Annotated in this window: 96 protein-coding genes, 1 tRNA gene, 3 rRNA genes and 1 other annotated feature (2 of these 101 running past the window's edge); of the genes, 93 read left to right on the forward strand and 7 right to left on the reverse strand. The window is 53.6% G+C overall.

Annotated features, from left to right (window positions below; all coding sequences use genetic code 11):
* The 4 genes from KJW29_RS29915 to rrf form a co-directional block, all read left to right on the forward strand.
* A 16S ribosomal RNA gene (locus KJW29_RS29915) occupies positions 1 to 335 on the forward strand; it begins 1,220 nt to the left of the window's first position.
* Positions 336 to 455: 120 nt separating this feature from the next.
* Positions 456 to 531, forward strand: a tRNA-Ala gene (locus KJW29_RS29920).
* Between the two features lie 127 nt (positions 532 to 658).
* A 23S ribosomal RNA gene (locus tag KJW29_RS29925) occupies positions 659 to 3,591 on the forward strand.
* Between the two features lie 136 nt (positions 3,592 to 3,727).
* Positions 3,728 to 3,844, forward strand: a 5S ribosomal RNA gene (gene rrf / locus KJW29_RS29930).
* The 16S, 23S and 5S rRNA genes sit together here with 1 tRNA gene alongside, the layout of an rRNA operon.
* Before the next feature lie 385 nt (positions 3,845 to 4,229).
* Here the strand turns inward: rrf and KJW29_RS29935 are convergent.
* Positions 4,230 to 6,365 (reverse strand): helix-turn-helix transcriptional regulator, encoded by a 2,136-nt coding sequence (locus KJW29_RS29935; protein WP_214627369.1) that lies wholly within the window; start codon positions 6,363 to 6,365, stop codon positions 4,230 to 4,232.
* Positions 6,366 to 6,538: 173 nt separating this feature from the next.
* Between KJW29_RS29935 and KJW29_RS29940 the strand changes: the two genes are divergently transcribed.
* A complete protein-coding gene (locus KJW29_RS29940) occupies positions 6,539 to 6,949 on the forward strand; it encodes a VOC family protein (protein ID WP_214627370.1) in 411 nt (136 codons plus the stop codon).
* Between the two features lie 47 nt (positions 6,950 to 6,996).
* A complete protein-coding gene (locus KJW29_RS29945; RefSeq protein WP_214627371.1) occupies positions 6,997 to 15,372 on the forward strand; it encodes an S-layer homology domain-containing protein in 8,376 nt (2,791 codons plus the stop codon).
* Between the two features lie 88 nt (positions 15,373 to 15,460).
* Here the strand turns inward: KJW29_RS29945 and KJW29_RS29950 are convergent, their stop codons facing one another.
* Positions 15,461 to 18,919, reverse strand: coding sequence for an NEAT domain-containing protein (locus KJW29_RS29950; protein ID WP_214627372.1), 3,459 nt, complete (start codon positions 18,917 to 18,919; stop codon positions 15,461 to 15,463).
* A 251-nt stretch (positions 18,920 to 19,170) separates the two neighbouring features.
* Positions 19,171 to 19,590: an NEAT domain-containing protein gene (locus tag KJW29_RS29955; protein ID WP_214627373.1), complete on the reverse strand. Its 420-nt coding sequence runs from the start codon at positions 19,588 to 19,590 to the stop codon at positions 19,171 to 19,173.
* 640 nt (positions 19,591 to 20,230) lie between these two features.
* On the opposite strand from KJW29_RS29955, the gene KJW29_RS29960 reads away from it, so the two are divergent.
* The 13 genes from KJW29_RS29960 to clpC all read left to right on the forward strand — a co-directional run bounded on the left by KJW29_RS29960 (position 20,231) and on the right by clpC (position 35,211).
* The gene (locus KJW29_RS29960; RefSeq protein WP_246608441.1) at positions 20,231 to 21,244 is read left to right on the forward strand and encodes an ABC transporter substrate-binding protein; all 1,014 of its coding nucleotides are present in this window, start codon (positions 20,231 to 20,233) and stop codon (positions 21,242 to 21,244) included.
* Positions 21,241 to 22,239, forward strand: coding sequence for a FecCD family ABC transporter permease (locus tag KJW29_RS29965; RefSeq protein WP_214627374.1), 999 nt, complete (start codon positions 21,241 to 21,243; stop codon positions 22,237 to 22,239). The genes KJW29_RS29960 and KJW29_RS29965 overlap by 4 nt, the downstream gene beginning before the upstream one ends.
* A 102-nt stretch (positions 22,240 to 22,341) precedes the next feature.
* The gene (gene isdG / locus KJW29_RS29970) at positions 22,342 to 22,674 is read left to right on the forward strand and encodes a heme oxygenase (protein ID WP_108995684.1); all 333 of its coding nucleotides are present in this window, start codon (positions 22,342 to 22,344) and stop codon (positions 22,672 to 22,674) included.
* 186 nt (positions 22,675 to 22,860) lie between these two features.
* On the forward strand, positions 22,861 to 24,000 hold the full coding sequence (isdC, locus tag KJW29_RS29975) for a heme uptake protein IsdC (protein WP_214627375.1): 1,140 nt from the start codon (positions 22,861 to 22,863) through the stop codon (positions 23,998 to 24,000).
* A gap of 42 nt (positions 24,001 to 24,042) precedes the next feature.
* On the forward strand, positions 24,043 to 24,999 hold the full coding sequence (gene isdE, locus KJW29_RS29980) for a heme ABC transporter substrate-binding protein IsdE (RefSeq protein ID WP_214627376.1): 957 nt from the start codon (positions 24,043 to 24,045) through the stop codon (positions 24,997 to 24,999).
* Between the two features lie 12 nt (positions 25,000 to 25,011).
* A complete protein-coding gene (locus KJW29_RS29985; RefSeq protein ID WP_246608442.1) occupies positions 25,012 to 26,106 on the forward strand; it encodes a FecCD family ABC transporter permease in 1,095 nt (364 codons plus the stop codon).
* A 39-nt stretch (positions 26,107 to 26,145) separates the two neighbouring features.
* Positions 26,146 to 26,826, forward strand: coding sequence for a response regulator transcription factor (locus tag KJW29_RS29990; protein WP_214631386.1), 681 nt, complete (start codon positions 26,146 to 26,148; stop codon positions 26,824 to 26,826).
* A complete protein-coding gene (locus KJW29_RS29995; RefSeq protein ID WP_214627377.1) occupies positions 26,826 to 28,253 on the forward strand; it encodes a sensor histidine kinase in 1,428 nt (475 codons plus the stop codon). Before KJW29_RS29990 ends, KJW29_RS29995 begins: the two co-directional genes overlap by 1 nt.
* A 71-nt stretch (positions 28,254 to 28,324) precedes the next feature.
* The gene (locus KJW29_RS30000; protein WP_214627378.1) at positions 28,325 to 29,752 is read left to right on the forward strand and encodes an aldehyde dehydrogenase family protein; all 1,428 of its coding nucleotides are present in this window, start codon (positions 28,325 to 28,327) and stop codon (positions 29,750 to 29,752) included.
* A gap of 814 nt (positions 29,753 to 30,566) precedes the next feature.
* Positions 30,567 to 31,028: a CtsR family transcriptional regulator gene (locus KJW29_RS30005; protein ID WP_087570254.1), complete on the forward strand. Its 462-nt coding sequence runs from the start codon at positions 30,567 to 30,569 to the stop codon at positions 31,026 to 31,028.
* A gap of 28 nt (positions 31,029 to 31,056) precedes the next feature.
* Entirely contained in the window at positions 31,057 to 31,584 is a 528-nt protein-coding gene (gene mcsA, locus KJW29_RS30010; RefSeq protein ID WP_087570255.1) for a protein-arginine kinase activator protein McsA, read from the forward strand.
* Between the two features lie 66 nt (positions 31,585 to 31,650).
* Entirely contained in the window at positions 31,651 to 32,724 is a 1,074-nt protein-coding gene (gene mcsB / locus KJW29_RS30015; protein ID WP_087570256.1) for a protein-arginine kinase McsB, read from the forward strand.
* 18 nt (positions 32,725 to 32,742) lie between these two features.
* Positions 32,743 to 35,211 (forward strand): ATP-dependent protease ATP-binding subunit ClpC, encoded by a 2,469-nt coding sequence (clpC, locus tag KJW29_RS30020; RefSeq protein ID WP_214627379.1) that lies wholly within the window; start codon positions 32,743 to 32,745, stop codon positions 35,209 to 35,211.
* A 72-nt stretch (positions 35,212 to 35,283) separates the two neighbouring features.
* Here the strand turns inward: clpC and KJW29_RS30025 are convergent, their stop codons facing one another.
* Complete coding sequence (locus KJW29_RS30025) at positions 35,284 to 36,207, reverse strand: LysR family transcriptional regulator (RefSeq protein ID WP_214627380.1); 924 nt, start codon at positions 36,205 to 36,207, stop codon at positions 35,284 to 35,286.
* Positions 36,208 to 36,372: 165 nt separating this feature from the next.
* On the opposite strand from KJW29_RS30025, the gene KJW29_RS30030 reads away from it, so the two are divergent.
* The 5 genes from KJW29_RS30030 (at position 36,373) to KJW29_RS30050 (ending at position 41,193) form a co-directional block, all read left to right on the forward strand.
* Positions 36,373 to 36,591, forward strand: coding sequence for a hypothetical protein (locus KJW29_RS30030; protein ID WP_214627381.1), 219 nt, complete (start codon positions 36,373 to 36,375; stop codon positions 36,589 to 36,591).
* Complete coding sequence (locus KJW29_RS30035) at positions 36,582 to 37,499, forward strand: extracellular solute-binding protein (RefSeq protein ID WP_214627382.1); 918 nt, start codon at positions 36,582 to 36,584, stop codon at positions 37,497 to 37,499. The genes KJW29_RS30030 and KJW29_RS30035 overlap by 10 nt, the downstream gene beginning before the upstream one ends.
* 5 nt (positions 37,500 to 37,504) lie before the next feature.
* Entirely contained in the window at positions 37,505 to 39,187 is a 1,683-nt protein-coding gene (locus KJW29_RS30040) for an ABC transporter permease (protein WP_214627383.1), read from the forward strand.
* Positions 39,184 to 40,419, forward strand: coding sequence for an ABC transporter ATP-binding protein (locus KJW29_RS30045; protein WP_246608443.1), 1,236 nt, complete (start codon positions 39,184 to 39,186; stop codon positions 40,417 to 40,419). Before KJW29_RS30040 ends, KJW29_RS30045 begins: the two co-directional genes overlap by 4 nt.
* Positions 40,420 to 40,506: 87 nt before the next feature.
* Positions 40,507 to 41,193 carry a metallophosphoesterase gene (locus KJW29_RS30050; RefSeq protein ID WP_214627384.1) on the forward strand — a complete coding sequence of 229 codons (687 nt, stop codon included), beginning with the start codon at positions 40,507 to 40,509 and terminating at the stop codon, positions 41,191 to 41,193.
* Between the two features lie 61 nt (positions 41,194 to 41,254).
* Here KJW29_RS30050 and KJW29_RS30055 read toward each other — a convergent pair whose 3' ends face one another.
* Together KJW29_RS30055 and KJW29_RS30060 are read right to left on the reverse strand one after the other, a co-directional pair.
* The gene (locus KJW29_RS30055) at positions 41,255 to 42,586 is read right to left on the reverse strand and encodes a glycoside hydrolase family 28 protein (protein ID WP_214627385.1); all 1,332 of its coding nucleotides are present in this window, start codon (positions 42,584 to 42,586) and stop codon (positions 41,255 to 41,257) included.
* Between the two features lie 2 nt (positions 42,587 to 42,588).
* Positions 42,589 to 43,455: an AraC family transcriptional regulator gene (locus tag KJW29_RS30060; protein WP_214627386.1), complete on the reverse strand. Its 867-nt coding sequence runs from the start codon at positions 43,453 to 43,455 to the stop codon at positions 42,589 to 42,591.
* A 185-nt stretch (positions 43,456 to 43,640) separates the two neighbouring features.
* Here KJW29_RS30060 and KJW29_RS30065 point away from each other — a divergent pair, with 185 nt between their 5' ends.
* From KJW29_RS30065 to KJW29_RS30165, 21 genes are all read left to right on the forward strand, one after another.
* Positions 43,641 to 44,888, forward strand: a complete 1,248-nt coding sequence (locus tag KJW29_RS30065) for a response regulator transcription factor (protein WP_214627387.1) — start codon at positions 43,641 to 43,643, stop codon at positions 44,886 to 44,888.
* A 20-nt stretch (positions 44,889 to 44,908) separates the two neighbouring features.
* A complete protein-coding gene (locus tag KJW29_RS30070; protein ID WP_214627388.1) occupies positions 44,909 to 46,705 on the forward strand; it encodes a sensor histidine kinase in 1,797 nt (598 codons plus the stop codon).
* 170 nt (positions 46,706 to 46,875) lie between these two features.
* The gene (locus tag KJW29_RS30075; RefSeq protein WP_246608444.1) at positions 46,876 to 47,829 is read left to right on the forward strand and encodes an ABC transporter permease; all 954 of its coding nucleotides are present in this window, start codon (positions 46,876 to 46,878) and stop codon (positions 47,827 to 47,829) included.
* A 16-nt stretch (positions 47,830 to 47,845) separates the two neighbouring features.
* Positions 47,846 to 48,727 (forward strand): carbohydrate ABC transporter permease, encoded by an 882-nt coding sequence (locus KJW29_RS30080; RefSeq protein ID WP_214627389.1) that lies wholly within the window; start codon positions 47,846 to 47,848, stop codon positions 48,725 to 48,727.
* Between the two features lie 70 nt (positions 48,728 to 48,797).
* Positions 48,798 to 50,384, forward strand: a complete 1,587-nt coding sequence (locus tag KJW29_RS30085) for an extracellular solute-binding protein (protein WP_214627390.1) — start codon at positions 48,798 to 48,800, stop codon at positions 50,382 to 50,384.
* A gap of 68 nt (positions 50,385 to 50,452) precedes the next feature.
* Complete coding sequence (locus KJW29_RS30090; protein ID WP_214627391.1) at positions 50,453 to 55,141, forward strand: hypothetical protein; 4,689 nt, start codon at positions 50,453 to 50,455, stop codon at positions 55,139 to 55,141.
* Between the two features lie 19 nt (positions 55,142 to 55,160).
* Positions 55,161 to 56,183 (forward strand): Gfo/Idh/MocA family protein, encoded by a 1,023-nt coding sequence (locus tag KJW29_RS30095; protein WP_214627392.1) that lies wholly within the window; start codon positions 55,161 to 55,163, stop codon positions 56,181 to 56,183.
* A gap of 21 nt (positions 56,184 to 56,204) precedes the next feature.
* Positions 56,205 to 57,194 (forward strand): Gfo/Idh/MocA family protein, encoded by a 990-nt coding sequence (locus KJW29_RS30100; RefSeq protein WP_214627393.1) that lies wholly within the window; start codon positions 56,205 to 56,207, stop codon positions 57,192 to 57,194.
* Complete coding sequence (locus KJW29_RS30105; RefSeq protein ID WP_214627394.1) at positions 57,191 to 58,072, forward strand: sugar phosphate isomerase/epimerase family protein; 882 nt, start codon at positions 57,191 to 57,193, stop codon at positions 58,070 to 58,072. The genes KJW29_RS30100 and KJW29_RS30105 overlap by 4 nt, the downstream gene beginning before the upstream one ends.
* 36 nt (positions 58,073 to 58,108) lie before the next feature.
* Positions 58,109 to 59,653 (forward strand): FAD-dependent oxidoreductase, encoded by a 1,545-nt coding sequence (locus KJW29_RS30110; RefSeq protein WP_214627395.1) that lies wholly within the window; start codon positions 58,109 to 58,111, stop codon positions 59,651 to 59,653.
* 622 nt (positions 59,654 to 60,275) lie between these two features.
* A complete protein-coding gene (gene radA / locus KJW29_RS30115) occupies positions 60,276 to 61,643 on the forward strand; it encodes a DNA repair protein RadA (RefSeq protein WP_087570273.1) in 1,368 nt (455 codons plus the stop codon).
* Positions 61,644 to 61,658: 15 nt separating this feature from the next.
* Positions 61,659 to 62,735, forward strand: a complete 1,077-nt coding sequence (gene disA / locus KJW29_RS30120) for a DNA integrity scanning diadenylate cyclase DisA (RefSeq protein WP_087570274.1) — start codon at positions 61,659 to 61,661, stop codon at positions 62,733 to 62,735.
* A gap of 87 nt (positions 62,736 to 62,822) precedes the next feature.
* Entirely contained in the window at positions 62,823 to 63,563 is a 741-nt protein-coding gene (gene pssA / locus KJW29_RS30125; RefSeq protein WP_108992827.1) for a CDP-diacylglycerol--serine O-phosphatidyltransferase, read from the forward strand.
* Positions 63,564 to 64,578: 1,015 nt separating this feature from the next.
* A complete protein-coding gene (locus KJW29_RS30130; protein ID WP_214627396.1) occupies positions 64,579 to 65,916 on the forward strand; it encodes an ABC transporter substrate-binding protein in 1,338 nt (445 codons plus the stop codon).
* A 29-nt stretch (positions 65,917 to 65,945) separates the two neighbouring features.
* Positions 65,946 to 66,857 (forward strand): carbohydrate ABC transporter permease, encoded by a 912-nt coding sequence (locus KJW29_RS30135; RefSeq protein ID WP_214627397.1) that lies wholly within the window; start codon positions 65,946 to 65,948, stop codon positions 66,855 to 66,857.
* A gap of 3 nt (positions 66,858 to 66,860) precedes the next feature.
* The gene (locus tag KJW29_RS30140) at positions 66,861 to 67,715 is read left to right on the forward strand and encodes a carbohydrate ABC transporter permease (protein WP_214627398.1); all 855 of its coding nucleotides are present in this window, start codon (positions 66,861 to 66,863) and stop codon (positions 67,713 to 67,715) included.
* A 20-nt stretch (positions 67,716 to 67,735) separates the two neighbouring features.
* Positions 67,736 to 68,734: an L-glyceraldehyde 3-phosphate reductase gene (gene mgrA / locus KJW29_RS30145; RefSeq protein ID WP_214627399.1), complete on the forward strand. Its 999-nt coding sequence runs from the start codon at positions 67,736 to 67,738 to the stop codon at positions 68,732 to 68,734.
* 23 nt (positions 68,735 to 68,757) lie between these two features.
* The gene (locus KJW29_RS30150; RefSeq protein WP_214627400.1) at positions 68,758 to 69,708 is read left to right on the forward strand and encodes a uroporphyrinogen decarboxylase family protein; all 951 of its coding nucleotides are present in this window, start codon (positions 68,758 to 68,760) and stop codon (positions 69,706 to 69,708) included.
* Entirely contained in the window at positions 69,678 to 70,898 is a 1,221-nt protein-coding gene (locus KJW29_RS30155) for a trans-sulfuration enzyme family protein (RefSeq protein WP_214627401.1), read from the forward strand. The genes KJW29_RS30150 and KJW29_RS30155 overlap by 31 nt, the downstream gene beginning before the upstream one ends.
* A gap of 93 nt (positions 70,899 to 70,991) precedes the next feature.
* On the forward strand, positions 70,992 to 72,776 hold the full coding sequence (locus tag KJW29_RS30160; RefSeq protein WP_214627402.1) for a sensor histidine kinase: 1,785 nt from the start codon (positions 70,992 to 70,994) through the stop codon (positions 72,774 to 72,776).
* Positions 72,769 to 74,367: a response regulator gene (locus KJW29_RS30165; protein ID WP_214627403.1), complete on the forward strand. Its 1,599-nt coding sequence runs from the start codon at positions 72,769 to 72,771 to the stop codon at positions 74,365 to 74,367. The genes KJW29_RS30160 and KJW29_RS30165 overlap by 8 nt, the downstream gene beginning before the upstream one ends.
* Positions 74,368 to 74,500: 133 nt before the next feature.
* Here the strand turns inward: KJW29_RS30165 and KJW29_RS30170 are convergent, their stop codons facing one another.
* The gene (locus KJW29_RS30170; RefSeq protein WP_214627404.1) at positions 74,501 to 74,896 is read right to left on the reverse strand and encodes a nucleoside triphosphate pyrophosphohydrolase family protein; all 396 of its coding nucleotides are present in this window, start codon (positions 74,894 to 74,896) and stop codon (positions 74,501 to 74,503) included.
* A gap of 209 nt (positions 74,897 to 75,105) precedes the next feature.
* Here KJW29_RS30170 and KJW29_RS30175 point away from each other — a divergent pair, with 209 nt between their 5' ends.
* From KJW29_RS30175 to rpsE, 48 genes are all read left to right on the forward strand, one after another.
* On the forward strand, positions 75,106 to 76,203 hold the full coding sequence (locus KJW29_RS30175) for a PIN/TRAM domain-containing protein (protein WP_087570284.1): 1,098 nt from the start codon (positions 75,106 to 75,108) through the stop codon (positions 76,201 to 76,203).
* A 352-nt stretch (positions 76,204 to 76,555) separates the two neighbouring features.
* Complete coding sequence (gene ispD / locus KJW29_RS30180) at positions 76,556 to 77,320, forward strand: 2-C-methyl-D-erythritol 4-phosphate cytidylyltransferase (RefSeq protein WP_214627405.1); 765 nt, start codon at positions 76,556 to 76,558, stop codon at positions 77,318 to 77,320.
* On the forward strand, positions 77,317 to 77,793 hold the full coding sequence (gene ispF / locus KJW29_RS30185; RefSeq protein ID WP_087570286.1) for a 2-C-methyl-D-erythritol 2,4-cyclodiphosphate synthase: 477 nt from the start codon (positions 77,317 to 77,319) through the stop codon (positions 77,791 to 77,793). The genes ispD and ispF overlap by 4 nt, the downstream gene beginning before the upstream one ends.
* A gap of 40 nt (positions 77,794 to 77,833) precedes the next feature.
* A complete protein-coding gene (gene gltX / locus KJW29_RS30190; protein ID WP_214627406.1) occupies positions 77,834 to 79,294 on the forward strand; it encodes a glutamate--tRNA ligase in 1,461 nt (486 codons plus the stop codon).
* 539 nt (positions 79,295 to 79,833) lie between these two features.
* Entirely contained in the window at positions 79,834 to 79,989 is a 156-nt protein-coding gene (locus KJW29_RS30195; protein ID WP_214627407.1) for a hypothetical protein, read from the forward strand.
* Between the two features lie 67 nt (positions 79,990 to 80,056).
* Complete coding sequence (cysE, locus tag KJW29_RS30200) at positions 80,057 to 80,827, forward strand: serine O-acetyltransferase (RefSeq protein WP_214627408.1); 771 nt, start codon at positions 80,057 to 80,059, stop codon at positions 80,825 to 80,827.
* Positions 80,824 to 82,227: a cysteine--tRNA ligase gene (gene cysS / locus KJW29_RS30205; protein ID WP_087570289.1), complete on the forward strand. Its 1,404-nt coding sequence runs from the start codon at positions 80,824 to 80,826 to the stop codon at positions 82,225 to 82,227. Before cysE ends, cysS begins: the two co-directional genes overlap by 4 nt.
* Complete coding sequence (locus KJW29_RS30210) at positions 82,224 to 82,718, forward strand: Mini-ribonuclease 3 (RefSeq protein ID WP_425517474.1); 495 nt, start codon at positions 82,224 to 82,226, stop codon at positions 82,716 to 82,718. Before cysS ends, KJW29_RS30210 begins: the two co-directional genes overlap by 4 nt.
* A gap of 53 nt (positions 82,719 to 82,771) precedes the next feature.
* Complete coding sequence (gene rlmB / locus KJW29_RS30215) at positions 82,772 to 83,530, forward strand: 23S rRNA (guanosine(2251)-2'-O)-methyltransferase RlmB (protein WP_087570290.1); 759 nt, start codon at positions 82,772 to 82,774, stop codon at positions 83,528 to 83,530.
* A 2-nt stretch (positions 83,531 to 83,532) separates the two neighbouring features.
* Positions 83,533 to 84,063, forward strand: coding sequence for an NYN domain-containing protein (locus KJW29_RS30220; protein ID WP_108991600.1), 531 nt, complete (start codon positions 83,533 to 83,535; stop codon positions 84,061 to 84,063).
* A 183-nt stretch (positions 84,064 to 84,246) separates the two neighbouring features.
* On the forward strand, positions 84,247 to 84,900 hold the full coding sequence (gene sigH / locus KJW29_RS30225; protein ID WP_087570292.1) for an RNA polymerase sporulation sigma factor SigH: 654 nt from the start codon (positions 84,247 to 84,249) through the stop codon (positions 84,898 to 84,900).
* A 551-nt stretch (positions 84,901 to 85,451) separates the two neighbouring features.
* Entirely contained in the window at positions 85,452 to 85,601 is a 150-nt protein-coding gene (rpmG, locus tag KJW29_RS30230; protein ID WP_082967189.1) for a 50S ribosomal protein L33, read from the forward strand.
* Between the two features lie 18 nt (positions 85,602 to 85,619).
* A complete protein-coding gene (gene secE, locus KJW29_RS30235; protein WP_087570293.1) occupies positions 85,620 to 85,829 on the forward strand; it encodes a preprotein translocase subunit SecE in 210 nt (69 codons plus the stop codon).
* Positions 85,830 to 85,853: 24 nt separating this feature from the next.
* A complete protein-coding gene (gene nusG / locus KJW29_RS30240) occupies positions 85,854 to 86,387 on the forward strand; it encodes a transcription termination/antitermination protein NusG (RefSeq protein WP_087570294.1) in 534 nt (177 codons plus the stop codon).
* Between the two features lie 66 nt (positions 86,388 to 86,453).
* Positions 86,454 to 86,879, forward strand: a complete 426-nt coding sequence (rplK, locus tag KJW29_RS30245; protein WP_087570295.1) for a 50S ribosomal protein L11 — start codon at positions 86,454 to 86,456, stop codon at positions 86,877 to 86,879.
* A gap of 138 nt (positions 86,880 to 87,017) precedes the next feature.
* On the forward strand, positions 87,018 to 87,710 hold the full coding sequence (rplA, locus tag KJW29_RS30250; protein WP_214627409.1) for a 50S ribosomal protein L1: 693 nt from the start codon (positions 87,018 to 87,020) through the stop codon (positions 87,708 to 87,710).
* 18 nt (positions 87,711 to 87,728) lie between these two features.
* Positions 87,729 to 87,890 (forward strand) — a sequence feature (ribosomal protein L10 leader region).
* A 57-nt stretch (positions 87,891 to 87,947) separates the two neighbouring features.
* Positions 87,948 to 88,451, forward strand: coding sequence for a 50S ribosomal protein L10 (rplJ, locus tag KJW29_RS30255; RefSeq protein WP_214627410.1), 504 nt, complete (start codon positions 87,948 to 87,950; stop codon positions 88,449 to 88,451).
* Between the two features lie 99 nt (positions 88,452 to 88,550).
* A complete protein-coding gene (gene rplL, locus KJW29_RS30260; protein WP_087570298.1) occupies positions 88,551 to 88,913 on the forward strand; it encodes a 50S ribosomal protein L7/L12 in 363 nt (120 codons plus the stop codon).
* A gap of 130 nt (positions 88,914 to 89,043) precedes the next feature.
* Positions 89,044 to 89,640, forward strand: a complete 597-nt coding sequence (locus KJW29_RS30265; RefSeq protein ID WP_214631390.1) for a class I SAM-dependent methyltransferase — start codon at positions 89,044 to 89,046, stop codon at positions 89,638 to 89,640.
* Between the two features lie 390 nt (positions 89,641 to 90,030).
* Entirely contained in the window at positions 90,031 to 93,576 is a 3,546-nt protein-coding gene (gene rpoB / locus KJW29_RS30270) for a DNA-directed RNA polymerase subunit beta (protein WP_214627411.1), read from the forward strand.
* 74 nt (positions 93,577 to 93,650) lie between these two features.
* Positions 93,651 to 97,277, forward strand: coding sequence for a DNA-directed RNA polymerase subunit beta' (gene rpoC / locus KJW29_RS30275; RefSeq protein WP_214627412.1), 3,627 nt, complete (start codon positions 93,651 to 93,653; stop codon positions 97,275 to 97,277).
* A gap of 196 nt (positions 97,278 to 97,473) precedes the next feature.
* On the forward strand, positions 97,474 to 97,638 hold the full coding sequence (locus tag KJW29_RS30280) for a hypothetical protein (RefSeq protein ID WP_179215758.1): 165 nt from the start codon (positions 97,474 to 97,476) through the stop codon (positions 97,636 to 97,638).
* Between the two features lie 471 nt (positions 97,639 to 98,109).
* Positions 98,110 to 98,529, forward strand: coding sequence for a 30S ribosomal protein S12 (gene rpsL, locus KJW29_RS30285; RefSeq protein ID WP_087570302.1), 420 nt, complete (start codon positions 98,110 to 98,112; stop codon positions 98,527 to 98,529).
* A 188-nt stretch (positions 98,530 to 98,717) separates the two neighbouring features.
* Positions 98,718 to 99,188, forward strand: coding sequence for a 30S ribosomal protein S7 (rpsG, locus tag KJW29_RS30290; protein WP_087570303.1), 471 nt, complete (start codon positions 98,718 to 98,720; stop codon positions 99,186 to 99,188).
* 29 nt (positions 99,189 to 99,217) lie between these two features.
* On the forward strand, positions 99,218 to 101,299 hold the full coding sequence (gene fusA, locus KJW29_RS30295) for an elongation factor G (protein ID WP_214627413.1): 2,082 nt from the start codon (positions 99,218 to 99,220) through the stop codon (positions 101,297 to 101,299).
* A 120-nt stretch (positions 101,300 to 101,419) separates the two neighbouring features.
* Positions 101,420 to 102,610 carry an elongation factor Tu gene (gene tuf, locus KJW29_RS30300; RefSeq protein WP_087570305.1) on the forward strand — a complete coding sequence of 397 codons (1,191 nt, stop codon included), beginning with the start codon at positions 101,420 to 101,422 and terminating at the stop codon, positions 102,608 to 102,610.
* Positions 102,611 to 103,432: 822 nt separating this feature from the next.
* Positions 103,433 to 104,470 (forward strand): ABC transporter substrate-binding protein, encoded by a 1,038-nt coding sequence (locus tag KJW29_RS30305; RefSeq protein ID WP_214627414.1) that lies wholly within the window; start codon positions 103,433 to 103,435, stop codon positions 104,468 to 104,470.
* Positions 104,471 to 104,570: 100 nt separating this feature from the next.
* The gene (locus KJW29_RS30310) at positions 104,571 to 105,482 is read left to right on the forward strand and encodes an ABC transporter permease (RefSeq protein WP_214627415.1); all 912 of its coding nucleotides are present in this window, start codon (positions 104,571 to 104,573) and stop codon (positions 105,480 to 105,482) included.
* Complete coding sequence (locus tag KJW29_RS30315) at positions 105,483 to 106,277, forward strand: ABC transporter ATP-binding protein (protein WP_214627416.1); 795 nt, start codon at positions 105,483 to 105,485, stop codon at positions 106,275 to 106,277.
* 391 nt (positions 106,278 to 106,668) lie between these two features.
* The gene (gene rpsJ / locus KJW29_RS30320; RefSeq protein ID WP_005544556.1) at positions 106,669 to 106,977 is read left to right on the forward strand and encodes a 30S ribosomal protein S10; all 309 of its coding nucleotides are present in this window, start codon (positions 106,669 to 106,671) and stop codon (positions 106,975 to 106,977) included.
* Positions 106,978 to 107,028: 51 nt separating this feature from the next.
* Positions 107,029 to 107,652: a 50S ribosomal protein L3 gene (rplC, locus tag KJW29_RS30325; RefSeq protein WP_087570309.1), complete on the forward strand. Its 624-nt coding sequence runs from the start codon at positions 107,029 to 107,031 to the stop codon at positions 107,650 to 107,652.
* 30 nt (positions 107,653 to 107,682) lie between these two features.
* Complete coding sequence (gene rplD / locus KJW29_RS30330; protein WP_087570310.1) at positions 107,683 to 108,306, forward strand: 50S ribosomal protein L4; 624 nt, start codon at positions 107,683 to 107,685, stop codon at positions 108,304 to 108,306.
* Positions 108,306 to 108,599 carry a 50S ribosomal protein L23 gene (rplW, locus tag KJW29_RS30335; protein WP_087570311.1) on the forward strand — a complete coding sequence of 98 codons (294 nt, stop codon included), beginning with the start codon at positions 108,306 to 108,308 and terminating at the stop codon, positions 108,597 to 108,599. Before rplD ends, rplW begins: the two co-directional genes overlap by 1 nt.
* Before the next feature lie 17 nt (positions 108,600 to 108,616).
* Complete coding sequence (rplB, locus tag KJW29_RS30340) at positions 108,617 to 109,447, forward strand: 50S ribosomal protein L2 (protein ID WP_087570312.1); 831 nt, start codon at positions 108,617 to 108,619, stop codon at positions 109,445 to 109,447.
* Between the two features lie 67 nt (positions 109,448 to 109,514).
* Positions 109,515 to 109,796, forward strand: coding sequence for a 30S ribosomal protein S19 (rpsS, locus tag KJW29_RS30345; protein ID WP_087570313.1), 282 nt, complete (start codon positions 109,515 to 109,517; stop codon positions 109,794 to 109,796).
* 44 nt (positions 109,797 to 109,840) lie between these two features.
* The gene (rplV, locus tag KJW29_RS30350) at positions 109,841 to 110,176 is read left to right on the forward strand and encodes a 50S ribosomal protein L22 (RefSeq protein WP_087570314.1); all 336 of its coding nucleotides are present in this window, start codon (positions 109,841 to 109,843) and stop codon (positions 110,174 to 110,176) included.
* Between the two features lie 13 nt (positions 110,177 to 110,189).
* Positions 110,190 to 110,852, forward strand: coding sequence for a 30S ribosomal protein S3 (gene rpsC / locus KJW29_RS30355; protein WP_087570315.1), 663 nt, complete (start codon positions 110,190 to 110,192; stop codon positions 110,850 to 110,852).
* Positions 110,853 to 110,854: 2 nt separating this feature from the next.
* A complete protein-coding gene (gene rplP, locus KJW29_RS30360; RefSeq protein WP_087570316.1) occupies positions 110,855 to 111,289 on the forward strand; it encodes a 50S ribosomal protein L16 in 435 nt (144 codons plus the stop codon).
* Positions 111,279 to 111,479: a 50S ribosomal protein L29 gene (rpmC, locus tag KJW29_RS30365; protein WP_087570317.1), complete on the forward strand. Its 201-nt coding sequence runs from the start codon at positions 111,279 to 111,281 to the stop codon at positions 111,477 to 111,479. Before rplP ends, rpmC begins: the two co-directional genes overlap by 11 nt.
* 51 nt (positions 111,480 to 111,530) lie before the next feature.
* Positions 111,531 to 111,794 carry a 30S ribosomal protein S17 gene (gene rpsQ / locus KJW29_RS30370; RefSeq protein WP_068679351.1) on the forward strand — a complete coding sequence of 88 codons (264 nt, stop codon included), beginning with the start codon at positions 111,531 to 111,533 and terminating at the stop codon, positions 111,792 to 111,794.
* 46 nt (positions 111,795 to 111,840) lie between these two features.
* Positions 111,841 to 112,209, forward strand: a complete 369-nt coding sequence (gene rplN, locus KJW29_RS30375; protein ID WP_087570318.1) for a 50S ribosomal protein L14 — start codon at positions 111,841 to 111,843, stop codon at positions 112,207 to 112,209.
* A gap of 49 nt (positions 112,210 to 112,258) precedes the next feature.
* Positions 112,259 to 112,612 carry a 50S ribosomal protein L24 gene (rplX, locus tag KJW29_RS30380; RefSeq protein ID WP_087570319.1) on the forward strand — a complete coding sequence of 118 codons (354 nt, stop codon included), beginning with the start codon at positions 112,259 to 112,261 and terminating at the stop codon, positions 112,610 to 112,612.
* A 31-nt stretch (positions 112,613 to 112,643) separates the two neighbouring features.
* The gene (gene rplE, locus KJW29_RS30385; protein ID WP_087570320.1) at positions 112,644 to 113,186 is read left to right on the forward strand and encodes a 50S ribosomal protein L5; all 543 of its coding nucleotides are present in this window, start codon (positions 112,644 to 112,646) and stop codon (positions 113,184 to 113,186) included.
* 25 nt (positions 113,187 to 113,211) lie between these two features.
* Positions 113,212 to 113,397, forward strand: coding sequence for a type Z 30S ribosomal protein S14 (locus tag KJW29_RS30390; protein WP_013312154.1), 186 nt, complete (start codon positions 113,212 to 113,214; stop codon positions 113,395 to 113,397).
* A 32-nt stretch (positions 113,398 to 113,429) separates the two neighbouring features.
* Positions 113,430 to 113,828 carry a 30S ribosomal protein S8 gene (rpsH, locus tag KJW29_RS30395; protein WP_087570321.1) on the forward strand — a complete coding sequence of 133 codons (399 nt, stop codon included), beginning with the start codon at positions 113,430 to 113,432 and terminating at the stop codon, positions 113,826 to 113,828.
* A gap of 31 nt (positions 113,829 to 113,859) precedes the next feature.
* Positions 113,860 to 114,402, forward strand: coding sequence for a 50S ribosomal protein L6 (gene rplF / locus KJW29_RS30400; RefSeq protein WP_087570322.1), 543 nt, complete (start codon positions 113,860 to 113,862; stop codon positions 114,400 to 114,402).
* A 72-nt stretch (positions 114,403 to 114,474) separates the two neighbouring features.
* Complete coding sequence (gene rplR, locus KJW29_RS30405; RefSeq protein WP_087570323.1) at positions 114,475 to 114,843, forward strand: 50S ribosomal protein L18; 369 nt, start codon at positions 114,475 to 114,477, stop codon at positions 114,841 to 114,843.
* 25 nt (positions 114,844 to 114,868) lie between these two features.
* Positions 114,869 to 115,343 carry the 5' portion of a 30S ribosomal protein S5 gene (rpsE, locus tag KJW29_RS30410; protein WP_068679339.1) on the forward strand. The gene runs 23 nt beyond the window's last position, so the window shows 475 of its 498 coding nt (coding positions 1–475); it begins with the start codon at positions 114,869 to 114,871; the stop codon falls past the right edge of the window.

The following is a 115,343-nucleotide window of genomic DNA, read 5'->3' on the forward strand; positions in this document are numbered from 1 at the left end:
TTATGACCTGGGCTACACACGTACTACAATGGCCAGTACAACGGGAAGCGAACTCGCGAGGGGGAGCCAATCCTATCAAAGCTGGTCTCAGTTCGGATTGCAGGCTGCAACTCGCCTGCATGAAGTCGGAATTGCTAGTAATCGCGGATCAGCATGCCGCGGTGAATACGTTCCCGGGTCTTGTACACACCGCCCGTCACACCACGAGAGTTTACAACACCCGAAGTCGGTGGGGTAACCCGCAAGGGAGCCAGCCGCCGAAGGTGGGGTAGATGATTGGGGTGAAGTCGTAACAAGGTAGCCGTATCGGAAGGTGCGGCTGGATCACCTCCTTTCTAAGGATATACCCGGTCTCGATGAAGATCGGATAGGAAGCATCGCTTCCAACTGTGCGGATAATCGTGCGAAAGCACCAGACGTGAACCCCATTTGTTCAGCTTTGATGGAATTTGTAAGGGGCCATAGCTCAGCTGGGAGAGCGCCTGCCTTGCAAGCAGGAGGTCAGCGGTTCGATCCCGCTTGGCTCCACCAACCAAACCATCAATTGCACCTTGAAAACTGGATAACGAAAGTAAAAAGAAGATGAAAATCTTCTGCTGAAACATCCTTTAGCTGGATTAACAGATGGCTGCAGCAATGCAGTTCATCGAAAATACTAGGTTAAGCTAGTAAGAGCGCACGGAGGATGCCTAGGCACCAGGAGCCGAAGAAGGACGTGGCGAACAACGATACCGCCTCGGGGAGCCGTAAGCAGGCTTTGATCCGGGGATTTCCGAATGGGGAAACCCAGCTGGAGTAATGTCCAGCTACTCTTGAGTGAATACATAGCTCAAGAAGAGGCATACCGGGGGAACTGAAACATCTAAGTACCCCGAGGAAGAGAAAACAAAAGTGATTCCGTCAGTAGCGGCGAGCGAACGCGGATTAGCCCAAACCAAGGAGCTTGCTCCTTGGGGTTGTAGGACATCTCACATGGAGTTACAAAGGTGTTTGGTAGGCGAAGAGGTCTGGAAAGGCCCGCCATAGCAGGTAAAAGCCCTGTAACCGAAAGCAAGCACTCTCCGAGGTGTATCCTGAGTACGGCGGGACACGTGAAACCCCGTCGGAATCCGGCAGGACCATCTGCCAAGGCTAAATACTCCCTGGTGACCGATAGTGAAGCAGTACCGTGAGGGAAAGGTGAAAAGCACCGCGGGAGCGGAGTGAAAAAGAACCTGAAACCGTGCGCTTACAAGAAGTCAGAGCCCGATCAATGGGTGATGGCGTGCCTTTTGTAGAATGAACCGGCGAGTTACGATTACGTGCAAGGTTAAGGTGGAAAGCCGGAGCCGCAGCGAAAGCGAGTCTGAATAGGGCGATTTGAGTACGTGGTCGTAGACCCGAAACCGTGTGATCTACCCCTGTCCAGGGTGAAGGTGCGGTAACACGCACTGGAGGCCCGAACCCACGCACGTTGAAAAGTGCGGGGATGAGGTGGGGGTAGCGGAGAAATTCCAATCGAACTCGGAGATAGCTGGTTCTCCCCGAAATAGCTTTAGGGCTAGCCTCGGTTATGAGTGTCGTGGAGGTAGAGCACTGATTGGGTGCGGGGCCCGCCAAGGGTTACCAAGTCTAGTCAAACTCCGAATGCCATTGACATGCTTACCGGGAGTCAGACAGTGAGTGCTAAGATCCATTGTCAAGAGGGAAACAGCCCAGATCATCAGCTAAGGTCCCCAAGTGTGTGTTAAGTGGGAAAGGATGTGGAGTTGCACAGACAACCAGGATGTTGGCTTAGAAGCAGCCACCATTTAAAGAGTGCGTAATAGCTCACTGGTCGAGTGACTCTGCGCCGAAAATGTAACGGGGCTAAACACACCACCGAAGCTATGACATTGCAGCTTGCTGCATTGGGTAGGGGAGCGTTGAATACGGATTGAAGTTGGACCGTGAGGACTGGTGGACTGTATTCAAGTGAGAATGCCGGTATGAGTAACGAAAAGACAAGTGAGAATCTTGTCCGCCGAAAGCCTAAGGGTTCCTGAGGAAGGCTCGTCCACTCAGGGTAAGTCGGGACCTAACGCGAGGCCGAAAGGCGTAGTGGAAGGACAACAGGTTGAAATTCCTGTACCACCGTAAGCCGTTATGAGCAATGGGGTGACACAGAAGGGCAGTGACGCGGGCTGATGGAATAGCCCGTCCAAGCAGTGAGGCTGACTTGTAGGCAAATCCGCAAGTCGTTAGGCTGGGCTGTGATGGGGAGCGAAAATTGCAGTAGCGAAGGTCATGTACTCCGGCTGTCAAGAAAAGCCTCTAGCCAGGTGATGGTGCCCGTACCGCAAACCGACACAGGTAGGCGAGCAGAGCATGCTAAGGCGCGCGGAAGAACTCTCGTTAAGGAACTCGGCAAAATGACCCCGTAACTTCGGGAGAAGGGGTGCCTCGGTAGGGTGAATAGCCCGAGGGGGCCGCAGTGAAAAGGCCCAATCGACTGTTTAGCAAAAACACAGGTCTGTGCGAAGCCGTAAGGCGAAGTATACGGGCTGACGCCTGCCCGGTGCTGGAAGGTTAAGGGGAGCGGTTAGGGGCAACCCGAAGCTGTGAACCGAAGCCCCAGTAAACGGCGGCCGTAACTATAACGGTCCTAAGGTAGCGAAATTCCTTGTCAGGTAAATTCTGACCCGCACGAATGGCGTAACGAATTGGGCGCTGTCTCAACGAGAGATCCGGTGAAATTTTAATACCTGTGAAGATGCAGGTTACCCGCGACAAGACGGAAAGACCCCATGGAGCTTTACTGCAGCTTGATATTGGACTTTGGTACGATCTGTACAGGATAGGTGGGAGCCTTTGAAGCCGGAGCGCCAGCTTCGGTGGAGGCGCCGTTGGGATACCACCCTGATCGTATCGGAGTTCTAACCTGGTACCGTGAATCCGGTACGGGGACCGTGTCAGGCGGGCAGTTTGACTGGGGCGGTCGCCTCCTAAAATGTAACGGAGGCGCCCAAAGGTTCCCTCAGAATGGTTGGAAATCATTCGAAGAGTGCAAAGGCATAAGGGAGCTTGACTGCGAGACCTACAAGTCGAGCAGGGACGAAAGTCGGGCTTAGTGATCCGGTGGTACCGAATGGAAGGGCCATCGCTCAACGGATAAAAGCTACCCTGGGGATAACAGGCTTATCTCCCCCAAGAGTCCACATCGACGGGGAGGTTTGGCACCTCGATGTCGGCTCATCGCATCCTGGGGCTGAAGTAGGTCCCAAGGGTTGGGCTGTTCGCCCATTAAAGCGGTACGCGAGCTGGGTTCAGAACGTCGTGAGACAGTTCGGTCCCTATCTGTCGCGGGCGTAGGAAATTTGAGAGGAGCTGTCCTTAGTACGAGAGGACCGGGATGGACGTACCGCTGGTGTACCAGTTGTTCCGCCAGGAGCACCGCTGGGTAGCCAAGTACGGACGGGATAAGCGCTGAAAGCATCTAAGCGTGAAGCCCCCCTCAAGATGAGATTTCCCAGTATGTAAGACCCCTTGAAGACGACGAGGTTGATAGGTTCGGGGTGGAAGCACAGCAATGTGTGGAGCTGACGAATACTAATCGGTCGAGGGCTTATCCTAATCGCTTACTTGGTCATACAGCCGGTAAGCAAGCTAAAGATTCAGCAACTTTCGTATCCAGTTTTCAATGTGCAAACATTGAAGCGCATGGCGTATTTCGAATTCGTTCGGGAGACGCGATCAGCGAGAAACATCGTTTGGTGGCGATGGCGGAGGGGAACCACGCGTTCCCATACCGAACACGACCGTTAAGCCCTCCAGCGCCGATGGTACTTGGACCGCAGGGTCCTGGGAGAGTAGGACGTCGCCAAGCACGAATAACCCACCGTATTTATGACGGTGGGTTTTTTGTGCGTTCAGGGACGGTTGGATGGAGGCTGTGCCTATCCAACCGTCCCTGGGCGACGTTTCTCTCCCTAGTGGGGAGAGTGTCCGAACCCTCTGATCGAAGCAATTCGATGATGTTGGCCCGGCTTTAGAGGTAGGTTCAGACGCCGACCGGGATGAACAAGCTTCGAAGCTAACTCACTCCCGGTGCGGAATGGACATCGCCAAGCAGAAGTTGTCGCTCACGCCGACAACCTGCCAACTAAACATACAAATTTCTGCGACTTCGTCGGCGCCACCGACATACAAGCTCCGAAGCCAACTCGTAGTTACTTTATAACCTGTCCTGCGCATTCTGCAACAGCCCGCTCCTACTCCAACAGCCGCTTGAGCAGTTGGGTTCGATTGGAGGTGCTGAACTTTTCCATCATGGATTTCAAGTGTTTTTTGACGGTGACCTCACTTAGATACAGGGACTTGGCAATCTCAACGTTGGTGCAGCCCTCCTCCAGCAAGAGCGCAACCTCCTTCTCGCGAGGCGTCAACTCCGGGCGGTTCATGATCCGCTCCGCATAGGTTAACGGCTTTGAGGCAGCTTCTGCCGTCGCCGAAGGCATAGTTGTCACTGAAGCTTCGATCGTTGCTGCTGCGGGCGAAGCTTGGGCAGCCGATTCCGGGTCCCCATCCGGCTCGATCAGATGAGCCTGCCCGGTCATGCGGAGCATATGATGAATGTAGCTGATCGCGTTGCCGCCCTGACGGTCCATGACAAAGGTAACGGCTTCCCGTTCCTCGTCGTAGCCGTAATGGTTGGCGTTATCCGCAATGGAGAAGCCCAGACTCTTATGCGTCTCCACGAAGTAGACGGTTGGCGCGGGCGATTCGATCAGCAGCTCCCCCGTGAAAATAAGATCGTGCAGCAAGTGGCCCATTGCCGTCTGCTGCGAAACGTCGCTCAGATCGGAAGTGTCGATCGTCTCGATGAACCAGCCCGCCCGCGTATGCGGCGCGGCCTCCAGCCGGTTGCGCATCTCGGGGGACAAGCTTCCGAAGTAGGGCTTGGACCGTGGCGCTTGCTCCAGATAGGGGAGCGTATCCCGATTAATGGGAATAATGACGGCGAACCCGATAATGCCCCCGGTGCTGCCTCTCATCAGCCTGACTACGTCGTAGCCAAGACCGAATAAGGCGTCAAAATCGATATGTTTTACCGTATAGCGGCTTTCCTTGGCCGTCAGCGGGAAGGAGAAGCGCTGGTTGGAATAAGGATCGTACATATCGATGAGACTATCCTTGGCTTCCGCGAACCGTGTCTCGACATACCTTTTCAATTCATCCTTGTGTTCGGCCTGCGCCGTCTCGAAGTGGGGAGGAGAAAGCTCGAACCAGTTCATGAAAGCGCGAATCAGCGCATCCCCGATGTAGTTCATGAGTTCGATGGCTTCCCGGTGTTCGCCGGCATCCCCCTTGTTCCGGGCATCCAGCCATCTGCGGTAATGATGCCGAAGCGCGCCCGCGCGAAGCTGCTCGTAGTGCATGGGCGTTCGGGACAACATCTCGCGGCTCACGAGTTCCCTCATCAAGCTATGTACGGCCCAGCCTTGATCCACTTTGCGGATGAAAGAGAATCGAATAAGCTGATAAAATTCCGCAGCGCTCATCTCCCGATTCAGCACGATGGACAAGCTCTCCTGATTGAAGCGGCGAAGCACGCACGCTGCTTCGATTAATGGCCGGAGATGTCCGCCCGGCACCTCGCGAAGCCACTCGTTCACGATATAGGCAAGCGTCTCGTAGCCTCCCGGCTCCGCTTCGTCGAAGCTGCCGCTGTTCTCTTGCGAGAGCAGGAGCGCCATCAGGGACATCGTCAGCGGGTGGCCGCGCGAATAGCGCCAGATCTGTTGGATGGCCTGCGGGTCGCGTACGTGCATCGATTCGGCGAAGCTGGTAACGGCGGATAAATCAAGATCCGACAGCGGCATTCGCGTCACATACCTTCTCCAATAAGAGGAGAGAAGCCAGGCTTCCGATAACGCATATCGTCCCGCCAGCACGACGAGTATGCGTCCCCCCAACCTCTTCAGGAAGTAGTCCCTCAACCACTGGTCCATGCTCTCCATGCGTTCGTAAGCATCGATAAACAAACAAATCCGTTTTTCCTTCGAAAGCTCTCCAAGCGCCGCGATACAGGGTTCCAGCAAGCTGGCCTCCGTCCGGTCGTCATGCCGCCGCGGGTCAATGGCGCCAAGAATGCGAAGACAGAACGCCTCCGGCGTTTTCACGAAACCTTCGCTGTCCATCATCAGACAGAGATCGCCATGCGAGGAGGCCATTCGCTGGAATTCGTCCAGCAAGCTGCTCTTGCCGATGCCGGCGGTACCATAGACGCTTATCAATTGTAAGGATGCCTCGGAGGACTCCCGGCATTTGACGAACTGGGCAAGCTCGCGTTCCCTTCCTACCAGCGTATCGCTGTTCCATTCCCCGCCTTGCTCAAAGGTACTCATCCGATCCCACGCTTCCCTATCTCCGTATCATTTCAGCTTCTATTCTACTCCACGCAAGGTAACCCATCAATGAGTGAAAGCGATAGAATTTTATTTTGCGGAAGAGTTTATCCTTTCGGATACCTCTTTGCTACCGTTTCAGATACTTATGCCTACGAGACCCCGATGTTAGCATGGAAACATGGAAAAAACGGCTGAAGCAGCGGAAGGGGATGGCGGATATGGAGCGGAGCGTGAAGCTGGGGCATGCGGCGATCTATGCCAGAGACATTGGACGATTGGAATCCTTCTACCGGGATGTGATCGGAATGAAGGTTTTGGGAGGGGAGCGTCGCGGGGAGGCTGGGAAGCTGGGCTTCGGCAACGCGAACAGGAAGGGCGACATCAGCATCGTCGGTCATCCGAAGGACGTGCGCATGACCTTTTACGCGGATGCGAGGGCCTGCGTGGAGCATTTTCGCCAGAAGCTGGTGGATCGCGGAGTCCCGACGTCCGAGCTGAGCGAGAGCGAGCAAGGCGTCTCGTTCCTGTTCAGCGACCCGGAAGGCAATCGGGTCGAAATGGCTTGGTTAAGCGATCAGTAAGGGAAGATCGGATCATTAACGAAAGATGAGAGCGGAGGAGATTAAGGGTGAATGAGCGGCGGAGTGGAAGATGGTGGCGGAGAACGGGCAAAAAGGCGATTTTGAGCCTGTTGCTTGTCGTACTATTGATCACGGGGACGATGCAAGGGGTTGGCGCGGTCAGCACGGAGCCCGAGGCGCCAGTCGGCGAGGAATGGGTGATGGAAGAGGCGCTGCAAGAGAGCGGGGATGAGAAGGCGGCGGCACTGGCCGGAGGAGGGCCGGTATTGGATCCGCTGCCCGAGCTGAGCATGGAAAATTACGTCGAGCTAAGCGGATTCGCCGAAGCAGGGGCGGATATCATGGTGTATTACGTCCGCGATGGCGAGGAAGAGGTCAGCATCGGAGAGCCGGTCCGGGCGGAAGAGGATGAGAGCGGCGTAGGCCGGTTCAACCTCAGTCTGGAATTGCCGGACGAAGGCAGCTACATCTTCACGGCAGCTTCAGGGAAGGATGGCGCATGGGGCGAGCGTTCGGCGCCCGTCGTGATCAAGCTGGACTGGACGTCTCCGTTGGACCCGCCAAGCATGAGATGGGAGCTTCTAGCCTACAACGAAGTGCTGATTTCCTGGGATGCGGCGCAAAGGGAAGACGGCTCGTCGGATCCCGAGATCGCCGCTTACGCGATTTACGACGCGGTCACGAACGAGAGGATAGCGGAGCGTACGGAGACGTATTACCGGCCTGAAGGATTGGAAGAAGGAAGGCTGTACCGTTACCGCGTCGCTTCCGTGGACCTTGCCGGCAACGAATCCGGCGGCTACCCGCTGACGATCGGCACTTCCCCTTCGACGGAGAACAAGTTGATCGGGCTGTACGACCGTGGCGGGAGCGGAATCAGCAATAGGACGACTCTAAGCGGGGATGGCTCCACCGCGATCGTGTTGGATCGCACGTACGAAGAGAGCATGTATTTGGGCCTCTTCTCGGTAGATGCCGAGACAAGGGCAAGGAAGCTCCTGACCGCTACGAAGGGCGGAGAGCCCATCGACGGAAGCATTGGCGAGTTCGCGGTCAGCCATGGCGGCGATATCGTTGTTTTCGCTTCGGATGCGACCAACTTGCCGGCTTCGCCGGTTGAACGCGGGGAGCACGTATACGCCTACGACGGCGAGACGGGCGGGATGGAGCTTCTGTCGAGGGCCGGCGGCGAAGCCGGCGCGCCGTCGATTAGCAACGATGGACGTTGGGTCGCGTACGCGGATGGTGGGCGAATCTACCTGCATGACCGCCAAAGCGGCGAAACCCGGCTCGTGAGCCGTGCAGCGGGCGGAACGAACGAGGACGGAAGCAGCTCCTATCCCGCCATCAGCGGCAACGGGGGCATCGTGGCGTTCGTATCGGATTCGACCAATCTGGAAGGTTTTGAAGGCGTCCACGACGTCCAGGCGATCTACGCTTACGACGCGGTCGAAGACGCCATCGTGAATCGGCATGCGCTAGCGGAAACGCACGCTTCGCTGGCGCTTAACGGGGACGGCCGTTACATCGCCTACCTGCACGGTGACGAGTGGGGGAGCTGGATGAGCCCTTTCCTGTTGGATCGAACGACGGGAGACCGAATGGCTCTGAACAGCCAGCGGGACGAGGGGGAGGTTACCGGCAAAAATTACGATCGTTTGACGATTAGCGACGACGGACGGACGGTTCTGGCGAACTTGTTCGATTACGACTCCGAATTACAGGGACTCTACCGTTTCGCGGAGCAGTTCAGCCTGGACGATCTGGCCCATCCCGTCACGGTGGGCAATCCCGCCCTGGAGAGCGTCGGCGCGGCAATGAACGCGGAAGGAGACCGGATCGTCTATGCGCGCGAAGGGGACCTGTACATGTCTTGCTCGGGTGACTGCGGCACGGAGGAGCCGGATCGTCCGATCGCGTCCGGTTATTGGTCCGTGTCGGACGGCTCCTGGCTGCAAGGCGAGCTGAAGCAGGGCAGCAGACTGTCCATTCAGGCCGCGGGCGAACTGGGACAGCGGCTCCAGGCCGTCGTCGCCTACCGGAGCGAGCCGGCCGCCGAAGCCGGCGCGACGGAGACGCTGACCGTCGACCTGACGGAGCTGGAAGGCGCCGCGGGCCTTTATCGGGGCGGCTTCGACGTTGCGGCCGGCATGGCGGAGCTTTTGTCCATTGAAGTGAGAACGGAGGACGGGGGCTCCAAGCTGGCGCTGGACCGTCTGCCGATCCGCATTGCGGCTGCCCTGACGGTGAAGATCGATACGGATGCGCCGGAGCGATTGAACGGAACCATGCTGGCTCTTGCCGGGCCGGATGGAAGCGTCTATGAGTTGCCCGTAAAGGCGGGACAATTAAACGAGGCGTTCCCCGTTGCATCGGGATCCGGGTATAAGCTGGAGCTGATTCACGTCGGGAGCCGGACGGTACTGGCGCTGGCCGAACATCTATCGTTCCGTTCGGGAGAATCGGCGGTTCAAGTACTGGAGCCCCGCTACCGCGCGACTGTAGCCGCGAAGCTCGAGTACAGCCGAATGCCCTCGGTGCAAGCCGTCGTCCGCTTCCATGACGAATCGGACGATCGCCTGCTGGGCGAGGCAACCGCCGACGGGAACGGCGTGGCTAAGCTGTCGGCGGAGCTTGAAGCAGGTACAAAGGTGCGGATCAGCGTATTGCCGCCGCCCGGCTTTCTGGCGACGGCCAGCCGCAGCCTCACGCTGGCCATCGGTTCCAACGAGCAGTCGTTCGCGTTGCAATCGAGCGATACCGTCGTTTCTTCGGTTCGGATGACGTACGCGAAGCCGCAGAATCATAGTTATTTTCCCGTAGCGATTATGGATAGCGACGCTACTCTGACGGTTACGGGGAGAGACGGCTATGCTCTGCAAGCCGAGATTCTCTACGAGCAATGGGATGACGAAGGGGAACTGAGGGAGCAGACGCGGACGATCCCCCTTGCCGAGAAGCAAAGGGGCGTATACGAAGGGATGTTCCGCATCGAAGACGGCGTCGCCCGCATTCATTCCGCGCGGATTGCCGTAGAAGGAGAGTGGACGGGCGACCGTTACGCCATCCCTCAGAACGTCGCGGGAAGGGTTAAGGCGAAGCTGGATATACCGGACGGGGAAGTCTGGCAGGATGCGATGCGGGACGGAGCGCTCAGAGTGTATTGGACGAACGATGCCAGCCATTACTACTCCTTCCGGACCAGTCTGACGCCAGGCAACAAGGAGTATCTCTTCGATCTCCCCAAGGAAGGCATCCCTTACCGGCTTGCCTTGGATCCCGGGTATTCCAAGTTGAAGCCGGCCGAAATCGGGTTGACGGAATCCGTCTTTGGAAAAACGTCGGGAGCGACGATAAAGCCGAAGTTTCGTATCCAATTGAGCGGAAAGGCGGCAGGCGCGGGCAACGAGTCCGTTGCGGGAAGCTACGAGCTGAAGGATATGGCGGGCACCGTGCTGCTGCGAGGCACGACGACAAGCCTCTTCGATATTCGCTTGGACAGCGAGGCAGGAGCTCGATATAAGCTGGCCTTCACGCCGAATGATCCTCTGTACCACGCGGAAGAGATCGAAGTGGAGATCGAACGCCCGGTCATGCAATTGAAGATCGAGCTGCGGGCGAAAAATCTGGAGACGATCGAAGGCAAGGTGTACGGGGCGAACGGCCAGCCTGCCGGAAGCTCCTCGGTCACCGCCGTTTACGAAGGCATGAGCCGGACCTTCGGCACGTATACGAAGGCGGATGGCTCCTATACTCTTCAATTGCCGCCGGGGACGGCGAAAATTCGGGCGGCGGGTAACGGCCGGAGCGGTTATTTGTCCCGGTTGGAGACCGTTCAAATCGATGGGGAAGGCAAGCAGACGCTGGACTTGCGCCTGCACGAATTGGCGCGCGTCCGCTTCAATCTGTATACGAAACAATACGGCAGCGATTGGCAAGGTCCGCTGGAGCCGGATTGGAGGCTGGCCAGCGTCTTCTCCTTCAAGCCATCGCACGCCATCTCGGAATATGGCGCGCCGATGAAAGTATTCGCGGCGCCGGGAGACACCTACCGCCTATGCGTGAACGGCGGCAGCGCGGGGCTCCCCGCGGGCTGCGCGGAAGCCGTTATCGGCGAGAACAACGAGGCCGTGCTGGAGCTGCGCTTGGAAGGCAGCGGCGCGCAGGCCACGGCGACATTCGTCAAGCCGGACGGCACGGACGCCGGCGGCGTCCGGTTGGAGCTGGTCAGACTGGAAGACGGCAAGACCATTCACGAGCCGTATACGATCAGGCAGCAGGGCAGGCAATATATCGCGGAGCTATCCAAGAGGGGGCAGTACAGACTACAGGCAACGGGCGGAGGCGGCTTAGCAGCCGTCGTGGAATTCTCGGCGGATTCGGCGGGCATCGTCGATCTCGGGGAAGTCGTCCTGAGGAAACCGATTAGATTCGGCGGTTTCAGCGGCAACGGACTCGGCGTATCCGCGGATACGTTGACGCAGGGGGGCAAGCTGACGGTGCGCGCGTTGTACCGGAATGCCGGAGCCCCGGCAGCGGGAGTCACGGATGCCTCTGTGCTGATTCATGTTCCGGAAGGCATGACGCTTCTGCCGGGATCGGTCGTGGTGAACGGAAAAGCGGCGGAAGCGGCAATCGCGGACGGACGGCTGCGCGTATCCATCGGCGACGCTGCGGCCGGCGCGCAAGGCATCGTGCAGCTCGGATTGCAGGCCGACGGCCGCGAGCTTCCGCCAAGCCTTTTCCTGTCGGGGAGCATTGGCTACCACGATGGCGGGGAGAGCAAGGAAGAGACGCTGGGATCGGCTTACGTCAACATCGCGGCGGTTACGCTGCGCATGCCGGATATTCTGTTCAAGCCGGAATTCCGCGCGAGCGGCACGGCGCCGGCGGGCACGACGGTATACGTATACGAAGGGCGCAAGCTGCTGGGAACGGCGGCGGTATCGTCCCAGGGAACATGGCAGCTGGACACGGCGCTTAGCCGTACGGATATACGCCAAGTCCTTATTCGCACGGAAGCGATAGCGGACGGCAAGGTGTACGGCGGTCAAGAAGCCGTCGCGACGTACGATCCAAACGATCCGGGGCTTTACGAAATTGAGGTAGGCCAAACGGGAGGCCGCGTTCATACGATTCATCCGGAGAACGGCGTTGCGGTATTCCCGTTCGTCTACGTGCCCGGTCAGCCTTTCGTCTATAAGTTGAAGTTCCGCGACCCATCCCGGGTTTCGAACGTTAAGGTGTGGACGGGGGACACGGCGGCGGATGCCGTCCTGCGAAACGGAGAATACTTGGCGACGATGAAGCTGGAGGGAGACCCCGGGCCCATTCACGTGACTTATGACGCGAAAGCCTCTGTCGCGGCCGGAGCCGGAGAACCGCCAAGCGAAGAAGAAGCAAGAACGACCTTGCCGAGCCCGTTGCGCGACTATGAGGTCGAGCACGCGGCCGGTCCGGGCGAGCTGGGCGCAGACGGCCGGCCGGTTCCGGCGGACACCGTATCCGCCTTGGTGCGGATGACGAAGGAGCTGGGGGCCCGCGTTACGATTCAATCGAAGGACAGCGCGGATTACGCGCCAACCGACAGAGACTTGCAGCAAGCGGCGAGAACCGGCATTCCGATGTACGGCTCGGCCGTCAGCATCAGTCGCGGTTCTCAGAGCGCCACGTTGACGATCTCCGGCCATATTGCGGGGGGAGGAGCGGCAAGCCGAGGCTTCGGCAGCCTTGCGTTCGGCGCGAAGGAATTCAAGATGGTCGTGGATGCCCTCAATATGGGCACGAAAATCGTCGATCTCGACAGCGCGTTGCAGACGGCCGCGTCGCCGCAGCAAGCGGACCGATTAAGGGAGCTGCGCCAGAGAGCGCAGGAGCTGTGCGATCCAAAGGCGGCGGAATATTATACCGACATGGCCGAAGGCATTATGTTCGATGCTTTGTTCGTGGAATATGTGAAAAACGCGCTTAACGCGGTTGGAAACATCAAGCTATCCGGACTGGGGGGCTTCCTGTTCTGGGTCGAGGGTTACTGGGCGGGCAAGCAGTTGGACAGCGTCATGGACGACCAGATCGCGGAGCTGGAGAAATATTTGAAGATGAACGAATGCATGAAGAAGCCCCAAAAACCGAAGACGCCGCCGAAGGCCTCGCCCAAGTATATTTACGATCCTAGCGGCTATGTGTACGAAGGCCTGGAATCGAACCGGCTGGAAGGCGTGACGGCTACCGTCATGGAGCTGGACGGCGCCAGCGGCGCCTGGAACGTATGGGATGCGGAATGGTACGAACAGCAGAATCCGCAGACGACCGATAAGGCAGGGCGTTATGGTTGGGACGTTCCCCCTGGCTGGTGGAAGGTCAAGTACGAGAAGGAGGGATACGAAACGGCGCATAGCGCCAACTTGGAGGTGCCTCCGCCGCATTTCGACGTCAACGTGGGACTCGTCTCCCACGCGGCCCCCGTTGTTGCGGAGCTGCGCGCGCAGCCTGGCGGGAGAGCCATCGTGGCGGCTTTCTCCAAGCCGGTCAAAGTCTCTTCGATTACGGAAGGGGCGATCCGGGTCATTCGCTCGGACGGCGAACCCGTACCCGGCACCGTTGTCGCGGTGGAGCCGGCTGCCGGCAGCGGCGGGGAAATGTTGGCCATGTCGGCAGCTTTCCGTCCCGAAGCCGCTCTCGCGGCCGGAGAAACTTATACGGTAGAAGTGGGAGGTCTATTGACCAGCTATGCCGGAAGCGCGATTGAGCCGTACGGGCCGGAATCCGTATCCATCGTTGCGGCAGACACGATACCGCCTGGCCCGGTGGAAGGGCTGTTCGGAAGCCTGTCGGAGGACTCTGCGACGCTGGCGTGGAGCGATCCCGCCGATTATGATCTCGGCAAGCTGCTGCTGCGCTGGAGGGAGGCGGGCGAGGCCGCCTACGGCGAACCCGTGGAAATCGCGAAAGGCCTTGAATGGGCCTACGTGGAAGGATTGAGCGAAGAACGGAATTACGACTTCTCCGTTATCGCGGTTGATGAGCATGGCAATGAATCCGCCGCAGCGACATGGACTTTGGAAGCGGCGGTTGGAGGCCCTGACTGGTCCGCGCCTTCCGCGGTCACCGGCTTCAAAGCAGCCGAGATCGGGAAGGACGCGATAAGTCTCGTCTGGAAGGATCCGGCGGCTCCGGATCTGGCCAAAGTGAAGGTACGCTGGGGCCCGGCATCGGACGATGCCGCTGGCAGGACCGTCGAGGTCGGAACGGGAATCGGCAAGCTCGCTATGAAGGGGCTGCAACCGAATACCGCTTACCGGTTCGAAGCGATTGCCGTGGACCATGGCGGCAATGAATCCTTTGCCGCAGTGCTGGAGGCAACGACGTCCGCCGAAACGGGCGGCCCGGGCCATGGCGGTGACGGTCAACCGCCGGCAAAGCCCGATTCGGGGACACGAGAGTGGACGGTAGACGCTGACGGAGGCAGCTTCGAGGCATTCGAGGGCGCATTGCGACTGGACATTCCTCAAGGAGCGGCATCGGAACGGTCATGGCGCATTCGCCTCGATCGGACGGCCGACATCGATGAGGCGGTCCCTGGGGGATATGTGCGCATGTCGCCCACCTATCTGCTGGACGGAGGCGTTGTCCTTCAACGGCCGGTTAAGCTGACCATCGCCTACGTAGGGGAAGGATTCGGCTATGATCCGCGCCGGTTCGGCTTATATCGGAAGACCGCGGACGAAGCAGGTTGGACCTATGTCGGAGGCGCCGTGGACGTTGCGGAGAGTTATATGGAGGCTGACATCGACAGGCTTGGGGAATATGCCGTGTTGATGCGGGATCGTTCGTTCGGCGATTTGACCGGCCATTGGGCAAGAACGGATGTCGAGGTGCTGGCAAGCAGGGGAGTCGTCGACGGCGCAGGAGACGGGCAATTCCGGCCGGAACGCGCCATTACTCGCGCCGAGCTGGCAAAGCTGCTGGTAGAGCTGCATCGTCAACGGTCGGGGGGCAACGAGGATGCGGACGAGAAAGCCTCTTCTCCGAGGTTCTCCGACGTGCCCGCGGACGCTTGGTATGCGCCTTATCTAGCCGAAGCGGCCCGGTACGGCTTGCTTCAAGGCTCGAACGGCATGGCAAGGCCGAACGAAACGATTACGCGCGAGGAGCTGGCCGTCATGCTGAGCCGATTCGCCTTGTTTTCTGGCATGCGGCCCGAGGGCTCGAATGGCGGGCAAGACGTTCTGGCCGGTTACTCGGATACGGGTGCCGTCTCCAGCTGGGCGCAAGAGGGGATGCGACAGGCCGTGCGCCGCGGGTGGCTGAAGGGCGTCACGGCTGCCGAGCTGAAGCCGCGAAGCGGGGCTAGTCGCGCCCAGGCGGCCGTCATGCTGCATCGCTTGCTGCAGGACTTGGGCTGGATTTCGAAGCAGGAGTAGAAGAAGAGAATGAAATCAGCCCCGGGGTTCTTAGGACCCCGGGGCTGTTTGTTCCTTCATTTGCGCTTATTTGACTGAATAATCGATACTACAAGCGTTCCAATAAACGGATAATCAATGTCAGCGCTTCGGCGCGAGTGGCTGTCGCGTTCGGGGCGAAGCGATTGCCGTCTTTACCTTGGATCAAGCCGGCCGCGACAGCCGCCGCGACTTCCCTCTGCGCCCATGCAGGTACGGAATCGGCATCGTTGAAGGACAGAGAGGAACGGTCATCCGGTTTAAGTCCTGCGGCGCGGGAGATAATAACCGCCAGTTGAGCGCGGGTTAACCGACCGCCGGAGCGGAACGTAGCATCCTCGAAGCCGCCAATAAGACCGGCGGTAACGACGCGCGCCACATGGGGTTGTGCCCATGCAGGAATGCTTCCGAAATCTTGCAGGGCATCGGCATCTCCTTCGCCATCCAGACCAAGCGCACGGCTGATCATGACGGCGAATTCGCCGCGCGTCACGATGTTGTTCGGACGGAAGCTGCCGTCGGAGAAGCCGTTCACGATGCCGAGCTTAACGGCTTGCTCGATGGTGGATTTGGCCCAATGGTTCGTTGTGTCCGAGAATGGAACAGTCGGAGTCCCGTTTCCTTCTTCCTCGGAAGTAGTTTCTTCCTCGCCGGGCTCTCCTTCCGACCCAGGGTCCTCCTTGCCATCGTCAGGCGTTGGCCCGCCGCTGCCAGAACCCGGTGGCTCCAGCCCTGGAGGCATTCCCCCGTTGCCGTTACCTCCTGGAGGGATGGTCTGATCACCGGCATTTTTGGCGGAGGACTCGTTAAATTTGAAGTCAACGTCGTATTGCTCGTCATAGATAAATCCTGGGATCGTGCCGCTTAGATCCCAATAGATGGACACCCAACCCGGAATTTTGCCGGACAGATCCGATAGCGAGAAGGTGACAACGCGCGTATTCGTGCTCGAATCGGTCCCCGAGCCGCCGCCGCTGCCGCCGTTCAGCGTAAAGCCCGTAACTTCCTTGCTTTGTTTTAAAGTGAAGGAAACGGTTTTGTTGCCTCCGGCCACCTTGACCAGAGCCGTAGTGAACACGTACTGGTTCATGACGGACACGCTTTCGGTGCCTTTCTTGAGAACCGTGAAGTCCATCAAGTAATTGCCGTCGGCAGGGTATTGAGGTCCTTGGTTGCCAGGGTTGCTCGGGTTGCCAGGATTGTTGGGATTGCTTGGCGTTCCCGTATTCGTCGTGTTGACCGCGGCCTCGAAGGCGGAGACGGCAAGGCGCAGTACAAGCAGAGCCGCATCCGTCTTGATTTGGGATCCATTCAGAGCAATGGCTTCTTGCCCTGCCGTGTCGATGGCCGTTTTATACGAGGCCATCGCTTCGGCCGGATATTCGCCAATCTCGCTGCCTGCCCTGGCTCCCCGCCATTGAGTCAGAGCGCTCTTGTATTCGGCAGACAACTGCGAATTGTTGACGCCGTTGAAGTTCAGCCGAACGTTGTGGGTCTGGTCGTAATTGGCATGCGGGATGACGACGTGCATTCTGGCTTCCAGTAGAGCAGACAAGGATATGTTCTGGAGCAGAACGACGCGATAATCCTCGCTCTCGCTTGTGTATAATACTTCCGCCTCGGTATAGCCCGCGTCGGCTTGCTTGTACTGGAATGATACCAGCTGCGAGCTGTTCGGGATGTTCAGAATGACATGATGAAGCGAGTCGCTTTCCTGGGTCGCGCGAGCCGGCTTGGACAGGAAGTCGTCTGCCATGGAGAAACCGGCATCAGTCGCATGAGCAACCGTAAACTGCAAGGTATCGCGCTGCGAAGTCAGGAAAGCCTGAACCGCATTGCCCAGAGCTGTGGATGCGCTTGTAATATTCGGACGAGTGGCGCTTAACCGGGAGCCTGTAGCGATAGCTTCGTCGATAGCGGCTTGAAGGTCAGCCAATGAAGCCTCATCATACTGTCCGCTCCGTTCCCCGGTGGACGCGCTTGTAAATAGAGCTTGCGCTTCCGCGATATCTGCGTTCAAATTGTCAAGCAGCGTGCCGTTCAGGCTAAGATAGACCGTCTCGATTACGCCGGGATCGGCAGTTGTGGAGTATTCCAGCTTGATGAGGCCGCTGATGGCGTGGCTGGGCATCGTACTAGTTCTGTGCTGCGCCTGAATGGTGTAGAAGCCAGCGGTCTCCACGTTTGCATGGACAGGAACAAGGGGATCAACCGCAAACGTGGCGGAACCATCCGTGTTCGGGCGGAAATAGTTAACGTTGTCTATAGCGATGCTATCGCTAATGGCAATGTTGGCATGTTCGCGAAGCGTATTCCGCTTCAGAATCATGGCCGTTGGTCCGAATAGGGAGCTCTTCGGGGATTCGGTCGCGTTCGCATCAAGGGAGTCCAACACGATCAGGCGCGATGGAATGGCGAATAGACGTGAATTGTTGACGGTGGCCGTCGTCGTAGCAAGAGCCGTAATTCGTTCTTCGACTTGAGCTTGCGTAGCCAACGGATCGTTATAGACGGTTCTGGCGGACGTAATCGAAGAATCCATAGTCGCAGGCGTCAGCGCGCCTATCGCGCCTTCAATATACAAGCCGGCGTTAGGAACGTAAGCAAGACCCGCCGCAAACGCCTCGGCCTCTACCAACCTGGCAAGAAGTACGGATTTGTCGACCTTGACTCGCTGTTGTTTAAAAAGATTTAATGCTCCCGTAAGCGCGGTGTACGCGGCTCCGATTTCTTCATCGGTCGCGTTTGCATTGTCGGCGACAGCTTGAGCTTGGCCGATGGCGTAGGCAAGCGACGCTCTGGCGCCTGAGGCGTATGCGCCATGCCAGGCGCCTTCTTGACCTTCCGTACTGGTATACAGAGCTTGGGTTACTGTAATTTGCCAAAGCAACTCCTCGCGATCAATCGCCGGACCGCCGGGATCCGGATTATTGTCTATCGGCACAAAAGGCAGATTCGACACATCGACGACGACTTGCGCCCTGTACCAGTGATCGTAGTCGAGCGGCTCCCCTCCTGCTTGGAGGTACAGGTCCTTCACGATAATATGCATGAGCACTTCCTGCTTGCCCCTGATATCGTGAATCGGAAATTCGACCGTGCCGTTGTAACCCTGTACCAGCTTATTCTCTTGCTGAGGCCCGCGGATGGCATGGCCGTCGGACACGGCAACTTCCACGGACGGCTCATAATGGGCTTCGGCGGCCACCTCGTCCGAGCCTGGCGCGCCGCCTGGTTTCAGGCTGCCCCAGTACTCATACCAGTCATAATTAATAAAGCTGACTTGCAGCTTGTAGTTGCCGTTTAGGACAACCAGCTTGCCTATCGTAGAAGCAAGATGATCCTCGGCATACGAGCCTTCGGTACTGCCGTTCTTCAGGATGCGGAAGCCGACCTCGTATTCCCCGTCCGGGACTTTGGTGGCTGGAGCGGGATCCGCGTCGGCCGCCGCTACGGGTACGGCGGACAATAACAAGAAGCAGGCAAGCAGAATGGACATGTAACGCTGAAGCGATTTTTTAATTAACATGCTAACGGTTTCTCTCCTTTGCGAATGGAATGTGACGCCAGGCGTTGTTGGGCAGCCTTCGTTGCACAAGCGACGAGCAGAGCGGGGGCCTGCCTGCCCGTCGCTTGCGCGACGAAAGCATAACGCTTACGGAATGCGTGCATGAATGGCGCTCTGATGCTGCTTTATATAGGGGCCACGGAAAAAGTCGTGGCGAACGGGCTGCACCGCAATCTCGCGGCGGCAGCCCGTTATGTTTTACCGTTTACGCCTTAGAGCCATTCGATTTGGATATCATGGGTCTGGTTGTACAGACCGAATACCGATACGGAGATTTTCGCCTTGGCGTTCACGCCGAAATCGTCAATAGGGAACGTGTAGTAGATATTGCCGCCCGAAGTCGTGCCCGTGTAGGAAGTATACGTCGTGCCGCCATCGTGGGAGATGCTCAGGCCGTAAATGTTGTACAAGACGGATGTGGAGAATCCGAGCGTGACCGTTTCGCCGTCGCTGGCAAGCGATGCGGGTTTAACGGCATAACCGTCAGCCGCGGACGTTTCCGACGGGTTAGCTGCTTTCACGATTTTGAAATTCAGGTCGCTGGCGGCGGATGCGGAGCTTACGATCATGACAACGGATAGGACAAGGGCCATCAACATGGCAGGCAGCATTTTTTTTAACGAAAATTTCATTAGTTTCTCTCTCCTTTAGCATAAGTTCGTAGTCGTCTCATCGGAGACGCTGGGCCAGGACGACAGGACAACGATTGGGTCAAGCCTGGGATGGCGCCACGCGTCGGCGGGCCATGGAGGCCTCCTTCCCGTCAGCAGATAAGTGCAGGTGGCAGAGCCACAGAAACAGACAAGGGTGCAAGATAATGATAATCATTATCGATCATGTTGTAAAAAAAATCTGTGGTTGAAGCATGGACGCACCGGTATACGCCGCTTTGCTTCTCTCTCAGAAAGTTGCCCGGCATGTACATCGCCGGTGACACACTGAATTCTACAGACGGATTATGAACGCAGTATGAATTTTAGATTACATTTTCCCAAGGTTATCCATCGATGAGCCGGTGCGTACATTACTCCGCCTTCTGGGATAAGGTCCTTTTCCTACGTTGTCGCGGGCTGAGGGATGATTTCAACAGTTCGATCGGGAATTAGGAATTGCGCCAGACTTTGAGAGTCCGAGGCGGCCAAAGGCTCCTCCGACAAAACTGTAATCTGAAGTTCACGCTCCGTTCACATTGCGGAAGTAAAATCCTCGTGAAGCGTTAATGATAATCTCTCTCAAAAAGAGGGCGGCGCGGAGGTTGGAGGGTAACTGGCATTGGAAGCAGTCAGAAGAGCTATCGATACAATGAGAAATGCCGGTGCAAAGCGGCAGGAGCGGGATCAGGCTCATACGGCGAGCAGGCCGCTCCTGATCATCGCAGCCGCAATGACGGCAGCCGGATTGCTGGCGGGCTGCAGCGCGGGAGCGGCAAGCGGGGGAGAGCAGACGGGGAGAATAGCCGTCACCGACTTTGCGGATCGGAAGGTAACGTTTCAAGCGGCCCCGAGCCGGATCGTCGCGTTGGGCAACGGCGAGGTGGATATCGTCTACGCGCTGGGCGCATCCGTGGTCGGCAGACCGGAAGATAACGGCGGACTGCTAAAGGAGCAAGTAGCGGACGTGCCCGTCGTCGGCTCCGTCCACACGGTCGATCTGGAGAAGATCGCGTCGCTGAAGCCGGATGTCGTGCTCGGCAATTATCCCATTAACAGCAACGACGTCCCCCTGCTGGAGAGCATAGGGTCGAAGATCGTGTTGACGCAAGGCAATTCGATTGCGGATATTAAGCAACAAATACAGCTGTTCGGCAAGCTGCTTGAGCGGGAAGAGAAGGCGGCCGAGCTGCTCGCGAAGCTGGACGGAGAGCTGGCGGAACTGAAAGCCGCGGCCTCCGAGAACGCTCCGCGCGTACTAATGGTATACGGCGCGCCGGGTACATACCTGGCCGCGTTGCCGAACTCGCTGGCCGGCAACCTGCTGGAGGCGGCAGGGGGACGAAATATGGCGGCGGAGTTCCCGCGGCTGCAGAATTATCCGCAGTACGCCCAGCTCAACACGGAGCGAGTGGTGGAAGCAAGTCCTGATGTCATCATGATCATGACGCACGGCAATTCGGAAGAGGTGCAGAAGGGCTTCGTTCGCGAGATGGAGGGGAATCCGGCATGGAATTCGCTCGCGGCTGTTCGCGAAGGACGCATCCACGTGCTTCCGGCGGAGCTGTTCGGGACCAACCCCGGTACGAGAGTGCCCGAAGCCGTAAAGCTGCTGACGGAGCTGCTCGCACCATGAACGTGAAGGTGAGGAATAATCGAAGGCGCTGGATGGCCATTGGCGCGGGCCCTCTGCTGATTCTATCGATGCTGTACGGCATCGGAAGCGGATCGGTATCGATCTCGCCGGCGGAGATTTGGCACACCTTGTTCGGGGCGGGGGATACCGCCCACGAATCGATTATTTGGAATCTGCGCCTTCCGCGCGTGTTGATCGGTTTGCTCGTCGGCGCGTGCCTCGCCGCTTCGGGGGCGCTGCTGCAAGGCGTCATGCGGAATCCGCTCGCGGATCCCGGCATTGTCGGCGTGTCGGCGGGCGGCGGGGTAGCGGCGGTTATCGCGTTAGTACTCTTCCCGCAGTTCGCTTATCTGCTGCCGGGCTTCGCCTTCGCGGGAGCGCTGGTCTCGTCCCTGATCATCTACTTGCTGGCCTGGGACGGAAGCAGCTCGCCCGTTAAGATCGTGCTGGCCGGCATCGCGGTGAACGCGCTGCTGGGCGGCGTGATGAACGGCATCATGGTGCTGAACAGCGATCGCATTCAGAGCGTCATCCCTTGGCTCTCGGGAAGCTTGAGCGGCAGAAGCTGGCCGCATCTGCAATTCATGCTGCCTTACGCGGCAGCGGGTCTGCTGCTGGTGCCGTTCGCGGCGAAGACGACGAACTTGCTCATGCTTGGCGACCAATCGGCATCGTCATTAGGCCAGCATGTCGAGCGGCAGCGCTTCCTGATCGTCGCATTGGCGTCCTTGCTGGCGGGCGCAGCGGTTAGCGTCGCCGGACTGGTGGGCTTCGTGGGGTTGATCGTGCCGCATGCCGTGCGGCTGCTCATCGGCGAGGACTACCGATTTTTGTTGCCGTATTCCGTCGTCGGCGGAGCCGCGATCATGGTCATTGCCGACACGGCGGCAAGAAGCTGGTTCGATCCGCTGGAGCTGCCGGCTGGTATTTTGCTCGCATGTATTGGAGCGCCGTTTTTCCTGATGCTGCTCAAGAAGAGGAGACTGATCCGATAGACGACCGTCACTTGGGCGCTGACTACGGTCGGCATCAGCCATAACTTGCAAGGCGCTAATCTTGAAATAATGCCAATACCACAATCCAGGGAGGAATCGACAATGGTTATTGTTACGAACGTATCGCAAATTACGAAGGGCAACGGAGCGAAGCTGATCGAACGCTTCAACAAGGTGGGCAAGGTTGAAGGGATGAAAGGTTTCCTGGGTCTCGAAGTCATGCTGACGGAGAACACGAAGGAGTATGACGAGGTGACGGTGAGCACGCGCTGGGAGAGCAAGGAAGACTTCCAGGGATGGACGCGCAGCGAGGCGTTCCGCGAATCCCATTCCCACCGGGAGACGCCGGAATACATCATCTCCAACAAGATTGCCTTCTATGACGTGAAGATCGTGCGGAACCCGCTCCCCGAGGCCGAAGCCCAGGGCGCGTAAGACGATGGCGAATGGGCTTTCGGGAGTCGACTGTCGGCTCCTGAAGCCCTTTTGCATGGAATCGGGGCAAGAAAATAATTAGAGGCTAGGGTTGACAGCGAATTCAAATAATTGGTAGGATATTTAGTGATAATAATTATCATTATCATACATAGTGATTTTATATATGGAAGGGACGGGAATGCGTTGACAACGAAGGCGAAGATTAGCGGCTTGCTGGCCGCATTATGTATAGCGCTGCTGGCGTGGCCGGCAAGCATGATGGCCGCGGCAGATCTTGCGGACGGTACATATACGGCGAATTACCTCATCTTGAAGGCGGAGAACGATTCCGTCTCCATGGCGAACGACTATTGGGAGAAACCTGCCACGGTCACGATCAAGGACGGCAAGGCGACGGTAAGAGTGACGATCAACCATAGCTTCTGGGTGACGGAGTTCAAGGTACCGGGAAGCGGAGGGTCGTTCGTGAATACGAAGGTCGTCAGCTCCAACAAAAAAGCGGATACGCGGCTGGTGGAATTTCCGGCGGACATTACGGAGCCGATTCTCTCGAAAATCCACGTGACCGTCGAAGAGATCGATTATGACCACGATTATACGATCCGATTCGTGTTCGAACACGACAGCTTCAAGCTGGTAAAAGGCGCAGCTCCGGCGCAGACGGCGGCGACAAAGCCTTCGACTGCGGCGACAACGAAGCCGACTGCAACGGCAGAGCCGGCAACCGTGCCGGCAGCGAAGCCGACTACTACGGAGCCGATTGCAACGGCGGAACCGGCGCAAAGCGGCGGGCTTACTGGCAGCGGGGCCGGTTCGACCGAACAATCGGCAACGGGCGTCAAGCCTGCGAGCGGGTCTTCCGCCGCGGCACAGCCAGCGGCAGCGCCGACGGATAGCGGCTCGGCTGCCGAGCTTCTCCCTTCGGCAACGGCAACAACGGCTGCTGGCGAAGACGGCACAGGGGAATCGTCTGCTTCGCCTGCGTCAGGGCAAGATGGCACGGAGAACAGTGAGACCGGTGAAGGAGAAGCCGATCAGGTAGCCGGAGATGCGGAAGGAGAAGAATCCGCCGAAGGTGGCGACGTACAGTCGAAAGGCGGCGATGCGACGGAAAACGGCGACACGGCAGGAGGCGGCGACGTGCAGCTGGCCGACGGCGATGTGCCGGGGGGCGAAGCCGTGACGACGCTTGCGGCCGGAGAGTCGACGGAAGCGCCGGCCGAAGAGAAGGGCGGAAGCGGGCTGGCCTGGTGGACGCCGATCGCGGCGGTGCTCGTACTGGGAGCCGGGGCGTTCTATATTTGGAAACGGAAAGTTCGGTAATAAAAAGGGGACGGGAATAAGGGAAATAGGGGGATTGAATACATGTTGAGAAGAAGCGGCAAGCTGGCAGCGGCGGCATGGATCGCGCTGTGCCTGCTTGTAGCGGCAGGCTGCGACAACGCGCAGGGCCTTGAGGGCGGAGCGGCAACTCAGGCTCCGGCCGTAACGGAGTCGGCGGCCCCGAGCGTTTCCACGCAGGAAGCTGCGGAAGCGCCGGAGGAGCATCGGATCGTATCGACAACCGTGGCGATTACGCAAATTATGGATCTGCTGGAGATCGATCTGATTGGTATCCCGAAAAGCGTGAAGACGCTGCCGGAGAGGTACGACGAGGTGACGAAGGTCGGCAATCCGATGAGTCCGGACATGGAGCTGGTGAAGTCGCTTAAGCCAACCGAAGTGTTGTCGGTCACGACGCTGCAATACGATCTGGAGCCCGTGTTCGACAATGCGGGCATTGACGCGACCTTCCTGGACTTGACCAGCCTGGAGCGGATGCAGGCGGAGATTGTGAAGCTGGGCGAGAAATACGGCAAGCAAGACAAGGCCGCCGCAATCGTCAGCGAATACAATGCGACGCTGGAGAAGATCCGCGAGGCGACGGAGGGCAAGGAGAAGCCGAAGGTGCTTATCCTTCTCGGCGTCCCGGGAAGTTATCTCGTGGCGACGGAGCATTCCTATATCGGCGACCTGGTCAGACTGCTCGGCGGCGTCAATATCGTGCAAGGCGAGAAGGTGGAGTTTCTGGCCTCCAACACGGAATACCTTCACCAATCCAATCCCGATGTCATTCTGCGCGCCGCGCATGGCATGCCGGAAGAGGTTGTAAAGATGTTCGACGAGGAGTTTAAGAAAAACGATATTTGGCATCACTTCAAGGCGGTGCAAAATGACCGGGTCTATGATCTGCCGGAGCCGCTCTTCGGCACCACGGGGAATTTGGCGGTCGGTGAGGCGCTGGAGGCGCTGCTGCCGATGCTGTATCCCGACGAACCGTAGAGGAACGTGAACATGAATACACCGATAACAAAGACAGATTCGAAGGAACATGCAGACGAAGCTTTGCCAATGGGTACGCGCCCGTATGCAGGAGCTGGCGCGAAGGCAACCAGCAGGTCGTGGAGAAAGCTTAAACCTTACGGCCTGATCATCTTTACGGCCCTGCTGCTGGCGGGGCTCGCCTTGTTCTCCGCGATGACGGGCAGTATCAAGGTGTCGTTCGGCGAGCTGCTGGGCGGACTCATGAGCGGCACGAACGAGCAGGTGGGGATTATTAAGGATTTGCGCTTTCCGCGCATTATCGTATCCATGCTGTCGGGAGCCGCGCTGGCCGTATCGGGAGCGCTGTTGCAGGCCGTTATGAAAAATGCTCTCGCGGAGCCGGGCATTATCGGCATTTCGTCAGGTGCGGGGCTTGTGTCGATCACGGTCGTCACGCTGTTCCCGATGCTCTACTTCTGGTCGCCGTTATTCTCCGTGTTGGGCGGCGCCTTGGCCTGTTATCTGGTCTATTCGCTCTCCTGGCGCACGGGATTGAACCCGCTTCGGCTTATTCTGGTCGGCATCGCGATCAACGCGACGTTTACGGGGCTCGGGCAATCCTTTAATTACCGGGGCAGCTACGCCGTAACCAGCGTCAATCAAGCCATCTCTTCCATCTTCACGATGAAGACTTGGGAGGATGTCCATATTCTCGCTATCTTCGGCGGGATCGGATTGATCGTATCGCTGCTGCTGGGAGGCTGGTGCAATATGCTGGCCTTTAATGACGAGACGGCCCGCAATCTGGGGCTTCGCGTCGTGCGCGTCAGGCTGCTCATCTCGGCTGCGGCGGTACTGCTGGCTTCGGTGGCAACGGCCATCGGCGGACTCATCATGTTCGTCGGCCTGCTCGTCCCGCACATCGGCCGGGCATTGGTAGGCTCGAGCTATAAGCTGCTTATTCCGTTCTCGGCGATCGGGGGAGCACTGCTGGTGCTGGCGGCGGACACGATCGGAAGAACGGTACTGGCCCCCGCGGAAATACCGGCTTCTATAATAATGGCGGTCATCGGCGGCCCGTTTCTTATCATCATGCTAAAGAGAAGCGATCGACTGAATAAATAAAGGAGCGGCGGAGACGGCCGCGAGCACGGGAGGGTTGGAATACGCATGAAGCAGCTGCTTATTACGGACGATGACTATAATAGCCGCGTCCTGCTGGGCCACTATATGACCAAAGAAGGTTTCCGGGTACTGGAAGCGCAAAATGGTCGCGAGGCGATAAACGTTCTGGAAAATCAGGCCGTGGATCTTGTCATTATGGATATCATGATGCCGGAAGTGGACGGACTGACGCTCTGCGAATATACCCGCAAAAACTACGATATTCCCATCATCATCCTGTCCGCGCGCGACCAGCTCAGCGATAAGGAGCAAGGCTACTTAAGCGGCACGGACGATTACGTGACGAAGCCGTTTGAGCTGCCGGAGCTGCTGTTCCGGGTCAAAGCCCTGTTCCGCCGGTACTCCTTCGCGTCAAGCGACAAGATCCGGCTGAGCCGTCTCGTCATCGATCGTAAAAATTACGAGGTAGTCGACGGGGACGAAGTCCTCCTACTGCCGCTCAAGGAGTTCGAGCTGCTGGCTCAGCTGGCGGAATATCCCGGGCGGGTATTCTCGCGCGACGAGCTGATCCATCTCATCTGGGGCTCCGATTACGGCGGCGACGAACGGACGGTGGATGTTCATATCAAACGGCTGCGCAAGCGGTTCTCGGAGGTTGGCGGAGGCTTCCACATCCATACGATTCGCGGTGTTGGCTACAAGCTCGAGGTGCTGGCTTAATGCGTTCGCTTTATTTTCGCGTGTTCCTGATTACGCTTTATACGATACTCATCAGCAGCTTCCTGGGCTTCTATGTCGCCAACGTCTATTATCATTGGTCGCTGAAGCCCTATCAGGACGAGAAGCTGTTCGGCACGCTTCTGCACGTAAAGGGGCATATCGAGGCGCATCCGGAGGCGATGGGCGATACGCTCAGGGCTTCGGCGGAGCTGGGCTACCAGCTGTACGCGTACGACGAAGCGGGCAACGATTTGTATTACGGAAGAGACTTTGCAAAGAAGGATCTGGGTAACGGGGTTAAGACGCAAGTGCTGGAAGGAGGACAGTACCACGGCATTGCCGCATTCCCGAACAAGGCGTTTTCCTCCGGTTACTTCGACAATACTCTCAGCAATACCGTAGGCGTACAGGTGACGGCGGGAGCCGACAGGTACGCTCTTTTCCTGCGTCACGACAGCAATGTCCACTTCGATGAGCTGCGCACGTTTTTTTTCTTCATGTTCATGCTGACGGTCCTGTTCAGCGTGCCTTACTTCATGCTCAGCACGCGATATCTGGTTCAACCCATCGTCCAGTTGAAGGAAGCGACAAAGCGGATCGCCCAAGGGCAATACAAGCTTAGACTGCCGACCAGGCGGAAGGACGAGATCGGCGAGCTGGCGAGCCATTTTCAGACGATGAGTATGGAGCTGGAACGCGCAGACCAGCGCACCAAGGAATTCGTCGCAAACGTGTCGCATGAGATTCATTCGCCGCTCGCTTCGATTCAGGGCTATGCGGATTCGCTGCTCGGCAAGGAGAGCGATCCCGCGCGGGTTCGGGAATACGCCGCCATTATCGGACAAGAAACGCGGCATCTTGCGACGCTAAGCCGTCAGCTGCTGCTGCTCTCGACGTTGGATCATGCCAACCAAACGACGGAGAAGAAAAGCTTCCCGCTTCAGCCGCAGCTGCGCCAGACGCTTCAGTTGCTGGAATGGCAGTTGGCCGAGAAGGAGATCGCCGTGCGGCTGCTGGTGCCCTCCGGCATGGAGGTACACGGCGACGAAGTGCTTCTGATGCAGGTATGGTCGAACCTGCTCTCCAACGCGGTCAAGTATATCCCCGCAGGCCGCTCGATCCAGATTCAAGGCCATATCGAGGACGGTTGCTCCGCGATCCGGATATCCGATACGGGCGACGGCATCCCCGAGGAGCATCTGCCGTTCATTTACGATCGTTTCTACCGCGCGGACAAGGCGAGAGAAAGGAAGTCCGGCAGCACGGGACTTGGTCTATCCATCGTGCAGCGTATTGTCCATCAGCATGGCGGAACGATCGGCGTGGAAAGCCGTTCAGGCGCGGGAACAACGTTTACCGTGAGTCTGCCGCTTGAATCGAGCAAACAAGTCAACGTTCTCCCTTTTAATCCATTTTTTAAAATGTAGGAACGTATCGGGAGCGCCTTCGTTATTCTATGCTTGTGATATAATGCAACAAGAGTAAGGAGGCGGATGAGATGGAAAGAAGTTCGTTATGGATCGACGGTCGGCGGCGAGAAGCTGCAGCTTATAGTGAGTTGAGGGCGCCGCATTCGGCAGAGATCATCGCGGAGGTCGCAATGGCGAGCCGCGCGGAAACTGGCGAAGCGATCGCTGCCGCATACGCGGCACGGCATTCGATGCGAGCGATGCCCGCCTATGCGCGGGCTTCGATTCTGGAGCGGGTAGCCTCGCTGCTGGGAGAGCGCAGGGAGGAAGCCGCCCGGATCATCGCGCTGGAGGCGGCTAAGCCGCTCAAGTACGCGCTTGCCGAGGTGGACAGGACGGTACAAACGTACAAGTTCGCCGCCGAGGAGGCCAAACGGCTGTACGGAGAGACGATCCCGCTGGACGCGGCGCCGGGCGGGGAAGGAAGGCTGGCCTATACCGTTCGCGAGCCGCTGGGCGTTATCGGCGCCATCACGCCATTTAACTTCCCGTTGAATCTAGTCGCGCACAAGGTCGGACCGGCCGTGGCCGCCGGCAATACGGTCGTGCTGAAGCCAGCGAGCCAGACACCTCTCTCGGCGTATCTGATCGCCGATTTGTTTCATGAGGCTGGCCTGCCGTCTGGAGCGCTTAATGTCGTTACGGGAGCGGGCAGCGTCGTCGGCAATGCCATCGTGGAGGATGACCGCGTGGCGATGGTGACGTTTACGGGCAGTCCGGAGGTGGGCAAAGCGCTACGCGCGAAGGCCGGACTTAAGCGCGTCACGTTGGAGCTAGGTTCCAACTCGGCGCTTATCATCGACCGCGACACCGATGTGGAGAAAATAATTCCGAGATGTGTCATGGGCGCGTTCTCCAATCAAGGGCAGGTATGTATTTCGCTGCAACGGATTTATGTGCATGACGATGTGTACGAGAGGTTCGTGGAGGGTATGCGCCTGGCAGTGATGGGACTAAAGATCGGCAACCCGCTGGAAAAGGATACGGATGTCTCCGCCATGATTGCCTCGGTTGAGACCGAACGGGCTTTGCTTTGGATCGGGGAAGCCTTGGAGAACGGAGCCAGACTAATTGCCGGTGGCAAACTTCGCGAAGGCGTTCTGGAGCCGACGGTGCTGGTCGACACGGCTGAGGACATGAAGGTCAGCTGCATGGAGTTGTTCGCTCCTGTAGTCAACATCGGCAAGGTTAGCAGCATGGACGAAGCGATCGCCGCGGTCAATGATTCCCGATTTGGTCTTCAAGCGGGCATCTTCACAAAGGATATCGGCCTTGCACTGCGAGCGGCGGACGAACTGCATGTCGGAGGCGTCATCATTAACGACATTCCGACGTACCGAGTCGATCATATGCCTTACGGAGGCGTCAAGGAAAGCGGCACGGGCCGCGAAGGCGTGAAGTATGCCGTGCAGGAAATGACGGAGATGAAGCTGATCGTCGTGAATCGCCAAATTTGATGAATTCCATGTCCTCGAAAAACAGGCCGGACAAGGGTCTCATAGTATAAATAAGGCCAGAGCGCACCAAGCTACATATATAGAGGTGTGCTCTGGCTTTGTTTTTTGTTCAAATATAGGAAAGCTAACGGACATGAGCGACACTAAAGCTCGATTTTTCGTTAGAGTAACATTTTAACGGACAAGGGAGGCTCTATTACGATGAAAAGTCGCGAGATACGGCATGTATGGTGCATATAGAGGGCCGCGTGAGGCTGTCGATTCATTGTGAGTTAATGAGCTGAAACGTTCTGCTTTCGCTAACGGACCTCAGAGCCTCTATTTGCAGCATTTTCGCGATATTGAAAATCTAACGGACTCAGATGACGCTATTTGGTGCATTTCCGCCCATTCTATGCGGTTTTGACGGAAGTAAGGTCGTCTGTGTCCGTTACCATTTGAACAGGCCCCATTTTCGCGAAATAGCGACTGTGGTGTCCGTTACGATCAGCCTTTACTTCACTGCGCTGCCGTCCACAATGAATCGCCAGCCTCCCGTGTCCGTTAGCGGCAGGGCTGATCATTTGTGATCGCAAAGACCCGTAAGGGAGAACGTGTTAGTTTGGGCCGCTTATCGAGATGATCAGGATGATATAGGCAAGTAGTCAGAAAATTTAAACATTCCATCTTGACCCTCGGGATTTTTTGAGTATAATAAAACTAAAGTCAAAGAAAGTCAAAGTCAACGAGTTGACATTTAACTGTCCTGATGCTCTGGAAATGTAAGTATCAGGGGTATGGCTTTCTGAAGACGATACTCAGGGAGGTTGGTGATTTGCGTAATATTTCCGATCTCATTGAACATCACCTCAAACAAATGCTTGACGGCAGCGACGAAGGCGCGGTGGAGATTCAGCGCAACGATCTTGCCGACCGCTTCTCTTGCGTGCCTTCCCAGATCAATTACGTAATCAGCACGCGTTTTACGCTGGAGAAGGGGTACATGGTGGAGAGCAAGCGGGGCGGGGGCGGTTACATCCGCATTCAGCGAGTCGATCTGCCCGCGCTCAAGAACCTTCAGTACCATATTGAACGAACGATTGGCGACAGCGTCGACCAAAGCGCCGCGGAGGGCCTGATTTATCAGCTGCATGAAGCGGGTATGATTACAGTAAGGGAGTCGAATCTGCTGCGGGCGGCGATCCATCGGGACACAATTGCCCTGGTGCTGCCTATGCGGGATGAGATTCGCGCAAGGCTGCTGAGAGCGATGCTCATCTCATTGCTAGCCAAATAGGGAATAGCGGAAGGGAGGGACCGAAGCTTTGTATTGCCAAGAATGCGGCAAGAAGCCGGCTACGCTTCATTTTACGAAAATCGTAAACGGCGAGAAGACGGAATTCCACATCTGCGAAGGCTGCGCCCGCGAACGGGGCGAAGGCATTCCGGGTTCACCAAACAGCTTCTCCATCCACAGCCTGTTATCGGGACTGCTGGACTTTAATGCAATAGGCAACTCGGCATCGGCTTTGTCCGGTGCTCCTCAGCAGCCGATACGCTGCGAGGAATGCGGTCTAACGTACACGCAATTCAGCAAGATCGGCCGATTCGGCTGCAGCTCCTGTTACCAAGCATTCTCGGAACGTCTGGATCCGCTACTGAAGCGGGTGCACAGCAGCACGACGCACAACGGTAAAATTCCGAAACGTTCGGGAGGCCTTATCCAGTGCAGGCGCGAGATCGAACGATTGCGCAAGGATCTGCATACCCATATCGAGCAGGAGGAATTCGAAAGCGCGGCAACTCTGCGCGACGAAATCCGCGAGCTGGAACGCAAGATCGCGGAGATGTAGGTTGTAGCAACAACGTAATGGCAGTCGGAGCTTTTGAACCACCTTTAAAGGAAGGGTGTGAAGGGGTTGACAGTACATCGCTTCTCCCAAGACGCTCTGAGCGACTGGATGCGGACATTGGGTCCGGACTCCGACGTCGTGATCAGCAGCCGGGTGCGAGTGGCCCGCAATTTGCGGAAGCAGCCGTTCCCGATGCTCGCTACGAGCGCCCAGGCGAATGAAGTGCTGGAGCAGCTGGCGGATGTCAGCAAGTCGGGCAAGCTGGACGAAGTAGGCTCCTTCGAGACGCTGCTGTTATCCGAGCTTAGCGAGTTGGACAAACGAGTGCTCGTGGAGAAACATCTTATCAGCCCGAATCTGGCGAACGAGTCTCGCGGCGGGGCCGTCGTGCTCAGCGAGAACGAATCCGTCAGCATTATGATTAACGAAGAAGACCATCTGCGCATCCAATGTTTATATCCCGGCTTCCAAATCGGCGAAGCATGGGCGTTGGCAAGCGGAATTGACGATATTTATGAAGAAGTGGCGGATTATGCCTTCGACGAGAAGCGCGGTTATCTGACGACCTGTCCGACCAACGTCGGAACGGGGATTCGGGCATCGGTCATGATGCATCTGCCGGCATTGGTATTGACGCAGCAGATTAACCGGATTCTGACTGCCGTAACGCAAGTCGGTCTTGCCGTTCGCGGCCTCTATGGAGAAGGCAGCGAAGCGTTAGGCAATCTGTTCCAGATCTCGAATCAAATTACGCTCGGACAGTCCGAAGCGGAAATCATCGATAATCTACATGATGTAGCCAAGCAGATTATCGAGCATGAACGGGCGGCGCGCAAACGTCTTCTGGCGGAGTCCAGACTGCGAACGGAGGATCGCGTCAAACGTTCCTTCGGCATTCTGTCCCACGCGGTTATCATGGACTCCAAGGAAGCCGCGCAGAGGCTGTCGGACGTTCGTCTCGGCGTCGATCTGGAGCTGTTGCCGGACGTAACGCCGCAGGTGCTCAACGAGCTGCTCGTCATGACTCAGCCAGGTTATCTGCAGCAGACTTTTAATGAAAAGATGAGTACCGAGCAACGCGACGTAAGACGCGCCGAGCTCATTCGGGAGAAACTGAAGGTTGCTCAAATCCAAGATTGATCATGGGGGTGCAGGAATATGATGTTTGGAAGATTCACGGAACGTGCGCAGAAGGTGCTGGCACTGGCTCAAGAAGAAGCGGTGCGGCTAGGCCATAACAATATCGGAACGGAGCATATTTTGCTCGGTCTCATTCGCGAAGGCGAAGGCATTGCGGCGAAGGCTCTGATCGGGCTTGGTCTCGGTCTCGAAAAAATTCAGGATGAAGTCGAAGCGCTCATCGGACGCGGACAGGAACAACCGAACAACATCGCTTACACGCCGCGCGCCAAAAAGGTCATCGAGCTGTCGATGGATGAAGCCCGCAAGCTGGGCCATACTTACGTTGGAACGGAGCATATTCTGCTCGGCCTCATCCGCGAAGGCGAAGGCGTAGCGGCACGCGTGCTGAACAACCTCGGCATCAGCCTGAACAAAGCGCGTCAGCAAGTGCTGCAGCTGCTTGGCAGCAGCGAAGCGGTATCCAGCAACCACGGCACGCCTGCCAATGTCAGCACGCCGACGCTGGATGGACTCGCGAGAGACTTGACCGCTTATGCGAAGGAAGGCAATCTCGATCCGGTCATCGGTCGGGGCAAAGAGATTGAGCGCGTTATCCAAGTGCTTAGCCGCCGGACCAAAAACAATCCGGTCCTCATCGGCGAGCCGGGCGTCGGCAAAACGGCGATCGCGGAAGGACTCGCGCAAAAAATCATCGCCAACGAAATTCCCGAGACGCTGCGCGACAAACGAGTGATGACGCTCGATATGGGCTCCGTCGTCGCCGGTACCAAATATCGCGGCGAATTCGAGGATCGTCTCAAGAAGATCATGGATGAGATCCGTCAGGCGGGCAACATCATCCTGTTCATCGACGAGCTTCATACGCTCATCGGCGCAGGCGGCGCGGAGGGCGCGATCGACGCTTCCAATATTCTGAAGCCGGCGCTTGCCCGCGGCGAGCTGCAGTGCATCGGCGCGACGACGCTGGACGAATACCGCAAGTACATCGAGAAGGATGCCGCGTTAGAACGCCGCTTCCAGCCGATCACGGTCGACCAGCCTTCCGTCGAGGAAGCGATCCAAATTCTTCACGGCTTGCGCGATCGGTACGAGGCGCATCATCGCGTGAAAATTACGGATGAATCCATCGAGCAAGCGGTTAAGCTGTCGGATCGTTACATTACGGACCGTTTCCTGCCGGATAAAGCGATCGACCTGATCGACGAGGCGAGCTCCAAGGTAAGGCTGAATTCCTATACCGTACCGCCGAATCTCAAGCAGCTGGAGAACCGTCTGGAGGATATCCGCAAGGAGAAGGACGCTGCCGTCCAAAGCCAGGAGTTCGAGAAAGCGGCCGCGCTCCGCGATACGGAACAGAAGATTCGCGAAGAGCTGGACGTTACAAAAAATCAGTGGAAAGAGAAGCAAGGCCGCACCGATTCCGAGGTTACGCCCGAGGATATCGCTCAAGTCGTGGCGAGCTGGACCGGCATCCCGGTTAGCAAGCTGGCGGAAGAAGAGACGGAGCGCCTGCTGAAGATGGAAGAAATTCTACATGACCGCGTAATCGGTCAAGAGGAAGCCGTGAAGTCGGTATCCCGCGCGATTCGCCGCGCAAGAGCCGGACTCAAGGATCCGAAACGCCCGATCGGCTCGTTCATCTTCCTTGGTCCTACGGGCGTCGGCAAGACAGAGCTGGCCCGCGCGTTAGCGGAAGCCATGTTCGGTGACGAAAACGCGGTTATCCGCATCGATATGTCGGAGTACATGGAGAAACATTCGACTTCCAGACTGGTCGGAGCTCCTCCGGGTTACGTCGGCTACGAAGAGGGCGGCCAGTTGACCGAGAAGGTTCGCCGCAAGCCGTATTCCGTCGTGTTGCTCGACGAGATCGAGAAAGCCCATCCGGAAGTATTCAATATTCTGCTTCAAGTGCTCGAGGATGGACGTTTGACGGATTCCAAAGGCCGCGTCGTCGACTTCCGCAACACGCTGATCATCCTGACATCCAATGTTGGCGCGGATCAAATCAAGAAAAACTCGTCGCTCGGTTTCACCGCCGTACAAGATGCGGGTCGCGACTTCATCGTGATGAAGGACAAAGTGATGGCGGAGCTTAAGAAGAGCTTCCGTCCGGAGTTCCTGAACCGGATCGACGAATCCATCGTCTTCCATTCTCTCGGCGAAGAGCATATTGCCCGGATCGTGACGCTGATGTCCGACGAGCTGCGCAAACGCTTGAAGGAGCAACAAGTCGACTTCACGCTGACGGAAACGGCGAAGAACTTCCTTGCCAAGGAAGGCTACGACCCGCAATACGGCGCGCGTCCGCTGCGCCGCGCGATCCAGAAGCATATCGAGGACCGTTTGTCCGAGGATCTGCTGATGGGTCTCATCCAGAAGGGCGATACCTTCGTTATCGACGAGAAGGATGGGGCGTTGGTCGTTACGAAACATCTGCATCAGCCGGCTGAAACGCAAGAAGAAGAGCCGACTACGAAATAAAAAAATGGCAAGTCGAATCATCGTTGTTGATCGATGACGATGACGGCAATGCGAAAGAAAAGCATCCTCTGCTTACGAGGATGCTTTTTCATTTCTGCGGGGCTTTTGATCCCCAAAATGGTTGGTTATAAATTCGGAGAACAGGCGGGCATTATGCGGAAGCTGTTCGTCGGCTCGGCAGACGAGCGAAATATAGCGGCGATTGCGGTAATTCGGCAATCGGAACTGGATCAGCTCGCCTGCCGCAACCTCTTTAATGACGCTGCGCTCCGGCAGCACCGCGATACCCAGGCTGCACTTGACCGCTTCCTTCATCGTTTCGATGGCGCCGAGCTCCATGGACTGGTTGAATATGATTTCCGTCTGATTCATCCATTCCTCCGTCAGCGTGCGGGAGGTAGAACCGGGTTCATGCAGCAGCAGCCGCTCCCCTTGCAAATCCTCCGCTTCTATCTCCCGCCGGCCCGACAGTCGATGGCCGGGAGCGACAACAAGCCGCAGCTCATCCTCCAACAATGGCTGTATGGACAAGCCTGGTTCCGGCGAATTCGGAAGCGACACAACCGCGGCATCCAGCTCGTAATTGCGCAGCATGGCCATAATGGTGCCCGCCTTTTTGACGGTCAGCTGCAGCTGAATACTCGGGTACTCCTCCTGAAAGGCGGAGAAGCAGGCGGGCAGCAGATAGGTGGCCGGCGTATAGCTGGCGCCAATCTTTAATCGTTCGCCGCCCCTTTTATGCAACTGCGCGGCATGCTCCTCCAACTCGCCGCCAAGGAACACGATGCGACGAATATAGGGGAGCAGCTCCAGCGCGGCTTCCGTGGGCCGCAGCTTCCGCGACGTCTTACGCACCAGCTCGAGTCCCAGTATCTCCTCCAGCTTGCGCAAATGGAAGCTGACCGTAGGTTGGGTGAGTCCCATCTTCTCCGCCGTTTCCAGCAATGTTTTGCCTTTGCATATTTCCAATAACACTTTTAATTGTTGAATGGTCATATCATCACCTCATCCTCTCCGAATATACATTTTATCTATATATATTTCAATATTTCTAAAGTTTATTTAACAATGGTTTAATCTTTCTCTAATCTGTCGTTGATTTTTCGTTGATAAAGTAACCGTGTAAGCAAAAACGGCTGACGAAAAGGTGGAGAAAAACGAATGAACGTTTATCCGATTCAATGGAAAAGAGTAACGACAGGCATCGTGCTGACATCTATGTTGACTGTACTTGCGGCATGCGGAGGCAATAATGGCGCGGAAAACGGCAATAAGTCGGAATCCGGGGCAGCTCCGTCGCCGACTGCAGCGCAAACACGGAGGCAGTTGCAACGGAAGAGCCGGCTGTTGAAGATGCAGGCAAGCTTGTCGTGTACCTAAACGATTTTGACGCCATCATCGCCGATATGTTCAAGGAAGCAACCGGGTACGATGTAGAGCTCGTAACGGGCAACGGCGCGGAGATCATGTCCAGAATCGAAGCGGAAAAAGGCAATCCTCATTGGGACATCGTCTGGGCGGACATGATGCCGTCCATTCACGGCTTGGGTCTGCAAGGCCAACTGCTGGAAGGCTGGGAGCCGGAAAATCTGTCGCAGGTTGCCGAAGACTTCAAAGCGTACATTCCCGAGAACAAAACATATTTCCCTACCGGCGCTCATGCTTCGGGCATTATCATATACAACAAAAACTTCTATACCGAAGAGACGGCTCCCAAAACTTGGGCCGACTTCGCCAAAGCGGAATACAAGGACCAAATCGCAACGGCCGACCCTGCCATAGCGGCTCCGGCCTATCCGTTTGTTGCGGCGCTCTTCGACAAAGCCGGCGGAGTAGAAGAAGGCAAGGCGTTTTTCGACAGCTGGTTCAACAACGGCTTGCGCGTGTATCCGAAAAATCCGCAGATCGTGCAAGCATTGTCCGGCGGTGAAGTGAAGCTGGCAGCTTTGCAAGAATCGAATGCGTACAGCATGGTTAACAATAACGAGCCGATCGGCATCATTTGGCCCGAAGAAGGCGCTCCGGCATCCGTGCGCGTAGCCGCTATTCAGAAAAATACGAAAAACCCGAATGCAGCCAAAGCGTTTATCGAATTCCTGCTGGATGCCAAAACGCAACAACAGCTTGTTGATGAAGGCGAAGAAGCTTACTTCGATCCCGCTGCCCAAGGCGTGACGGCGAGACCGGATCGCGCCGCGAACGCCAAGCTGATTGCCGCGGATGCCGCGTGGGCGTCGCAGCATGAAGCGGAAATCAAACAATGGTTTGCCGACAAAGCGGTTAAGTAACGGCCATGCTCAGACTTACGAATGAACGGCTTGGTTGGCTGGTCAGCATCGCGCTGCTGATTCTGGTCCTGTACCCGCTCCTGGCGGTGGTCATTCAAGTACTGTTGCCCGGCGTCTTTTTCGGGAATTGGGTTATAGGCGATCTTAGTCTGCTTCTTGAAATATTCAAACGTCCGTTATGGCAAAAGTCGCTCGAAAACTCGTTGCTGCTGGGTATCGGCACCACTCTGATCGGCACGCTGCTTGGCGGCGTGCTGGCCACGGTTCGATCGACCTGGCGCTTCCCCACTGCCGGCTTGCTTGATGCCGCGGTCTGGTTGCTGCTAATCATGCCTTCATTCATTCTGGCGCAAGGCTGGGTTATGTTTTCGGCGCAGCAAGGGCTGGCCGTAAACCTGTTCGGCTGGGACTGGGTGCCGGGTGCGGTATTCCAGCCCGCCGGGCTGATTGTCATCATGACCTTGAGCAAATTCCCGCTCGCCTACCTCAGCATGAAAGCGGCGATGGAATGGAAGGTGCAGCAGTTGTCGGATGCGGCCAGGCTGGGCGGCGCTTCGCCGATCAAGGTGTGGGCGACGATTCAGGCGCCGCTGCTGCTGCCGGCACTGCTGGCCGGAGCGGCGCTGGTATTTATGGACACGATTGGCGACTTCGGCCTGCCGTCTTCCATTGCGGCTATCTACCGCTTCCCGACGTTGCCGTATTCCATCTATTCGGCTCTGTATACATCGCCCATTCGATTCGATATGGCGGGCGTATTGTCCTTCTATCTGGTGCTGCTGATCAGCATCGCGATGCTGCTGCAGTTTGCGGCCATGCGACGTTCCCGCTTCGACTTTATGTCGGGCGGCGCGGTGCCTTCCGTGCCAAAGGAGGCGGGCAAATACCGCTGGCTGCTTGCTGCGGGCAACATCGTTTTCCTGCTTGTCATCATTGGCATTCCGATCGGCTCAAGTCTGATGATGTCGTTTATGCAAGCGCAGGGAGGCGGCGTGAAGGCGGACAACCTGACGCTGGCCAACTATACGGCGTTGTTCGACGGAGGTTTCCAGCTGCTGCATGGTCTCGGGCGTTCCCTTATGATTGCGGCATCCGCCGCTGTTATCGGACTTGTTGTTGGTTTGCTGGTTGCTTTTGTATTGACGTATTCGCAGTTCCGGTTTCGGCGCGGCATTGAGGTGCTGTCGCTTGTCACCCTGGCTGTACCGGGCGTCGTGCTTGGCATCGGATATATTTTTGTATGGAATCAGCGCTGGCTGGAACCGTTGGGCTTGCTGCTGTACGGCAAACCGGCCATTCTGGTGCTTGCGGCGATTGCCGGGGCGATCCCCGTCATTACGCGGATTATGGTAGGGGCGATGGCCAAAGTGCCGCAGTCCTTTCTTCATGCGGCAGGTTTGCAAGGCGATTCGCTGCTGCGCCGGATCAGGCGCATATTGCTGCCGCTGATGCGGGGAGCGCTGCTGTCGGCGGGTTTGGCGGCATTCGGCGCCAGCGTGTTTGATCTTGCGGTCAATTCGGTATTGTTCCCGCCCAATTACATCACATTCCCTGTAGCGATCAACAAGTCGTTCGAGGATATGCGCTTCGGTTATGCGTCGGCGGCAACGATATTGGGAGGCGGAGTTGTGGTGGCGATTATATTGGTTATTGAACTGTTGTTCAGAAGAAAGGAGGCACGTTCATGAATATCAAGTCGCGACTGTCTTCGGTGTTCACGGGCGTTGCTGCCGTTCAGGCGGGGGCTGCGTCGATACCGGCGGCATCTCTGGCTCCGGTATCGGCAAAAGATGCTGCCCGGGTTTCCGCCGGAAAGGAGAAGGACCAGGCTTCGGTATTGCTGGACATGCAAGACGTATCCAAGCAATATGGCGCATTCCGGGCGTTGGACGGGATTTCGTTCCAGATGAAGGAAGGGGAAATCATAAGCGTGCTGGGGCCCTCAGGCTGCGGCAAGTCGACGCTGCTGCAATTGGTGGCTGGCCTAGCCAAGCCGGACGGAGGCGCAATTCGGCTGGGCGGCAAGGTAATCGCTTCTCCCCAGACGATGATGCCGCCCGAGAAACGCGGCATTAACATGGTGTTTCAGGATTATGCGCTGTGGCCGCATATGAATGTGGAGGACAATATCGCCTACGGCCTGCACCGCTTAAGCAAAGAAGAGAAGCGGGAACGGGTAAGCGAATTGCTGAAGCTGATGCGGCTGGAAGGTCTGGCGCATCGGCTGCCGCCGCAATTGTCGGGCGGGCAGCAGCAACGCGTCGCCATTGCGCGCGCGCTTGCGACCCGTCCCAAGCTGATTCTGCTTGACGAGCCGTTGTCCAATCTGGACATGAGGCTGCGAATCGAGATGCGCGCGGAGATGGCGTATTTGTTCCGCCGCTTGGGTACAAGCGTGTTCCATGTCACCCATGATCCCGAAGAGGCGTTCTCGATGGCGGATCGGCTGCTCATCATGCGCAAGGGCAATATCGATCAGATCGGCACGCCGCAGGAGTGCTTCAGTCGTCCCGCCAGCCGCCATGCCGCTTCATTGCTGGGCGCGATCAACCGGCTGCAGGGCACGAAGGAAGGCGCGCCGGGAGGCACGGCTATCCGTTTACATTCGGACGGCGCGATATACGGCATATCCGGCGCGGAAGCTGCGTCTGCGCAGGCCGGCTCCGCCATGGAGCTGCTATTCCGTCCGGAGGATCTGGTTCTGACGGAGGAAGAAAATGTTGAAGCCGAAGGCAATAATAAGCTGCGTCTGCGCATCCGTTATTGCACCTTCGAGGGCAATCGCTGGAGATCGGCCGCGGATACGACCGATGGTCAACCGCTGTATCTGTTGACGGACTATCCGCTCGATGCCGGTCAGCGGGTCGTGGCGGCGCTGCCCGCTTCCAAGTCGTTTCTATATGCCAAAAACGATGATTAGAACGGGTTTACGGGACTGAGAAACGGGTTGCACGCCGTCATGGAACGGCGTCAACCGTTGTTAACCAACTATCGAAGAGGAATGTTCATGATGCAGTTCATGCAGTTAAAGCCTACCCTATCACGACTATTGGTTATATCGGATATTCACGGCCACGAAGAAGGATTGGCGCAGCTGCTGCACCGTGCGGATTACTCGCCGCAGACAGACAAGCTGATTCTGTTGGGGGATTACGTGGATACGGACCCGTCCACCTGGCGGACATTGGATACGGTTGTCGATCTCGTATCGCAAGGAGCCGTCGCGCTGCAAGGCAATGCGGAACGTAGTTTGCTGGCTTCAGGTCCTGACTTGGCGGGCCGGCTGTCGCCTCATATGCTCGACTGGATGGAACGGCTGCCGCTATATTGGAGCGTAGAGACCTATTTGTTTGTACATGCGGGCATTCGGCATGGGGTGCCGCTTGAGCGGCAGACCGCAGAGGATTTGACCGAAATTCGGGATGAATTCTGGAAGCGTCAGCCGGAGGGATGGCAAACGGTTGTATTCGGCCATACGCCAACCTTCAAGTTAGGCGCCGTTCCGGGAGAGCTGTGGATTGCGCCGGGCAGAATCGGAATCGATTGCGGAGCCAAACATGGGAAACGGTTGGCGCTGCTTGATCTTCGGGATGGAGTCAGCTACAGCTGTTCGACAAATCCGGAACGAATGTATGCGGATTGGCGTGTCGAATGCTTGAAGATGCATCGCAGCGCAAGCCTCCCGGACAGATGACATTAAGGCTATCAGGCATGATTGTTACGACATTGCGATGTGATCGGCGTCGCCCGTTCGGCTACTCCAGCCGCCAGTTGCGGCAATGGTCCTGCTGCACCGGAGCGATGCCGGATTGCAGCGGGCTATGGTTGATGTTCCGCGCGTAACCGTCTTCGATATGGCTGAGATACAATAAGCCGCGATCAAGAATGGCGACGTCAGGGTTGTCCTTCCGGAATGTCATTCCATTCATATATAATCCTCGCACATGGGCGGCAACGAATTGATAGGGCTGAGCTGCATAGTTGAACGCATCGGGTTCGGCATCGCAGCGGCTGGTGCCCGTCGCCTTGGTCATTTGGCTGAAATCTTCCTCTTCGCCGGTCATGGTGTTGGTGAAGTTGTTGAAAGTAATATTCTCGACGGGATGTTCGGCCGTCCCTTCGATGAAGATGCGCCCCGGTCCCGTCAACATGATGTTGTCAAAAACGATATTGCGGATGGAGACGGGCTTGGAAGATTGATAATAACGCGGCGTTATATCGATTAGGAAAGGGAACTTGAACGCGGCATGAATAATCAGGTTGGAGAACACCAGATTTTCGTACGGGCCGCCATCCTTCAAGTAAAGAGATAATCCGATCGTCGAATCGTGCACGACGCAATTGGCGATCGTGACATTGCGGATCGGCCCTTCGCTTTCGGTGCCGAATTTGATCGCCTGGCAGCGCGAACGCAGGACACAGCCCGACACCGTCACATTCTCGCATGCGAAACCGTCAATGCTCTTGAATACAATGCTGTCGTCGCCGGACTCGATATTGCAGTCGCTGATCTGAACGTTGCGGGAACCGTCAATGCCGATGCCGTCCGTGTTAATGCGGTTGCGATTATTGCGAATCGCGACCCGGCTGATCATCACGTCTTCGCTCTGCTGCACATGCAAGGTCCAGCTGTCGGAGTGCCGGATCGTAATGCCGTCGACCCGTACCCCGCTGCAGCCGGTGAACAGCAAGGTGCCGATGCGCATCGGTACCAGACGGTTCTCGGGAAACCATAAATCCTCTGTTCCGCCCCCGTTTATTTCCCCTTCTCCGGTAATTCTGCAATTGCTTACTTCGCGAGCCAGCAACAAAATATAAGTAGCGCGAGGCGGATTGGTATATGCTTCATAGCCGACAGGAGGATACAAGCTCATGTCGGACGAAGCGCGAATAACGGCTTGCATGCCCAGATACAGATGAACGTTGGATTTAAGCATCAGCGTCCCCGTTACGTAAGTCCCCCGGGGCACATACACGGTTCCGCCTCCCGCCTCGGAGCAGGTGTCGATGGCCTGCTGCAACGCGTATTGATCAAGCGTCTCCCCGTCTCCCGCAGCGCCAAATTGTTTGACATTATAATCGTACATGTTCAGTCGTCCTCCTTGCGACGGAAGTCCCCTTTCGATTCCGACAACAGCTTGCGGAATAATGTGGGGCTTGTGCCCGTCGATCTTTTGAACATTCTTTCGAAATGAGCCAGGCTGCCGAACCCCAACATGCCGGCAATCGAAGATACGGAATGAGAGGTTGAGCGCAGCAGCTGCCGAGCTTCAAGCAGCCTGACATGATGGATGTAATCAATAACGGTAAAGCCGGTTGCGCTCTTGAACAAACGAGACAGATGGTAACGGCTGAGCGCGAATCGCTCGGACAACTCCATAATCGTAATGGATCGTCGGTAGTGGGCATTCAAATATTTCATCATTTCGGCAGCCCGATCATGAAGGGCAAGCGTACGATGGTCTGCGGCCGGCTGATGGCGGAACAACGTAATCATCAGCTCCGTGACCAAAGCCTGCATCATATTGCGGGAGCCAGGCTGTCCGCTCTTCCGCTCTTGGAGCAGCCGGAACAACAGATGTTCGACCGCCGCCTGCTCTTCCCGGGACAATCGCAGGACGGAGCTCCCTCTATGGAATAGCTTAGCCGCGTCTATCTCGGTAAGCGGCAGCAACTGCAAAATTTGTTCGTTCAACATGACGAGGAAACGTTGATGTTCGTTCACCGAAGCGGCTATGGTGCGATGGCGGTCATAGGCATTAATGAGCACAAGATCGCCTTTCTTCAGATGATAAGTCGTCTGATTCAAATAAAGAAAACGTTCTCCCGCGTACAGATAATAAATTTCATACGTATTGTGCGCATGAATGCTGGCCATACTGCCGGACACGGCAAATTCGTCCAGACTGATCCGCAAGTCGTCCTGAATATAAGTAATTTGATTATGGGTACCCATGGATGCATCACCGGCTTGATTATAACCATTGCCTGCCTGAAAAGAAAGCATTTAGCTTCAATTCATGCGCACAATCGGTTGCATGGGCGCCAATTTCGCACAATCGGTTGTAAATGAGGAGCGGGGCATTGTCTTGCTATACGCCAGCATGTACAATAAATTATTCGTTAGGAGGCGAAGCCGCTATGAAATATCGATTGCTGATCGTGGATGATGAGCGGGAAGTCCGGGAAGTACTTTCGGAGATTGTCGATTGGAGCGAACTGGGGTTCGAGGTCGTTCAGACGTTAAAGGACGGCAGAGATACGATTGCGTATCTGGAACAGCAGCTCGTCGATGTTGTATTGTCGGACATTAAGATGACATTCGAGTCGGGAATCGACGTGGCCAGATTTATTAAAGAGCGGCAATTGCCGGTGAAGGTCGTATTGTTAAGCGGCTATCAGGAGTTCCAATTGGCCCAAGAGGCGATTCGATATGATGTAAGCGATTACTTGCTTAAACCTACCGATCTGGATGAACTATATCGCGTGTTTCGGAACCTCAAGCGAGAGCTGGATGCCGGAGCGGCGGTCAAACAATCCGAGCGCCAGGATCGGGAACGCTTTGCTTCGTATCTGCTATTTCAATCGGACGCGGCAGCCGAAGAGATTGCCCGGCACCTCGAGCAGCTTAACGCCGCCGTTGACCCGATGCGTAATCCTTGCGCCTTATTGGAAGTGACGGTCACCAAGGATAGCGGAGGGTTGTCCAGGGCGGATGTGGCGAGCAGCAAGAAACTTCTGGCCAATATGGCGGCGGGCCAGTTCCCGTCCTGGCTGATGCTGTTGGATGAGCGCGAGCAGCCACCTTATTACGCCGTTATATGTATGCCAACGGAGCAGCAGCAGTTGTATGAGCAAATACAGAATTCCTTGCAGCGGCTAAATAATATTACTGCGCTTAAAGCACAATTGGTTGGGTTCCAGCGATTTGACAACCTCGCGACGCTGCTGGTCGAATATCGGAGCCGCGATCCGCTGAGGGCGTCGCCAGACGTGAAGCCGGAAGCGGCGGCCGGACCGCAGCGGCGGGACGGCGATGTGTCCCCAAGCAGCGGTAGTCGGTCTGGCGGCGGCAAATGGGCGATTCGCCAGGCCGTCGCTTACATTGAAGAGCATTACCATAAAAACTTGTCTTTGGAGCTGGTGGCGGGCCAGGTCCATCTGAATCCGGTTTATTTCGGGCAATTGTTCAAACAAGAGACGAAAAAAAACTTTTTGGATTATTTGGTCGAAATCCGGATGGAGCATGCCAAGCAACTATTAAAGATATCTTCGCTGAAAATATACGAAATTTGCGAACGTGTAGGCTACAAGGATATTAAGTACTTTTACAAGCTGTTCAAGAGGGAAGTCGGAATTACACCAACCGAGTACCGAGACCGGTGCTGATCCGAACAGGGGGAGAAGGCATGGGAGGCTGGAAGAATGTATGGAACGACATAAAAGCTTATAAATTCAACAGCATCTTATTTCGAAACTTTGTGACAACCGTTATGTTATTAATGGTGCCGATCGGCATTGTCCATCTTTTGGTCTACGCCTACAACGACGAAATGTTACGGGAAGAAATCGGCAGAACGAACATGTCAGAGCTTGAGAGGGTTCGTGATGCGATTGATAATTCGCTGCTCGGTCTGGAAAATGTCTCTCTTCAATTGGCTGGACATTCGGACTATTCCTCTATTATGAAAGAGGAGTTTACATATCCAATGTCGCCATCACTTATCCAGAAAATCTATCGGATACAGGAATCGATGCGTACGGTCCAAATGGCGAATACTTATTTTGGATCGATTTTATTATATTTGGAACGCGGCGATTTTGTCATTACAAGCTCGAACGGCGGGCAGATCAATAAATACGATACCAGATGGTGGATGGATGCCTACCAACGGCAAAAAAAGACTGAAAACGGATGGATCGAGTTTTTGCATGGCGGTACACAAGTGGATACAGAGGTATCCATCGCGCAATTTCGACAGCTCCCGATCTTTGATGTCAACCGACAGGGAATACTGCTTATTTCCATTAATATGAACCGTCTCAAACGATTGTTAGGTCTTCAGGATACGAATCAAAAGTTATATATACTGGATTCCGCAGGCAATATTGTGTACGCTTCGCAGCACGAGAATCTACACCGCCTCTTTGCCGATATAGATCCGCAAGCAGCTGCCCTTGTCGGTCATGCTCCTTACTCGGATATCGTTAGAATCGAAGAGTCGGATCAGGTTATTTCGACGGTTTCCTCCGCCTACCGCGACTGGAGGTACGTGTCGATCGTGCCGCTGCATCATTATTATCCAAAGCAAGTGAAGTTCAACCAGTTTATGACTCTGCTAGTTACACTGGCAGTTGTGTCCAGCCTCCTGTTCGCCATTGTATTGTCTTTGCAAAGCTATCGTCCGATCAGCGGAATTCTATCTCTGCTCCATTCGGGAGACAAGGCGAGCACGGGAGTACGACAAGGCAAGTTAAATGAACTCAAATTGATATCGGCCACGATCGCAAATTCCAATGAGAAGCGCAGAGAGCTGGAGCAGGAACTGAAGCATCGTTACGAATTATTGCAGAGGTCCCAGGCGATAGCCCTACAAGCGCAAATCAAACCTCACTTTTTGTATAACACGCTTGAATCGATCAATCTGAGGGCGATGCGTCTAACAAAAGGAAAAAACGACGTTTCAGAGATGATTCAGACCCTGTCGCGGTTGCTGCGCTTAAGTTTGATGACGGAAGACGATATGATTTCGCTCCGAACGGAATTAGAGCATGCCCGATTGTACATACAAATTCGACAGATGCGCATGGATGAACAACTTGAAGTGACTTGGCTGGTGAATGAGGATATTTTGGATTGTGCCATGATTAAATTGACGTTGCAGCCAATATTGGAAAATGCGATTAATCACGGAATTGGACCGTCACCTAGAAGCGGGGGAATCAGCATCATCGGGTATGCGAAACGGGAAATGATTGTACTCAGGATCAAAGACAACGGAGTAGGGATGTCGCGTACTGTCGCGGATCGTGTCAATCAGAGCTTCTTGGAATCTCCGATCAATGGAAATGAAAGCATTGGTCTTCGGAATGTCAATCAAAGAATCAAGCTCGTGTTCGGCAGTGAATACGGTTTGCGACTGGTCAGCAAAGCAGGGAAGGGGACAATTGTTGAGCTTCGCTTGCCAAAGAGAAAGCGGACGTGAGTCGTGAGAGGTCGTTTAATCGCAAGACAATGCGTCCAATCTATAAATTGCCCTACCTCCATAATAATGAAAACCTTTACATTCACCCGTTAAACATATGGTTTGCCGGATTTTTTGCTTGCCCGGACTTCCTTATAATGTAGGAAAACAGACGGAAAAGGTGTGGTTCGGTGAATCCCTCAACACTCAACAAACAACAAATAGTATTGGTGCCCAAGTCGGAGCGAATCATTCGTTACTTACGGCGCAATATGTGGCTGTACATTTTCCTGATTCCTGGATTTCTATACTTGCTCATCTTCAAGTATGTCCCAATGGCTGGAATTGTGATCGCTTTCAAGGATCTCAGCTTGACGAAAGGAATTATGGACAGCGCTTGGGTTGGATGGGCGCATTTTCAAGCCCTGTTTGAATCCAATAATTTTTATCGCATATTACGAAATTCGTTGCTGCTCAGTTTATACCAGATCATGTGGGGATTTCCCGCTCCGATCATCCTGGCGCTCATGTTGAATGAAGTGCGCCACATGTTGTTTAAACGAGTATCGCAGACGATTCTTTATTTGCCTCATTTTATTTCATGGGTGGTATTGGCCGGCATCGTTATGAATTTCCTATCTCCTTCGACAGGCATTGTCAATCATGCGCTCAATGCTTTCGGATTTGATTCGGTGGCGTTCCTGCTCAAACCGGAATTTTTCCGTACCATTATCGTCAGCGCGGAAATCTGGAAGGAGGTGGGCTGGGGGATGATCATCTATTTTGCAGCGATGTCGGGCATCGATCCAACTCTTTACGAATCGGCGACGATAGACGGAGCGAATCGGTTTCAGAAAATGCGCCATATTACGATTCCCGGCATAGCCGCCACGATCGTGATCTTGCTGCTGCTGAAGCTGGGGAATATTCTCGATAACGGATTCGAACAAATTTATTTGCTCTACAACCCGACCACGTATGCTACCGGCGATGTATTCGAGACGTATACCTTCCGGATTGGCCTGCAGCAGGGACGGATATCCTATGGTACGGCGGTTGGTTTATTCAAGGCGGTCATCGGCTTTGTCTTGATCTTGCTGGCGAATTCCATGGCTCGAAGAATAAGTGGGAAGTCAATTTGGTAGGAAAGAGGAGCGAGAGATGAACAATAATTCCCGAGTGGACTGGTTCGATGTCGTCAATTATAGCTTGATCGTAATATGCTGCATGGCCATGATTTACCCGATGATTAATGTATTGGCGGTATCCTTGAGTTCTTACACCGCTTATATCGAGAACCCGATGCGAATCTGGCCCAAACAATTTAATATTGCCGCCTATCAGGAAATTTTGTCGAAGCCGCTGCTCTGGACCAGTTATTTGAACACGGTTATCGTCACGGCGTCGGGCGTGGTTGCGGGTATCCTTTTATACATCATCACCGCCTACCCGCTGTCGAAAGGGCACTTAAAAGGGCGCAAAGCTTTTATGATATTCGTAGTGTTCACAATGCTCTTTAGCGGCGGCATCATTCCCAACTTTTATTTGATGCGATCGTTGGGCCTCGTAGATACGCTGGCAGCGCTCGTCTTGCCGATGTTATTCTCCGGATTTAGCTTGATCTTGATGAAGACGTTTATGGAGAACATTCCGGAGGAATTGGAGGAAGCAGCCAAAATCGACGGCGCATCCGACCCGTACCTGCTGTTTCGTATCGTTGTACCGCTATCCAAGCCGATTATTGCTACGCTTTGTTTGTTCTCGGCGGTTGCCTATTGGAACAATTATTTCAATGCGGTCTTGTATATTCGATCCGCTGACAATTGGCCGCTTATGTTGTTTCTGAAGGAGATGATTTCTAACGTCACATCCAACAAGCTGAACAACAACGGAAATTTGGCCGAGCTCGGGCAGTTGCAGGTTACGCCTGAGACACTGCAATATGCAACGATCATGATCGTCATGATCCCGATCTTAAGTGTCTATCCGTTTGTTCAGAAGTATTTCGTCAAAGGCATTATGCTCGGCTCTGTGAAGGGTTAACCTTGTTGTGAAAATAAAGGAACAACCTTTATTTTACAAATATAATTTTGTTCATGAGAGGGGAAGTCGAATGAATATTTCAAAGCACAGAACAAAAAAAATGGCCACTATTTTAGCGTCGCTTTTGTTGCTTGCCGCATGTTCGTCTAACAACGGGAACAGCACACAGCCTAGCGTCACCGCAACAGCGAATAATACTGGCTCGAATTCAAGCGGAGCGGCAGAAGAAAGCGGGGATCCGGTCAAGATCCAGATTATGGCCAATGTATTGGCCGCCGATTCGCCGGATAACCAGAAAGCGTTTGTCGAGGTGCTTAATAAGAAGCTGAACGTTGAGCTTGATTTTCTGGCTCCGCCTGCATCCGGATACGAGGAACAACTCCAGTTGACTCTGGTTTCGGGAGAATTGCCGGACGTTATCTTCTTCCCTAGTGAGCAAGATGAAATTTTCTTGAATGCGGTCAACGATGGCGCCGTCATTCCGCTTAATGATTATCTTGATCAATCAAGCAACTTGATGAAATACAGCTATGAGCGTTCTTGGGAAGCGCTGAAGACGCTGCGCGACGGCAATGTTTACGGAATACCGCGCACTTCGATCACGAGATACGACGGATTTTTTGTTCGCCAGGACTGGATGGACAATCTAGGAATCGAGATGCCAGAAAATAACGAATTTACGGTGGAGGAATTTACAGAATTATTGCGCAAATTCACCTTTGACGACCCGGATGGCAATAAACAGAATGACACCTACGGATATGGTACCTATCTGAATGCGAGCAAGGTTCTGGAGCCTGTCCTGTTATCGGAGCTTGGACACTTGGGCTGGCAGAACTACGGAGACGGGGAGTATGCCTATACGCTTCCGGAATACGACCGCAACAGCGATATTTACAAGAATGTGCTTCAGTATACGCGGGATGCGTACAAGGAGGGCATTATCGACCCGGACTCTCCGATTAATAATGTCGACGCGGCATCGGATCGGTTCTCGCGCGGCATTACCGGCGTGATTCGCGGCTTCGTAGGTCAAGTGAAATCGAGGCAAGCGAAAATGCAGGAAACGAATCCGAAAGCCGAATTGGCTTATGTAACCGTTAAGGGACCAGACGGAGAAGTGAAAGGCGGTGTATACGGTACCGGCATTTGGGGCGTATGGGCGATCACTTCCGAGGCCGAGAGCCCGGAGAAAGCGGTCGAGGTGTTTGATTACCTGTTGTCCGATGAGGGATGGGACTTGGTATCCAACGGTATCGAGAATATACACTACAAATTTGAGGGCGGCAAGAAGGTGTACTTTGATGACGCATCTCGCGGTTTGTACACGTTGCGTTCCATAGTAAGGCGCCACGACGATCCAAGCTTCTTCATGAGCCCGGCCAGTTATTCGGAGGAAGACATCCAAGAGGCATTGCCGGCGATTCAGAAATCGGTGGATGCTGCGGTTTCTTCCTTGGATCAGGGTTATACGCCGCCTGCTGCAAGGCAACCTAATTACATGGATTACAAGCTGACATGGGATGAACTGACGACACGCATGATGTTAGGCGACTTGCCGCTGGAGCAACTGGAGCAAGTCCGCGACGACTGGTACAAGAACGGCGGAGAGCAATATATGAAAGAAATGAATGAATTCATTCAATCCAGTCAATAAAATGTTCTGTCCGCTGCAAGTGAATTGCGGCGGTCCGTTCTTTCATCCAAAAAGAATTTAGGAGGGGCATGATGAATAAAATGCGGTTGTTGATGATGCTTCTGTTTGCATGCGTTTGTTTGATTGGTATGCAAGGCACTGCAACGCAGGTACATGCGAGCGGTGAAGAAGACCAGCACTTCTATATTCCCCCGAATCAATTTAAAACGTTTGGATCATGGACGCTTAGCGGCGACTTTTTGCTTGGACGCATTACCGCACCTTCCTTCGAGGATGCGGATGGTTCCGGAGGCGAACCTGCCATCGCGGATGTAAACATTACGGAAGCGGGAAATTATCGGCTGTGGGTAAGAGATCGCGACTTTGCGAATAATTCGCCCGGTGTCCGCACGTTTCATGTATCTGTTGACGGCACGATGGTAGGGGAGACGTTTGGCGATCATGGTCAAGAGGGGTTTCGCTGGTCCGAGGTGGGCGTCTTCAATCTGAATGCAGGAAACCACGAATTGGCTCTGCATGACACCTCCGGTTTTTATGCACGGAGCGAAGGTTTTTTCCTGAGCAACGATGTATCGCTAGTTCCGCCAGAGGACAAGGAAGAGCTGCTGGAGATTGTCCAACCGCAAAACCCGTTTGATTCCTTGCCGTCTGCGGCATACCCTGCGTGGGCCAAGGAAGACGTTGCCCCGATCAAGACGGACTCTATCGAAAACGATTCCGTCAAGGTGGTGTTTCATCGGGGAGCGGGCGCTGAAGGCATGTTGGTGCAGAACGAGATTTTCATCAAGCAAGGAAATGTTTGGGTGCTGGTCAAGGGCAAAACCGAAGAGTTTGGCGTGTTGATGATGAAGGCGGTCCACAGCGAATTAGGTGTCGTCGACCAGACCTATTCAAAAGTGCTGCAGCGGGTGAAGGTTAACGGAGTGGAAGCGAGTCGGCTTGTTGACGACTATTTCCGCACCGGGTACCCTATTTGGTTTATTCCTTCCGATTATACCGTGCTGGCTGCCAACAAGGTCGAACTGGTTTTTCCCAATACCGAGGCCGATTTGAAGGTCGTTTTTGAGCTGGATTCGCTTACGGACGACCCCAAAGTGACGCTTAATGCTGATTTTGTAGAGGGAGGGGCCTACTCGTTCCTGCTGTTTAGCGGGGACGGAGTAGCTTATGAAGACTATGATACGGTTACGGCTCCGCTGTTATATGTGAAGAAAGCGGTTCCAGACAAACCGATTATGATTCCCGAAAGCTTTATGTTCACGCCGATGGCAACCTTGCATTTTGCGGATCATCAATCCAAGGTGCCAGGCCATGAGCTGACTTCGGGCGTCGTCATGGATCCCGGCAGTGTGCCGCAAGGGTATACGATCCCGGAAACATCGAATTTTGGTCTTGTGTTGCGGGACCAGGAGGGGAATGTGAGACCGCAGTTGATTGCCCCGATGTTCGGAACAGATAATAGCCTGTTCGAGGAGGGGGACAGCTATGAAGTGTCATTTCGAATTATTAACCGGCTGTCCTCGTGGTACGATACGTTAAAGCATGTTTCGGAAAAGCTGTACAATTTTACGGATTTGCGCACGAATTATTTCCACTCCATTAATGAAGCGATCTACAATGCAACAGATTTGATGATGGATGATGTATACGGCGGCTGGGACACGGCTAATATGGCCCATTACAACATGGAACAACAAGGCATGACAACGCTGGCGAATTCGATGGCAGCGCTGCAGCGTTACTTGTTGACCGAAGATGAAGAGCTGCTTGATAAACGAGCCGTCCCGACATTGGCTTACATGCTCAGCAGACAACATTATCATTTCAAAAGCACCAACAGCCCTGGCGGCGCCAATTATGCCAACTATCCTGCGCCGATTGGCGGGCCGGTAAGCAATTATACGGCCAGTGTATATGGCGGTTTGTATGAGATGACGCAAGGACGCATGCCGGTTTTGCTGAACCAGGCAGTGCATAATGTTTCGGGCGCCATCAATTTGAGGGGCATCACCGACCAGGCTGCCATGTATAAATATACCGAAGATGATGCTTATCTGACGCAGGTTGTCGCATTGGCCGACCAATATTTGCGAGTCGTTCCGAATTACGGAGCCAACCGTGAAATTCCGTACATCAACAGCTTTGTGTACGGCGAATATTATCCGATGGTGACCGCCTTTCTAGCTGCTTACGAAGCAACGGGAGATCCGAAATACCTGGAGGCAGCCGAAGAAGGGGGGAGGCTGCTGGCTACGGAAATATGGACGACCGGCTATCACAATGATTATGCCACTACGGACTACGTCCTGGACCCTGTGGAGACTGCCGAAAGGCCAATCTTCGCCGAACGTTTTGATTTCTGGTGGCATGGCGAGCAGAAGTGGAGACTGGGGAATATAGACGGCGAAGCAAAATCGCCACAGGAAGCGGGCTTATCCCTGCAGCAGGAAACGGCTCCCGGGTGGCTGCCGGCCAAGGCGGGGCAAGGAACGGAGCATTGGCGTACGCCGGGACATGGAAATATTATTTCCATGAACAACTGGGCGGGGATGATGGTTAAACTGTCCGTTTATACGGGCGATCCTTATTTTGAAACGATGGCGCGTAACGCAATGGTTGGCCGATACGGTAATTATCCGGGCTATTACCAGGACCGCTATCTCTTCCATACGATGAAAGAGGACTATCCTTTTACAGGACCGGATTATACAACCATCTACTGGCATCATATTCCGGTTTTTATCTCGATGCTGGAAGATTTCCTTATCAACAGCGCATGGGCCAAATCGGAGCGAAATATTGAATTCCCTTCGATCTACCAATCAGGTTATGCCTTTTTTGCATCCAATCAATACGGTCATGCGGCGGGGCGTTTCTATGGCGAAGACGATATGTGGCTGTGGCTGGACCGGGGAATTATCGATCCTGGTACGGCGGAGATCGACTACATCGCCGCACGCAAGGATGGAGTAGTGGGTCTTGCCTTGATGAATGAAAGCAATAATCCGATTGCAAGCACGATCACGCTGGGTGAAAAAGTGCCCGGAGGCGCCGATTATTCGGGCACTGCTGTTGTGTATGCAGCCGATGGGATTACTTATGAGACGACAGTCGTAAATGGCCAGTTCTCGATTGAAATTCCGGCCAAAGGCATCCGTTCGGTTGTGTTGGAAATTGCCGGTGTCGAGACACCAGGTTTTGCCAAAACGGATTACGAGTTCTCGAACAATCCGCGTGGCACCGTGACGGAGCATACGAGAGGCAAAGGGCATGTGATTCAAGTTGCACCGGACAGCTATTATGCGTACGTGTACGTAACGGACATGAACGATAAGACGAGCAAAGTGACAATCAATTATCAGATCGGGTCAGAAGCTTATACGGCGGAAAAGATCGGATATCCGTATGAATTTCTGATTAAGGTGGACGATCCGGCTAAAGGTTTTATATACACGCTTAAGGCGTTGACAACAACCGGACAAACAGAAAGCTTGGGCGGAGGAGCTTTGCGTCCAACGGACTTTGCAAATCCGGCAATTTCCATACAGGAACAAGGCAAATTTGATCCGGTTCATCTGGAGGTTACAGGAACCGGAATTCACAACAACATGCTCCGTTTTGTCGTTCGAACGGATGATATTCCGTTTGCCGTCACCGAAAATCTGTTTGAAGGACTGCGTGTTACGGGCGTATTGACCCATCGGACAAACGGGTCTGTGAAGGAGCTCGACAGCATCGTGTCAGGCAATGAAGTGCGGAGCAACGGAACCGTGGTTCTCCTGATCAGTCCAACAACCGAGGTTCCTTATGCAACATATTCGAATTACGACATCGCCATTACGTTGCATCCCAAGGAAGACTTGAGCTCCTATGAGCCGTTTGCGCTACCTGTCAGCAGTACAGGCACAAGCAGCGGAATGAATCGAATGGTCGTTTCGGTGGAAGATTTCCCGTTCCGCGTTACACGAAATATAGTGCAGGGATTGCGAGTCACCGGCGTATTGACGCACAAAACGAACGGATCGGTGCTGCTTCTGGACAGTACGATTCAGGAGAACGAGATGAGGGGCAGCAGTCAGACGGTTTTGGTTATCAGTCCAACAACCGAGGTGCCATTCTCCAACTATAAGGATTACGATATTGTGCTGGCTATTCATCCCAATGGGCAGTCCGGGGACAAGATTCCCGCCTCGGCCCAGCTTTCGAATAATCAAGGACATAGCGACGGGCTGCTGGACGGTACTTATGACGTACGGATGAATATGTGGTGGGGCAACAACGGCAACGTGTACAGACTCTACGAAAACGATACGCTGATCGATACGCGGATTCTGGAGGCATCGTCTCCGGATGCGCAATCGGCCACTACGGCGGTGGCAAACAATCCAAATGGCTCGTATCGTTATTACGCGATCCTGGCCAATGCGTTCGGGGTGACTCGCAGCGATGACATGATCGTTGAAGTGACACAGGCGGCGCCTGCGCTGCCGGTGTTGTCGCATAACAATTGGTCAGCAGGCGGGGATTATCATGTTGTGATGAATGTATGGTGGGGAACCAACGGGAATGAGTATCGTCTGTATGAAAACGATGTGCTGATCGATACGCAATCTCTAACCGAGCAATCGCCGCGGCCCCAGACGGCGTTGACCGAAATTCGTTCCCGAGGTCCCGGTATGTATGTATACCGGGCGGAACTGATCAATGATGCCGGTACGTCGAAAAGTCAGGATATAGCGGTGGAGGTCAAGAATTAGAACGGAGGTCATGGGAGCAATGGGGCAATTGAAGGTTGCGATTGTTGGAAGCGGTTGGGTGGCAGGGGAATATGTAAAGGCGGTTCACGCTTCGGAGGATGCCGAGGTTTACGCGGTAGTCAGCCGCAACAAAACGTTTGCCGAGGCTAGGCTGAAGGAGCTTGGTGTAGAATCCAAGGTTGTGGAACGGTATGAGGATGTTGTCCGCGATTCGCAGGTTGATGCGATCGTATTGTGCTCCACGCCGGATTTGAGGCCGGAATATGCGGTTCAGGCGGCTCGGCATGGCAAACACATCGTCATCGAGAAGCCGCTGGCGATGAACCGCGCGGAGCTGCTGCGGATGGCGGAAGCTTTGGAGCGATATCCAGTTCGCACGGCGGCCAGCTTCGTATTGCGCTGGAATCCTTCATTCAACACGACGAAAGCGTTGATTGAGGACGATGCCATCGGGCGAATCTATATGGCTCAGGTGGACTACTGGCATCATGTGGGACCCCAGTACCCGCAGTATCGTTGGAGCAAAACAAAGGCGCTCGGAGGAAGCAGCATGTTGTCCGCAGGCTGTCACGCAGTGGATGCGCTGCGTTACTTCGCGGGCGATATTGCCGAGGTGACGGCGTACAGCTGCAAGACATGGGCCGATTCCGAATACGAGTTCGATCCGAATGCTATAGCCATCTTCAAGCTGAGCAACGGCGGGATCGGCAAGGTTTCGTCTTCGCTGGAATGCAAGACGCCTTACAAATTTAATGTGAATTTGTTAGGTGAGAAGGGCGCGATTATGAACAATCAGCTATTCAGCCATAAGCTGCCGGGACAGACCGACTACAGCGTCATCCCAACCATCTTGCCGGACAGCGGGGATGTTTCTCATCATCCGTTCGTGGAAGAAATCAATGAGTTTATCAAGGCGGTTCAGAACAATCTGGCCATACGCTGCGAATTCAAGGACGCATACAAAACGATGGAGGCATGCTTCGCCATTGACGAATCAATCGCAAGCGGCAAGCCGGTCGCGTTGCCATCGTCCCATTACTAGAGGAAAGGTCTGACTGCATCCATGAGCATAAGAATCGGAATACTCGGCGCGGGTTCCATCGCACGCAGCCATATCAGGGCACTGTCCAAAATCGAGGAAGCGGAAGTTGTCAGCGTCTACGATATAAATGGGGAAGCGGCGGTGTTGGCCGCTGAGGAAGCTGGGGCGACGGTGGCCGAAAGCCCGGACCAACTGCTGAACAATCAACAGATCGACGCCGTCTTTATATGCGTTCCGCAGTTTGCCCGTGGAGATCTGGAGGAAATGGCTGTGCAAAGAGGCATTCATCTATTCGTAGAAAAGCCGCTTGGGCTGGATCTGGACATCGCGCTTGAAAAAGCGCGGCTCATCGAACAATCCGGACTGATTAACGCAGCAGGTTATTGCCTGCGTTATTACGATACCGTCCAGACGGCGCGTCGTTACTTGCAAGGTAAACGAATCCATTTGATACAGGCGCATCGATTCGGTACGTCGCATCCGGGGAAATGGTGGTGGCAGCTGAAGCAGTCAGGCGGTCATCTTGTAGACGCCGTCACCCATCAGGTGGATATGATTCGTTATTTGGCAGGAGAACTAGCGGAGGTGCACGCCCATTTCGGGCGTGCTTCCTTGACGGAGACTGCGCCAGAATCGACGATCTACGACGCAGGCGCCATTTCCTTTGCGACGGCATCCGGAGCAGTGGGCAGCGTGACCGAATCCTGCGTCTCGCCGTATCATCGGGGATCGGAAATCAAGCTGTTCGGAGCGGACTTCTTCGTGCATATCGTAAACAACAAAACGATCACGATTATCGATGCCGAACGCAACGAGACGCTTACTTCGGATCAAAACGCGATGTATATGCAGGACCGGGCGTTTGTGGAGGCTGTGAAAAACGGACGGCAGGAGCTGGTGTGCAGCAGCTATGCGGACGGCGTCAGGACGTTGGCGTTTACTTTGGCGGCCAATCAATCTGCAGTGGAGAAACGCACTATTTCGCTTCAAGCAGGGGAGGTGCAGATGTGAAGCTTGGACTAAGCACATATAGTTTGCTGAAAGCGTTACGTGCCGGGCAAATGACGATCGAGGAGGTCATTCGCTGGGCTGCGGAGCAGGGGGCTGAGCATATCGAGCTTGTGCCGGTCGGCTTCGATTGGGGGAACGACCTTAAATCCGCAGATACGCTGCGGACATATGCCGAACAAGCCGGCATCGAGTTGTCGAATTATACCGTTTCGGCCAATTTCATTACGGAGGCGGAGGAGCAGTATAAGGCGGAAATCGAGCGAGTCTGCCGGCAGGTCGATATCGCCCATCGGCTGGGCGTTAAACGGATGCGGCACGATGTGGCCAAACGCCCGGTTGCTGAGTCCTCGATTATGCGATTTCAACAAGACTTGGATAAGCTCGCCGCGGCTTGCCGCATTGTGGCCGACTACGCGCAGCAATACGGCATTGTGACCAGTGTGGAGAACCACGGTTATCACATGCAAGCCAGCGAACGGGTGCAAATGCTGCTGCATGCGGTGGATCGGCCCAATTTCCGGATGACGCTGGATATCGGGAACTTCCTAGTGGTAGATGAAAACCCGGTGGCTGCGGTCCAAAAAATGATAGGTTATGCTTCGGTGATCCATTTAAAAGACTTTTATGTGCGACCGGCTCATCGAAATCCGGGACAAGGCTGGATGCGGAGCGCATCCGGCAATTATTTGCGCGGGTCGATCTTTGGGCAAGGGGATGTCCACACGCGGGAAATCATTCGCCTGATAAAGGCATCCGGCTACGACGGCTACCTGTCCCTCGAATTTGAGGGGATGGAGGAGTGCAGGCTCGGAGCGCAAATCGGGCTTGCCAATGCCCAACGATTGTGGGATGAGGCGGAGGCTGCAAGGGATAAGTGAAACGATTGTATTTGCTGACGAAAGGAGCACAGAACCATGTCAAATATCGAGTATACCGAATCAAACAAAGCGAGGGAGACAAAGTTGATTCGCGCGGATCTCTGCATTTACGGAGCTAGTTCGGCTGGAATTGCCGCCGCTATTCAAGCTCGAAGAATGGGCTTAAACGTTGTAATTGTTGAATCCAGTTTCCATTTGGGCGGATTGACGACGGGTGGTTTGGGAATGACCGATACCGGCAACAAAGCTGCAATTGGCGGTGTTGCCCACGAATTCTACGAAGCGCTGGGAAGATATTACGGAGGCGGGGAAGCGGATGGTATGCAGTGGACCTTTGAGCCAAGCGTCGCCAAAAACATTTATGAGGACTGGCTGCAATCGGCAGAGGTGCCTGTTTATTTCGAGAAACAGCTTGACGTTGTCGAAAAAAACGGGGAGCGGATTTCGTGCCTGGTCATGAAGGACGGAAGTCGGTATGGCGCCCGGATTTTTATCGATGCTACGTATGAAGGCGATCTGCTGGCAAGCGCCGGCGTTTCCTATCATGTCGGAAGAGAAGCAAACGAAGTATACCAAGAGACATTAAACGGCGTACATTACGGGCACCCGAACCATAATTTCAAAACTTGGGTTGATCCCTACATCGTTCCGGGCAAGCCGGACAGCGGATTGATTGCGGGCGTACAGGATGTGCCAGTTCTTCACCAAGGGGCGGGCGATGCCAGTGTTCAGGCTTATAATTTTCGAATCTGTCTAACGAACGTCCCGGACAATCGGCTGCCGATACCGCAGCCGCCGGGATATGATCCAGATGCCTACACGTTGCTTGCAAGATACATTAAGGCCGGCGTATGGGATGCCCTGCGTCTGCACAAGCCAATGCCAAACGGGAAAACCGACCTGAACAATTTCGGGGCGGTGTCAACCGATTACATCGGCGGCTGTGACCAATGGCCCGAGGGAGATGTTCGGACTCGTGAACGGTTGTTTCAAGATATTCGCCGACATAATATGGGACTCTTATACTTCCTCGGCCACGACGACCAGATTCCCGAAGCGATTCGTAACGAGGTAGGCCAGTGGGGATTGCCTGCGGATGAATATCCGAATACGGGGCATTGGACGCCGCAGCTTTATGTTCGGGAGGGACGCCGTATGATATCGTCTCTTGTCATGACTGAGCGGCATTGCCGCGGCTATGACCAGGCTCATGATTCTGTAGGACTCGCATCCTACAAGATGGATTCGCATAATTGCCGGCGCCTTGTCATTGACGGCAGATGTATCAATGAAGGGAATGTTGAAGTGCCTTCCAGCGCACCTTACCCAATTTCTTACCGTTCGATCGTGCCGAAAGAAGGGGAGTGCGACAATCTCCTCGTACCGATCTGTCTGTCCACATCACATATTGCCTATGGCTCCATCCGGATGGAGCCGGTGTTTATGATCCTTGGCCAGTCGGCTGCTACTGCGGCAGCGCTAGCGATTGAAGCGGATTGCACAGTGCAGGATGTGGAATATGCGAGGCTGCGGCAGAAGCTCTTGGATGATAAGCAGGTTCTGGATTGGCAAAGTTGTTAGGAGTGATATGGCATATGATGCAAGAAACTTCTGTTTAGCACTATGCGTCACCAGGAGGAAGGAATACCACGATCATACTTGACTATGCTGGATTAATTTTTTTTGAATCGCGCAGATGATAGCTTATGATGGACGGAGTCCGCTTGTCCATCGTGAGCTTCCATCTGCATTTTTTTTCAAAAGATAGCTGCAGCGATGCTGATAAACATCAAATCGTTAGGGGCGCATACCCCGCAGACTTTTAGCGACATGTCTGCGATTAGCCGTTCTCTCCGCTCGAATACTTCGTTCCCCTTAGACGCCGTATCCTCGACACGTTCATTGAAAGAAACCGATCCAAAATATTTTTTGCACATATTAAACTAAAGATAATGACTGATTGGTTTTAAATACAAGGTGTTATTGATTGTTATTTAATTAATTTCACACATCGACAAAAATTCATCCTCCTAAAAACCAGGCGTTTTAACCGATAATAACTTATGAATATGGACTGCGTCCTGAAAACCGACAGGCTAAGTTCACAATGATTTTCGTACATGGTGTGCCTTCCTTGGCGGAGCATATAATGGTAAACTTTGAAGATGAGCAAAAACGGAATTCGTAAGGGAGCTATCCTCGCATGGCCAAAATAAAAACGAAATTCGTATGCACCGAATGCGGCAACGAGTCGGCAAAGTGGCTGGGCAAATGCCCGGGCTGCCAAGCTTGGAACACGATGGTGGAAGAAAAGGAAACCGTCGTGAAGACGAAGGGCATCGGTTTATCGGGAATCCATACGAAAGAAAAACCACAATCGATCATACACATAGAAAGTGGGCAAGAGCCGCGCATCGAAACCCGGATGGTGGAGTTAAACCGTGTGCTGGGAGGCGGCGTCGTGCCGGGCTCGCTCATATTGGTTGGCGGAGATCCGGGTATCGGCAAGTCTACGCTCTTGCTGCAGACGTCGCATGCTTTGGCCGTCAAGGGACTGAAGGTGCTGTACATATCCGGGGAGGAATCCGTAAGGCAGACGAAGCTGAGGGCGGATCGGCTCGGAGCGCTGACGGAAACATTATATGTGCTGTGCGAGACGAATATGGAGCATATTAATGATGCGATCGAATCCATAGATCCGGATTTCCTGGTGATCGACTCCATTCAGACCGTCTACGAACCGCGGGTCGAGTCGGCCCCCGGAAGCGTGTCGCAGGTGAGGGAGTGCACGGCGCACTTCATGCGTACGGCGAAGATTAAAGGCATCGCTACCGTACTGGTCGGCCACGTCACAAAGGAAGGCGCCATCGCCGGTCCACGTCTGCTGGAGCATATGGTGGACTGCGTGCTGTACTTCGAGGGCGAACGGCATCATACATACCGGCTGCTGCGCGCGGTAAAGAACAGATTCGGCTCCACGAACGAGATCGGAATCTTCGAGATGAACGAGGACGGCCTGCGCGAAGTATCCAATCCGTCGGAGCTGTTCTTGTCGGAGCGGCCGCTCGGCGTATCGGGTTCGACGGTCGTGGCCAGCATGGAAGGCACGAGGCCTGTCCTGGTCGAGCTGCAGGCGCTTGTCGCGACGACGAATTTTCCGTCGCCGAGGCGGATGTCGACAGGCATCGACCATCATCGGATGGCCCTTATTATCGCGGTGCTGGAAAAACGCAACGGGATGTTTCTTCAGACGCAGGATGCCTATCTAAACGTTGCCGGCGGCGTAAAGCTCGACGAGCCTGCCGTCGATCTGGCCGCGGCAGTCAGCCTGGCGTCCAGCTTCCGGGATGCGCCTACGAAGCCGTATGATGTTATTTTTGGAGAAGTGGGGCTGACGGGCGAGGTCCGGGCGGTCTCCAGAGCGGAACAACGGGTAAAGGAAGCCGAGAAGCTCGGCTTCAAGCGGGTCATTATGCCGGAGAAAAGTCTCAAGGGCTGGAAAGCGCCGGACGGAATCGAGATCATCGGCGTAAATACAGTAGCAGAAGCGTTAAAGGCAGCGCTGGGATAGGGGGCAAGAGATAAAATGAAAGAACCGACGCATCAGGAAGTTATGAACCAATTGCTGCAGTTAGTGTCGCCAGGGACCCCGTTCCGCGAAGGGCTGGAAAACGTGCTGCGCGCGAAGACGGGAGCTCTTATCGTCGTGGGCTACAGCCCCGAGGTGATGGAGGTCGTGGACGGAGGTTTCTCCATTAATTGCGATTTCTCTCCGAACTATCTATACGAGCTCGCGAAGATGGACGGAGCCATTATTATGAGCGAGGATATGCGCCGCATTCTGTACGCGAATACGCAGTTGATCCCGAACAGCTCCATCCCGTCGATTGAGACGGGCATACGTCACCGGACGGCGGAGCGCGTAGCCAAGCAGACGGGCAGGCTGGTCGTGTCGATCTCGCAGAGGCGCAATATCATCACCTTGTACCAGGGCAATCTAAGGTACTCGCTTAAGGACATCGGCGTCATTCTGACGAAGGCGAATCAGGCGATCCAGACGCTGGAGAAATACAAGGCGGTCCTGTCGCAATCGCTTACGAATTTGTCGGCTCTGGAGTTCGAAGAGCTTGTGACGCTGCAAGAAGTGGCGCATGTCATTCAGCGCGTGGAGATGGTGCTGCGCGTCAAGCTGGAGATTAACCGTTACATAACGGAGCTTGGCACGGAAGGGCGTCTCGTCAGCATGCAGATGGATGAGCTCGTCGGAGGCGTCGAACAAGATGCATGGAACCTCCTCAAGGATTATGCGAAGGAAAACTCGGATGACAAAATTCGCGAAATTCGCCTCGCTCTGAGGAAGCTCAGCTCAGACGAGCTTCTGGACGAGTCTCCGATCGTACGCCTGATCGGCTATCCTCACACCAACAACATGGCGGACGAATCCGTGCTGCCGAGAGGCTTTAGACTGCTAAACAAAATTCCGCGACTGCCGCAGATCATCATGAACAATTTGGTAGAACGGTTCGGCCGTCTGCCGCATATTCTCATGGCGACGATCGAGGAGCTCGACGAAGTCGACGGCATTGGCGAGGTGCGAGCACGTGCGATCAAGGACGGACTCAAGCGGATTCAAGAGCAGATGTTCATTGACAGGCAAATTTAATCTCGAGTACAATGGATAGAATGTGTTCCGATCATTGACGTGCGAACAGGCTGAGTCGTGGGGCATAGTAGAGAAGAGGTGGAATAGATGATCTTAAAGTCGATACCGAGCCTTCTCACGGTTGGTAATTTGTTTCTTGGCGTAATAGCCATCCTTATGGTTTTCAACGAAAAGCCGCAAATGGCGGCCATGATGGTGCTGATCGCCATGCTGCTTGACGGCGTGGACGGCCGGGTAGCACGTGCTCTCAACGCGCAGAGCGAGTTCGGCAAGGAGCTCGACTCCTTATCCGATGTCATCTCCTTCGGAGTGGCGCCTGCCTTTATTATGTATGTCGTTGCCTTTCAAGATCTCAGTCCGGCGCTTGCTTGGACCGTGACTGCCATCTTCCCCATATGCGGGGCGCTCCGCCTCGCAAGATTCAATGTCATTACAAGCTCGGCGGGTTACTTTATCGGCCTCCCGATACCGGCTGCCGGCGGCGTGCTCGCCACATTGGCGCTGTTTAAGGACGATATTCCGGTAGGCGTCCTGCTGGGAAGTACCATCTTGTTATCCTGCCTGATGGTCAGCACCATTCGGTACCCGAACTTCAAGAAGGTCGGCATTCCGCGGAGCGCGGTCTGGCTCGTGCCGATCGTCGTTGTCGTGTCCGTGGCGCTCGGCTTGTTATTCGAGAGCCAGCTTTCCAAGATTTTGTTCGTTCCTCTCTTGCTGTACGCGCTCTACGGCCTAAAAAAAAACGTTGATCGCAGACTTCCGAAGCTGCGCAAGCGCCGCAAGCTAAAAGAAGAGGAAGAAGCGGCGAAATCCGAGAAGCCGGCGTAGCCTGCTGCAAAACAAACCGTGCATATTCGTATGCACGGTTTTTTGATGTACAGAAAATGATGCAACAATTTAGAATGTGGATAACGAACGGAGCGGGACTGTCGTTGAACTGTGCATAGGTGAAACTTCGGGCATCTGTCCGATAAGAAATGAACCGGCTGCTTCTACGCTAACGGAAGTGAAAGGCGTTATTTCAGCAAAAAGCACCGCTTCGCGATTCTAATGGAACTGACAGCCCTTATGATGGGCCAAAGTCCTCGGTTTGCCTAGATTTCCCGCGAATAAAGTCGCAGGGTTCCGTTAGATTTTAATATCATGCCAATTAATCAAAATAAGAGCTCTCATTTCCGTTGCAGGTTGGCGATGATCAATTGTAGCTCTGATTATCGTCCATGGGCGTTAGTAACGCTTATGGCTCCAAAAAGTAGGCGAACGAGCAACTGTAGGCGTTAAAACCGCCGATGGACCGGAAAGTAGCTCTGATTAGCGTGCATAGGCGTTAGTAACGCTTATGGCTCCAAAAAGTAGGCGAACGAGCAGCTGTAGGCGTTAAAAACGCCGATGGGCCGGAAAGTAACTCTGATTGGCATGCATAGGCGTTAGTAACGCTTATGGCTCCAAAAAGTAGGCGAACGAGCAGCTGTAGGCGTTAAAAACGCCGATGAATCGGAAAGTAACTCTGATTAGCGTCCATGGGCGTTAGAAACGCCTATGGAGCCAAAAAGTAGGCGAACGAGCAGCTGTAGGCGTTAAAAACGCCGATGAATCCGAAAGTAACCCTGATTAGCGTCCATAGGCAGAATAGCGACGTTCCTGTCCGTTAGAAGGACAACCCTTGTTTAACGGAGCTTTGTGAGATCTTAATATCGTACGTCCAACGCAACACTGAAATTTCTACCTAAAGTCTCTGCTTTTTCGGTTATTCGAAAAACAGCAAGCGGTTACAATTAGGAAGCAGACAAGTCGAGAACAGGGTAAAGCGCCATCTGCAAACATTATTTGGGAGGGGATAGTCTTGAGGAAAGCAATGAAGGTTATCGGTCTGCTCGCCATTTCGCTGACAATGACGCTGGCAGGCTGCTCGCAAGGCAATAATGGAAATCCGGGGTCGTCGCCTTCGACGAACAACGGTTCGAACCAAACGGACAAGGCGCCTAAGGACGTAACGCTTAGAATGTCTTATTGGGCGGGCTCGCAGCTAACCGTAGACAAAAACAATGCTGTAATCGAACTGTTCGAGAAAGCGTATCCTCACATCAAGATCGAAGCCGAATATTACGCCGGAGACGCCTACAACGACAAAATCAATGTACAGGCTGCATCCAACAGCTTGCCGGACATTATCCGGGTGGACTACGCGCAAATTAAAAACTATGTCAATAAAGGGCTGCTGACGCCGCTTGACGATTACATCTCCGATCAAACCATCAATATGGAGGGCGTTGCCGAAGTTAATATGAAGGGCGGCATGATCGACGGCGTCACGTACGGCATTAACATCGGCAACAACGCGCTTGTTATGTTCTATGATCCCGACAAACTCGCGGAAGCCGGCGTAAATCCACCCGGACCGGACTATACATGGGAGCAATACGAAGCCGATCTGCGTGCCGTAAAGGATAAGCTTGGTTTGTACGGAGATACCCATCTGGCCCGCGAACACTTTGAAGTCTGGTTGAGGCAGCATGGGCAGAAGCTGTACGCAGCCGACCAGAAGACGTTAGGTTATGAGGACGATCAATTGTTTGTTGAGTTTATGGAGCAGCAGCTTAGATGGCAGAAGGAAGAAATGATCAGCCCAATCAGCGTTGAGCTGGAAATTCGAGGTTTGGAAGACGGGCCGTTTCCGAAAGGCGAATCCGCCTTTGGCGGCTATTCCTACTGGAGCAATCACGCCGACATTATGGAGACTCAACTCGGCAAAGAGCTAGGGATGGCGATGTATCCGGGCTCCGGCGACGGCAAAGGCATGTATATGAAACCGTCCTTCTTCCACGGGGTGTGGTCGGGTTCCAAACATCCGAAGGAAGCGGCCATGTTCATCGAATTTTTTACAAACAACATCGACGCCGCCAAATCGCTAAACGCTTACTTCGGCATGCCGTATCATCCGAATCTGGTGCAGGAGATGCAAGCCACGTTCTCGGAGACTCAGAAGCGGGTGTCCGCATATCTCCAAGTGGTCGAGCAGCATTCCTCCGAGATAGATCCGCCTGCGCCGGTTGCCGGCTCGGAGGTCGGGAAAATCTTTACCAACGTAGCTTCGGAAATTTTTTACGAGCGAATTACGCCAGCAGAAGGCGCCGCCAAATTTAGAACGGAAGCGAATGCGGCTTTGGCGAAAGCCAAGTAACGATTCCACGGCCAGGAGGTGACAAGAGCATGCGCGGAGTTGGCAACAAATCCATATGGTCTTCCGACAATACGGCAGGATATCTCTTCATATTCCCCTGGCTGTTCGGATTTCTTGTCTTTTCAATCATTCCCATCGGAGCGTCCTTGTTTCTCGCCTTTACGCGCTACGATATTTTATCCCCGCCCGAATGGGTAGGAATGGACAACTTCAAAGCGATGTTTACGGAGGACAGCCGGTACTGGCTGTCGGTGAAGGCGACGCTTCTCTTCGTATTCGTTGCCATCCCCTTGCGTCTCGCCTTTGCGCTGATCGTGGCGATGGTTCTGAACCAGAAGCTCCGATTTCTCGGGTTTTTCCGTTCCGCTTATTATTTGCCTACGCTTATTGGAGGCAGCGTGGCGGTTGCGGTGATGTGGCGCCATCTGTTCGGACTTAACGGAGCGCTGAACTCATTTCTCGAGAGCGCCTTCGGCATCACTGACAAAATATCGTGGATCACTCATCCGTCCACGGCGCTTCCTTCGTTGATCCTGTTGTCGGTATGGCAATTCGGATCCGCCATGCTGATTTTCCTCGCAGGCTTGAAGCAAGTGCCCAAGGAGCTCTACGAGGCTTCCGAAGTAGACGGGGCCGGTTCCTTCCAACGTTTTAAGTCGATAACGTTGCCGCTGCTGACGCCTGTGCTGCTGTTCAACTTGATCATGGGCATCATCAACGGATTTAAAGTGTTTACCGAAGGAATGATCGTAACCGGAGGGGGACCGTTCGACAAAACGTTGTTCTACGTGCTGTATTTGTACGAAAAGTCGTTCCGGTATTACGAGATGGGTTATGGCTCGGCGATGGCCTGGATTTTGCTGATGGTTATCGCGGCTTTCACGGCGATCGTGTTTACGACGTCCAGGCATTGGGTGCATTACGAGTCGAAGGGGGACTAAGACATGGGAACGTCTGTGAGGACAATACGCCTGCTCCGAAGAGGGATTTTTCATCTGGCGGTTACGGCCTTTGCGCTCGTCATGCTGTATCCCATGTTATGGATGCTGTCGAGTTCGCTCAAGGATACGACCGAGATTTTCGTCAATTCGCATCAGTTAATTCCAAGCGAGTGGAGCTTCGATAACTATGTGACGGGGTTTAAAGGATTTGCCGGCATTTCGTTTTCCGTATTTTTCAAAAATTCGTTTATCATAACGATTTTATCGGTTCTGGGGACGGTGATATCCTCCGCGCTGGTGGCCTACGGTTTTGCCAGAATCCGCTTCAAGTTCGCGCCGTTTTGGTTCGCATGCATGATGTTGACGATGATGCTTCCGGCAGAAGTGCTTATGATTCCCCAATATATCCTGTTTCACAAAATAGGCTGGATCAATACCTTTCTTCCACTCATCGTGCCGTCGTTTTTCGGAGGAGCTTTCTTCATATTTCTGATTATTCAGTTTATGAGAGGGATTCCGAGGGAGCTGGACGAGGCGGCGGTCATTGACGGATGCGGCAAATATCGTACATTCGCCATGGTCATCCTGCCGCTGCTGACGCCGCCGCTTATCACGACCGCGATATTCAAGTTTTATTGGACCTGGGACGACTTCTTTAGTCCGTTGCTCTACTTGAATTCGCCTAAGCTGGCAACCGTATCGCTGGCGATCAAAAACTTCTCCGATCCGACGATGAAGACGGATTGGGGAGCGATGTTCGCGATGTCCGTGTTATCGATTATACCGATCGTCGTCGTCTTTTTTCTCTTCCAACGCTACATCGTTGACGGAATCAGCACGACGGGACTCAAAGGGTAAAAAGAATGGAGGGACAGAACATGAGCCATTATCAGGCGCAAGCGCAACGTTATGAACGGATGACCTACAATCGATGCGGGATTTCGGGCTTGAAGCTTCCCGCCGTCTCGCTCGGGATGTGGCATAATTTCGGGGATGTGGACGTCTATGCGAACGCGAAGGCAATGATGCTTCGAGCCTTCGATCTCGGCATTACCCACTTTGATCTGGCCAATAATTACGGGCCGTCGCCCGGCTCTGCCGAAGAGACGTTCGGAACCGTCATTACACGGGAACTGAAGGCTTACCGGGACGAGATGATCGTCTCGACGAAAGCCGGTTATTATATGTGGCCCGGACCCTACGGAGAGTGGGGCTCCCGCAAAAACCTGATCGCCAGTCTCGATCAAAGCCTGAAGCGAATGCGGCTGGATTATGTCGATATTTTCTACTCGCATCGGCCTGATCCGAATACGCCGCTGGAAGAGACAATGGGCGCGCTGGCGCAGATCGTGCGGGAAGGCAAGGCGTTGTACGTGGGCATCTCCAATTACAGCGCGGAACAGACGCGGGAAGCGATAGGCATTCTGAAACGGCTGGGCATCCCCCTATTGATCCATCAAGCGACGTATTCCATGTTCAACCGCTGGGTCGAAGACGAGCTGCTGGATGCGCTTGACGAAGGAGGGGCTGGCTGCATCGCGTTTAGTCCGCTCGCGCAAGGTTTGTTGACGAATCGTTATCTGGGCGGCATCCCCGACGATTCGCGCGCGGCGAGCGCCAACAGTCCGTTCCTGAAGTCGGGAGACGTTACGGAGGAGAAGCTGGAGAAGCTTCGCGAGTTAAACGAGATCGCCAGGCAGCGCGGACAATCGCTTGCTCAGCTTGCGCTGGCGTGGGTGCTCAGGCGGAAGCAGGTAGCCTCCGTTCTGATCGGAGCTAGTAAAGTAGAGCAAATCGAAGACAATGTAGGCGCATTGGATCGACTGAGCATTGAGGCCGACGAGTTGGCGGCAATCGAACGAATCTTGCAGAAGTGAGCAGAGGGAGAGGAGCAGAAGAAATGGACAAAATAACAAGAATGCTGCGTACGCTTAATCAGGAGGCGGTTGATTATCCGCCGGTAGGCTTCTGGTTTCATTTCAACGGAGAGGAAGGGATGGGGCAAGCTTGTGTCGACGCCCATCTGAACTACTACAGGGAGACCGACATCGATTTCATTAAAATCATGTGCGACGGATATTTCCAATTTCCGCTAGCCGTCGAAATCAAGGAAGTGGCCGATTGGAGAAAGATTAAGCCGCTGAGCGCGGATCATCCTTATATCACGGAGCAAGTGGAGCGGGCGCGGCTTATTACGGAAGGCGTGAACGGGGAATGCTGCACCTTCTACAGCCTGTTCGCCCCCTTCTCCTGCATCCGGTTCGCGACGTCCGACGAGTTGGTCATGAAACATCTCAAGGAAGATCCGGAAGCCGTCCTGTACGCGCTTACCGTAATAGCCGAGGATCAAGCGGCGCTGGCGGAACGGCTCATTGCGGAGGCAGGCTGCACAGGCATCTATTATTGCTTGCAAGGCGGCGAGATGGATCGGTTCACGGAAGGGGAGTATCGCAACCTGATTATGCCGAGCGACAGATACGTGCTCGATCGCGCGAACGGCTTCAGTCCGAACAACCTCCTTCATATGTGCGGCTGGGCGGGCGTGCGCAACAGATTGGATAATTGGAGGGAATACCCTGCCAAAGCGGTCAACTGGGCGATCTACGTCGAAGGGCTCGGCATTCGCGAGGGAAGGGAGTACTTGGGCGATCATGCCGTTTTAGGCGGCTTCGACAATACGAAGTCAGGCGTTCTGCACAGCGGCACTCGCTCGGAGGTTGAGCAATTTGCCAAACAATTAGTGGCCGAGGCGGGAACGCAAGGGCTTATTGTCGGCGCGGACTGTTCGTTATCGCATGACATAGACAGGGAGCGAATCAAATGGGTAGTCGAAACCGTCCGCTCGGCCTAGATTCTGATCCGATGCCCTATACGCTGGTCGCGCATGACGAGCATGATGAACGGCATCAGGGAGCCGTCGTGTACCCGATCTACCAGAATACGCTGTTCACTTATGCGAGCAGCGATCATCCGGGGCATGTCTACAAGTACAGCCGCATGGGCAATCCGACCGTTATGGAGCTGGAAAAGCGGCTTGCGGCGCTGGAGCACGGGGAGCGCGCGCAATGTTTCGCCTCGGGGATGGCGGCTATTTCGGCAGCGATTCTGTCGCGCGTAAGCGCAGGCGATCATGTGATTTGCGTCAGTCAAGTGTATTTCGGCACCCGGGAGTTTATGGACAGCTTTCTGTCTCGCTATCAAGTAGAAGTGACTTATGCGGACGGCGCCTCGATAGAAGCCATTCGGCAGGCGGTGCAGAGCAATACGAGGGTTCTGTATTTGGAAAGTCCGACCAGCTATTACTTTCAATTGCAGGATTTGAAAGCTTGCGTCGGGCTTGCTCGCGAATGCGGACTGGAAACCATTATCGACAATACATGGGCGTCGCCTTGTCATCAGCATCCACTCGATATCGGCATCGATCTGGTTGTGCATTCGCTGACCAAATACGTGAGCGGCCACAGCGATGTGCTGGGTGGAGCGGTAATCGGCAGCTCTTCGTGGATTGAGCGGCTCTCTCAAGTGGATCATCAGCTTCTTGGGGGCATCATGACTCCGCATACGGCTTCCTTGATGATGAGAGGATTGCGGACATTGCCGCTAAGGATGGCGCGGCTGGGCGATACGGCGATGAGGATTGCCGAATATTTCGGCACGCTACCCTGCATACGCAAAGTCAATTTCCCGGGGCTGCCCAAGCATCCCCAGCACGAATTGGCAAAGCGGCAGATGACCGGCTGGGGCAGCCTGTTGTCGATCGAATTGGAGCAACCGCTGGAGAAAGCGAAACAATGGATTGATCAACTCGTCTATTTCCGGATCGGTCTCAGCTTTGGCGGTTATGAAAGCCTGGTGCTTGTAGTCGGGGCGGCCGAGCAGAGTACGAAGGAACAGCCGGTTACGCTCATTCGGTTTAATGTGGGGCTGGAGGATCCGGCGGATTTGATTCGGGATCTCGACAGCTGGCATACGTTTTTCGGGAACGGAAGCGCGGACGGAAACATGAATGAAAACAGCTGCTTGCGGGAGCAGGCGCAATAACAGGGCAGGACGGACGATAAGATCGGCGCTTGAAGCGTCGATCTTATCGTCGTTGCAGTCGGCTGATATAATAAGTGGCGAGGGGGAGTATGGATGAAACAAATGAAGCTCGAGCGAAAGCTGGTTCTATTTATCGTGATGGCGGCATTGACCACAAGCGTCCTTGGTTATTTGTTCGTCCAGTTCTCCCGCTCGCAGTACAATGATCTGATCTATCGCGAATCTTCGGAGAAATTCCATCTTTTTTCGCTGCGAATCGAGGAAAAGCTTGAAAATATCGATCGGCTTTCCTTATCCATCATGTCAGATCCCCATATTCAATCCTATCTGCTTACGATCAAAACCGAACCGGGCACCTATGAAGCTTACAGCGCCTCGAACAGTCTCAAGCGCAGGCTGCTTTCTTACCAAATATTCGATTATGCGGTAGCTTCGATCGTCATTATCGATAGCAATGGCACGCATCATACCTCTGGACTGCATACGAATCCGATGAATGGGGAGGAGATAGCGCAAGTGGTCGGGAAGGCGGCCGAATTTAAGGGAGCGAGCGTATGGGTCGGCGGCAAGGAGGGGTATTTCCAATCGCTGAGGGAGATCCGCGAGGTTAGCGATTACAGCATGGACCCGCTAGGCACGCTCGTCTTGCGAGCGCATGCGGATAACATCGTATATTCAAGTCCGGAAGAGGCGAATTATTACGATACGAAGCTGATGATCTCCTCCGATAATCAATTGCTGTTCGCCAGTCCCCATGCCATAGTACCGGAGCAGTTGGCTTATCGGCTGGGCGACAAAGACGCGGAAATCGACACCGACACCGGCTCCTATAAGGTCATCACGATCGAGGGCAGCAAATATTTGGAGGCGCAGTTTACGCTGGATTACACGGGATGGACGTTTACCCAATTAGTTCCCTATGGAACGTTATTTATGGAGATCGAAAAAATGCAGCTGTTGCTGCTTGGATTATATGCGTTGCTGCTGCTTGCCATACTTGCGGCAGGTTTGCGGGTATCGAGGTATATTACGAAGCCGATCGGGAAACTCATTGATAAAATGGCCGTCGTCGAAAAAGGGAATCTGGAGCTCGATCGGCTGGAGGTTTCCAACCAACGCAATGAAATTACATTGCTCAGCTTATCGTTCGACCGCATGGTCGATCGGCTAAATGAGCTGATCAAAGAAAACTATATTAAGCAGCTTATGCTGCGCAACGCGGAGTATGAGAGGCTGAAATCGCAAATCAATCCGCATTTTCTGTACAATACGCTGGAGTCGATCAACTGGCTGGCGCGAATGAACGGTCAGCTTCAAATTTCGGGCATGGTAAAGGCGCTCGGCAAGCTCCTCAGACACTCCATAACCGAAAAACCTTATATTACGATAGGCGAGGAAGCCGATCACCTCGAGCAGTATATTTATATTCAGAGGTTCAGGTTCGAAGAGAGGCTCGACTTTCGCATCGAGATCGACGAGCGTCTGCGACTGCTCTATATGCCATGCGGCATTCTTCAGCCGATCGTGGAGAATAGCGTCAAATATGCGGTAGAGACTTCTACGGAGCCCTGCCGGATCGTTGTCTTCGCAGAGGAGCGACCGGATCGGCTGGACATTGTCGTTCGCGATACGGGTGGCGGAATGGATCCTCGTTACTTGGAGAAGCTCGAGCGGGGAGAAATTAAAGCGGAAGGTACCGGAGTTGGGCTTAAGAGTATTCATGACCGGCTGCGGCTGTTGTACGGCTCCGGGTTCGGCTTGTCGATCGCAAGCGAGCCGGGCCAGGGAACATCGATTACAATCGCGGTGCCGTACACGCATGAACCGGATTCGTCTGCTTCGATGATTAATCGCTACGAGGTGATTGCACATGACTAACGAGCCATATCGAGTAATGGTGGTCGACGACGAGAGGATTATACGCGAAGGCATCTCTTCCCTGGTGGATTGGCGGGGCATGGGGCTGGAGCTGGCGGGCTGCCTGAAGGATGGAGCGGCCGCGCTGGAAGAGATGGAGCAGCTTAGGCCCGATATCGTCATTACGGATATCAAGATGCCCCGCATGGACGGGCTGGAGCTGATCAAGCAAGCCAAGGAGCGGTTTCCCGATATGAAGTTCGTGGTATTGTCGGGGTACGGGGAATTCCGGTTCGCCAGCCAAGCCATGAAGCACGGCGTCAAACATTATATTCTCAAGCCATGCGATGAGCATGATATTAAGAAGGTATTGACGGACATTGTCAATGAACTGGATGTAGAATCGCGCGAGCGCAAGGCATTAGGGCAAATGGAGCGGATGCTCTCCGAAGTAGTGCCGAGAGCCCGCGAGAAGTTGTTGTCCGATTATTTGCTCGGCCGGATGACGGACGACGAAACGGCGGACTATCTCGAACAGGTTCGTCTTCATGACGGAGAAGGCATGCTGCGCCTGCTGGCATGCAGGACGGAGACGGAATTGCGGTACGAGGAAGCGAAGAAGCTCATACCGCTGATCGTCGAACATCTCGGCGAAAAACATGTAAAGCATTACGCCGTTATTCATCAGGTCATGGTACTGCTCGTAGCGAATTATTCCAGGACGGATCTTCTTGAACGTATGGAATACACGACAACGCGCCTCGAATCGGAAGCGGGAAGCAAGTTCATTTGGTCGATAGGACACGAGGGCGCCATGACGGACATGCCTCGCGCTTTCGAGGATGCCATGCGGCATATGGAGCAAGCTTATTATTTGGGCGAACGCTCCATTACGGCATTGCGGACGGAGGGATCTGTCGACAAGGCCGAGTCGCCCGCGGTGTTCGCTGCGGCCGAGCTGGATCATTATTCCGGCATATTGGACCACATTCGGATCGGGTCCAGAGAGGGATTGAACAAGGAACTCGCGGCGTTATTCTCCAAATTGAGACAGCTGCGGCTGCCCATCGGAACGACAACCGGCATTAGCATCGACTTGATTGCGATCTTGCACAAACAATGCGTTCCCAATCCAACCAACGAATACTTGAATCATACGGTGCCGATTCTCCAGATGAAAACGCTGGGGGAAGTGGAGAGGTATATTTCCGAGGAGGCCCACTCCATTTTGGATACGTATTACGGCACGCCGGCGGCGAGGGGCAAAATGGCGGCCCATCGGATGGCCCGGTACGTTCATGACAATCTGGAGCGGGAGGAGCTGTCCTTGCAATGGCTTGCCAAGCATAAGCTGTTTATGAATCCCGATTATTTGGGCAAGCTGTTTCGCAAGGAAATGAAGATGAGCTTTCCGCAGTACGTAGCCAAGGCGCGCATCGAAAAAGCAAAAGAAGCGATCGCGCGCTCCGGCGACTACAAAATTTATGAACTGGCCGAGATGTCGGGGATGGGGAGCGATCCCAAATATTTCAGCAATTTGTTTAAAAAACAGACGGGCTGCACGCCGCAGGAGTATAAGTCCCGCATCGCTGCGGAACGGAAGGGGGGATAAATTCTGAAATCAGGGCGTTAATGAAACGGAAAGAGAAAAAAAGGGCTGAGGCGGTTGCCTCAAGCCCTTATTGTCGTTGTGCGCGCCCATTTGGGCGATCATGATCAAAAGCGGACTATTTGAACAACCTCGTCTAAGTCAAGTTGAACAGTCCGAGCGTCGAGCATTTGTCGTATTCGTCCGCGACGACTTCGTCCAGCTGGATCTGAAGCAAGTTGCAGAGCGCCGTCATATAGAACAAATTGCGACCCAGCTCGCTCTTCAGCACTTCGTTGCAATGTTCGCACAACGATCCCGATAGATGGCTTTGCAACGTTTCCTTGGCATTCTCAAGCTCGTGCGTGTCGGAATACTGCTGCTTCCTCGCATTCAATTCGATACAGCCGCAGTCTGTTACGGCCTTGCTGACAGCACGGTTTACCGACGCGCCGGATTGACCGAACTTCGACATCACGTCAAGCAAGCTGCGATGCCGCAGCAACAGCTCAGATACCTGCTGCTGGAATTGATCCAATGTTGGAGCATTCATAGATTCCACCTCAAATCACCGCCTTATAGTAGTCGTCACTATTTCCATTATAATGCTCTCGCACACGGTTTTCCACATGCCAGAAGTTGCAGACTGAATCCGGGGCGCGTCCTTAAGGGGCGCAGGTCAGGAAACTTTTGGCGAAAAAGGGCAGGGGGACGATTAGAGGGCGAAAGATTGGAACATAATTGTAATGGAGGTGAACCATTATGGTGATTAGAAGAATGATACAACTTATTGGATTATGGTTTGGCGCAATGGCCGGCAGCGAAGTATACGGATGGGGGAGCGGCGCGGCCGCATGGTCCACTCCGTCCTATGGCATGCTGCAATCCGGCACTTATTACATGAATGTGGCGCTCGGAGCCGTGTTTGGCGTTATTATGGCTTCGGTGCTGGCGGGACCGATCGTTCGATCCTTACACAAAGGCGTGGACGCGATAACGGACATGCCGATCAGGCAATTGCTCATCGGCACGGGCGGCCTGCTGGCAGGCTTGCTGCTTGCGGTTATGCTGTATCCCGTCGTCGCCGATCTGAGCGGTATCGGCAATCTGCTGCCCGCGGTCATGGCGCTGGCGTTCGGCTTCGTCGGCCTGCGGATCGGCGTGCTAAAGCAGGAGGAGATCGCGGCAGGCTTCGCGGCGCTGCTGGAGAAGCCCAAGCCCGTGTCTGCCTCGCCCGAAGCGAAGGGCTTCGAAGAGCACAAAATTCTGGATACGAGCGTCATCATCGACGGGCGGATCGCGGATATTTGCAAGACGGGATTCATTGAGGGAACGCTGGTCATTCCTGAATTCGTGCTGGAAGAGCTGCAGCATATCGCGGATTCCTCGGATCTGCTCAAACGCAACAGGGGGCGCAGAGGTCTCGATATTCTGAACAAGATTCAGAAGGAGCTCGACGTCAAAGTGCTGATCTACGAAGGGGACTTCGAGGAGATCGGCGAGGTCGACAGCAAACTGGTCAAGCTCGCCAAGGCTCTGCGCGGCAAGGTCGTCACCAACGACTTTAACCTGAACAAGGTGTGCGAGCTGCAGGGCGTGTCGGTTCTGAACATTAACGATCTTGCCAATGCCGTCAAGCCGGTCGTTCTTCCGGGTGAGGAAATTATCGTTCAAGTGATCAAGGACGGCAAGGAGCACGGCCAGGGCGTCGCTTATCTGGACGATGGCACGATGATCGTGGTGGAGGGCGGACGCGACTACATCGGCACGACGATGGAAGTGCTTGTAACGAGCGTGCTGCAGACGTCGGCGGGAAGAATGATTTTTGCCAAGCCGAAGCTGTTGGAAAAAGCGTTGTAAAAAGGTATGATAGTATTCAAGAGGTTGTTCAAAAAGTCCGCTTTTGATCACGAAGTATGCCACGATGCATACTCGACATCGAATATTGAACGCAAGCGAAACTAAGCAAATGCTTACGAAGTATGTTTCCTTCGGAAACATTGCAGGTGCTCACGTAGCTTCCACTACGCTCCGCTCCTCAGTTTCTACTTTCATTCAATCTTCTCGGTGCTGAAAACCGAACTTTTTGAACCGTACTTCAAGAGGCCATAACGGCACATGGAATATAATCGTACATATGGTAAGCGTTCGAAAGGTTCGGTTTTGGCGGGCTTTTCGAACCTCATATACAAGGCTAAGGCAGGTAGAGGGCATGGCGGAGAAGTGGGGCGTTGTCATTGTGGCGGCCGGTCGCGGCACGCGCATGGGAACGCGCGAAAGCAAGCAATACTTGCGGCTTGCGGACAAGCCGATTCTGGTCCATACGCTGGAGCTGTTCCAGCGGATGGACCTTATTCGCGAGATCGCGCTTGTTGTGGGCGGCGAGGATATCGATAGATGCGGTCGCTGGGTCCGCCAGTATGGGCTGACGAAGGTGACGCATGTGCTTGAAGGCGGTGCGGAGCGCCAACATTCCGTGCTGCGGGGGCTGCGGTCGCTTGAGGACTGCGATTGGGTTATGGTGCATGATGGCGTAAGGCCGCTCGTTACCGAAGCGTCGGTCGCTGCCTGCTGCGAGACCGCGCTTGCCGGCGGAGCGTCCGTGCTGGCCGTGCCCGTAAAGGACACGATCAAGCAGGTGGACGCCGTCGGCGTGATCACGGCGACGCCCGACCGACGTAGCTTATGGGCGATTCAGACGCCGCAAGCGTTTCGCCGGGAGCTGCTCGTGGAAGCTCATGAGCGTGCGGAAGCGGAGGGATTCCTCGGCACCGACGACGCGATGGTCGTCGAGCGGCTGGGGCATCCCGTGACGGTAACGGAAGGGGAGTACACGAATATAAAAATTACGACGCCCGAGGATTTGCCGTACGCGGAATTTCTGCTGGCTCGGCGCAAGGGCATTTCCGGCAGCTGCGGCTCGCCGGACGTCCCGGATCGCGAGCCGGGGGCTTCGCATGGAGGAGAAACGAGATGATTAGAGTAGGACAAGGATTCGACGTCCATCAATTGGCGGAAGGCAGGCCTTGCATTATCGGGGGCGTGACGATTCCGTACGAGAAGGGGTTGCTCGGCCATTCCGACGCGGACGTGCTGCTCCATGCGATCAGCGACGCCATTCTTGGCGCGCTGGGGCTGGGCGATATCGGCAAGCACTTCCCGGATACGGACGAGGCGTTTAAGGATGCCGACAGCGTAGTGCTCCTGGAGCGCGTTTGGGCGATGGCCAAGGAACGGGGCTTCAAGCTCGGCAATATCGATTCCACGATTATCGCGCAACGGCCGAAGATGCTGCCGTATATCCCGCAGATGGCGGAAGTCATTGCCAGAACGCTGGAGGCGGACGTGTCGCTGGTGAACGTAAAGGCGACAACGACGGAGCAGCTTGGTTTTGCCGGCCGGGGCGAAGGCATCGCGGCGCAATCGGTGGTGTGTTTGGTGGCCGTATAGGAAGGGCGTTTAAATTTACGATTGTGGGGAGTGGCTCATCATGACAACGGAAGTGCGCGTAAGGTATGCGCCGTCGCCGACGGGGCATCTGCATATTGGCAATGCGAGAACGGCCTTATTCAATTATTTATTCGCAAGAAATCTGGGCGGCAAATTCATTATCCGGATCGAGGACACGGACGTAAAGCGCAACGTGGCGGGCGGAGAAGAGAACCAGCTTACCTACTTGAAGTGGCTCGGCATTAATTGGGACGAAAGCATTGACGTAGGCGGCGGCTACGGCCCGTATCGCCAGACGGAACGGCTCGACCTGTACAGGGAATATTGGCAGGAACTGCTGGACAAAGGCCTTGCTTACCGCTGCTATTGCACGGAAGAGGAGCTGGAGCAGGAACGCGAGGAGCAGCAAGCGCGCGGCGAAACGCCGCGGTATTCCGGACGTCACCGCAATCTGACGGCAGACCAGCAGGCGGCGTTCGAGGCGGAAGGCCGTGTCGCGAGCATTCGCTTCCGGGTGCCGGAAGGCCGCTCGTATACGTTCGACGATATGGTTAAGGGCGCCATCACGTTCGATACGGCGGAGATGGGCGACTTCGTCATCGTCAAGAAGGACGGTATTCCGACGTATAACTTCGCGGTCGTGCTCGACGATCATCTGATGAAGATCAGCCATGTTCTGCGCGGCGAGGACCATATTTCCAATACGCCCCGCCAGCTTATGATCTACGAAGCGTTCGGCTGGGAGCCGCCGATTTTCGCGCATATGACGCTGATCGTGAACGAAAGCCGCAAGAAGCTGAGCAAGCGCGACGAATCCATCATTCAGTTCATCGAGCAGTATGACGACCTTGGCTACTTGCCGGAGGCGATGTTCAATTTCATCGCGCTGCTGGGCTGGTCGCCGGAGGGCGAGCAGGAGATGTTCACGCGCGAAGAGCTGGTAAACGCGTTCGACGCCGACCGCTTGAGCAAGAGCCCGGCCGTGTTCGATACGCAGAAGCTGAGCTGGATGAACAATGAATATATTAAAAAAGCCGACTTGGAGCGTATCGTCGACCTGTGCCTGCCGCATCTGAAGAAGGCGGGCTGCATCCCGGACGCGCTGGACGGCGAAGGACGCGAATGGGTGACGGCGCTGGTCGCGCTTCACCAGGACAAGCTGCGCTGCGCGTCTGACATCGTCCCGGTTACGGAGCTGTTTTTCCGCGAAGAGGTGGCGGACGAGGAAGAAGCGACCGCCGTGCTGGCGGAAGAGCAGGTGCCGGCCGTTCTGTCGGCTTTCCTGGGACTGCTCGAGAGCGATGCCGCGGCATTCTCGGCGGATGGCATCAAGGATATGATCAAGACCGTGCAGAAGGAAACGGGTCATAAGGGCAAAGCGCTGTTTATGCCGATCCGCGCGGCGCTCACCGGTCAGACGCATGGTCCGGATCTAAACCAGTCTATCGTGCTTCTCGGCAAGCCGAAGGTGCTTGCCCGTCTGAAGGAACGGCTGGGTTAGAGGGGGCGGCAATAACTTTGCTTGCACTTTCCCGACGATCCGGTATACTATGACTATTATTAATTATCGGCTATGATCAGGAGAAGTACGTTAATCTGTGGATTGTCAGAGAGGGCAACCGTCATGAGAATCCGTAGGCAGTGATTGCATTTGCTGCGCGCGGAAGAAGACAGTGCTGGAAGTTGCCTAATCCGCTGGAACGGAACATGCACCTGGGAGCCTTGCTCCGAGCTGCTGCCCCTCGCGAAAACGGACGATTGGTCCGGACGGAGGCAGTCAGGGTAGGCGGCAACGCATTGCCTGCGTTACGGGCTTCGAGACGAGCGGCCGCGCTTTCCGGATATTCCCCGGACAACGCCCGTTCAAGCAGAGTGGGACCGCGATCATAACGCCTCTGCAGCACAGGATGCTGCGGAGGTTTTTTTGTTTTCAGGAAACTGTGCACATAATCGAGCTGGGACCCTTGTATTCGGGATGGCGCATCAGTATGAAAAATCATATACAGTCGAGCTGAAAAGGTGGCTTCAAGGCGCGCGGGTATGAAAATTCATACACAATGGAGCTGGAACCCTGGATTCGAAGCAGATGAGTATGAAAAAACATACTCAATGAAGCTGGAAGCGATTTTGTCAGTTTCAAAAAAAATCCTCGCTGATAGAGAAAATCTGCGCATGTCGAGCTTATATGGGGTATAAGAGTGTAAGCTCCCGTCCGTGCATCGCAGAGACGAAAGCAGGCAATTTGGAAGGGGGAGGAACGGATATGTTTCGCCATTTTCGCTCGGATGTCAAGACGGTGTTCGAAAATGATCCTGCGGCTCGCAGCAGGTTCGAGGTTATCTTTACGTATTCCGGCGTACATGCCATCTGGGCGCATCGTGTGTCGCATGCCCTCTATCGGAGAAAATGGTTCACGCTGGCCAGAATCATCTCCCAGACGAGCCGGTTCTTTACCGGGATCGAGATTCACCCCGGCGCTACGATCGGTCAGCGGCTCTTTATCGATCATGGCATGGGCGTGGTGATCGGGGAGACATGCGAGATCGGGGACGACGTCGTGATCTATCAAGGCGTGACGCTCGGCGGCACGGGCAAGGAGAAGGGCAAGCGGCATCCCACGATCGGCAACAATGTCGTCATAGGCTCCGGAGCCAAAGTATTGGGATCGTTCCGCGTGGGCGATAATTCCAATATAGGCTCCAACGCCGTCGTTCTGCGCGAGGTTCCGGATAATTGCACGGTCGTAGGCAATCCGGGGCGCGTCGTCAGACGGAACGGAGAACGGGTGGGCGATCGGCTCGACCATACGCAGCTGCCCGATCCGGTTATCGAGATGTTCCGGGCGATGCAGGGCGAGATCAACGGTCTCAAGGATGAAGTGGGGCGGCTGACGTCCGCAGGAGAAGGCGTGCCGGGAACCGTTCGGGCAATTGCGCCGGCCAGTGCGGAGAACGGCGCGCAGGGCCGCCCCGCCAACGAGGTCAAGGAAACCATGCAGAAGGAATTGCAAGAGGGAGGAAAGAGCAAAGTATGACGATATCCATCTATAACTCGCTCAAGCAGGCCAAGGAGCCGTTTGCTCCGCAGGAAGCGGGCAAAGTAAAGATGTACGTATGCGGACCAACGGTATATGACTATATTCATATCGGCAACGCGCGACCTGTCATTTTTTTCGACGTTGTTCGCCGCTATCTGGAGTATGCGGGGTATGAAGTCAATTACGTCAGCAACTTTACGGATGTCGACGACAAGCTGATTCGCAAAGCGGAGCAGCTTGGCACGGACGTGCCGCATGTGGCGGAAAAATTTATAGAGGCCTTTTACGAGGACATCGAGTCGCTGGGCGTGCGAAAGGCGACGCTTAATCCGCGCGTCATGGATCATATACCGGAGATCATCGACTTTATAGAGGGTCTGGTTGATAAAGGTTACGCGTATCCAAGCGAAGGGGATGTCTACTTCCGAACGGCGAAGTTCGAAGAGTACGGCAAGCTATCCCATCAGAAGATCGACGAGCTCCAATTCGGCATTCGCATCGAGATCGGCGAGCGCAAGGAGCATCAAGGCGACTTCGTGCTCTGGAAAGGCGCCAAGCCCGGCGAGATCAAATGGGATAGTCCTTGGGGGCCGGGCCGTCCGGGCTGGCATATCGAATGCTCCGCGATGGCGCGCAAATATCTCGGCGATACGCTTGATATTCACGGCGGCGGCCACGATCTGCAATTCCCGCATCACGAATGCGAGGTGGCCCAGTCCGAATCGCTGACAGGCAAGCCGCTGTCTAATTACTGGATGCATAACGGCTACATTCATATCAACAATGAGAAAATGTCGAAGTCGCTCGGCAACGGGATCACGGTTCAAGAGATCGTCAAACGCGTCAAGCCGGAGGCGATTCGGTACTTCATGCTGTCGACGCACTACCGGAGTCCGTTGAACTTCAGCGACGAATCCATTGCGCAAGCGACAAACAGCGTGGAGCGCATCGCGATCTGCTATGCCAATCTGCAGCACCGCCTTGCGGCGGAAGGCATGGCTGGTCCGGTCGATGACGCGCTCGCGGGCAAGCTTGCGCAGCTCGCGGATCAATTCGCGGCGAAGATGGGCGACGACTTCAACACGCCGGACGCCATTACGGCCGTGTTCGAGCTGGTGAGCGAAGCCAATCTCTACATCAACCGCCCGGAGGCGAACGTGGCGGGGCTGAAAGCTCTGATCGCGCTGATGGAACGTTTCGACAGCGTGCTTGGCCTGCTCCCGCGTCAAGATGACGCCGATTCGCTCGCGGAAGAAGTAGAAGCGCTGATTCTCGAGAGGACCGAGGCTCGCAAGTCGAAGAACTGGACGCGGGCCGACGAGATTCGGGATCGGTTAAACGAGATGAATATCGTCCTTGAGGATACGCCGCAAGGCATCAGGTGGCGGCGCAAATGATGGAGCATCCTGACGAGTACAATCAAGAACCGATTGAGAAGGCGGGGAGAATCGGCGAGGAGAAGGCATCGCCTGCCGCGTTCTTCTCCAATCCCCTCGCCATACACGCGCCCGGCAAGAAGAGCGGCCTCATCAATCCCGTCGTGCTGGCGTACATGGGAGATGCCGTTTTCGAATTGCTTGTGAGGCAATACCTGATCTCGCTTCCCAACAACAAGTCGCATCATCTGCATCAAGAGGCGACTAAGAGGGTGTCTGCGAAAGCGCAGCGCCTGCAGTTGGAGCGTCTGCAGCCGCTCCTGACCGAAGAGGAAGCCGATATGGTGCGCCGAGGGCGCAACACGAAGTCGGGGGCGCCTCCGAAAAATGCGGACCCGGCCGATTACCGTCAGGCGACCGCGCTGGAATGTTTATTCGGCTATTTGTATTTCGAAGGGCGCATGGAACGGATCGGCGAGCTGATGCGCGTAGCCCTTGGGGAGGACGAATAGTCCGGCGATTGGCGAAAGCAGGCATAGACAAGCAAGAATGAAGGAGGGCTACCATGTCCGAACATAATGGGCAAGAAGAAGAAATCATCGCCGGGAAACATCCCGTGCTGGAGGCGCTCCGTTCGGGACGCGAGATCAATAAAATATGGATTGCCGAGGGCTCCCAGAAAAGCGTGACGGGACCCATTACGGCGGAGGCCAAGGCGCTTGGCATCGTTGTTCAATTCGTGGACAAGCGCAAGCTGGACGCCATGGCCGCAGGCGTTGCCCACCAGGGCGTAATTGCCCAAGCCGCGGCGTTCGACTATGTCGAGGTCGACGATATTCTGGCTATCGCGGAGAAGAAGGGCGAGACGCCGTTTATCCTCGTTCTCGACGAGATCGAGGACCCGCATAATCTAGGCTCCATTTTGCGTACGGCGGAGTGCACGGGGGTGCACGGCGTCGTCATTCCGAAGCGCCGTTCGGCCAGCTTGACCGCTACTGTGCTTAAGACGTCGGCGGGCGCAGCGGAGCACGTCGCCGTCGCTCGCGTGACGAACCTCGCCCAGACCATCGAGAAGCTCAAAGAAGCGGGCGTTTGGGTAGCTGGCACGGATGTGTCGGCCGCTCAGGATGTATACAAATCGAAGTTCGACATGCCGCTTGCGATTGTCATCGGCAACGAGAGCAAGGGCATGGGCCGCTTGATCAAAGAAAAATGCGATTTTCTTGTCAAGCTTCCCATGCTTGGCCGTTTGAATTCCCTTAACGCCTCGGTAGCGGCAGGCGTGTTGATGTACGAGGTTGTCAGGCAGAGACGGGGCCAATAGCGATGAATCGGCCCAATGATGTGCTCCTGGTCGACGGCTACAATATAATCGGGGCGTGGCCGGTCCTGGAGAAGCTCAAGGAGTCGGATCTGGAGGACGCGCGAGACAAGCTCCTCGATATGCTGGCCGACTATCAGGGGTTCTCGGGCATGGAGATCTACGTCATCTTCGATGCGCATCAGGTACCCGGTCTCGGAGCCACATACAAGCAGCATAAGCTTACCGTCGTGTACACGAAGGAGAAGGAGACGGCGGACGAATGCATCGAGCGGCTATGCAGCGAGCTGATGATCCGGAGACGCAGCATCTACGTGGCGACTTCGGATCTTGTCGAGCAGCATGTGGCATTCGGCAAGGGAGCGCTGAGACTGTCTGCCCGGGAGCTGCTGATCGACATTAATCAGAACCGGAAGCTGATTGAGCAGAACATTCGGGAGCGGGAGACGAAGCCGATTCGCCGCAACTCGGTCGACGAGAATGTCAGCCTCGACGTCTGGAGCAAGCTTGAACGACTTCGCCGCGGAGAGGAATAAGTCATCTGCCGGAAAGGGACATTTTTCCACAACGTGTCATATTGTTACATTTTTGCTAGAAATACGATAGGTTTCGGGGTGTGGTTCTGTTGACGTTGCAAGGTTACATAATGTATACTGACTCTATGTTTCTATCTGTTGAATCTAGCGCGGTGTACGCCTTGCAGGCCGGAGGGATAGTGTGTGAGTTACGACCTCAAAGAATGGAGTACGCTCGAATATGAGTGCAGTACGGACGAGGACATCGTAGAGGCGGTCCGTAACGGCGACAGCATTGCGTTGGAATATTTGATTAACAAATATAAGAACTTTGTGCGGGCGAAGGCCCGTTCCTACTTCCTAATCGGAGCCGATCGCGAAGATATCGTCCAGGAAGGCATGATCGGCCTGTACAAGGCGATCCGAGACTTCAAGGGCGACAAGCTCGCGAGCTTTAAGGCATTCGCTGAGCTCTGCATTACCAGGCAGATCATTACCGCGATCAAGACGGCCACGAGGCAGAAGCATATCCCCCTCAACTCCTACGTTTCCCTGGACAAGCCTATCTACGACGAGGATTCCGACCGAACGCTGCTGGATGTCATTTGCGGCACTCGCGTATCCGACCCCGAAGAGCTGATCATCAACCAGGAAGAATTCATCGGTCTTGAAGACAAGATGGCGGAGATTTTGAGCGATTTGGAACGCAAGGTTCTAATGCTGTATCTGGACGGAAGATCCTATCAGGAGATCGCCGTTGATCTCGATCGTCACGTAAAGTCGATAGACAACGCGCTTCAGCGAGTCAAGCGCAAGCTGGAGAAGTATTTGGAGATTCGCGATTTTGGAGGAGTATAGCTCCGCGGTTCCGGCATAGAGGACGTTTTGACGACTGGACTTGCAGGACGAGGATGTCGTCATCGTTTTAAGACAACGGACTGTCTTGGCCATCTGATCAACGTTTCAGGGGGCGAAGACAGTCCATTGGTTTATATGGAGGCGCATTCGGTCATACTGTGTAGAGGTAGTTCAAAAAGTCCGCTTCCCATCACGAAGTATGCCACGGGGCATAGTCGACTTCGAATATTGAATTCAGGCGAAACTTCCGGTGCTCACGTAGCTACCACTACGCTCCGCTCCTCAGTTTCTACCTTCTTTCAATCTTCTCGGTGCTGAAAACCGAACTTTTTGAACTCGCAATGATAGAATTCAGAGATCGATGCCAATATTTCGCAAGTCAGTAACGGGATGCATGCGTTGACACGACATAGCCCTTGTGATAAAGTGTTTAGGTAGGCCTGCAAACGGGTTCTTTTTTTGTTTGGCCGAAGTATTGGCGATGGAATCAATAAACTTGACTATAGAGTTTCGCGATTCGTATTTTTTAGCAGTTCGGGAGGTGTAATTCAATGCGGGTAATCATCACGTTGGCATGCACAAACTGCAAACAAAGAAACTATGCGACAACCAAGAACAAACGTAATCACCCCGACCGCATCGAGTTGAAGAAGTTTTGCAAGTTCTGTAACGAGCAGACTCCTCATCGCGAGACGAGATAGTCCATTGGAGGTGTAACCGTGACATTTTTGGCCAAACTGAAGCAAGGCTTTGGAACGACGTTTAGTTTTTTTGCCGACAGCTGGGCGGAACTGAAGAAGGTTCGCTGGCCAAGTCGTAAGGAGTTGACGAGCTATTCCATCGTCGTCTTGCTGACAGTTGTCGCTGTGACGATTTACTTCTGGCTTCTTGACATCGGAATCTCTGAATTGGTTCAACTCATTGTCTAATAAGGGACCAAAGGTGGATTTGTGATGGAAAAAAGATGGTATGTCGTACACACTTACTCCGGCTACGAGAACAAGGTGAAAGCCAACTTGGAGCGCCGGGTTGAATCGATGGGCATGGAAGACAAGATCTTTCGCGTGCTCGTTCCTATGGAAGACGAAGTGGTAGAAAAGGACGGAAAGAAGAAAACCGTCCAACGCAAGGTCTACCCTGGCTACGTTCTCGTAGAGATGGTTCAAACCGACGATTCGTGGTACGTTGTTCGCAATACGCCGGGAGTAACGGGATTTGTAGGTTCGACGGGCTCCGGTTCCAAGCCGACTCCTCTGCTGCCTGACGAAGTGGATCAGATTCTGAAACACATGGGCATGGAAGAGCCGAAGCCGAAGATCGAATTCGATCTAAAGGAAACGGTTCGCGTCAAAGTTGGTCCTTTTGCGGACTTTGTCGGATCGGTAGAAGAAATTTTGCTGGACAAGGCGAAGCTGAAGGTTCACGTCAACATGTTTGGCAGGGAAACCCCGCTTGAGCTGGATTACACTCAGGTGGAGAAGATATAATTATCCGGTTTCCGGAGCAAACTCGCCTGACGCGGGTTTGTATATCAGGGCAAGGAGGTGTGAATCATGGCAAAAAAGGTCATCAAGATGGTCAAACTGCAAGTTCCTGCAGGCAAAGCGAATCCAGCTCCTCCAATCGGTCCGGCACTGGGTCAAGCAGGCGTTAACATCATGGCGTTCTGTAAAGAATTCAACGCTCGCACAGCGGATCAAGCAGGTCTGATTATTCCAGTCGTGATCACGGTATTCGAGGACCGTTCCTTCACATTCGAGACGAAGACTCCACCGGCAGCAGTATTGCTTCGCGTGGCAGCTGGTATCGAGAAGGGTTCCGGCGAACCGAACAAGAAAAAAGTCGCAACTGTGAAACGTGACAAAGTTCGCGAAATCGCAGAAACGAAGATGCAGGATCTGAACGCAGCTTCCGTTGAGGCGGCAATGCGTATGGTTGAAGGTACTGCCCGCAGCATGGGTATCTCCATCGCCGACTAATGGGGGGAACGTCCATCGGGACGGGAAACCCAAGGTGTCTTCGAAGACACCGACGCTTGGCGAAGCATAAGCTTCGCGAGGTGGGAGGATCGGTCCCAGGAGGCCGTTCCGTTATAACCACAAAGGAGGACAATTTCAATGGCTAAACACGGCAAGAAATATGCAGAAGCAGCCAAGCTGATCGACAGCGAAGCGACTTACGAGCCAGCTGAAGCAATCGAGCTTGTAAAGAAAACGGCAACAGCCAAGTTCGACGAATCCGTCGAAGTGGCCGTTCGTCTGGGCGTAGACCCACGTAAACAAGACCAAGCGGTACGCGGCGTTGTCGTACTTCCGCATGGCACAGGCAAAACAAAACGCGTTCTCGTTTTCGCCAAAGGCGAAAAAGTGAAAGAAGCGGAAGCTGCAGGCGCTGACTTTGTCGGCGACGCAGACATGATCAACAAAATCCAACAAGGCTGGTTCGAATTCGACGTCTGCGTAGCAACGCCGGACATGATGGCTGAAGTTGGTAAGCTCGGTCGTATCCTGGGCGGTAAAGGCCTCATGCCTAACCCGAAAGCAGGTACAGTAACGTTCGACGTTGCCAAGGCCGTTCAAGAAATCAAAGCAGGTAAGATCGAGTACCGTCTGGACAAAGCGGGTCAAATCCACGCTCCAATCGGCAAAGTATCGTTCGACGCTGAGAAGCTGAACGAAAACCTGAAAGCTCTGATCGACGCTCTGGTGCGCGCTAAACCGGCTGCTGCCAAAGGCATTTACCTGAAAAACATCGCCGTTTCCTCCACGATGGGCCCTGGCGCTCGCGTATCAACTGCTAGCTACCGCTAAGCAAGAGGGAAACGACACTAAATTCGAATACGCATACCGTAGACAGTAGGTGTCCGAAAGGACTTAATTTCCTACCGAGGTGTTATGATAATACGTTAATGAAGTCGCGGCCTGCCGCATGTACTTGATAACGACATCATGGCCTTCGCAGTGTCTGCGAAGGCCTTTTCTCATGCACCCAAGGAGAAGGAAATTTATCGTATCACGGCATGTAAAATTTAACGGGAGGTGTACAGTTTGGCTAACGCTAAGATCATCCAAGAGAAACAAGAAGCGGTTGCGGTTGTCGCGTCGAAGCTCACTTCGAGCTCCAGCACGGTTATCGCCGACTATCGCGGATTGAACGTCGCGCAAGTAACTGAACTGCGTAAGCAGCTCCGCGAAGCGGGCGTTGACTTCCAGGTTCTGAAAAACTCGATCGTTCGTCGCGCCACGGAAGGTACAGAACTGACGTCGCTGAACGACATTCTTACAGGTCCTACGGCAGTAGCATTCAGCGGCGAAGACGCTGTTGCTCCGGCCAAAATTCTTAACGACTTTGCCAAAAAGAACGATGCCCTGAAATTAAAAGGCGGCATTGTAGAAGGTAAAGTCGTTAGCGCCGAAGAAATCAAGGCGCTTGCAGAGCTTCCTTCCCGCGAAGGCTTGCTCTCCATGCTCCTCAGCGTGCTTCAAGCTCCAATGCGCAACTTCGCGCTTGCGGTTAAAGCAGTTGGAGAAAAACAAGAAGCTAGCGCGTAAGCAAAGCTTCTGCCCCGGCAAGACCGATGCCGCCTGACAGGTCAGGCATCATAATTAGCAATACAACAACCAAAACTAAACCATTCGGAGGTATATACCATGTCTAAAGAGCAAATCTTGGAAGCCATTAAAGGTATGACAGTTCTTGAACTGAACGATCTCGTGAAAGCAATCGAAGAAGAATTCGGCGTAACTGCTGCAGCTCCAGTAGCAGTAGTAGCTGGCGGCGGCGCTGCTGAAGCTGCTGCTCAAACTGAATTCGACGTTATCCTGACAAGCGCTGGCGCTTCGAAGATCAACGTAATCAAAGTTGTTCGCGAAATCACGGGTCTTGGCCTGAAAGAAGCTAAAGAGCTGGTTGATGGCGCTCCTAAAGCTATCAAAGAAAAAATCGGCGAAGACGAAGCTAACGGTATCAAAGCTAAGCTTGAAGAAGCTGGCGCTGCCGTTGAAGTTAAGTAATATCGCTTCTCGAAAACCTGCAGCGGGATGATCGTCTGACGAAAAACCCGCTGGCGAACCCCTTGATACCGTGAGGTAACAAGGGGTTCCTTGCATGTTGCCGAGTTATGAGGATAAGGAGGCGGCGGATCTGTCGAATCACTATTATTCCAAAGCGCCGGAGGCGAAACATAATCGCCAAACCGTCGAGACGCTTCTAAGGGGACGTAAGCTGAAGTTTACGACAGATGCAGGCGTGTTCTCCAAGACGGGCGTCGATTATGGCAGTAAAGTGTTGATTGATGCCATGGAGCTGTCGGAGAACGACCGAGTGCTCGATATCGGCTGCGGCTATGGGCCCATCGGGCTTAGCGCGGCAGGACTAGTCCCGCGAGGGTCGGTAACAATGGTCGATATTAATGAGAGAGCAGTAGAACTTGCGAAGGAGAATGCCGCGCTCAACGAGATTAGCAATGTGCAGATCATGCAAAGCGATCTCTATGAGTCCGTATCCGAGAGAGAGTTCGACGCCATTTTGACAAACCCGCCGATTCGTGCGGGCAAGGCGGTTGTCCACCGGGTTTTTGAAGAAGGACATGCTTTTTTGAAGAAGGGCGGCAGCTTGTGGGTCGTCATTCAGAAAAAGCAAGGGGCCCCATCCGCGCTGGAGAAGCTGGAGCAATTGTACGAGGAAGTGGTCGAAGTGACCAAAGACAAGGGATACCGGATTTTTCGAGCCAAAAAATAGAAATACCCGATTTTCGATCAAATGTCAATGTTTTTTTGTTTGAAACGTTGGAAATGAATTGACTTGACAATTTGGATATGGTAATATTATAAAATGTCAGTATAAAATTGCTGTAATTCTCTTTAGTTAACTAAAATGTCAAGTGCAATTTTCCGTAGTGAATGCATACTTTTGGAGCATTTGACGTATAATGTTTACATTTTGGGCAAAATACTTGATATGGGACCTGCGCGGTCAGCCGCGTCAGGCAAACTGCCGGAAACATGCTCTTTTTTCGAACCTATTCGATAAGGGCTTTTCTTTATTTATCTGTATGGGCGGCTGCCGCCGCCTAAGAGAGTAACGCAGTAGTATCGATGCTGTGAGACAGACACGAGGGGTGAGGTTAAGTTGGCAGGACAACTTGTTCAGTATGGTCGGCGTGCTAGAAGAAGCTACGCTAGGATCAGCGAGGTGCTGGAAGTCCCGAACCTGATTGAAATCCAACAAAAATCGTACGAGAAATTTTTGGACAGCGATTTAATCGAATTGTTCCAGGATATCTCTCCGATTTCGGACTTTACGGGCAATCTTTCACTGGAATTTATCGACTATAGCTTAGGCGAGCCGAAGTATTCGGTGGATGAGTCGAAGGAACGCGACGTAACTTACGCGGCTCCGCTGCGCGTAAAAGTAAGGCTGTTCAATAAGGAGACGGGCGAGGTTAAGGAGCAAGAAGTATTCATGGGCGATTTCCCGCTTATGACCGAGACCGGCACATTCATTATTAACGGCGCAGAACGCGTTATCGTCAGCCAATTGGTTCGTTCCCCGAGTGTGTACTTCAGCACGAAGGTAGATAAGAACGGCAAGAAGACGTACACGGCGACGGTTATTCCGAACCGTGGCGCTTGGCTGGAACTGGAAACGGATGCCAAGGACATCATCTACGTTCGTATCGACCGGACCCGGAAAATTCCGGTAACGGTACTTTTGCGCGCGCTTGGGTTTGGCACTGACGCCGAAATTTTGGATTTGCTCGGACATGACGAGTACATCCGCAACACGCTGGACAAAGACAGCACGGATTCCACGGAGAAAGCGCTGATCGAGATTTATGAGCGTCTTCGTCCGGGCGAGCCGCCTACTTTGGACAACGCGAAGAGCTTGCTTGTCGCTCGTTTCTTCGATCCCAAACGATATGACTTGGCCAATGTTGGCCGTTACAAAATAAACAAGAAGCTGCACATCAAGAACCGTCTGTTCAATCAGCGTCTTGCCGAGAACCTCGTTGATCCGTCTACTGGCGAGATCATCGCGGAATCCGGCCAGATGATTGACCGTCGCCTTCTTGACGAAATTCTCGAAAAGCTCGAGACCGACGTGGGTTTCAAAACGTACCATGTCGCTAACGGCGTTCTGGATGCGGATAGTATTCCACTCCAGGCCATCAGCGTATTCTCGCCGCTCGACGAAAATAAGGTAATCAAGGTTATCGCGAACGGTATAATCGACAAATCCGTCAAACATATTACGTCTGCGGATATTATTTCGTCGATTAACTACTTCATTAACTTGCTGCACGGCGTCGGCAGCACGGACGATATCGATCACCTGGGCAATCGTCGTCTGCGCTCCGTAGGCGAGCTGCTGCAGAACCAATTCCGAATTGGTCTATCCCGTATGGAACGCGTTGTCCGCGAGAGAATGTCGATTCAGGACGCCAACGCGATCACGCCGCAGGCGCTGATCAACATTCGTCCCGTTATCGCATCCATCAAGGAGTTTTTCGGTTCGTCCCAGCTGTCCCAGTTCATGGACCAGACGAATCCGCTTGCCGAGCTTACGCATAAGCGCCGTCTGTCCGCTCTGGGCCCCGGCGGTCTGACGCGGGAGCGCGCAGGCTTCGAAGTTCGTGACGTCCATCACTCGCATTATGGCCGGATGTGTCCGATCGAAACGCCTGAGGGACCGAACATCGGTTTGATCAACTCTTTGTCGACGTTCGCCCGCATTAACGAATATGGCTTTATCGAAGCGCCGTATCGCTGGGTGGATCCCAAGACGGGTGTCGTGACGGATCAGATCGCTTATTTGACGGCAGACGAAGAGGACAACTACGTTATCGCGCAAGCGAACGCGGAGCTCACTCCGGATAACAAGTTCGCCGAGTCGCAGACGATTGTCCGTTACAATAAACAAGCCGATAACATTTTGACTATGCCAAGCGACCGCGTCGACTATATGGACGTATCGCCTAAGCAGGTCGTGTCGGTTGCGACGGCGCTCATTCCGTTCCTTGAAAATGACGACTCCAACCGCGCGCTTATGGGTTCCAACATGCAACGGCAGGCTGTACCGCTGCTCATTCCTAAAGCTCCATTCGTGGGCACTGGCATGGAGCATAAGGGTGCGAAAGACTCCGGCGTATGTATCGTGTCGAAATACGATGGCGTCATTGAACGTGCGTCCGCCAACGAAATTTGGCTTCGCCGCGTCGAGATGATCGATGGCAAGCCGGTGAACGGAGATCTCGTGAAGCATAAGCTTCACAAGTTTATGCGTTCCAACCAGGGCACATGCATCAATCAGCGTCCGCTGGTCCGCAAAGGCGATATCATCAAGAAGGGTGATATCATGGCGGATGGTCCTTCCACGGAGATGGGCGAACTCGCGCTTGGCCGCAACGTTGTCGTTGCGTTTATGACGTGGGAAGGCTACAACTACGAGGATGCCATCTTGCTTAGCGAGAAGCTGGTTAAGGAAGACGTATACACGTCCATTCATATCGAAGAATACGAATCCGAAGCCCGCGATACGAAGCTGGGTCCGGAAGAGATTACACGCGACATTCCGAACGTCGGCGAAGAGGCGCTTCGCAATCTCGACGAGCGCGGTATTATCCGCGTCGGCGCCGAGATCGGCGCAGGCGACATTCTGGTCGGCAAGGTTACTCCGAAGGGGGTTACCGAACTGACGGCCGAAGAGAGATTGCTTCATGCCATCTTCGGCGAGAAAGCGCGAGAGGTTCGCGACACTTCGCTTCGCGTACCGCATGGTACCGACGGCATCGTCGTGGATGTAAAAGTATTTACCCGCGAGAACGGCGACGAACTGCCTCCGGGCGTTAACCAGCTCGTTCGCGCTTATATCGCTCAGAAGCGTAAGATCTCCGAAGGCGACAAGATGGCCGGACGTCACGGTAACAAAGGGGTTATCGCACGTATCATGCCGGAAGAAGATATGCCGTTCCTGCCGGACGGAACTCCTGTAGAGGTCGTTCTGAACCCGCTCGGCGTTCCTTCCCGGATGAACATCGGTCAAGCGCTGGAGGTTCACCTTGGCATGGCGTGCAAGCATCTGGGCATTCATGCAGCTACTCCTGTATTCGACGGCGCGAACGAAGAGGACGTCTTCGATACGATGGAAGAAGCAGGCATGCAGCGGAACGGTAAGACGGTTCTGTACGATGGACGTACGGGCGAATCGTTCGAACGCGAAGTAACGGTTGGCGTCATGTACATGATCAAGCTCGCGCACATGGTCGACGACAAGATCCATGCCCGTTCCACGGGTCCATACTCCCTCGTTACGCAACAGCCGCTGGGCGGTAAAGCCCAGTTCGGCGGACAGCGCTTCGGCGAGATGGAAGTTTGGGCGCTCGAGGCTTATGGCGCTGCTTATACGCTTCAAGAAATTCTTACCGTCAAGTCCGATGACGTGGTAGGCCGCGTGAAGACGTACGAGTCGATCGTCAAGGGCGAGAACGTGCCGGAGCCTGGCGTTCCAGAATCGTTTAAAGTTTTGATCAAAGAGCTTCAGAGCTTGGGTATGGACGTTAAAATCCTGTCCGAAAATGAAGAAGAGATCGAAATGAAAGAAATCGACGACGAGGATGAGGGTACGGGCGACAAGCTGAACCTCAATCTGGAAGGCGCCGAAGCAGGAGCCGAATAAGCTATATCTTCGAATGGCCTCGATAGAGGTTTTCTCAATAGACACCGTCATACATGACGAAGGAGGGTTGCTCCTTGTTGGACGTGAACAACTTCGAGTATATGAAAATAGGTCTGGCTTCGCCGGATAAAATTCGCTCGTGGTCCCGCGGAGAAGTCAAGAAGCCGGAAACCATTAACTACAGAACGTTGAAACCCGAGAAGGAAGGTCTCTTCTGCGAGAAGATCTTCGGTCCGACCAAGGACTGGGAGTGCCATTGCGGCAAATATAAGCGGGTTCGTTACAAAGGCGTTGTCTGCGATCGCTGCGGCGTCGAAGTAACTCGCGCCAAAGTTCGCCGCGAGCGGATGGGTCATATTGAATTGGCCGCTCCCGTCTCCCATATCTGGTATTTTAAAGGCATTCCGAGCCGCATGGGGCTTGCACTAGATATGTCCCCGCGTTCGCTGGAGGAGATTATCTACTTTGCATCCTATGTCGTAACGGATCCAGGGGATACGCCTCTCGAAAAGAAACAGCTCCTGTCCGAGAAGGAATACCGCAGCTACCGCGAGAAATACGGCTACGGCTTCCAGGCCGGCATGGGCGCTGAAGCGGTCAAGAAGCTGCTTCAGGATATCGACGTAGAGCGTGAGCTCGAGCAGTTGAAGGAAGATCTTCGCACCGCTCAAGGGCAGCGTCGTAACCGCGCTATCAAGCGTCTCGAAGTTATCGAAGCTTTCCGTAACTCCGGCAACGAACCGGAATGGATGATTCTAGACGTGCTCCCGGTTATCCCGCCGGAGCTTCGTCCGATGGTACAGCTGGACGGCGGCCGCTTTGCGACCTCCGACCTGAACGATCTGTATCGCCGCGTAATCAACCGGAACAACCGTCTTAAGCGTCTGCTCGATCTCGGCGCGCCGGACATTATCGTACAGAACGAAAAACGTATGCTTCAGGAAGCGGTTGACGCCCTGATCGATAACGGACGTCGCGGACGTCCGGTAACGGGTCCCGGCAACCGTCCTCTGAAATCCCTCAGCCACATGCTAAAGGGTAAGCAAGGACGTTTCCGTCAAAACCTTTTGGGCAAACGGGTTGACTATTCCGGTCGTTCCGTTATCGTCGTAGGTCCAAACCTTAAGATGTTCCAATGCGGTCTTCCTAAGGAAATGGCACTGGAGCTGTTCAAGCCATTCGTGATGAAGGAGCTTGTAAACAAAGGCCTTGCCCATAATATCAAGAGCGCGAAACGTAAAGTCGAACGCGTAAGCCCTGAGGTATGGGATGTTCTCGAAGAAGTCATTAAAGAACATCCGGTTCTCCTGAACCGTGCCCCCACGCTGCACAGACTCGGCATTCAGGCATTCGAGCCGATTCTTGTCGAGGGACGCGCGATCAAGCTGCATCCGCTCGTATGTACGGCTTACAACGCCGACTTCGACGGTGACCAGATGGCCGTTCACGTACCGCTTTCCGCGGAAGCGCAAGCGGAAGCGCGCCTGCTTATGCTGGCGTCCGGCAACATCCTTAACCCTAAGGACGGCAAGCCGGTCGTCACTCCTTCCCAGGATATGGTACTTGGCAGCTTCTACCTGACGATGGACAACAAGGAAGCCAAAGGCTCCGGATCCGTCTTCGCGACGGTCAACGAAGCGATCTCCTCGTACCAACGTGGTATCGTATCGCTGCATGCGCGCATTTTCATCCCGGTGAAAGTGCTCAAGAAGACGAACTTTACGGAGCAACAGCAAGCTTCACTAATGGCTACTACGGTAGGTAAAGTGATCTTTAACGAAATCTTCCCCGAAGATTTCCCATACATCAACGAAGCAACGAAAGTGAACCTTCTTCAAGGTACGCCTGACAAGTACTTTGTGTATGAGAAGGGCGCGGACTTGACGAAGTTTGTCGATGAGATCGCAACAGCTGGCGCGGTAGGCAAGGACTTCCTCGGCACGATCATTGCAGAGTGCTTCCGTCAGTACCATACAACCTTGACTGCGGTTATTCTTGACCGCATCAAGCAGCTGGGCTTCACTTATTCCACCAAAGCGGGCATTACGATCGGCGTATCCGACGTTATTGTTCCGAAGGAAAAAGCGGAGATCATGAAGGCTTCCGACGAGAAGGTCGCTACCGTTATGAATCAGTACCGCCGCGGTCTGATTACGAACGAAGAGCGTTATGACCGGATCATCAGCATCTGGAGCAAATGCAAGGACGAGATTACGGAAGTCCTCATGAAATCGATGGATCGTTACAACAACATCATGCTCATGGTCGACTCCAAAGCACGGGGTAACAAATCCCAGATTACACAGCTCGGCGGCATGCGTGGTCTGATGGCGAATCCATCCGGCCGTATCATCGAGTTGCCGATCAAATCGAACTTCCGCGAAGGCCTGACCGTCCTCGAGTACTTCATCTCGACGCACGGAGCACGGAAAGGTCTTGCCGATACGGCTCTTCGTACGGCCGACTCCGGTTACCTGACTCGCCGTCTCGTAGACGTTGCGCAGGACGTTATCGTTCGCGAAGACGATTGCGGCACGGACAAAGGGTTTACCGTTAGCAAGATCCAGGACGGCAAAGAAGTCATCGAGGACCTGTACGACCGTATCGAAGGGCGTTACGCATTCGAGACGATTCGTCATCCGAAGACTGGCGAGATTATCGTCAACCGCAGCGAACTGATCGACTCCGGCAAAGCAGATGCGATTATCGATGCGGGCGTAGAGAAACTTCAAATCCGTTCCGTACTAAGCTGCCGCGCGCGTCATGGCGTCTGCAAAATCTGCTACGGCCGTAACCTGGCAACCGGCAAGCACGTTGAGATTGGCGAAGCGGTAGGCATTATCGCGGCGCAATCCATCGGCGAACCGGGAACACAGCTGACGATGCGTACTTTCCATACCGGCGGTGTTGCCGGCGATGATATTACGCAAGGTCTCCCGCGTATCCAGGAGCTCTTTGAGGCGCGTAATCCGAAAGGTCAAGCGATTATCTCCGAGCTCGACGGCGTTATCAAGGAAATTCGCGAGGCGAAGGACCGCAGAGAGATCGAAGTGCAAGGCGAAGCCGAGACAAAGGTGTACGCTGTGACATACGGCTCGCGTATTCGCGTGACGGAAGGACAGCACATCGAAGCAGGCGACGAATTGACCGACGGTTCCATCGATCCGAAGGATATGCTGCGCATTAAGGGTATCCGTGGCGTTCAGAACTATATCCTGCAGGAAGTACAGCGCGTATACCGGAACCAGGGCGTTGAGATCAACGACAAACACGTCGAGGTTATGATCAAGCAAATGCTCCGGAAGATCCGTATCGTGGATGCTGGAGGCACGACACTGCTGCCAGGCGCGTTCGTAGACATTCACGAATACGAGTCCGCGAACCGCGAAGCGATTTTCGCTGACAAGGAGCCTGCGGTTGCGAAGCCCGTACTGCTTGGTATTACGAAGGCGTCGCTGGAGACGGATTCGTTCCTGTCCGCGGCATCGTTCCAAGAGACGACTCGCGTATTGACCGACGCTGCTATTAAAGGCAAAGTCGACCAGTTGCTCGGCCTGAAGGAGAATGTTATCATCGGCAAGCTGATCCCGGCTGGTACGGGTATGCAACGCTACCGCAACATTCGCTTCGCCGGGTTGGAAGACGAAATTGTCGAAGGCATGGAGCTTGAAGAAGCTGCTGAAGCTGTAGTGGTTGAATAATGATTAAGGATCAGCACAGATGTGCTGATCTCAACAGAAACGATGCTTTTCCCTTGAGGGGAAGGTGTCGTTTCTTTTTTTTGCATGCGAAAAAGAGTCGAAAAAATAGATAAAAATTTTTTTATAAAACCTACAACTACTTGCGTCTTACAGGTGTTTATAGGATGAAGGTACATGCGCGATAGGAGAGGGATCCATGTTGTCGAATAGCCACGAAATCGACGAAGTGCTTGAATACATCAGAATTAAATTTGAGGTTCCACATGGAGACGTTGAGCTTGAGCTTGAGCTGGCCGGCATTCGGGCAGAGCTCGAGAAGCTGCAAAAAAAATCGGTGATTATACAAGCGAATTTTGGATAGGCTGTACCTGCTCCGGTCGTAACAGCGAGTCGATTCCGTATGAGAAACGGGTATTGCATATCGATAAAGATCGGGCAGGTATAGAGCGGTCGCTGGCCAATCCGTACCTTTCCGTCAAGTCAAATGACTAAGAGCGATATGCAAAATATTCGTAAATATGGCTAAACGACAAAAAGTGCCACTAATCTTGCTTGACATTGGTATAGGCGAAGTGATAATATATCGAAGTGTGCCTGATGACCGGGCTTATGGAATACTTTTGTTTCATTATGAACCGCCTGGGTCTGTGGGCTTAAACTGTGGATGAAATGTCTACCATGAGAAAACCTTTATCGAGGTCAATCAAAGATGAGAGACCGCGTTTTTAGGGTAGGTTTTATCGCCAATAAGACTTTATGTTTCCGACATGTACGGAAATTGTCAATTCTTATGTGGACATCAAGACATGAATAAGGGGAAGGGGGTGGCAACATGCCAACTATTAACCAGCTCGTTCGCAAAGGCCGTCAAGCGAAAGTCGTGAAATCGAAATCGCCAGCCTTGCAAAGAGGTTTCAACGCTCTGAAACGTGAAGCAACTGAAATCAGCGCTCCGCAAAAACGCGGTGTGTGCACTCGTGTAGGTACAATGACTCCGAAAAAACCGAACTCCGCGCTTCGTAAGTACGCGCGTGTACGCTTGACTAACCGTGTTGAGGTTACTGCGTACATCCCAGGTATCGGTCATAACCTGCAAGAGCACAGCGTTGTTTTGATCCGTGGCGGTCGTGTTAAGGACCTTCCGGGTGTACGTTACCATATCGTTCGCGGCGCATTGGATACTGCGGGTGTTAACAACCGTAACCAGGCCCGTTCCAAATACGGTACGAAACGTCCTAAAGTTAAAAAGTAAGAAAACCTTTATCGAGGCAACTCGAAGATGAGCGACCGCGTTTAGAGGTAGGTTTTATTGCCAATAGGAATGATTTTCTTAACGATGTATCGGGTTAAAGATCTTAAACATTCCTATGTGGTAAGAATAGCCCGATCGGGATATTCCAAGCAAGTACAAGCCACTATTAGAAGAAAGGGGGACTTTACATGCCACGCAAAGGTCCTGTAACAAAACGCGATGTGCTGCCGGATCCGGTTTACAATAGCAAACTGGTAACTCGTCTGATCAACCGTATTATGATCGACGGCAAGAGAGGTACTGCACAAACGCTGTTATACGATGCTTTCAAGCTGATCCAGGAGCGTTCCGGTAAAGATCCAATGGAAGTGTTCGAAGCAGCATTGAAAAACATCATGCCGGTTCTTGAGGTTAAAGCTCGCCGTGTAGGCGGCGCTAACTATCAAGTGCCAATCGAGGTTAAGCCTGAGCGCCGTACGGCTCTTGGTCTTCGTTGGCTCGTGAACTACTCGCGCAACCGCGGCGAGAAAACGATGACTGAACGTCTGGCTGCCGAGATTTTGGATGCTTCCAATAACACAGGCGCATCTGTTAAGAAGCGTGAAGACACGCACAAAATGGCTGAAGCAAACAAAGCGTTTGCTCACTACCGTTGGTAGGATAACCATAATCGAGAGGAGACAAATTTATGGCAAGAGAGTTCTCCTTGGAAAATACGCGTAATATCGGGATTATGGCGCATATTGACGCTGGTAAAACTACAACCACTGAACGGATCTTGTTCTTCACGGGCCGTACCCACAAAATTGGCGAGGTGCACGAAGGTGCAGCTACAATGGACTGGATGGAACAGGAACAAGAGCGCGGCATCACGATTACGTCTGCCGCTACTACCGCTCAATGGAAGGGTAACCGCATCAATATCATCGATACTCCGGGTCACGTTGACTTCACAGTTGAAGTTGAACGCTCCCTACGCGTATTGGACGGGGCCGTTGGTGTTTTCAGTGCAAAAGAAGGCGTTGAGCCGCAATCCGAAACGGTATGGCGTCAAGCCGACCGCTATGGCGTTCCACGGATCGCTTACGTTAACAAGATGGATATCATTGGCGCAGACTACCTGAATGTTGTCAAAGACATGCGTGAGCGTCTGCAAGCCAATGCCGTTGCGATTCAATTGCCTATCGGCGCAGAATCCGACTTCGTCGGCGTAATCGACATTGTTGAGCGTGTGGCTTACAACTACGTTGATGATCTGGGCAAGGACCCGGTTAAAGGCGAAATTCCTGCTGAGTATGCTGACCAAGTTGAAGAACTTCGCAGCGAGCTCGTAGAGAAGGTTGCAGAACTGGACGAAGATCTGATGATGAAGTATCTGGAAGGTGAAGAAATCACAATTCCAGAACTGAAGGCTGTTCTTCGTAAAGGCGTTTGCGACGTTAAGATTTTCCCTGTAGTAGCCGGTTCTTCCTATCGTAACAAAGGCGTTCAATTGGTATTGGATGCGGTTGTTGACTACTTGCCTGCGCCAGTTGACGTACCATCTATTAAAGGTACGCTCGAAGATGGCGAAGAAGCAGTACGTCCTTCTTCCGACTCGGAGCCGTTCTCGGCTCTGGCATTCAAAATCATGACGGACCCTTACGTAGGACGTTTGACGTTCTTCCGCGTTTACTCGGGTATCCTGAAATCCGGTTCGTATGTTCTTAACGCAACTAAGGGCAAACGCGAGCGGATTGGCCGGATTCTGCAGATGCACGCGAACAGCCGTCAAGAGATCTCGGAAGTACACTCGGGCGATATCGCTGCCGCGGTAGGTCTGAAGGATACGACTACGGGAGATACGCTGTGCGACGAGAAGTTCCCAATCGTTCTTGAATCGATGAACTTCCCTGAACCCGTTATCCAAATCGCAATCGAGCCTAAGACGAAAGCAGACCAAGACAAACTTGGCGTTGCAATCTCCAAGCTCGCCGAGGAAGATCCAACATTCCGCGCTTATACGGATGAAGAAACGAACCAAACGATCATCGCGGGTATGGGTGAGCTTCACCTCGAGATCCTCGTTGACCGTATGCTTCGTGAATTCAAAGTAGAGACGAATGTAGGTAAACCTCAGGTTGCTTACCGTGAGACCTTCCGTCAAGGCGCTAAGGTTGAAGGTAAATTCGTTCGTCAATCCGGCGGTAAAGGTCAGTTCGGTCATTGTTGGGTCGAGTTCGAACCACAAGAGGCTGGAGCAGGCTTCGTCTTCGAAAGCAAGGTTGTGGGTGGATCGATTCCTCGTGAATACATCGCCCCAATCCAAGCGGGTATCGAAGAGTCGATGAAGAATGGCGTTATCGCCGGCTTCCCGCTCGTTGATATCAAAGCGACTGTTGTCGATGGATCCTATCATGACGTCGACTCCTCTGAGATGGCATTTAAGATTGCTGGTTCCCTGGCGCTTAAAGCAGCGAAAGACAAGTGTAAACCTGTCCTTCTCGAGCCAATCATGAAGGTCGAAGTTACGGTTCCAGAAGAGTACATGGGCGACGTTATGGGTATGCTGAACTCCCGTCGTGGTCGCATCGAGGGTATGGATTCCCGCGCAGGCGCGCAAATTATCCGTTCCAAGGTGCCTCTCTCCGAGATGTTCGGTTACTCCACAACTCTTCGTTCCGGTACGCAAGGACGCGGCGTATTCTCGATGGAGCTTTCTCACTACGAAGAAGTTCCGAAATCGATCTCTGAAGAGATCATCGCCAAGCACAAAGGTTCGGCTGAGTAATAGCCGACTGGCTGCTCTAGCATGAACAAGTTGTATTTTGGCCGGTGTTCAGGTGTGATTTCGCTCTCGATGCCGGCCCACACATAAAATATCAAGTGATATTGAGGAGGATTAAGTTCAATGGCTAAGTCTAAATTTGAACGTACTAAACCGCATGTTAACATCGGTACAATCGGTCACGTCGACCATGGCAAAACAACTCTGACTGCTGCGATCACAACTGTACTTTCCAAAAGATACGGCGGCGCGGCTATCGCGTTTGACCAAATCGACAAAGCTCCAGAAGAGCGCGAACGCGGTATCACAATCTCCACATCCCACGTTGAGTATGAGACTCCTAACCGTCACTATGCTCACGTTGACTGCCCAGGTCACGCCGACTATGTTAAAAACATGATCACAGGCGCTGCACAAATGGACGGAGCGATCCTGGTTGTATCCGCATCTGACGGCCCAATGCCGCAAACGCGCGAGCACATCCTGCTCTCCCGTCAAGTAGGCGTTCCTTACATCGTTGTATTCCTGAACAAATGCGACATGGTTGAAGACGAAGAGCTTCTTGAACTGGTTGAAATGGAAGTTCGCGATCTTCTGTCCGAGTATGACTTCCCAGGCGACGACACGCCAATCATCCGCGGCGCGGCTCGTGAAGCACTTGCTAACCCAGATGGTCCTTGGGCTGACAAAGTCATCGAGCTGTTCGAGCAAGTTGACACTTACATCCCAACTCCTGAGCGCGACACGGCTAAGCCTTTCCTTATGCCTGTCGAGGACGTATTCACAATCACAGGCCGTGGTACAGTTGCTACAGGTCGCGTAGAGCGTGGCGTTATCAAAGTTGGCGACGAGATCGAAATTATCGGTCTTGCTGAAGAAACTCGCAAATCCGTTGTTACGGGCGTTGAGATGTTCCGTAAATTGCTTGACTCCGCTCAAGCTGGCGACAACGTAGGCGCACTTCTTCGCGGTGTTGACCGTAAAGACATCGAGCGCGGTCAAGTTCTGGCTAAACCAGGTTCCGTTAAGCCACACACGAACTTCACAGCTCAAATCTACGTTCTGACTAAAGAAGAGGGTGGCCGTCACAAGCCTTTCTTTACTGGCTACCGTCCACAGTTCTACTTCCGTACAACTGACGTTACAGGTATCATCAACCTGCCAGAAGGCACTGAGATGGTTATGCCTGGCGACAACATCACAGTTACAGTTGAACTGATCGCTCCAATCGCGGTTGAAGAAGGAACTCGCTTCTCCATCCGTGAAGGCGGCCGTACTGTAGGCGCTGGCGCTGTTGCAACGATCCAAAAATAATGACATGCGGCGATTCGCCGCATGCATGGAAAACCTCCACTTCGGTGGAGGTTTTTTTTCGTGGGATAGCAAATTATGCTACTCCGAAAGACACTATGGGTTCGTAATGGAGCCAATTTGCGCGATGATGATGCCAATTAGGGTCGTGTATGAGGCTGTCGATTCATTGTGTGCAAAACCGGAAATGAAGCTGCAATCCATCATCGCCAACGTGCTAACGGAAATAAGGGACCTTATATGGATCGTTTGGCGTGATTTTAAAATTTAACGGAACTCTGCGACGTTATTCGTGAGAAATCCAGGCAAACCGCGGACTTTTGCCCACCATAAGAGCTGTCAGTTCCGTTAGATTTGCAAAGTGCGGCTTTTTGCTGTAATAACGCCTTTCATTTCCGTTACAGTTGCTCCCGTCCATTTCTTACCGGGCTCTTGCCCGCAATTTCACCTTTGCACAATTAATAGACAGCCTCTTTATGTCCATTAGATTTTCGAAAAACCTAATAAATTGATGAATAGAACCATTGATGTCCGATAGGCAGAGAGTGACCTGGACGTTTGGAGTTTGAATCACCTTCAAGTGGTTTTTTCTCAACGTTTTTTAATGACAATAATTATAATAAAAATTGGCATTGACGAGGTCGCTAGTAAACAATTATGATTAAGTTTATATGAGTATAAACGCATTTTTTTGTATTTATATCAAAAATATTATCGTTTACTCTAATACTTTAACGACAAAAAGCGATAAAGCTTTGATGCATCTACAGGGAATTGCGGGGAAGTAATACAAAATAATGAAAAGAGCGAGAGGGGTTTAACATCATGAAAAAGAAGTTTTGGTTAGGACTTGCACTTGCGTCACTAATGGTTGTTACGGCGGCATGCGGAGGCAATAACGGCAAACCAAGCGAAGGCAATGGCGAACAGGCCGGGGCGACCAATGCTCCCGAGGCAGGCAAGACATACAACATCGCGATATCCCAAATTGTCGAGCATCCTTCTCTCGATGCAACGCGTGAAGGATTTCTGGCCGCGCTGAAAGACGCAGGTCTTGAAGTGAATGTGGATTACAATAATGCGCAGGGAGATCCGAATAATTTTAAATCCATCGCCGAGAAAATTGCTTCTGGCAATGCCGACCTGGCACTCGGGATCGCAACGAATACCAGCAGCGCCTTGGTGGAAGAAGTAAAGGACAAGCCGGTATTGTTTGCTGCTGTTACAGATCCTTTGAAAGAGAAGCTTGTCCCGCAGTTGAAAGCTCCGGGCGGCAATGTAACAGGCGCGTCGGATACAAATCCGGAAGCGATCGTTCAGTTGATGGATTTTATCGCGAAGGAATTGCCCGAGGTTAAAAAAGTAGGCATTATTATTAATGAAGGCGAGCCCAATGCGGTTGTAATGAGTGATATTGCGCAAGAGGCGCTGTCCAAGCACGGCATCGAGCTTGTAAAAGCCCCGATTGTAAATAGCTCCGATGTGCAGCAAGCGGCCCAGTCCCTGGTTGGACGTGTTGACGCGGTATATATTACGCTGGACAACACTGTTGTTGAAGGAGCTGATGCAATCCTGGACGTAGTGGAAAAAAATAAAATTCCATTTTTCTCCGCGGATCGCGATACGGTAGAAAAAGGCGCATTTGCAACGGTTGGATTTAAATACTTTGACCATGGTTATGAAGTTGGCCAAATGGCGGTAGAGATTCTTAAAAACGGCAAAAATCCGGGTGAGCTCGATGTGCGGACGCCAGAGAAGCTGGACTTTATACTCAATCTTAAGGCAGCAGAAGCACAAGGAATTACCGTAACAGAAGCGATGAAGACGTATGTAAAGGATCCAGAAAACAATATCATCGAGTAATTCGTTGAACATGATACAGACAGAGATTTAAATGGGGGGATCGAATTTCCGATTCGCCCCATTGTTATTCTAATGTAGGATTCTTGAAAGGAGGACTCAAATGCTTGTATCTTTGACTGGCGCTGTAGAAAGTGGATTATTGTATGCATTGATGGCGCTTGGCGTCTATATTACGTTTCGTATTTTGGATTTCCCTGACCTGACGGTGGATGGCAGTTTCACAACCGGTGCAGCGATTGGAACTGTAATGACGATTGCAGGCTCGCCGCCATGGTTGGCGGTTGTCTATGCCTTCTTGGGCGGAGCGCTTGCGGGAATGCTAACAGGGCTTCTTCACACCAAAGGGAAAGTAAATGGGTTATTATCCGGCATCATTATGATGATTGCGTTATATTCCGTTAATCTTCGCATATTGGGTAAGCCGAATGTATCGTTGCGTGGAGAAGAAAACGTATTCGACGGATCATCAGTGCTTATCATTGGATTGATTCTTGGCATCGCTGTCAAGATCGGCCTGGACCTATTTTTTAAAACAAACATGGGACTTAGCCTTCGAGCAACCGGGGATAATAGCCGAATGATTCGCAGCTTCGGAGCCAATACAGATAACACGATTATTATGGGGGTAGCGCTGTCTAATGCGTTAGTTGCCACTTCTGGCGCGCTTATCGCTCATTCGCAGAATGGAGCGAATAACTCCATGGGAATAGGCATGATCGTGATCGGATTGGCATCGGTCATAATCGGCGAGGCTATATTCGGCGCCAAAACGATATTCCGCGCGACGCTTGCCGTTCTGCTTGGCGCGATTATCTATCGTATTATTTACGCATTGGCGTTACGAGTAGAATGGCTGGATGCGCAGGATATGAAGCTTATTACAGCAACCATTATCGTGTGCGCCCTTGTCGTGCCAACAATACGGAGGGCAGTAAAGTCCAAATCGATGGCTAAAAAACGTACAGAAGAAGTATTGGCGTCGATTAGCCATACCGCTGGAGGTGGGCGCTAAATGCTGCGAATCGAAGGCGTGTCCAAATTATTTAATCCCGGTACGGTGGACGAAAAGATCGCTTTAATGAATGCCCAACTGCATCTAAAGCCGGGAGACTTCGTGACGGTTATCGGGAGTAATGGTGCTGGAAAGTCCACTCTTATGAATATTATCTCTGGCGTAATGAGGCCTGATGCTGGCAACATCATTATAGAAGACAGGGATGTCAGCGAAGTTAGCGAGTACCATAGGAGTCGGTGGATCGGCCGGGTATTTCAGGATCCCATGGCCGGAACGGCACCGCGGATGACGATCGAAGAAAATCTTGCGATTGCATACAAACGCGGCAAGACCCGCGGCTTTTCGTTCGGAGTCACAAACAAAACCCGTAAAATCTTCCGAGAGGAGCTGCACCGGCTCGGTATCGGGCTCGAGAACCGTATGGGCGCCAAGGTCGGATTGCTATCCGGCGGGGAGCGGCAAGCGTTGAGCCTCCTGATGGCCACGTTCACGCGTCCGCAGATCCTTTTGCTCGACGAGCATACGGCAGCGCTGGATCCTGCTAGAGCGGAGCTCGTGACGACGCTGACCGAAGCTATTGTGCGCGAGCTGAACTTGACGACGCTTATGGTCACGCACAACATGGAGCAAGCCATTCGTCTTGGAAATCGCCTCATTATGATGGATAAGGGCAGAATTATCTTGCAAGTCGATGAAGATCGCAAAAAAGATCTGACCGTCGAGCGGTTGCTTGGAGAGTTCGAACAGATCAGCGGCAAGAAGATGGCGGACGATCGCGTCGTGCTGGGGTAGCAGAACTAATCAAGAAGCTCGGCAGTTTGCGGATGCAATTCGGTATCCGTTGGCTGCCGAGCTTTTTTTGTGTTTGATCCGCACCATTATATATAGAAGAAACACATGGAGCATCGCAAAGGGATGATATGGATTGTGGGGTCGGTCAGATATGCAATCTTCTCAAAGCCTTGCGCGGCGCGGGTTCCGGCGATCTCAACTTTTATTCAAATGATTGAATGTTTTAGTTGCAATCGCCCGCCCAATCCGATATAATATTGACTGTTGGTCTGACGTTGCGTTGATGTGAGAGGTTGCCGACACACCCGGCCCCTTTGCCATGGGACCTGTGCGGGTTATTCTCACGGAGTATGTCCGATTAAAAAATTGGGCGAAAGAAGGAGGGACTTATATGGCAAAGCAAAAGATTCGTATCCGCTTGAAAGCATACGATCACAGAATTCTTGATCAATCCGCAGAGAAAATCGTTGAAACTGCAAAACGTTCCGGTGCAGGCGTATCCGGGCCGATTCCGTTGCCAACGGAAAAGCAAATCATCACTATTCTTCGTGCGGTTCACAAGTACAAGGATTCCCGTGAGCAATTCGAGATGCGCACACACAAGCGCTTGATCGACATTGTGAATCCTACGCCGCAAACCGTTGATGCGTTGATGCGCCTGGATCTGCCGTCCGGTGTAGATATCGAAATCAAGCTTTAATTAACAAGAACATCCGTATATACGATCATAGAGAGGAAATGAGGTGTCAACATGAAAGGTATCTTAGGGAAAAAGCTTGGAATGACTCAAGTATTTACCGCTGAAGGCAACGTGGTTCCAGTAACGGTAATCGAAGCTGGCCCAAACGTTGTTCTTCAGAAGAAAACAGTAGAAACTGACGGCTACGAAGCCGTTCAACTCGGTTTCGCTGATAAAAAAGAAAAAAGATCCAACAAACCAGAGATCGGTCACGCCAAGAAGGCTGACGCGACTCCTAAGCGCTACGTTCGCGAAATTCGCGGTATCAACCTTGGTGAGTATGAAGTTGGCCAACAAGTGAAGGCTGACCTTTTCGCAGAGGGCGAATTTGTTGACGTAACAGGTATTTCGAAAGGCAAAGGCTTTGCCGGCGTTATCAAACGTTGGGGACAAAGCACGGGACCTATGTCCCACGGTTCCCGCTATCACCGCGGTCCAGGTTCCATGGGTTCCATCCAGGCGAACCGCGTACCGAAGGGCAAACGCCTTCCGGGCCACATGGGTCATGAGACAATCACGATCCAGAAGCTTGAAGTTATCCGCGTCGATGCGGAACGCAACGTCATCCTCGTTAAAGGCTCCATTCCTGGACCTAAGAACGGATTCGTAAAAGTCAAACAAACGGTTAAGAACTAATCGTTCTTAAAAAGAAAGGAGGAACACGAAATGCCTAAAGTAACAGTATTTAATGTGAGCGGTTCGCAGGTAGGCGAATTGGAACTGGCCGAGAACGTATTCGGAATCGAGCCTAACACTCATGTTATGCATAGCGCAGTCGTTCTGCAGCAAGCTGCCGAACGTCAAGGGACGCACAAGACTAAAGGTCGCTCCGAAGTACGCGGCGGCGGTCGCAAACCTTGGAAACAAAAAGGCACGGGCCGCGCACGTCAAGGTTCCATTCGCTCCCCGCAATGGGTTGGCGGCGGAACGGTATTCGGGCCTACACCACGTTCTTACGGCTTTAAATTGCCTAAGAAAGTTCGTCGTCTGGCGATCAAATCCGCATTGTCTTCCAAAGTGATCGCGAACAACATCATTGTTCTGGATCAACTGACATTCGCGGCTCCTAAGACGAAGGAATTCCAAAGCATTCTAAACAACCTGAAAGCTGATCGCAAAGCTCTGGTTGTAACAGCTAACTATGAGGATAATGTAGCATTGTCCGCACGCAACATCCCTGGCGTGAAGTTCGTCGCTGCTGACGGCATCAATGTTCGCGATGTGCTTGTGTATGACAAGCTGATCATCACCAAGGAAGCAGTAGAGAAAGTACAGGAGGTGCTTGCGTAATGAAAAATCCACGCGATATTATCAAGCGCCCGGTTATTACGGAACGTACGAGCGATTACATGGCTGCCAAACGTTATGTGTTTGAAGTAGACCTTCGCGCGAACAAAACCGAAATCAAACAAGCTATCGAACAAATCTTTAACGTAAAAGTAACCGGCGTTAACACAATGCGTGTTGCAGGTAAACCGAAGCGTTATGGCAGACATAGCGGCTACAGACCTGACTGGAAAAAAGCAATCGTTCAGCTGAGCGATGACAGCAAAGAACTTGAGTTCTTTGAAACGTCTGTTTAGAAAAGGAGGGAATACAAGTGCCAATCAAAAAGTACAAACCGACCTCTCCAGCTCGTCGTGCGATGTCCGTATCCACATTCGAGGAAATCACGACAAGCACACCGGAGAAATCGTTGCTTGCGCCGCTCTTTAAAAAAGCCGGCCGTAACAACCAAGGTAAAATTACGGTTCGCCACCATGGCGGCGGACATAAACGTAAATATCGTATCATTGATTTCAAACGTACCAAAGACGGTATCGCAGGTAACGTAGCAACGATCGAATACGATCCGAACCGTACCTCGAACATCGCACTGATCCACTACGTTGACGGCGCGAAAGCTTACATTATTGCTCCACAGGGCCTTAAAGTAGGCGATCAAATCGTATCCGGAGCGGACGCGGATATTAAGATCGGCAACGCATTGCCGCTCAAAAATATTCCTGTTGGTACAGTTATCCACAACATCGAGCTTAAACCAGGCAAAGGCGGCCAATTGGTTCGCGCAGCCGGTACGGAAGCTCAATTGTTGGGTAAAGAGGAAGACTACGTATCCATTCGTCTGAGCTCTGGCGAAGTTCGTCGCATCCTGAGCACTTGCCGTGCTACAATCGGTTCCGTAGGCAACGGAGATCACGAACTCGTGAAAATCGGTAAAGCCGGCCGTAACCGTTGGCTGGGCAAACGTCCTCAAGTCCGCGGCGTAGTTATGAACCCGAACGATCACCCGCACGGTGGTGGTGAAGGCCGCGCTCCAATCGGACGCAAGTCGCCGTTGTCCCCATGGGGCAAACCGACACTGGGCTACAAAACTCGCAAGAAAAAGAAAGCATCGAGCCAATACATTATTCGCAAACGTACGAAGTAATAACTGCTTGATACAATCCGCGTGAGAGCAGTCTCACGCCAGCGCTTATGCGAAGGGAGGATTCTACATGGGTCGCAGTTTGAAAAAAGGTCCATTCATCGACGGTCATCTGCTTAAGAAAGTCGAGGGCCTGAACGAAACGAACAAAAAGGTCGTAATCAAAACATGGTCCCGCCGTTCGACGATTTTCCCGCAATTCATCGGACACACGATCGCGGTATACGACGGACGCAAACACGTGCCGGTATACGTGACTGAGGACATGGTAGGACACAAGTTTGGTGAATTTGCACCGACTCGTACTTACAAAGGCCATGCGAACGACGATAAAAAAACGGGCAGACGTTAATTTGCCCTTTATCTATTTTCTAACGAACGAGAGGAGGTTCCCACATGCCAGAAGCAAAAGCGCACGTTAATTTCGTACGTATCGCTCCTCGCAAAGCGCAGCTCGTAGCGGACTTGATCCGTGGCAAGAAGGTTGGCGAGGCGATCGCGATTTTGCGTCACACGCCTAAAGCTGCTTCCCCGATCATCGAGAAGCTGCTTAACTCTGCGATTGCTAATGCCGAGCACAACTACCAAATGGACGTAAACAACTTGGTCGTATCGCAAGTATACGCAAACCAAGGTCCTACTATGAAACGTTTCCGCCCGCGCGCGATGGGTCGCGCAAGCCGGATTAACAAAAGAACCAGCCACATCACCTTGGTGGTATCTGAAAAATAAGGAGGGATAACGTGTGGGTCAAAAGGTAAATCCAGTCGGTCTTCGTGTCGGGATTATCCGTGATTGGGAATCCAAATGGTACGCAGGCAAAGACTTTGGCGATCTTCTTCTGGAAGACGTAAAAATCCGTGAGTACTTGAAGAACAAGCTGAAAGACGCAGCAGTATCCCACATCGAGATCGAGCGCGCGGCTAACCGCGTGAACGTGACGATCCAAACCGCTAAACCAGGTATGGTTATCGGCAAGGGCGGTTCCGAAGTGGAAAACCTGCGTACGGAGCTGGGCAAGATCTCGAAGGGCAAAAAAGTCCACATCAACATCTCTGAAATCAAACAAGCCGATCTGGACGCTATCTTGGTAGCTGAAAGCATCGCACAACAACTTGAGCGTCGCGTATCTTTCCGTCGTGCATTGAAACAAGCAATTCAACGTTCCATGCGCGCTGGTGCCAAAGGGATCAAAACCGCTGTCAGCGGCCGTCTCGGTGGTGCAGAGATCGCGCGTAGTGAAGGCTACAGCGAAGGCACGGTTCCGCTTCATACGCTTCGTGCTGATATCGACTACGGCACAGCTGAAGCACATACGACTTACGGCCGCATCGGCGTAAAAGTATGGATCTACCGTGGCGAAGTCCTTCCTACGAAGAAGAAAGCTCCCCAGGAAGGAGGCAACTAATCATGTTGGTACCTAAACGTGTAAAACACCGCAAGCAACAACGCGGTAATATGAAAGGTCGCGCGAAAGGCGGCACTACGGTTGCTTTCGGCGAATACGGCCTTCAAGCTATTGAACCGTCATGGATCACGAACCGCCAGATCGAAGCGGCTCGTATCGCGATGACTCGTTATATCAAGCGTGGCGGTAAAGTATGGATCAAGATTTTCCCTGACAAACCGATCACTCAAAAGCCTCTCGAGGTGCGGATGGGTAGCGGTAAAGGTAACGTTGAGAAATGGGTAGCTGTTGTTAAGCCGGGCAAAATCATGTTCGAGCTGGCTGGCGTACCTGAAGAAGTAGCTCGTGAAGCAATGCGCCTTGCGGCTCACAAACTGCCTGTTAAAACGAAGTTCGTGAAACGCGAAGAAGTGGGTGGTGAAGCAAATGAAGGCTAGTGAATTTCGCAACCTAACCTCTGTTGAGATTGAACAACAAATCGCCGGTTTCAAAGAAGAGTTGTTTAACCTTCGTTTCCAATTGGCTACGGGTCAACTGGACAACCCGACTCGAATCCGTGATGTGCGTAAGGAAATAGCTCGTGCTAAAACCGTTTTGCGTGAAAGAGAACTCGGAATTACCAGCTAATTATAAACCTTGCACAAAAAACCGATCACGGATGAAGGAAGGAGGCAAAACATGAGCGAACGCAATGCCCGCAAAGTTCAAATCGGCAAAGTGGTAAGCGACAAAATGGATAAAACAATCGTGGTGGCTGTAGAAACTTACAAAAAACATGATTTGTACCATAAACGCATCAAATACACGAAAAAATATAAAGCCCATGACGAGAACAACCAAGCGAAAATCGGCGATACCGTCAAAATCATGGAGACTCGTCCACTATCCAAAGACAAGCGCTTCAGATTGGTTGAGGTTGTCGAAGTAGCCGTTGTACTTTAATGAGCGCAGCAGTGCCCGCATGAATGTCGAAAGGAGGACGTAATCCATGATTCAACCATTTACACGTTTGCGTGTTGCCGACAACTCCGGCGCTAAAGAATTGATGTGTATCCGCGTACTCGGCGGTACTGGCCGTCGCGTTGGCCACATCGGTGATCTGATCGTTTGCTCCGTCAAACAAGCAACGCCAGGCGGCGTTGTCAAAAAGGGTGACGTAGTAAAGGCGGTTATCGTTCGTACGAAGCGTTCGGTTCGCCGTAAAGACGGTTCCTACATCGCATTCGACGAGAATGCTGCTGTAATCGTCAAAGAAGACAAGAGCCCTCGCGGCACTCGTATCTTCGGACCAGTTGCCCGTGAGCTTCGCGATAAGGACTTCATGAAGATCGTATCGCTTGCACCGGAAGTAATCTAAGAACGACAAGATAAAGGCCTGATAGCTTAGCGAGCAGGAGGTGTAACAAATGCCAAGACTGAAAAAAGTATTGGAATCCCACAACAATAAATTGCATGTAAAGAAAGACGATACGGTCATCGTCATTACCGGTAAAGACAAAGGTAAGAAGGGCCGCGTCATCGCAGCTTATCCTCGTGAGAACCGCGTGCTGATTGAGGGAGTCAACATGGTGAAGAAGCATTCGCGTCCTTCCCAAGCGAACCCGCAAGGCGGAATCATCGAGCAGGAAGCTCCAATCCACGTCTCGAACGTGATGCACGTAGATCCGAAGAGCGGCGGCGTAACCCGTATCGGTTACAAAGTGCTGGATAACGGCAAGAAAGTACGGATTGCTAAAAAATCCGGAGCACAGATCGACTAATCGTTATGGTAAGAAAGGAGGTCCATGAACAATGACAGCAAGACTGAAAGGTCGCTTTCTTAATGAAATCACTCCTGCCCTGATGCAGAAGTTCAACTATACTTCGGTTATGCAAGTTCCGAAGATTGAGAAAGTCGTAATTAACATGGGTGTTGGCGAAGCAGTTTCCAACTCCAAAATTCTCGATGTTGCCGTAGAAGAGCTGCGCATCATCTCCGGTCAAAAGCCGGTTGTCACTCGTGCCAAAAAATCCATCGCGGGCTTCAAGCTTCGTGAGAACATGCCGATCGGGGTTAAAGTAACGCTGCGCGGCGAGCGCATGTACCACTTCCTCGACAAGCTGTTCAACATTTCCCTTCCGCGTGTACGTGACTTCCGCGGTGTATCGACCAAAGCGTTCGACGGACGCGGAAACTACACGCTGGGCCTTAAGGAACAGCTGATCTTCCCTGAGATCGAATACGATAAAGTCGACAAAGTACGCGGTATGGACATCGTCATCGTCACGACGGCAAAAACGGACGAAGAATCTCGTGAGCTGCTGACCCAAATGGGCATGCCGTTCACGAAGTAATCCACTTTAGGAGGTGTAATACCCAGTGGCAAAAACTTCGATGAAAGTGAAGCAACAACGCACACCGAAATTCAAAGTGCGCGCTTATACGCGCTGTGAGCGTTGCGGCCGTCCGCACTCTGTTCTTCAAAAGTTTAAAATTTGCCGGATTTGTTTCCGCGAGTTAGCATACAAGGGCCAGATTCCTGGCGTGAAAAAAGCAAGCTGGTAATCAAGCCTAGTTCGGGAAGGAGGTTCACATAAATGGTTATGTCTGATCCGATTGCAGATATGTTGACGCGCATTCGCAATGCGAACGTCGTTCGTCACGAAACAGTGGAGATGCCTGCTTCGAAAGTGAAGAAGCAAATCGCTGAGATCTTGAAGCGCGAGGGCTTTATCCGCGATGCTGAATATATCGAAGACAACAAACAAGGGATTATCCGTATTTTCCTGAAATACGGCCCTAACCAAGAGCGCGTTATCACTGGCCTTAAGCGTATCTCGAAGCCAGGTCTGCGCGTATACACGCAAGCAACTGAGGTTCCTCGCGTGCTTGGCGGACTGGGAATCGCGATTATTTCCACGTCCAAAGGCGTTATGACAGACAAGGAAGCTCGCCAGGTGAAATCCGGCGGCGAAGTCGTCTGCTACGTTTGGTAAGAAATAAGTCAGAAAGACAGGAGGTGTAACAATGTCCCGTATTGGTCGCAAACCAATTGCTGTCCCAGCTGGTGTAACTATCAACTTGGACAACACAATCATTACTGTTAAAGGACCGAAAGGCACGCTTACTCGCGAATTTCACAAGGACATGAAAGTGAATGTAGCGGAGAACGAGATCGTGATCGAACGTCCTTCCGACAATAAATTGCATCGTTCCCTGCACGGAACGACGCGCAGCATTATCGCAAACATGGTGACAGGTGTTACTGACGGCTTCACAAGAAATCTGGAGCTCGTTGGCGTAGGTTACCGTGCTAGCAAATCCGGTGATAAAATCGTGCTTAACGTTGGTTACTCCCACCCGGTTGAAATTGCTCCCGAGAGCAACATCGAGTTCGAAGTGCCAGTCAACACGAAAATTACCGTTCGCGGAATCGACAAAGAGCGCGTAGGCGCTGTTGCCGCTCAAATCCGTGCCGTACGCGAGCCTGAGCCGTATAAAGGCAAAGGTATCAAATACGAAGGCGAGCGCATCATCCGCAAAGAAGGTAAAGCTGGTAAGAAGAAGTAAGTTGAACGAACAGGGACGTGAGACGTTCCATGCAATAGCTTCCTAAGGCGTTAAGAAAGGAGGAACACAAGCATGATTACGAAAGGCGACAAAAACAAGGCCCGTCTGAAAAGACACCTTCGTGTTCGCAAGAAAATCAACGGCACGGCAGCACGTCCGCGTCTGTCCGTATTCCGTTCCGCCAAACATATGTACGCTCAACTGATCGACGACGTAGCAGGCGTAACACTGGCTGCAGCATCCACTAAGGATAAAGAGCTGGTAGAGGCAATCGGCAACGGCGGCAACGTTGAAGCTGCTGCTAAAGTTGGCGAGCTGATCGCGAAACGCGCTCAAGCAAAAGGCGTAACCGAGGTTGTATTCGACCGCGGAGGTTACTTGTATCACGGCAGAATTTCTGCGCTGGCAACCGCAGCACGCGAAGCTGGCTTGAATTTCTAATCACTCAATAAGGAGGTTAAACGACTTGCGTGTAGATCCTAATACGTTAGAACTGACTGAAAAAGTTGTTCATATCAATCGCGTTGCAAAAGTTGTAAAAGGCGGACGCCGTTTCAGCTTTAGCGCGCTTGTAGTAGTCGGCGACGGCAAAGGCTACGTTGGCGCGGGAATCGGTAAAGCAGGCGAAGTGCCGGATGCGATTCGCAAAGGCATTGAAGATGCGAAGAAAAACCTGATCCACGTTCCACTCGTAGGAACGACGATTCCTCACCTCGTACTTGGTCACTTCGGTGCTGGCGAAGTTCTGCTGAAGCCTGCTTCCGAAGGTACTGGCGTTATCGCCGGCGGCCCGGTTCGTGCGGTTCTCGAGCTGGCTGGCGTAGGCGACATTTTAACGAAATCTCTTGGTTCTTCGAACTCCCTGAACATGGTTAACGCGACGCTGGAAGGTCTGTCCCGTCTGAAACGTGCGGAAGACGTTGCAAAGCTGCGTGGCAAAA

The organism is Paenibacillus agaridevorans, assembly GCF_018604145.1.
Lineage (GTDB): Bacteria > Bacillota > Bacilli > Paenibacillales > Paenibacillaceae > Pristimantibacillus > Pristimantibacillus agaridevorans.

Excerpts from the sequence above, each read along its gene's own strand:
- KJW29_RS29935 (WP_214627369.1), bottom strand. The coding sequence starts at position 6,365 with ATGAGTACCTTTGAGCAAGGCGGGGAATGGAACAGCGATACGCTGGTA.
- KJW29_RS29940 (WP_214627370.1), top strand. The coding sequence starts at position 6,539 with ATGGAAACATGGAAAAAACGGCTGAAGCAGCGGAAGGGGATGGCGGAT.
- KJW29_RS29950 (WP_214627372.1), bottom strand. The coding sequence starts at position 18,919 with ATGTTAATTAAAAAATCGCTTCAGCGTTACATGTCCATTCTGCTTGCC.
- KJW29_RS29955 (WP_214627373.1), bottom strand. The coding sequence starts at position 19,590 with ATGAAATTTTCGTTAAAAAAAATGCTGCCTGCCATGTTGATGGCCCTT.
- KJW29_RS29965 (WP_214627374.1), top strand. The coding sequence starts at position 21,241 with ATGAACGTGAAGGTGAGGAATAATCGAAGGCGCTGGATGGCCATTGGC.
- isdG (WP_108995684.1), top strand. The coding sequence starts at position 22,342 with ATGGTTATTGTTACGAACGTATCGCAAATTACGAAGGGCAACGGAGCG.
- isdE (WP_214627376.1), top strand. The coding sequence starts at position 24,043 with ATGTTGAGAAGAAGCGGCAAGCTGGCAGCGGCGGCATGGATCGCGCTG.
- KJW29_RS29985 (WP_246608442.1), top strand. The coding sequence starts at position 25,012 with ATGAATACACCGATAACAAAGACAGATTCGAAGGAACATGCAGACGAA.
- KJW29_RS29995 (WP_214627377.1), top strand. The coding sequence starts at position 26,826 with ATGCGTTCGCTTTATTTTCGCGTGTTCCTGATTACGCTTTATACGATA.
- KJW29_RS30000 (WP_214627378.1), top strand. The coding sequence starts at position 28,325 with ATGGAAAGAAGTTCGTTATGGATCGACGGTCGGCGGCGAGAAGCTGCA.
- clpC (WP_214627379.1), top strand. The coding sequence starts at position 32,743 with ATGATGTTTGGAAGATTCACGGAACGTGCGCAGAAGGTGCTGGCACTG.
- KJW29_RS30025 (WP_214627380.1), bottom strand. The coding sequence starts at position 36,207 with ATGACCATTCAACAATTAAAAGTGTTATTGGAAATATGCAAAGGCAAA.
- KJW29_RS30030 (WP_214627381.1), top strand. The coding sequence starts at position 36,373 with ATGAACGTTTATCCGATTCAATGGAAAAGAGTAACGACAGGCATCGTG.
- KJW29_RS30040 (WP_214627383.1), top strand. The coding sequence starts at position 37,505 with ATGCTCAGACTTACGAATGAACGGCTTGGTTGGCTGGTCAGCATCGCG.
- KJW29_RS30045 (WP_246608443.1), top strand. The coding sequence starts at position 39,184 with ATGAATATCAAGTCGCGACTGTCTTCGGTGTTCACGGGCGTTGCTGCC.
- KJW29_RS30050 (WP_214627384.1), top strand. The coding sequence starts at position 40,507 with ATGATGCAGTTCATGCAGTTAAAGCCTACCCTATCACGACTATTGGTT.
- KJW29_RS30055 (WP_214627385.1), bottom strand. The coding sequence starts at position 42,586 with ATGTACGATTATAATGTCAAACAATTTGGCGCTGCGGGAGACGGGGAG.
- KJW29_RS30060 (WP_214627386.1), bottom strand. The coding sequence starts at position 43,455 with ATGGGTACCCATAATCAAATTACTTATATTCAGGACGACTTGCGGATC.
- KJW29_RS30065 (WP_214627387.1), top strand. The coding sequence starts at position 43,641 with ATGAAATATCGATTGCTGATCGTGGATGATGAGCGGGAAGTCCGGGAA.
- KJW29_RS30070 (WP_214627388.1), top strand. The coding sequence starts at position 44,909 with ATGGGAGGCTGGAAGAATGTATGGAACGACATAAAAGCTTATAAATTC.
- KJW29_RS30080 (WP_214627389.1), top strand. The coding sequence starts at position 47,846 with ATGAACAATAATTCCCGAGTGGACTGGTTCGATGTCGTCAATTATAGC.
- KJW29_RS30085 (WP_214627390.1), top strand. The coding sequence starts at position 48,798 with ATGAATATTTCAAAGCACAGAACAAAAAAAATGGCCACTATTTTAGCG.
- KJW29_RS30090 (WP_214627391.1), top strand. The coding sequence starts at position 50,453 with ATGATGAATAAAATGCGGTTGTTGATGATGCTTCTGTTTGCATGCGTT.
- KJW29_RS30095 (WP_214627392.1), top strand. The coding sequence starts at position 55,161 with ATGGGGCAATTGAAGGTTGCGATTGTTGGAAGCGGTTGGGTGGCAGGG.
- KJW29_RS30100 (WP_214627393.1), top strand. The coding sequence starts at position 56,205 with ATGAGCATAAGAATCGGAATACTCGGCGCGGGTTCCATCGCACGCAGC.
- KJW29_RS30110 (WP_214627395.1), top strand. The coding sequence starts at position 58,109 with ATGTCAAATATCGAGTATACCGAATCAAACAAAGCGAGGGAGACAAAG.
- radA (WP_087570273.1), top strand. The coding sequence starts at position 60,276 with ATGGCCAAAATAAAAACGAAATTCGTATGCACCGAATGCGGCAACGAG.
- disA (WP_087570274.1), top strand. The coding sequence starts at position 61,659 with ATGAAAGAACCGACGCATCAGGAAGTTATGAACCAATTGCTGCAGTTA.
- pssA (WP_108992827.1), top strand. The coding sequence starts at position 62,823 with ATGATCTTAAAGTCGATACCGAGCCTTCTCACGGTTGGTAATTTGTTT.
- KJW29_RS30135 (WP_214627397.1), top strand. The coding sequence starts at position 65,946 with ATGCGCGGAGTTGGCAACAAATCCATATGGTCTTCCGACAATACGGCA.
- KJW29_RS30140 (WP_214627398.1), top strand. The coding sequence starts at position 66,861 with ATGGGAACGTCTGTGAGGACAATACGCCTGCTCCGAAGAGGGATTTTT.
- mgrA (WP_214627399.1), top strand. The coding sequence starts at position 67,736 with ATGAGCCATTATCAGGCGCAAGCGCAACGTTATGAACGGATGACCTAC.
- KJW29_RS30150 (WP_214627400.1), top strand. The coding sequence starts at position 68,758 with ATGGACAAAATAACAAGAATGCTGCGTACGCTTAATCAGGAGGCGGTT.
- KJW29_RS30155 (WP_214627401.1), top strand. The coding sequence starts at position 69,678 with ATGGGTAGTCGAAACCGTCCGCTCGGCCTAGATTCTGATCCGATGCCC.
- KJW29_RS30160 (WP_214627402.1), top strand. The coding sequence starts at position 70,992 with ATGAAACAAATGAAGCTCGAGCGAAAGCTGGTTCTATTTATCGTGATG.
- KJW29_RS30165 (WP_214627403.1), top strand. The coding sequence starts at position 72,769 with ATGACTAACGAGCCATATCGAGTAATGGTGGTCGACGACGAGAGGATT.
- KJW29_RS30170 (WP_214627404.1), bottom strand. The coding sequence starts at position 74,896 with ATGAATGCTCCAACATTGGATCAATTCCAGCAGCAGGTATCTGAGCTG.
- KJW29_RS30175 (WP_087570284.1), top strand. The coding sequence starts at position 75,106 with ATGGTGATTAGAAGAATGATACAACTTATTGGATTATGGTTTGGCGCA.
- ispD (WP_214627405.1), top strand. The coding sequence starts at position 76,556 with ATGGCGGAGAAGTGGGGCGTTGTCATTGTGGCGGCCGGTCGCGGCACG.
- ispF (WP_087570286.1), top strand. The coding sequence starts at position 77,317 with ATGATTAGAGTAGGACAAGGATTCGACGTCCATCAATTGGCGGAAGGC.
- gltX (WP_214627406.1), top strand. The coding sequence starts at position 77,834 with ATGACAACGGAAGTGCGCGTAAGGTATGCGCCGTCGCCGACGGGGCAT.
- KJW29_RS30195 (WP_214627407.1), top strand. The coding sequence starts at position 79,834 with ATGAAAATTCATACACAATGGAGCTGGAACCCTGGATTCGAAGCAGAT.
- cysE (WP_214627408.1), top strand. The coding sequence starts at position 80,057 with ATGTTTCGCCATTTTCGCTCGGATGTCAAGACGGTGTTCGAAAATGAT.
- cysS (WP_087570289.1), top strand. The coding sequence starts at position 80,824 with ATGACGATATCCATCTATAACTCGCTCAAGCAGGCCAAGGAGCCGTTT.
- KJW29_RS30210 (WP_425517474.1), top strand. The coding sequence starts at position 82,224 with ATGATGGAGCATCCTGACGAGTACAATCAAGAACCGATTGAGAAGGCG.
- rlmB (WP_087570290.1), top strand. The coding sequence starts at position 82,772 with ATGTCCGAACATAATGGGCAAGAAGAAGAAATCATCGCCGGGAAACAT.
- KJW29_RS30220 (WP_108991600.1), top strand. The coding sequence starts at position 83,533 with ATGAATCGGCCCAATGATGTGCTCCTGGTCGACGGCTACAATATAATC.
- rpmG (WP_082967189.1), top strand. The coding sequence starts at position 85,452 with ATGCGGGTAATCATCACGTTGGCATGCACAAACTGCAAACAAAGAAAC.
- nusG (WP_087570294.1), top strand. The coding sequence starts at position 85,854 with ATGGAAAAAAGATGGTATGTCGTACACACTTACTCCGGCTACGAGAAC.
- rplK (WP_087570295.1), top strand. The coding sequence starts at position 86,454 with ATGGCAAAAAAGGTCATCAAGATGGTCAAACTGCAAGTTCCTGCAGGC.
- rplA (WP_214627409.1), top strand. The coding sequence starts at position 87,018 with ATGGCTAAACACGGCAAGAAATATGCAGAAGCAGCCAAGCTGATCGAC.
- rplL (WP_087570298.1), top strand. The coding sequence starts at position 88,551 with ATGTCTAAAGAGCAAATCTTGGAAGCCATTAAAGGTATGACAGTTCTT.
- KJW29_RS30280 (WP_179215758.1), top strand. The coding sequence starts at position 97,474 with ATGTTGTCGAATAGCCACGAAATCGACGAAGTGCTTGAATACATCAGA.
- rpsL (WP_087570302.1), top strand. The coding sequence starts at position 98,110 with ATGCCAACTATTAACCAGCTCGTTCGCAAAGGCCGTCAAGCGAAAGTC.
- rpsG (WP_087570303.1), top strand. The coding sequence starts at position 98,718 with ATGCCACGCAAAGGTCCTGTAACAAAACGCGATGTGCTGCCGGATCCG.
- fusA (WP_214627413.1), top strand. The coding sequence starts at position 99,218 with ATGGCAAGAGAGTTCTCCTTGGAAAATACGCGTAATATCGGGATTATG.
- tuf (WP_087570305.1), top strand. The coding sequence starts at position 101,420 with ATGGCTAAGTCTAAATTTGAACGTACTAAACCGCATGTTAACATCGGT.
- KJW29_RS30305 (WP_214627414.1), top strand. The coding sequence starts at position 103,433 with ATGAAAAAGAAGTTTTGGTTAGGACTTGCACTTGCGTCACTAATGGTT.
- KJW29_RS30310 (WP_214627415.1), top strand. The coding sequence starts at position 104,571 with ATGCTTGTATCTTTGACTGGCGCTGTAGAAAGTGGATTATTGTATGCA.
- KJW29_RS30315 (WP_214627416.1), top strand. The coding sequence starts at position 105,483 with ATGCTGCGAATCGAAGGCGTGTCCAAATTATTTAATCCCGGTACGGTG.
- rpsJ (WP_005544556.1), top strand. The coding sequence starts at position 106,669 with ATGGCAAAGCAAAAGATTCGTATCCGCTTGAAAGCATACGATCACAGA.
- rplC (WP_087570309.1), top strand. The coding sequence starts at position 107,029 with ATGAAAGGTATCTTAGGGAAAAAGCTTGGAATGACTCAAGTATTTACC.
- rplD (WP_087570310.1), top strand. The coding sequence starts at position 107,683 with ATGCCTAAAGTAACAGTATTTAATGTGAGCGGTTCGCAGGTAGGCGAA.
- rplW (WP_087570311.1), top strand. The coding sequence starts at position 108,306 with ATGAAAAATCCACGCGATATTATCAAGCGCCCGGTTATTACGGAACGT.
- rpsS (WP_087570313.1), top strand. The coding sequence starts at position 109,515 with ATGGGTCGCAGTTTGAAAAAAGGTCCATTCATCGACGGTCATCTGCTT.
- rplV (WP_087570314.1), top strand. The coding sequence starts at position 109,841 with ATGCCAGAAGCAAAAGCGCACGTTAATTTCGTACGTATCGCTCCTCGC.
- rplP (WP_087570316.1), top strand. The coding sequence starts at position 110,855 with ATGTTGGTACCTAAACGTGTAAAACACCGCAAGCAACAACGCGGTAAT.
- rpmC (WP_087570317.1), top strand. The coding sequence starts at position 111,279 with ATGAAGGCTAGTGAATTTCGCAACCTAACCTCTGTTGAGATTGAACAA.
- rpsQ (WP_068679351.1), top strand. The coding sequence starts at position 111,531 with ATGAGCGAACGCAATGCCCGCAAAGTTCAAATCGGCAAAGTGGTAAGC.
- rplN (WP_087570318.1), top strand. The coding sequence starts at position 111,841 with ATGATTCAACCATTTACACGTTTGCGTGTTGCCGACAACTCCGGCGCT.
- rplX (WP_087570319.1), top strand. The coding sequence starts at position 112,259 with ATGCCAAGACTGAAAAAAGTATTGGAATCCCACAACAATAAATTGCAT.
- rplE (WP_087570320.1), top strand. The coding sequence starts at position 112,644 with ATGACAGCAAGACTGAAAGGTCGCTTTCTTAATGAAATCACTCCTGCC.
- rpsH (WP_087570321.1), top strand. The coding sequence starts at position 113,430 with ATGGTTATGTCTGATCCGATTGCAGATATGTTGACGCGCATTCGCAAT.
- rplF (WP_087570322.1), top strand. The coding sequence starts at position 113,860 with ATGTCCCGTATTGGTCGCAAACCAATTGCTGTCCCAGCTGGTGTAACT.
- rplR (WP_087570323.1), top strand. The coding sequence starts at position 114,475 with ATGATTACGAAAGGCGACAAAAACAAGGCCCGTCTGAAAAGACACCTT.